Origin of the sequence: Ornatilinea apprima (genome assembly GCF_001306115.1) — a bacterium.
Lineage (GTDB): Bacteria > Chloroflexota > Anaerolineae > Anaerolineales > Anaerolineaceae > Ornatilinea > Ornatilinea apprima.
In genome coordinates this window covers 54,875-166,230 of the sequence record NZ_LGCL01000024.1, presented here as the reverse complement: position 1 = coordinate 166,230, position 111,356 = coordinate 54,875, and the positions used below count along the sequence as shown (strand labels likewise).

The following is a 111,356-nucleotide window of genomic DNA, read 5'->3' as shown; positions in this document are numbered from 1 at the left end:
GCTGGCTGCGGGCACTGATGGCAGCCGGGCTGCTCTTTTCCAAATGAAGGATGGTTGGTCTGGCTGTGCCGGCAGGCGGGTTCCCAATGGGAAGACCGCCAAGCGTACTGGATAGGCTGCCAAATGCGAGCATGAAAGAACGCCTTTCCAGGTAAAGATCTGTGTTTTTGCGACAGGAGAGGAAGAGACAATGACAACGTATTTGACACAGGAAGGGTACCAGAAGTTCCAGGAAGAACTGCACGACCTCATCTACCGCAGGCGGGACGAAGTGGCCGCTATCTTGCGGGAAACCGTGGGCAATGGCGAAGATGAAAACCCGGAATATGAAATGGCGCGAGCTGAACAGGCCTTTATTGAAGGCCGCATTCGCGAGTTGGAAATGCTGCTCTCCAGCGCGAAGATCATTGAAGAATCGGCCATGCCTTCCAGTGTTGTGCAAATCGGATCGAAGGTAACCATTCAAGAAGAGGGCTATGACCCTGAAACGTATATGATTGTTGGCTCGGCCGAGGCCAACCCCAAAGAGGGACGCATTTCCAACGAGTCGCCAATTGGAAAAGCCATTATGAGCCGCGCGGCGGGTGATGAAGTGATGGTGCACACACCCACCGGCAACTACACGGTGAAAATTCTTCAGGTGGAGTAAGGTTCGCGGCAGGAGAAAATTAAGGAAAAGGAAAAATAAAAGCAAATGATGGAATTAAATCCGATCTATGCCGGAATACTGGTGTTCTTTTTACGGGTGATTGACATGTCGCTCGACACGCTGCGCCTGCTGTTTGTGATGCGCGGCAAAAAACTGTTGGCGGGCGCGGTGGGCAGCATTCAGGCCGCCGTGTTTGTGGTGGCGATTGGCGCCGTGCTTACCGGCCCCCTCAATGTGTGGACGGTGCTGGGTTACGCCGGCGGCTTTGGCACGGGTGTGATCCTGGGCATTTACCTGGAGCAGCGCCTGGCGATTGGTTTTGGCATGCTGCAGGTCTTCTCGGCTGAACGCGGCGCGGAAATCGCCGCACGCCTGCGAGAAGCAGGCTACGCCGCCACCATCTCCACTGCCACGGGCATGAAGGGTGAGGTGTTTATTATCCACTGCGCTGTGCAGCGCAAGGAAATTGGACGCGTGCAGCTTTTGATCACCCAGGTAGACCCAGACGCCTTTATCACGCTGGACGATGTTCAGCCATTGCACAGCGGCTATTTTAAGCCATCTGACCGGCGAAAGTGGGGCCGCAGCGCAAGGGTGTAACCCCAGCAGAAGATTGAAAGACTCGCCGGCGCTCATTATCGCGCCGGTGATTGTTCTCCGGACGGCGCGGAGGAAAGATGAAAGAGAAAATGATTCCGCTGATTTCCATATACGGCAGTCACCGCCAGATGGGCAACCAGATTGGCGAGGCTTGCCGCCAGCAGGTGGCGCACAGCATAGAAAACGCGCGCACCTTATTATCCGATGCGTATAACGATCTTCAACTCACCTGGGGTGGCGCGCAAATTCAGTCGCGCAAGTACATTCCCTTTGCCGAAGAGCGCTACCCGCAGTATGTGGAAGAACTGCATGGCATTGCCGAAGGCGCCAACGTCTCGTTTGATGATGTGGCGGTGGTCAACGCCATGGAAGCGGTGACCACTGACGCCCTGCATCTGATGAAATGCACCAGCCTGGCGGTGAACCAATCGTGTACGGCCAATGACAATGTTTTGGTGGCACACAATGAAGACTGGGTCCCCGAAGATGAGGACGATGTGTTTTTGGTGCACGCCCAGCCCGCAGATGAGCCGCCCTTTCTGGCGATGACCTACGGCTGCCTGTTACCCAATATTGGCTTTAATGCTTACGGCATTGCTCAATGCTGCGATTCTGTTTACACTGAAGACTGCCGCATAGGTATTCCGCGCATCATTGTCTCGCGGGCGGTGCTGGCGGCCAAACGCCCCTCTGACGCCATCCGCCACATGCTGGCCCCCAAGCGCGCGGCCGGCTACAATCACCTGCTGGTGCATGAGAGCGGTGAAATATACAGCGTGGAGGTTTCGGCGCGCCAGTTTGCTCTGCTCTACGGTGAAGACGGCTACATGGTGCATACCAATCACTATGTTGACCCGGAAATGAAAAAGATTGAAAGCGAGCCGGATGAGTTGATCAGCACGCGGGTGCGCTATTGGCGCGCCAGTCGTCTGCTGACCCAATCGCGGCGCCACACGGTGAAAACGCTGCAAGAAATCTTGCGCGATCATCTCAACTCTCCCGACGCGATATGCAACCACGATACCGCCGGCGATCCGTTGGACCGTGAGAAAACCATCACCTCGCTGGTGATGGACCTCACCACGCGCCAGATGCACGCCGCCTGGGGCAATCCGTGTGAAAATACGTACCATACCTTCCAGTTAAACGCCTGAAAACGGCGATTTCAAACGATCAAAAAGGACCAACCAAACCCAACATGAAAAAATTCCGTGTGGCCGTTCTGGCCAATCTCAAAAAGAATGCCCCCCGCATTGATGGTATGCCCGCCGACCAGTGGGACGACTTGGATTCGGAAAAGACGATTAATGCCCTGGTCGACGCTGTACGCAGCGGCGGGCACGAGGCCGAGTTCTTTGAGGGCGACACCAGCCTGGTGAATACCCTGCCAAGTTATCAGCCGGATATCTGCTTTAATATTTGCGAAGGCCACTTTGGCGACTCGCGCGAGGCGCATATCCCTTCTATTTTGGAGATGCTGCGAATCCCCTACACCGGCTCTAAAGTGCTCACCCTGGCGCTGGCGCTGGATAAACCGATGACCAAGCGCATTCTGGCCTGGCACGACCTGCCCACCCCGCCGTTTCAGACCTTTGAGCGTTCCAATGAAAAACTGCACGATGACCTCACCTTCCCGCTGTTTGTAAAACCCAGCCGCGAAGGCACAGGCATGGGTGTGAGCCGCAAGTCGATTGTTCACAACGAAGAAGAACTGCGCGAACAGGTAAGCTACATCATTGAGCGCTATCACCAGGTGGCCCTGGTGGAAAACTACATTGAAGGCCGCGAGATTACCGTGGGCATGGTGGGCAATCTGGTGGGGCCGGTGGCGCGTCGTTTGCCGGTTAACCCGCGCGCCCCGCGCGTGCAGGCCGGCTTGCGCTTCTTCCCGCCCCTCGAAGTGGACTTGCAGCCGTACCACGACAGCGACGAGGTGTACAGCAACCGCCTCAAGGTAGACCTGGCCGACCAGCTCACCTACTTGTGCCCAGCCAGCCTGGACGACGAGGTGATTGACGAACTGAACTGGCTGGCGGCGGCGGTGTTCCGCGTGACCGGTGGGTTGGACGTATCGCGGGTGGACTTCCGTCTGGACGCCAACGACAACTGGAAGCCCTACATTCTGGAGATCAACCCCCTGCCGGGACTTTCGCCGGGCATCTCGGACATTGTGATCGAAGCCGCCGCCGACGGCGTGGAGCATGCGGAGCTGGTTAACATGATCCTCAACACCGCTCTGCGGCGCTACAATTTGATTGAAGATTAATTACCGCCGCCTCTCCGCTGCTGGTTGGGAGAGGCGGTTTTCTTTTGCTTACTGTGGTATTGATTCTACCCCCATTTTTTTGTTTTGTCTTCCTTCGTTAGGCTGGAAATAAGACTGGCCTTCTGCCCAATAGCTTGCGCGCCGGCGGGCGGGTATACTGTGCATGAAAATGGAGGTTTTGCCCAATGAACAACACGCTTTACCCTGCTCCGCTCTATACGTTTTTATCGCTGTGCCAGCGTGAAGCCCTGCCCAAAGAAGTGCTCGACTGCGGCGCGGGCGGCGCCAACCCGCCCCTCAACCTGTTTTGCGCCTATGGCTATCGTGCCGCCGGGGTGGAGATTGACCCGCAGCGCGCCCAGCTGGCGCGCGAGGCCGCCCGCCAGCACGGCTTTACCGTGGATATTCGCGAGGCGGATATGCGCCGCCTGCCCTTCGCGGACCAATCCTTTAGCTTTGTTTACTCTTACAATTCCGTTTTCCACCTGTCCAAAGCGGATATTGCCGCCGCCATCGCGGAAATGCGCCGCGTGCTGCGCCCCGGCGGCCTGTTTTATGTGAACTTTCTTTCGGTGGATGACGGCGGGTTTGGCGAGGGCCAGCCGCTGGAAAAGGGCGAGTTCTTGCAGGAAGAAGACCGCGGCCTGGTGCTGCACAGTTATTTTGAGGACGACGAAGGCGACTGCTATTTTGACGGCATGCAAACCCTGATCAAAGAAAAGCGCGCGCGCCGGCAGCTGCACAGCGACGGGCAGGTCTACCGGATGGCGTTTTTGGACTATATGCTGCGTGTGTAAATCCTCTTTAAGTAGATGGCGGCGGAGTTTTTTCTATGGTATAAAGGGAATCATCAACTGGTTGTTGAAAAGTAAGGAACAGCCCCATGTTCGTCATTATCTGGTTGGTGGGCGTTTTTGTGCTCGGGGCGGCCATCATGGTTGTGCTGGCGCTCCAGGGATTTGAAATCCGCCCCAAGGCATTCCGGGCGCCAACTTCGCGTCCCGCCCCAGAACCCCAGCCCCTGCCTGAAGACCATTTGCCGCTGCCTGTGCGTGACTATCTGCGCGCCAGCCTGTGCGGGGCTGCCGCCTTGCCGGAGAACGCCGCTGTGTGGGGGCGCGCCCAGGTGCGTTATAAGCGCCGCTGGCTGCCGATGCGCTTCAAAACCCTCTACCTGCCGGGGAGCGCTTTTTACCGCCGCTGGCAGGGATCGTGGTATGGCATGCCGGTCGCGCGTGGAGAGGAATACCTGCGCGGCGGGCGCGGCGTCATTCGCATGTCGCGGCGCGCGCAAAACGGCGATACCATTGATCACTGGAATTTACTCAAGCTGTGGGTAGAGGCGGTGTGGCATCCTTCTATTTACGCGCTGGATAGTCGCGCGCGCTGGGAGGGACTTTCCAATCTGGCGGCAGAGCTGGTAGTGCCGTACAATGGCGGTGAAACCCGCCTGACGGCTTTCTTTGACCCGCAAACCAACTTGCTGTCGCATTTTACCGCGCTGCAGCCCCGCTCTGGGTATGCCCGGCCGCAGCTCTGGCGCGTGGACTTCTCCGACTGGGAGCGGATTAATGGCGTAATGCTGCCCTCACAGGCAGTTTTCCGCTGGGAAGACGACCCGCAGCCTTACGCGCGCTGGAAAATTGACGGCGCGGCGGTGAATATCAACGCTGCGCGCTGGTTGGGCGGGGCGCGCTTGGAAAAATAAGCGCGGGTTTCAGATCACCTGGTCGTTTTTGCCGGCCAATTGGCGCAGCAGTTCCATTTGCCCAACATGGTAGGTTTCGTGCCAGGCCAGGCTGGCAATTTCTTCTCCTACACTGCTCTGGCCGTTTTCCCCATCTTCCAACAGATAATCGAGGCGTTCTTGCGGCGTGGCGCGCAGCGCCGAGAAGATCATCTGCTGCGATTCGTCCAGGTTGGCGAGCAGCGCCTCCAGCGCGACGGCGCCGTCATCGCCGGTAATGGGCGCGGAGCCGGTCTCGTACAGCGCCATCTGATCGGCGGTCAGCACCGGCGGCTCGCCCAGCAGGGCCAGCACCGCGCAGCGCCCGGTGAGGATGTGTCCCAGCACCCAGTTAAGGCAGTTACCGCGCACCGGCGGCTGGATGAGACTGTCGGCGTGGGTGAGGCCCTCAACCTGCTGCCTGATCACCCAGTAGGTGAGATGAAAACTCTGCGCGAGATGTTTTGCGTCTGGATAAGCCATGATGGGTTCCTCCCTGGTGTGGATTGCGAGACATACTTAATCATCTTATCGATGATAAAATGGACTGTCAAGCAGCAAAGCCCGCATTTCTAACTCTTTCCGGGAGCGTTATGTCCACCCCTGAATTAACGGAAGAAAAAATCCATTCACCGGCAGCCCGCTGGATGAGCGGCATGGCCAGCGCCCTGCCGATTGTGATCGGTTATGTCACCATTGGTTTTGCCTACGGCGTGCTGGCCAACAAGGCCGGGCTGTCGATGCTCAACACCCTGCTGATGTCGCTGATCGTCTTCGCCGGGTCGGCGCAGTTTATTGCCGTGGGGTTGTTTGCCGCCGGCGCGCCGCTGCTTTCGATCATCGCTACCACTTTTGTGGTCAATTTGCGCCATTTGCTCATGTCGGCTTCCATCGCCCCTAAACTACAGGGCTGGGGCAAGGCGCGCCTGGCCTGGTACGCCTTTGAGCTGACCGATGAGACCTTTGGCCTGCACAGCGCGCACTTTGCCCAGCACACCCCCGATCCGCTGTGGGTGTTCGCCGCCAACCTCACCTCGCAGGTTGCCTGGGTGGCGGGCAGCTGGCTGGGCGCGGCCTTCGGCCAGTTGATCAGCGACGTGCGCCCCTATGCTCTGGATTACGCCCTGCCGGCCATGTTCATCGCCCTGCTGGTGATGCAGCTACGCGGTTTGAATACGCTGCTGGTAGCCGCCGCCGCGGGAGTGGTTTCGACCGGGTTGATGCTGGCAGGCATGGATCAGTGGAGCGTGATTCTGGCCACCCTGCTGGGAGCCACACTGGGAATGGGACTGGAATTATGGATCAACAAAGAGTCTTAATCGGCCTGTTCGGCATGCTGCTGGTAACCTACCTGCCGCGCGTGCTGCCGGTGCTCTACCTGGCCGGGCGTACCCTGCCGCGCGCCGTGGAGGTGTGGCTGCGCTACGTTCCCCCGGCGGTGCTGGCGGCCATGCTGCTGCCCGCGCTGGTGATGCCCAACGGCACGCTGGATTTGAGCCTGAACAACCTGTATTGGCTGGCAGCCATTCCGGCTTTTGGCGTGGCCTGGAAAACCCGCAGCCTGTTCGCCCCGGTGTTGACCGGCATGGCGCTGGTGGCGCTGGCGCGTCTGCTGGGCTGGGGGTAGGGGGAGATCGGATTCTTTGTAGGGCGGCGTTGAGGGCGGTTCAATTCTCTCGCGCCAAAAGAATCTCAAAACCGCCCGAACCCCACCGTTTGTTGATTGATAATTCGCGATTGACCGCCATCTCCAAGGCGGTGCGGCAGCGCCTGAGGAAGAACCTGATCACCATTCTTATGTACGCGCGCGAGGCCTCGCGCCCGTTTTTTGGGTGTCGCGCCCGTTCTTTGGGTGTCTTTTCTCGGGCGGACAGCCGTCCGCCCCTACCGAAGAACCGTCTTCTCATTGGCGGCGCGGCGCCAATTCATACCCTGCGCTTAACCTCACCATCCCCGGAAAACCTCTTAATGGTTCTTAACCTGCAAAGGATTGACATGCAGGCCAATTGCCCTGAAAATTAGCCGGTTTAATCACAACCCATTCATAATCTCAAGGAGGTGCTGGTAAAGTTGAACGGTCAGTTGAAACTCGGGGAACACTATATTTGTGACCTGTCGAACTGCGATCAGGAACGGTTGATGGACGCCAGGCGTTCACGCGATCTGTTCTATCAGGCAGTGTTTGAAAGTGGGTTAACCATCGTATCCGAAGGATACTATGAGTTTTCTCCGCACGGGTTCACCTGTTTCCTCCTGCTGGCGGAGTCCCATGCCAGCTTGCATGCGTGGCCGGAACACGGCTATTGCGCGATTGACCTGTTCACCTGCAATTTAGATCTGGATATTCAGCCGCTGATCAACCGCCTGCAGGTGATGTTCGGTGCCGCCGATATTTCGGTGCGCAAAATTGAACGTGAGGCGGAGGTAAGAGAACCGTGTCTGATTTAACGCTTACCCCGACCCCCGTATTAACCTATCTGCGTATGCCAGAGCCGGAAAAAACCCGCGATGCTGAACCGTGGGGCTGGCACCTGGTGCTGAACATTTATGACTGTTTGCCTGAGCAGATTTGCTCAGCCGACGTCATCCGTGACTATGTGGTGGATCTATGCGACCTGATCGAGATGCGCCGCTTTGGAGAGCCTACCATCGTCAATTTTGGCGAGGACCCGCGCGTCTCCGGCTATTCTCTGGTCCAGTTGATCGAAACCAGCAACGTGTGCGCCCATTTTGCCGAGCAGACCAACTCTGCTTACCTCGATATCTTCTCTTGCAAGAAGTTCGACCCGGAAATTGCGGCGCGCTTTACGATTGAGACATTTGGGGCCCAAAAAGCCTCGGGAGTGTTTGTAAGCCGTGACTGAACAATGGTTTAACGAAGAATTACATCCCTGGTACCGCAAGTCGTTGAAGGTGCTGGAGGTGCTGGAAGACGAGCAAACCGATTTCCAGCATTTGCAAATTGTGCGCACCGAGTTTTTCGGCAAGGCACTGATTCTGGACGGCATCATCCAGCTCACCGAGCGCGACAATATGGGCTACCACGAAATGATCACCCATGTGCCCATGCTGGCAGTGGACAACCCTGAAACCGTGCTGATTGTGGGCGGCGGCGACGGCGGCACCCTGCAGCAGGTGTTGAAGCATGCCAGCGTGAAGAAGGTGGTGATGAGCGAGTTGGACCGCCGCGTGGTGGAGCTGAGCCGCAAGCACTTCACCGAATTCGCGCCGGCCTTCGACGATCCGCGTTTTGAGCTGGTGATTGAAGACGCCTTCACTTATATGCAGCGCAACCAGGCCGTTTTTGACGTGATCATCTCCGACACGACAGACCCGATTGGTATGGCCGAGCGCCTCTTCAGCGAAGAGTTTTACGAGCTGATGAAACACGCTCTTAAACCGGGCGGGGCGGTCTCGACCCAGTGCGAGCAAATGTACTTTGACACGCAGTTGATCAAAGACATTCTGGCAGTGGCCAAACGATTGACCCAAAACCCGGCTTACTACTACTCGCTGGTGCCCACCTACCCCGGCGGCGGAATCGGCTTTATGTATATGTCTGATACCCCCTGGAGCAACGGCCTGGGCAAAACCTACCCGCAAGGGTTGAATTACCTGAACCCCGAAATGCACCGCGCGGCCTTCGCGCTGCCGGAATTTTTCCGGCGCGAGCTGTAAGCATTGAGGGTATAGAGCGTTGAAAGAACCGGTCCGTGAAAGCGGGCCGGTTTTCTTTTGCGCTGGGCGCGTTATTCTGGATAAAAAAAGGCCATCTGCGGGTATACTCAAGAAAAACACAGGATGGATGAACATGCCCATTACCCGCCTGCCCGCCGCAACCGATGCGTTTATGCAAGCCCTCGCGCGCCTCATGCCGCAGCTTTCCAACGCGCCCGTGCCTACGCGCGAGCATATTCAGGCCGTGATCGAGTCGCCGGCCAGCCAGATTTTGCTGGCGGAGGAGGACGGACAGATCGCTGGCATGCTGACTTTGGTGATTTACGCCACGCCAGCCGGCACGCACGCCTGGATCGAAGACGTGGTGGTGGATACGGCCTTTCGCGGGCGCGGGCTGGGCGCGGAATTGACCCGCGAGGCGATTCAGCTGGCCCGTGAGGCGGGGGCCAAAGCCGTCAGCCTCACCTCGCGCCCGTCGCGCGAGGCGGCCAACCGTCTGTACCAGAAGATGGGCTTTCAGCGCTGGGAGACCAATCTCTACCGCCTGCTGCTGGAGTGAAACCATCTTTCAGGCGGCTCATCAAGGATCGAATCAGCCGATGCAAAACAATCCATTTCCCTCTCACCAGACCCTGCTCACGCGCCGCCAGTTTCTCAAGGCATCGCTGGTGGGTTTGGGGGGCGCGCTGGCGGCCAGCTATCCGGTTTTCATCGAACGCTATTGGGTGACGGTCAACCGCTATCGGGTGGCGCTGCCCGGCCTGCCGCCGGCTTTTGACGGGCTGCGCGTCGCTCATCTGAGCGATATTCACGCCGGGCCCTGGTCGCCGGACGGCTGGCTGCAAGGGCTGATGCGCACCGTGATGGATTTACGCGCCGACTTGATCGTCTGCACCGGCGATTACGTGCGCGAAAAGAACGGCACCACCCAGATCGAGCGCATCTGGCCGCTGCTGGCCGGGCTGCAAGCGCCGCTGGGGGTGTATTCGGTGCTGGGCAACCACGATCATTGGGCGGATACGGACCGCTCGCTGTACTGGCTGGAGAAGAGCGGGCAAAATCTGCGCCACAAGGTGGTGCGCCTGGAGCGCGATGGACAGCCCTTATGGCTGGCGGGGGCGGGGGACTTGTGGGAGGACGAACTGGGATTGGAAGAAACGCTGGCCAATATTCCGCCGGATGAGGCGCGGGTGGTGCTGGCGCACAACCCGGATAGTTTTGATGTGCCTTTTTCGGGGCGCGTGGATTTGATGTTGTGCGGGCACACGCACGGCGGGCAGGTGCGCCTGCCGCTGATCGGCGCGCCAATGCTGCCGGTGAATAACAAAGCCTATGTGAGCGGCTTGTTGCACCTTTCGCGCGGGGCGATGTTCATCTCGCGCGGCATCGGCTGGTCGGGCGTACCGGTGCGTTTTAACTGTTCGCCCGAGATCGCGCTGCTGGAGTTAGAGTATAAAAAAACAATGAATGATTGAGCAGGGAAATAGGATGAATCAATTCAAATTCAAAACAATGGCAGTGCATGAAAGCGGCTTACCTGAGAAGCCACTGGTGATCTTTTTACACGGCGGCGGAGCGGCAGGCTGGATGTGGCAGCCGGTGGCAGACCTGCTGGGCGATTCCTATCGCTGCTGGATGCCCGACCTGCCCGGACACGGACAAAGCCGGGAGGCGGGACGTTTCCGTATTCGCGGCGCGGCGCAAATGGTCATCGACCTGGTGCGCGCGCAGGCGCCGGACGGGCGCGCACACCTGGTGGGGCTTTCCGAAGGCGCGCAGGTGTTGGTGGAGATGCTGTCGCTGGATCCGGGCTGCATCCGCAGCGCGCTGGTGAGCAGCGCGTTGTTGCGCCCGCTGCCGGGCATGGGCTGGCTGGCCTCAGAGGGTTTGCTAAAGGCCACTTATGTGTCTTCTGTTGCCCCGTTCAAGAATTGGGATGCCTATATTCGTCTGAATATGAAATCCGCGGCAGGTATTCCGGATCAATGGTTTGAGCCGTTCAAAGCGGAGTTTCAAAGCCTGACGGCGCAATCCTTTGCCGATGTAATGTTGGAAAACCAGCGCTACCGCCTGCCGGCGGACCTGGATAAAGCCCATCTGCCGGTGCTGGTGTTGGCGGGAAGCCGCGAATACGCGGCCATGCGCCAATCGGCGCGCGAATTGGCAGCGGCTTTACCTAACGCGAAGGCGTACCAGTTCCACCTGCGACGGCCTGCCTCGCTGGCCGAGCAGCATAACTGGCCGCTGAACGATCCAGAACTGTTCGCCACGGTGCTGCGCGCCTGGTTGGATGAGGAACCCTTGCCGGAACAGTTTTCCGCGCTCGATTGACATCCTCCTGCCGGTCGATTTCTTGACCGGCAATTCTTTTGCTCTTGACAGGTGAACATAAATTGCATAAAATATGAACCATGAGTTCACAAGAATATACTATCCCATTATCTGCCGAACAGATCTACCCGCTGCTGCTGAAATTGGAAGATCAAGGGGTGATCACCCGCACCTTCCGCCGCCTGGACCCTGACCGCCAACAGGCGGTGATTGACGCCATTCTGGCCGAGGCGGCCGTCAGCGGCCCGGCGGGGATCAACATCAAGCATGTGGCCGCCCGTTCGGGCGTGGCCGTCGGTTCGCTGTACCAGTATTTTGGCAACCGCGAGGGTCTGATTAATTTTTCCATCGAGCTGGTTACCCGCCAGGTGTGCGAGACCTTCAACTATATCCAGCCCTGGCTGGCCGAAATGCCGCTGCGCGAGGGTCTGCGCGCTTATATTGAGGGGGGCGAGGCGTGGAGCGAAGCGCAGGCCAGCTTTGTGCGCTTTTTCGCCGCCGCGGCCTATAACCAGAACGCGGAAATGCAGGAACGGGTGGTGCGACCGGTCGCGGCTGTGATGCTGGAAAATGTGCGCCAGATGCTGGCGGCGGCGTTGGAGCGCGGCGAAGTGCGCGCGGACCTGGACCTGGAAGCCGCGGCGCGCCTGCTGCACGGCATGACCATCATTCTGGGGGATTCGCAAATACTACCTTACCTGAACGCTTATTTCCAGACCAGTGAGGAAGGCGTGGAATGGCAGCGGGTGATGAATGTGTTTTTGGATGTGTTAACCCACGGCATGCTTGCCGTGAATCAATTAAACAATGAAAATTTGGGCGTTGAAACCCGGGAGTCATAAATCATGGCCATCAAAACCAGCAGAGCAGAGGGTGTGGCTGAGGTACGAATTGATGATGAGAAATGCAGCGGCTGTGGCCTGTGCGTGAAGGTATGCAAGGGCGCGCCGCTGATCATGCGCGAGGGAAAACCTTTTGTGGACCAGACGCGCCTGTTTGGCTGTATCGCCTGCGGCAAGTGCGTGGTGGTGTGCCCCGAAGACGCCATCACCGTGGAAGGGCGCGATTTATTCGCCGCGGATGTGCTGCCCATTGCCCCACGCGAGCAGCGCGCCAGTTACGCCCAGCTGCATAATCTGATGCTGGCGCGGCGCAGCACGCGCGAGTTTTCCAGCCGGCCGGTGGAACGCGAACTGGTGGACCAGATCATTGAGGCGGCGGCCAGCGCGCCGATGGGCCTGCCGCCCAGCGATGTGAGCGCGCTGGTGCTGCACGGCCGGGGGCGGGTGCGCGAACTGCGCGACGCGATGATGGTGGATTTGAAAAAGATCAAGCCGTTTGTTACGCGCACCTCATTAAGCCTGATGCGCCCGTTCATGAAGCGCGAGGAATTTGAATCCTTCGATACTTTTATCGTGCCCACCATGGACACCTTTCTCCAGATGGAAGCCGAAGGCGCGGACTGGTGGCTGTACGACGCGCCGCTGGCGGTGTATTTCTACTGCTCGCCATATTCTGACCCGGCCGATCCATTCATTGCCGCCACCTATGCCATGCTGGCCGGCGAGGCGCTGGGCCTGGGCAGCATTATGATCGGCACGGCGGGTTACTTCTTTAAGTACAGCCGCCGCCTGCGCCAGCAGTTCAACATTCCCCATAACGCCCAGCAGGGGCTGATGGTGCTGTTCGGTCACCCGGCGGTGAAATACCGCAAGGCCATCCGCCGCCGCCTGGCGCGGGTGGAGGTGCTGGGCGAAGGCTAAACGGGATTCCGGGCGGGGTTACGGCAGCATCTGCGGCATCAGGTAGTCTTGATACTGGTAGGTGAGGAAAACGGTGATGACCTGCATGGCCAGCAGAGCGGCCAGCGCCCAGCGGCTGCGGCGGAAGAGCGGCAGAAAGGCCTGCACGGCCAGCAGGGCCATGACGGGGATCCAGAACATCCACAGGCGCGCCACCTCGCCCAGCACCACGCGCAGGGCGATGAGGGCGGCATAGGCCAGGAACAGGCTGGCGTTGATGGGTTCGGCCTCGCCGGGCTGGCGGCGGATAACGCGCAGCAGGCTGCGCACCCCGACAAAGACGAAGAAAATGAAGACCGGGAAGCCAATCGCGATGCCCATTTCGACGTTGTTGAGCACAGCGGCGTCCCAGGTTTGACGCAGTTTTTCCAGCAGGCTGGCGTCGCCAGCAGCAGAAAGCCCCAGGCGAGTGTAGAAATCGCCCTCGATGCGCGTTTGCATCATGCGCTGGTAGCGGGTGAAGATGTCGTAGCGCCAGAAGAGCCTGAACAGCAACATGGAAAGCAGCCCACCGAGACCCATCGGCAGCAGGGTGGTTTTGAACGCCGGCCAGAGTTGGGCCGGTTTGTTTTTCTGCCACTGCGCGGCGGCAAAATAGAAAACGGGCACGGCCAGCAGCGGCAGCATGGAGAAGCTGAGGAAAATCACCCCGTAGAGCAGCGCGCCAATCGCAAAGCAGCCCGCCCACGATTCTTCGCGCACGGCCAGCAGCACCGCGCCCGCCATGAGCAGAAAGAGCGGCGGGTAGAGCGCCTGGTCGAGGAACAGGCTGAGCATGATCAGGTTGGGGGCCAGCACGCTGAACAGCGCGCTGTAGGCGGCCAGGTTTTCGAAGGCTTTGCCGCGGAAGAGACGCTGGCTAAAGGCGTAGATCACCCACACCAGCGAGGCCGAAAGGAAGGGGAAAGTGAGGCTGACCAGCGCCATGCTGCGCCGGCAGGCGCTTGAATCCATGCGCGGCAGGAACTCCGAAAGGGTGAAATAGGCGGCAAAGCGATCCAGCAGCGGCGCAAGGGCGGGCGAGTTGGCCAGGGCGTTGATCTGGAACGACAGCCACAAAACACCGGGCGGCTTGGTCTGCAGGAACATGGAAGGCAAGAGTTCTTCGTAGCGCACCACCGCCTCGCGCGCCGAGATGCTGGCGCTGCAGGCTTCTTCCAGGTAGATGCGGTGATAAGAAAGGAAGAAGCGCTCATTGAGCGAGGCCAGCCCGCGCCCTTCAAAAGAGCCAATCAGAAACTGCAAGCCGAGGAAGAGCAGTCCGCTGAGGGCGATGTGCAGCAGCGCGGCGCGCGGCCAGCGGCGGATGGACAGGCCCAGCGCCAGCACCACGCCCAGCACCACCGCGAAAGCAGCCGCGTGACGCAGGAAGTTGGATTTGAAAAGAATAGGCCAGTAATAGCCAGGGATGAGGTAGAAGGTGTTGAGCTGGAAGAAAAACACCATCCAGGCAAACAGGGTGGCAAAAACGCTCAACACCGCGGCGAAGCTGGCAATGAGCAGGGTTGGGTTTTTGTAAAAGCGAATGTTGAGCGCGCGGGCGGCATACAGGCTCCACACCGCCAGGCAGGCGGCGGCGAAGAGAATCACCGGCCACAGGCGCTCCAGGTAGGCGGCCAGGCGCGGCAGAAAATTGCCGTGCGTGAGGGTGAGAATCGTCAGGTGTGGGGCCACCGCCAGGCGGAAGAAAAGGAAGGCGGCGATGGTAAACAGGACAGTCCAGGCGGCCAGGCTGGCGGTAAGCGCCGCGTCGGGTTCCACCACGCGGCGCGCCAGGGCGCCGAGACGCTGGTAGTGGCGGGGGGCCAGGCGCGGCAGGGCCAGCATGCCCAGGCTGAGCAGCAGCCCGCCCAGCGGAATGGCCGCCAGCGCCAGGCGCTGCTTCGAAAACCCCAGCAGCCAGGCTTTCTCGGCGCTGGAAGGTGAGAGCAGAATGGCCGCCAGCGCCCCCAGGGCGGCGGCAGCGGTGAGCATCCAATACAGCGGGTGAGATTTTTTCATGGGCGGCCGGAAAGGTGAATGTGATTTCAGGTTGTGATTATATCACCGGAAGAAGGCGGGGTTGGACGCGGTCGGATGATCTATTGGCAGCGGTGTGGAAGCGTTTATAATAAAGAAAGTTGTTTAATCAACTCAGCGGAAACTTTTCTTTTGAAAAAAGGGAGTAATACCATGCGCGCAATGCGCTTTTTTTGGATTGGCGTTCTGGGGCTGATTTTGGCCGCCTGCGCCGGCTTTCCGCCATCTTCTACGGCCGTGCCTGCCAGCGACCCTGCAGCCGCGAGCATACCGGTAACAGCCGGCAGCCCGCCCACCCCGGTGGCGTATACCATGCCAGAGCTGGCGATTTATTTTGAAGGCTTTGAGGGCGCATTTGTGCTGTATGACCCCGCTCAGAACCGCCTGCTGCGCTACAATCCGCGGGGAGGCGCGGCGCGCTATTTACCGGCCTCGACCTTTAAGATTCTCAATTCGCTGATCGGCCTCGAAACGGGGGTGATCGCCGATGAGCATGATGTCATCGCGTGGGATGGAACTCCCCAGCCGGTAGATTCCTGGAACCAGGATCATACCCTTGAGAGCGCGATTCAAAACTCGGTGGTGTGGTATTACCAGGCGCTGGCCCGGCGGGTGGGGGAAGAGCGCATGCGCCAGTGGGTAGAGGCGGCAGGCTACGGCAACGCCGATATTTCAGGCGTGATTGACACTTTCTGGCTGGAGGGCGCGCTGCGCATCTCGGCTGATGAGCAGGTGGATTTCCTGCGCCGCTTTTACGACGGCGAGCTGCCTTTTTCAGCGCGTTCGGTGGAGATCGTGAAGAAAATTCTGGTGTTGGAAGAGGGAGAAGGCTACCGCCTGAGCGGCAAGACCGGCTCGGTGGTGCGCAGTGTGGAATATGTGGGTTGGTTTGTGGGTTATCTGGAAATAGACGGCCAGGTCTATTTCTTTGCCACCAACATTCATGGCAGCCAGGCGGCGGCGAATGGTGTGAAGGCACAAGCGATTACCCGCGCTATTTTGCAGGGGCTGGGGCTGCTGCCTGCAGATTAAGCAAACGGCCGTCCGCCCCTACCGAGGAACAGCATCTGTTGTAGGGTGGTGTTGAGGGCGGACAAATTCCATTGAGTCAAAAGAACTTTGCTCCAGCCCTCAACCCACCGTTTCTTTTGATGAATCGGTTTCGAGTCGATCCATTGCATTGGGTCAGAATATCGCCAAATCAGACCGGTGCGGCGGCGCCGCACTACGGGCCCCACCCCAAACCCTCCCCAAAATGCTGGAAAACGCATTTTAGGGAGGGAGAAGCGGATGGGACTTCTCTTGTAGGGTGGTGTTGAGGGCGGACAATTTCCATTGAGGCAAAAGAGCTTCAGCCCCGCACTCAACCCACCGTTTCCTTTGATGGATCGGTTTCGAGTCGATCCATTGCATTGGGTCAGAATATCGCCAAATCAGACCGGTGCGGCGGCGCCGCACCCTACCGAGGAACGGGATTCTGGTATGGACGGCAATGTGGGCGGACGCGCTGCGTTGCGTCAGCCCAATCTCGAAACCCTCCGAAGAAAAATCATTTCGCGGTGAGAGTTATGAGATTAATCTCAGGCGTGTTGAACAGGCGGAAGTTCAACAGCGGAATGCCGCTGCTGGCCCCCAATCCACGCGAGACGTACTGCTGAAAATCCCCCCAATCCTTCAGGCCGCTCACTTCGTCCCGCGCCGGGAAGAAACCGCCGCGTTCCGACGCGCCGTCGGGGATGTAGACGGCCCCGATCAGCGGCAAGCGGATCTGCCCGCCGTGATAATGCCCGGCCAGCACCAGGTCGTAGGAAGGCGCGATGGCCGGCATCTCGCTGACAGAATCGATGGAAAACGGCACATGCGTGATGCCAATCAGCGTGTCGCCGGGTTGAATGGGCTGCAGTTGGGCGAGCAGCTCCTGCCCGTACTGCTGGGCGGCCTGATAATATTCGCGGTCGGCTGCCGATAGCCCCGGCTGGTCCAGCTGCTGTTGGGAAAACCCCAGGTTGTAAATCTTGATCACATCCAACAACCAGAACTCGCCCACATACAGGCGGCTTTCTCCGCGCTGCAGGGTGTAGAGCTGGTTCAGCGGCTTGACGCCTTTGCTTTGCAGAACCTGGCCGGACTCGGTCAGCGCGCCGGTCAACTCCTCAAACGCGTACGGTCCGCTGTTGCCACTGGTGTAAAAGATGTTCTCTTTGTTTTCAAGCCCGTCGAGCAGCTCGAAGAATGGCTGGCTGTCGGGCTGGTAGCCGCTGTCCATGTCGCCGGAGATGGCCAGCATATCGTAAGGCGTGTTGTTGATCAGCTCCAGCAGACGCTGCTGGTTGGCGCCAAAGCGTTTGCCGTGCAGATCGCTGACCTGCAGAATGGTGAAGCCTTCAAATTCGGGCGGCAGGTTCTCGATCTCAACCTGCTGCCGGACCAGGATCACGCGCTGGTTGTCGAAGTATGTGTAGGCGGCGGTGAGGATGATTGCCGCCAGCAGAATCCAGAGGAGGGGGAAAAAGCGAGTTTTCATAACAAGAAGTACCTGATCAATTGGGTTGAACAAAAAAAAGTATAACCCGTTTTGCAACGGGTGTAGAAAAACCCGTCAGGTGGCCAGGGGTCATGAGTTTTCAATTGCTAAAGTTCTAGAGACGAATATAATTAATGAGGATGGGGGAAAGATCGCGACTTCTAATTTGATCAAAATAACCATCCTTATCGCGGGTCATACAATCAGATTTTCGTTATCTGATCACTGCTATTAACAAATGGGGAACGATAAAATGTTAAAGATTTCGGAAAATCAAATAAAAGAAATAGAAGCGAAGTACCCTGGTTATCGAGACACACTCATGCATTTTGAGAACGCAACTTTACCAACATGTTCACATTGTGGATCAGATGATACTGTCTCTGTGCAATGCGGCATTATTGGACGAACGATAAATTTATCGGCGGGAACTACAAAATTTAAACTAATTCCAAATGGTCCAAAACCTGGAAAATTCTTTTGCAATGATTGTAGAAGTTACTTTGATGCGGCTGATTGATAGATATCAGGTAATTCTTTCGATAATCCTACACTAAAAAACAATGTTGAGGAAAATAAAATTCTTGCGAAAACTGGTCATCAATTTAGCCCGATAGTTGTCCTTTTCCTAGTTGTATACATTATCTATCCAGACATAATGGGGCAGGTTTTTCAAACCTATTGCATGTTATTTGGACCGCTTGGGCTATTATTGCTTGTCGCGTCTGCATTGCCTCGAAGCAGGCGAGGTTAAGAAATTAGAATCCTAAGATTTGATTCATCTCTCTCATTCTACTCTGCAAAAAGGATACACAAGTGCACATGAACCAATATCCAATCAGAAAACTGGAAGAACAGTTTGAGCCAAACCAAGTGAAGCGAATTAGAACTTTGCAAGGTGATATTTCAAAAATTACCCTAATCGGAGGCGCTGGTGAAAATTATAGAATAGAGGTGTTGTATGCGTTAGAGGCGGGCTTACTCTTAGCAAGTCTAAATTTAGTTTGCAGTCTTTTAGAGTTATTTGTTAGAGATCTTTTAATATATTCAGAATGTCAAAGAAATCAAGGGCGGCTAAATTATGAAAAAGATTTTATTTTAAGAGAAACTAATATTGAGAATAGTAAAAAGCCACGTTGGGATTTTAAACCAATGATAGATGTATTAAAAGAACAGAATTTAATCCAAGATAACGATGCAAGTGAAATTAAAGAATTTTATGACCAAGTACGAATACCCATTCAACATGGACTTTCCCAACGATTTACAAATATACATGACCCGTCAATTACAGAAATTGAGCAGTTACTTCAAACAAGATCTTTACGTTTCTATAATTTCGAAGGATTAATTGAGGATAAAAGTCTGCAACTTATTGAACTAGCCGTTGCTTTTATGCTGATTTATGGTCATCATTTTAGATAAATTTCTTGTGCTGTTGTTTCGCTTAACTTTCTCCTTATTTAACTTAATCCAATCTTCAATAGTAAGTTTGTTTTTCATTTCCATCTTGAATCCCCATTCATTTCATGCTATGCTATTATCAGTCGGTTGACCGACCGACAAAACTCACCTGCACAGGAAACCATCATGGCCAGGCGCATCCATTCCCAGGGGGAAGAAACCCGGCAGTCTATTCTCGCGGCAGCCAGCCGGCTGTTCGTGGAAAACGGTGTGGGCAGCACCAGCCTGAAAGATATTGCCCGCGAGGCGCAGATCAGCCCCGGCACGCTGTTTTACTATTACTCCTCCAAATCCGAACTGATTTTTGAGGTAACCGACCAGCATTTTGACCGCGTAACGCGCCAACTGCTGGACTGGGCGCGCACCTCCGACCTGCAGGCCGACCCTGCCGCGATTCTGGAGGTGGTGCTGAAAACCATTGTGGGCGACCAGGTGCGCGGCAAGCTGCATCATTATCTGATCGAGGCGGCGCTGAGCAGCGACGCGGCGGTGCGCGAACGCTTTTTGCAGAAATACCGCGAGTGGCGCGCGATGATTGAAGACGGCATCGCGCCCTTTGTCGCGGACGATGAGCAGCGCAGAATCGCCGCGCTGATTTTCCTGTCCACCCTCGACGGCCTGGTGATGCAGGCCATTCTGGGGGTGGAAGAGCTGCCACTGGAGAAAATTGCCGACCGTTTCGCGGGCGGCATGCTGAATTAATTTTTTTGCTTTGCGTGTTTCAGAGGAGGTGGGCTGTGGAGATGGCAAAATTTCCCGAAATCGCGCCGCGGCGCAAACCACTCAAGCGCCTGATCAATCAGGTGGTATTGTTCGTGCTGGGGCGGGCCTTGCAGTCGCTCTCGCGCCTGGACCCGCTCATCCAGCACGAGGTGCAAACCTGGCCGGAGGGCTTTACCCTGATGATGCGCATTCGCCCCGACGGCGGCTCGATGGCGGTCACGCGCCTGGCGGGCGGGTCGCTGCGCTACCAGGGCGCGCGCTTCGATGAATCCAAGGCCGATGTGGTGATCTATATGAAGAGCATCGAATGCGCTTTCGCCATGCTCACCGGTCAATTGGGCATCGACACGGCTTACGCCCAGCACGCCATGTGCGCGCGCGGCGACCTCTCGAACACCGTCTCGGTGGTGCGCGTGCTCAACATTGTCGAAGCCTATTTGTTTCCGGCCTTTATGGCGCGCCGTCTGATGAAGCGCCTGCCGCCCATTCCTTTCCTGCGCAAGCAGCTGCTGCGCCTGCGCACCTATTTCATCGGCGTTCCTCTGGGATTGTAGTGATAAGGAGAATCTCATGCTACCCACCTATTACGAATTTTGTTTCCCGGTGAAAATCATCTCCGGCCACACGGCGCTCAACAACCTGCCCGCCGAACTGGTGCAGGCCAACGTCTCGCGCCCGCTGATCATCTCGGACCAGGGAGTAACGCGCGCCGGGCTGGGCAAGATTGTGGCCGACGCCTTCGCCGAGAGCGGCATCACCATCGCCGCTATTTATGACGAGGTACCGCCCGAATCGTCCACCCTGCTGGTTAACCAATTGGCCGAGCTGTACCGCGCCAAACAATGCGACTGCCTGATCGCGGTGGGCGGCGGCTCGGTGATCGACACGGCCAAGGGCGTCAACATTCTGGTCTCGCTGGGCGGGCAGGATGTGCGCGACTATCGCGGCGCGGAAGTGCTGCCGGGGCCGCTGCGCGCTTTCTTTGTGGTGCCCACCACGGCCGGCACCGGATCAGAAGCCACCAATTCAGCGGTGATCGCCGACCCGGAGAAGGGCGTGAAGATGCTCTTCGTCTCTGAGTTCCTCATGCCGCGCGCCGCTTTTCTCGACTCGCGCATGACACTCACCCTGCCGCCGCGCCTGACTGCCGCCACCGGCATGGACGCGCTGACGCACGCCATGGAAGCTTACCTCAGCATTCAGAAGAACCCGATGAGCGACGCCTACGCCTGGCAGGCGGTCAAATTGATTGGGGAAAACTTGCGCAGGGTGGCCCAAAACCCGGCCGACAAAGACGGCCGCCTGGCGCTGGCCAATGCCAGCACCATGGCCGGCACGGCCTTCTCCAACTCGATGGTGGGCTGCGTGCATTCGATGGGCCACGCCACCGGCGGCGTCGCTCACATCCCGCATGGCGTGGCGATGAACATCTTTTTGCCCTTTGGGCTGGAATTCAACCTGCCGCGCCGCGCCGAAATGATTGCCGAGCTGCTGATGCCGCTGGCCGGCCCGGAAACCTACGCCAGCACACCCGCCGACCAGCGCGCCAAACAGACCATTGCCGAGGTGCGCCGCCTCAAGCAAGACCTGCACGAAATCACCGGCCTGGCGCGCTCCTTGCAGGAAGCCGGCGTGCGGGGCGATCAATTGGCAGACATCGCCAAACTGGCCATCAACGACGGCTCGGCGATGATGAACCCCGAAGAGCTGCGCCTGGAAGACGCCCTCGAACTGGCAAACCGCGCCTTCACACAGGGTTAGTATAATTATTTCAAATTGGGTTGGGTTACCTGCCCATTGTTGCGCAAGGAAAAAACTTGGATGAACGCTGTTTCCGGAAAAATCCTGTGGGTAGACCTGACCCGCCAGACTTGCAGCGAAGAAGCCGTGCCGCCCGAAGTGTATGAAACCTACCTCTCCGGGCTGGGGCTGGCGGCGTATTATCTCTATCGGCGCATCCCCCCCGGCGCAGACGCGCTGGGGCCGGAGAACGTGCTGGCCTTCGTCTCTGGTCTGCTGACCGGCACGGGCAGCATGATGACCGGGCGCTGGATGGTGGCGGGAAAGTCTCCACTCACCGGCACCTGGGGCGACGCCAACTGCGGCGGCACCCTCTCCCCGGCGATCAAGCAGTGCGGCTATGACGGCATTTTCTTCAGCGGCATCAGTGAAAAACCGGTCTACCTGTACATTGGCCACGGCAAGGTCGAATTGCGCGACGCCAGCCACCTGTGGGGGCTGGACACGCGCCAGACCGAAGATACTCTCCTCGCGGCACACCAGAACAAACGCAGCGCCAGCGTGGCCTGCATCGGCCCGGCAGCGGAAAAGCTTTCGCTGATCGCCGGCATCTCCAACGACCAGGGGCGCATGGCCGCTCGCTCCGGGCTGGGGGCGGTGATGGGTTCCAAGAAGCTCAAAGCCGTGGTGCTGCAGGGCGCGTACCCCATCCAGGCCGCCGATCCCGAAGAAATCAAGCGCCTGTCCGACCGCTTCGCGCGTGTGGCTGCCTTCCAGCCGCCGTTTCTCAACGGTTTTGGGGCGCGCCTGCTGGGGGTGCTGATGCGCCTGATGCCGCTGTCCATGCGCCAGGACGGCATTCTGTACAAATTCTTTCTGCAAAAATATGGCACCACCGGCCTCAATCAGTACAGCATCGAATCGGGCGACGCGCCCATTCGCAACTGGGCCGGCAGCAGCGCGGATTTCCCCGGCCAGCGCTCGGCCAGCGTCAACCCCGACCGCATCCGCGCGCGCGAGACCGAAAAATATCACTGCTATTCCTGCCCGGTGGGCTGCGGCGGGATGACCCATTTCAACAACGGAAAAGCGGACACGCACAAACCAGAATACGAGACCGTGCTGGCGCTGGGCGGTCTGCTGATGAATGAAGACCTGGAGAGCATCTTCGCTGCCAATGAGAAGCTCAACCGCGCGGGAATGGACACCATCTCGGCCGGGGGCACGGTGGCCTTTGCCATCGAATGCTACCAGAACGGGCTGATCACGCGCGAAGACACCGGCGGCCTGGAGCTGAAATGGGATGATCCGCGGGTGGTGTTGAATCTGCTGGATATGATGATCGCCCGCGAGGGGATTGGCGATCTGCTGGCCGACGGCACGCGCCTGGCGGCGCAGCGCCTGGGCGGACGCGCGCGCGAATACGCCGTGGAAGCTGGCGGGCAGGAACTGGCCATGCACGACGGGCGCAACGACCCCGGTTTTGCCCTGCATGCCGTGGTCGAACCCACCCCTGGGCGGCACACCATCGGCGCATATCTCTATTATGAGATGTACCAGTTGTGGCGGCGGCTGCCCAACGCGCCGCGGGTCAAGCAGCTCTTTTATCCGAAGAAGAACAAATACATCGACAGCGCCGAAAAGGCACGCTGGGCGGCGTTGAACAGCCAGTACACCGCGCTGCTGAACGGGGCTGGGGCGTGCATCTTTGGCGCGTTTTTGGGCGCGCAGCGCTTTCCGATCTTTGAGTGGCTTAACGCGGCCACCGGCTGGCAGAAAGGCCCGCAGGAGTACATGCAAATCGGCTGGAATATTCAGAGCCTGCGCCAGGCCTTCAACGCCCGCGAGGGTATTTCCCTGCGCCATGCCATCCATCCACGCCCCATCGGCGACCCGCCGCAAACGCAGGGCGCCAACCGCGGGGCCAGCGTGCCGCTGCAGGCGCTGACCCGTCTCTACTGGCAGGAGATGGGCTGGGACCCCGAGACCGGCCGCCCGCCGGAAGAAGTGTTCGCCCGGTTGAATGGGCACAAAACCACCAGGGAGGAAAAAGAGTATGCCCACGCAAATCACTGAGAAATGCACCGGCTGCACTATGTGCGTTCGTTACTGCCCGGTGGACGCCATCCGCGGTGAGAAGCGCCAGCAGCACAGCGTAGACCCCCATTTGTGCATCGACTGCAACGCCTGCGGGCGGGTGTGCGCCTTCGGCGCAGTGTTGGATGCCAATGGGCAGCCCGTGGAACACATCAAACCGGCCCAGTGGGCGCGCCCGGTGTGGGACTACCAGACCTGTGTGGCCTGCAACATCTGCGTGCAAGCCTGCCCGGCCGGGGTGATTGGCCAACTTTCTGCGAATGGCAACGGCAAGCCGCGCCGGTACCCCTACCTGGCAAACGCGAAAGCCTGCATCGGCTGCGCCTTTTGTGCCCAGGCCTGCCCGGTGAGTGCGATTTCGATGCGCGCGCCGCAGCCAGAGCCGTAAAACTCCAGCCGCACCACAGACCCCACCCCAAGCCCTCCCCAAAATGCTGGAAAACGCATTTTCGGGAGGGAGATTTGTATTCATGGGTTGGGTGGCCGCGGAGAACGGATTCTTTGTAGGGCGGTGTTGAGGGCGGACGATCTGTTGTGAGTCGAAACGATTTTGTCCCCGCCCGAAACCCGCCGTTGTTTTCAAACATGATGGATGGTGGGTTTCGGGGCAGCAAACTTGTCGAAATACCAACATTCCCATGCCCCTGCACCACCCTGCGGGTGGCCTCCCACCCTACCAAAAACGCATTTTCGGGAGGGAGATTTGTATTCATGGGTTGGGTGGCCGCGGAGAACGGATTCTTTGTAGGGCGGTGTTGAGGGCGGATCAATTATTCCGCGTCAAAACAATGCTGAACCCGCCCAAAACCCGCCGGTATTGGATGACTGCTGCGGAAGAGTGGGATTCTGCGCCCGCATTTTTTGGGGCGGATGGCCATCCGCCCCTACCAAAGATAGGAATTCTCTCCGAAACCCGCCGTTAAAATAAATCACCCGCTGCAATCACATTGGCAGATGGCCTGGCAGACTGGCCTGGTCAGGTGATTAGTTTTTTATGGAGCAACGAAAAAAATATAGATAAAAGATTAGGTCGGGTATATAATTCAGATATCGCAGTCCACTTTCTTGAGCAATAAAGGAAATTTGTTATGAAAATACTGATTATTGGCGCGGGTGTGCTGGGCAGCATTTACGCGGCCAAATTATCTCAGGCCGGGCGGGACGTAACTCTGCTGGCGCGCGGCGCGCGCCTGGCACAGCTGCGCGAGCACGGCATTGTGCTGGAATCTTCGTATGACGGCGCGCAAAGCGTGGCGCGGGTGAAGCTGGTGGAAACGCTGCGCCCGGAGGATGAATACGACCTGGCGCTGGTGATGATGCGCCAGAACCAGGCGGCTTCGGTGCTGCCCATGCTGGCCGCCAACACGCGCATTCCGGCAGTGGCGTTTCTGATGAACAATGCCGACGGTGGGCGCGTGTTCCGCGCGGTGTTGGGTGATGAGCGCGTGCTGCTGGGCTTTGCCGGGGCCGGCGGACTTCGCCGCGAGCATGTGGTGGTCGTTTCTACCGGCAAGAAGGGCTTTGAAGGCCTCACCATTTTGGGAGAAGCGCGAGGCGGCATCACGCCGCGCCTGGTGGAGATTGCCGAGGTATTCGCCGGCAGCGGTCTGGAGGCGCAATTGGAAACGGACGTGGACGCCTGGCTGAAGTCGCACCTGGCGATTGTGCTGCCCCTGGCGCTGGGTATTTACGCCGCCAACGGCGACGTGTACCGCGCAGCGCGCACGCGGGCTGTGCGCGCGCTGATGGTGGGCGGGATTAAGGAAGGCATCCGCGGGCTGAAGCGCCTGGGCGTTCAGGTAACGCCGCCAAAATTCCACTTCTTTGCCGCCGTGCCAGACGCGCTATTGGTATGGTTCTTAAGCAGAATGCTGGCCACACGTTTAGCCGAGGTCAGCCTGGCCGGGCATGCCAACGCCGCGCGGGACGAGATGTGCTACCTCAGCGAGCAGTTCTACGCTCTGCTCAGCAGCTCTGGCGTGGCGCTGCCGGCCTGGGAGCGGCTGTACGCCTTCACAGACGAACAGACCGCTCTGATCCCCGACGGCGTAAAGCAAATCGGATAGTTTTTGATAGCGTGAGTATTTGAAGTTGGCCTTCAGGTTGGCTACAATGGTATTAAGACCAGATTCTGAAAGGAGGTCAGCATGTTGAACACGATCCGCCACATTTTGCAGGTCAAGGGTTGGGACACCTGGTTTGTCCGGCCAGATTCAAGCGTGTTTGAGGCCTTGAAACAAATGGCAGACCGGGAGATTGGCGCGCTGCTGGTAATGGAGGGCGACCACCTGGTTGGTATTTTCTCGGAGCGCGATTACGCTCGCAAGGTGATCTTAAAAGGAAAAGCGTCGAAAGATACCCCGGTTGCAGAGATTATGACGTCCACCGTTTTCACCATCCACCCCGATCAGACGGTGCAAGAGGCCATGGAGCTTATGACCGAGAAACATGTGCGCCATTTACCCGTGGTGGAAGGCGATAAAGTGATCGGCATGGTTTCGATTGGCGACGTGGTTCGCAGCATCATCTATCAGCAGAAAAAGATTATCAGCGAAATGGAGAACAAGATTATCTCCGGTTAACCGAAAGGTCAACAAGACATAGTGCAGGCTGGCTTGCAAGCCGGCCTGTTAATGTTTTAACCTGGTCAATTGGGGGGCGTAAAATCCCCCCAGTGGGGCAAACGGAGCCTGCTCAACTGGCAGACGTGAAACCTTTTTCAGACCGGCATAATGAAAGTATCCAATGGATGATGAGCATAAGGAGCAAGATGATGGCGAAAACCGTTCTGGTTACATATGCCAGCCAAACAGAGGCAACCGCGGAGGTGGCAGAATTCATCGGGAAAACCCTTGAAGATCAAGGATTGTTGGTTATGGTGAAACCCGTAACACAGGTGCCGGATGCAAGCCCTTTTGAGGCGGTTGTGGTGGGCAGCGGGGTTCAAATGGAGCATACCTACCGCGAAGCGCAGCAGTTTTTGAAGCGCAGCCGCTCCGTGCTGGCCCATAAACCACTGGGGTTGTTTATTACCTGCGCCAGCCTGTCCAAAGATACGCCGGAAGCGCGCGCCAAAGCCGAGAATTACATGGCTCAGTTGACCGGGGCGGCGGGTGTGCCGGTAGTGGACCAGACTGCTTTTGCCGGGCGCATGGATATGGCGCGCGTCAAGGGGTTGATGGGAATGCTGATGCGAAAGTCGGATGTTCAGGCCGAAGACTGGCGCGACTGGGAAGCCATTCGCCAGTGGGCGTTGGGCCTGGCGCGCCAATGGAATGCGTAAAAGTCAGCCATCATTTACGATGCAGCATGTTTCACGGACGGCCCTGGTTCTTATTTCAGGCCGTTGTAGATACATGTTACAGGCCTGCATCGAAGTCGGTTGCAATTTCTGGAACAGTGTGTTTTTCCCTCCGCGAATATGCCGCAACACGGCCTCTCGCGGAGGTTTTTTTGAAACCGCAGCCAGGAGAATCGATCCTGATCGGCAGGCGGACGGTGTCCCATTGGTGTCTTTTATATACCAACCTGTCCCATTGGACTACCCAAATGAATAGTTTTTAATTAAAAATCGAATTAAATGTGGTATAACAGTTGACAATCTGCTAGACTATTACTAGAATTATGTGAACCTTTCTATACAACGGAAGGAGGCACCCCCCATATATATACAATTTAATCCTTGCTGTCGATTTTGTTAGATTGCCCGATACAAAATCCCAAACATTGTCCAATAACTGAATAGTATTCACGAAGGAGAACTGAAGAATGAAATCGAAGAAGCTATATGCCCTTATAGCTGCTGTTATGCTCTTAAGCATGCTGTTAGCAGCTTGTGCGCCGGCCGCGACCGAAGCTCCTGCTGAGCCGACCGCTGCCCCTGCAGAGCCGACCGCGGCTCCTGCCGAACCGACCGCGGCCCCCGCGGCTGAAGAGGCTCCTGCTGAGCCCCATCCCCTGTGGAATAAAGAATTGAAACAGGCCATCGCCGCCGCCATCGACCGCGAAGTCATCGTTGACCGCGTGTTCGAAGGCCGCAACATTCCCGCCTACCACATGGTCCCCTCGGGTTACCAGTTTGCCACCGAGCCGTTCCTCGATAAATACGGCGTGCGCGACCTGGAATTGTCCAAGCAGATCCTGACCGACCTCGGTTACACTGCAGACGCCCCGTTTGAGTTCGACCTGTGGTTCCCCCCCGAGCACTATGGCACCACCACCGCCGACGTCATGCAAGTTATCAAGGAACAGCTCGAAGAGACCGGTTTGATGAAAGTCAACCTCAAGTCGATGAACTGGGCCGAATATGTGGACGGCTTTGTGGCCGGCCAGCTGCCTTTCTTCATGCTGGGTTGGTTCGCCGACTTTGCTGACCCCGAAAACTGGCTGTCGCCGTTTGCCTCCTGCCTGCAGTCGCCCGACAATGGCGTGAACTACTGCAACGAAGAAATGGACGCCCTGCTGTTGGCCGCTGCTTCCTCTGCTGACGAAGCTGAGCGCGAAGCCCTGTACCAGCAAATTGGCGAGCTGTATGCCGAAGAAGTTCCCACCATTCCGCTCTTCTGGGAGCCTGAGTTCGTGACCTATCGCGATGGTGTGGAAGGCGTTTTGATTGGCGCTCCGTTTGAGTTCAACTACAACATGCTTAAGTTCACCGCCGATGCCGTCCCGGCTTCGGGCAGCACCGACACCATCATCATCGGCACCACCGATGAGGTCAACAGCCTCGACTCGGTCGACGCCTACGCCACCCACGACTGGGAAATCATCAAAAACACCGGCGTGCCGCTGCTCAAGTACACCCCCGGAACCTCGGACCTGTACCCGGCTGCCGCCGCGGACTTCCCGACCGTCAGCGAAGACGGCCTGACCTACACCTTCACCCTGCGTGAGGGCATGCAGTTTGCCGACGGCACCCCCGTTACCGCGCAGACCTATGCCGATCACTGGGACCGCCTGAACACCCTCGAGGGTCAGGTTTCCGGCCTCATCCAGCTCTACGTCGAAGACGTGAACGCTGTGGATGATTTGACCGTGGAATACAAACTGAAAGCCTCCTTTGGCTTCTTCCCGGCCCTGGCCGCCACCGCCCCGTTTGTGGTCACCAACCCGGCCGAGTTCCCGATGGACGAGATCGTTCAATTCCCCGAGAAACTCGACGGTATCGGCCCCTACAAGATGGTTTCGCACACCCCCGGTGAGCAGATGGTTTTGGCCGCCAATGAGCTGTATTTCGGCGAAGACAAACCCCTCATCCCGAACGTCATCATCAAATACTATGCCGACCCGACCACCATGTCCAACGCCATCGAAAAAGGCGAAATTGACGTGGCCTGGCGCACCCTCGGCCCGGTGGAAGCCACCCGTCTCTCTGAGCTGGAAGGCATGACCACCGAGACCATCCAATCGCCCGCGCTGCGCTACATGGTCTTCAATCACACCTTCATGGTTGGCGGAGAATAATCCCCGGCCTGTGAAGTAACAACCCTCAGGCAGCCCGTGAAAGCGGGCTGCCTGACTAAAACCACACAACTTCTGCATAGAAAAACTCTGCAAACGGGCATAACCGGTGAGGCTGACAGCGTCTCCGCCTGTGCCTGTTGGAGGAAAGAGCATGTCCTCTTCACTTAGAAACTTCTTAATCACACGCATCTTGCTCACCATTCCGATGGTGTTGATCCTCATCACCATGGTGTTTTTTGTGATGCGTGTTTTGCCGGGTGACCCGATCCGCTCACAGCTTGGCCCGCGGGTCAGCGAGGAAAAAGCCACCCAGATCCGCGAACGACTGGGGCTGAACCGCCCGCTGCACGAGCAGTATTTCAGCTTTCTGTGGGATATGGTGCGCCTGGACTTTGGCAACGCCTTAACCCAGGGCGAGCGCCCCATTCGCGATGAACTGGCCGAGCGCCTGCCGGCCACCATGGAATTAACGATCCCGGCGATGGCGCTTACCGCCGTGTTCGGTATTTTCAGCGGCGCGTATGCCGCTAAAAACCGGAAGAAGCCGATTGATTACCTCATTCGTTTATTCAGCATCGTCATTTATTCCATTCCGGTATTTTTCCTTGGGCTTGTCTTTCAGATTGCCTTCTCGGTGCGCCTGCCACTCTTGCCGCTTTCTGGCCGCATGGATACGCTGCTGCTGACCAGTTTTGATTCGCCAACTAACTTCTACGTGCTGGATGCCATTCTGACGCAAAACTGGCCGGCGCTGCGCTCGGCGCTGTCTCATCTGGTGATGCCTTCGGTTACCCTGGGCCTGGCGCTGACCGGCGTTTTCATCCGCCTTACGCGCGTCAATATGATCGAAATGCTGCAGTCCGACTTTATCACCGCCGGGCGGGCGCGCGGTCTGGCAGAAAAACGGCTGGTGTACCGCCACGCGCTGCGCAACACTTTCATTCCCATTATGACCCTGTTGGGTTTGCAGTTTGCCATTCTGCTGGCCGGCGCGGTGCTGACCGAAACGACCTTCTCTTGGCCGGGCATGGGACGTTATCTGGTGGAGCGCATTCAACTGCGTGATTACACCGCTGTGCAGGCTACCATTGGCGTATTCGCCCTGTTTGTCGGCCTGATTACCCTGATCATGGATGTGATGTACGCCTTCATCGATCCGCGCATTCGCTACTAAACGGCGCCCGCAAAAAGGAATTGAACCATGGAATCTCAAGTAGAAAAATCTCCCGATGCCGTGCCGCAGTGGATGCTTGACCTGGACCAGGTGGGCTTTGTGCGCCGCCTGTTCCTGGCGCGAAAATGGTACGGCGGCGACTGGTGGTTTGTGCTGATCAGCGCCATCATGCTCCTCTTTATTATTATTGTTGGTATCTTCCCGCAGTGGTTTGCCCCTTACGACCCGCGCGCCGAAGTTGGCCCCAGCCTGCTGGCGCCCAATGAGCCCCCGCCTTCTTTTGAGCTGCTGGTGCTGGACGGCAAGAATATCCAGTCGCTGCGCGATATTGGCGATAAAACCAACAATATTGGCTTTGTCATTGGCAGCCCGGCCAGCCAGGCCCTGCGCGACGCGGTGGATACACTGAACAAAGAGGCCGAAGAAGAAGGCCTGAGTGTGCGCTACCAGCCGCGTCCGCGCCGCTACGAAACCCTGGAGCTGGGACTGACCGATCTGGTGGAGGGCAAAGTAGACGCCTTTATTGTGGCACCTGAGGAAATTGAAGGCACTATCGCCCAATACCCGCAGATTACCGTGCTGCGCAGCCTGACGGGCGCGAGCGGAAAAGGCTTTTTCCTGGGCACCAACCAGATCGGGCAAGACGTGTTCAGCCGCATCATCTGGGGCACGCGCATCGCCCTGATCGTTGGCCTCAGCTCGGCGATTGTCTCCTTTTTGATCGGCGTGCCGCTGGGCCTGATCAGCGGTTTTGTCAGCGGTCCGTTTGACCGCGTGCTGACCCTGATTATGGACAGCCTCTACTCCTTCCCCGGCCTCATCCTGGCTATCTCCATCGCCGCGGTGCTGGGTCCGGGTATCGGGAATATTATTGTTTCCATCGCTGTGCTGTATGTGCCCACCTACTTCCGCATTGTGCGCGGCCAGACGCTTTCGGTCAAGCAAGAGCTGTATGTAGAAGCGGCGCGCAGCCTGGGCACCTCGCCGTTGGAAATTTTGACCAAGTACATTTTTCCCAATGTAATTCCCTCGGTGGTGATCATCTTCTCGGTCAACGTGGGCGACGCCATCCTCACCGAAGCCGGCCTGAGCTTTTTGGGCTTTGGCCTGCCGCCCGACACGCCCGACTGGGGCATTGACCTGGCACGCGGGCAAGACTATCTGCGCCGCGCCTGGTGGTTGATCTTCTACCCCGGCCTGATGGTCAGCCTGGTAACCTTATCCTTCAGCATGTTGGGAGAGAGCCTCTCCGAGATCCTCAACCCCAAACTGGCGGAGCTGTAATATGGAAAATAAAGAAACTCTTTTGCAGGTGCGCAACCTCACGGTCACGTACCACACCCGCCTGGGCCCGGTGAGCGCGGTCTCGGATGTGAGCTTTGATGTGTATCGCGGCGAAATCTTGGGCCTGGTGGGCGAAAGCGGTTGTGGAAAAAGCACCATGGGCAAGGCGCTGATGCGCCTGATTGCCCCTCCCGGTGAAATCAGCGAAGGGCAGATCATTCTCAGCGGCGAAGATATATTGAAGTATGACGAAAACCAGCTGCGCGAGATGCGCGGCGCGCATGTGAGCATGATCTTTCAAGACCCGATGACCTCGCTTAACCCCGTGCAGCGCATTGACCAGCACGGCATTGAAGCCATTCAGGTGCACGAGCCCAAAACAAAAATTGAACAGGCGCTGGAGCGCGTCTCCAAGCTGTTTGAGCGCCTTGGCATTCAGAAGCGCCGCCTCACCGATTACCCGCACCAGCTTTCTGGCGGCATGCGCCAGCGCGTGATGATTGGCCTGGGCCTGGCCCTGAACGCCGACCTGATCATCGCCGACGAGGCCTCGACCTCGCTGGATGTGATCGTGGAAGCCAAGCTGGCTGACCAATTGCGAGAGATTCGCGACGAATTTGGCGTTACCCTGATGGTGATCACCCATAACATTGCCCTGGTGGCCGAACTGGCCGACCGTATCGCGGTGATGTATGCCGGGCGCATGGTGGAACTGGGCGATGTGTACGAAGTGTTCGACAATCCTTTGCACCCCTACACACAGGGTTTGCTGGCTTCGGTGCCGAATATTATTTTGAATGAGCGCGAGGAGCTGTATAAAATGCCCGGCGAACCGCCCAACCTTACCCATCCGCCTTCCGGCTGCCGCTTCCACCCGCGCTGCCCCAAGGCCATGGACATCTGCTCGCGTTACCAGCCCTCTTTCGAGGAGGTAACCCCCGGACGGTTTGTGCACTGCTGGCTGTACCAGGATCACCCGGAAAAAGAAACCCCAACCCTGAAGGTGGCCGCATGAACGAACAAACCCCAACCCCCATCTCGGACGATATTCTGGTCAAAGTCGAGAACATTAAGAAGTGGTACCCGGTGCAGACCACCTTCCTGGATCAACTGTTCACCCAGCAGCGCGATTTTGTGCGCGCCGTGGACGGTGTGAGCTTTACGATTAAACGCGGTGAGGCCTTTGGCCTGGCCGGCGAAAGCGGCAGCGGTAAATCGACCATTGGCCGCCTGACCCTGGGCCTGGAAGAGCTGACCGAAGGCCGTGCCATTTTTGACGGCATTGATTACTCCACCCTTTCGGTGGACGAAAACCGCAAGCTGCGCCGCCGCATGCAGGTGATTTTCCAGGATCCGATGGCCTCGCTCAACCCGCGCATGTCGATTGGCTCGGCCATCACCCAGCCGCTGCGCATTCACTACCCCGAAAAGGCCGCCGAGCACCGCGATATGGTGCTCTCCATCATGGATAAGGTGGGTCTCACCCCACCGCTGTTCTTCTACAACAAATACCCGCACCAGATCTCCGGCGGCCAGCGCCAGCGCATTGTCATCGCGCGCGCTTTGGTCACCCAACCCGAACTGGTGCTGGCCGACGAGCCGATTGCCATGGCGGATGTGAGCGTGCGCGCTCAACTGCTGGACTTGATGGTGCAGTTGAAGAAAGAGTTCAACCTCACCTATCTCTTCATCACCCACGACCTGGCTACTGCCAAATACATCTGCGACCGCATCGGCGTGCTGTATTTAGGGCGCATGGCCGAGGTGGGCCCGCTGCGCGAGGTGTACGCCAATCCGCTGCACCCCTATACCCAGGCGTTGATGGCGGCCGTGCCCAAGCCCAACCCGCACAAGCGCCGCACCTACCCCATGCCCGAAGGCGAAATTCCCAACCCGATTAACCCGCCTTCCGGCTGCCGCTTCCACCCGCGCTGCCCCTTCGCGAAAGATGAGTGCTCGCGTGTGGAGCCTGAACTGCGCGAACTGCGCCCGGATCATTTGGTGGCCTGCCACTTTGCCGAGCAGTTTGTGAAGTAAGCGTTCAGACGACAACAATCAAGAAACCTCGGAATGCCTGATTGGCGTTCCGAGGTTTTTTCATGGATGGGAGGCGCAGGCGGGTATGCCCAACGCTGTGCGTTTTGATGAGACGGGCTGTGCTCAGACGATGGTTCCCATGTTCAATGTTGAAAATTCCATCGCGAAGAGGGGATCTTGAAATTCAAAGACAACAAAAGATTGGTTATCGAATACTCCTGGCAATTTGAAGGATTGGATTTTCGCGCATTTCTGCACTTTTTTGCGTCTTTCGCGTTGTTCGGGGGTGAAGCCTTTCATGTCAACTTCATTTACCAGTTTATTGGTGCCAATGATAATGGCGGTTATTAAGACAGCCCCACTCACAATTGAAACCAATGGATTTTTGATCGCATCTGTTGCATTTAATCCGGCGATTAGCAGACAGGCTGCAATGACACCAATGAACCCAAGCGCTTTGAGAAACTTGCCTGTTCCGCTGACAACATTGACCTTTGCGCATTCCTCACAAAGCGGAAGTTCAACAGTCAACGTGGCGGTTTCTTTGCCAGACCAGTTCGATTTGGAACTGCTGACTTTCAGACCTTTTCCATACCCGTTCGGGCTGTGGCAGGCGGCGCACATGGTCGGCATGTTGAACCTGCTAAGGTACAGTGTCTTGACTTTGGTTGTCATCGATCCCTCCTTCTTTATCTATCACTAAAGACCAAACACGCATTTGAAAACGACAGATGATATCAGCACGAATCAGCCGTCTGACATCTGGCAGACCGGAAACGGCTGGTAAGTTGTTCTATTGAGTTTGCGATGATGGGATGGATTTTTTTTGTGATTTCTGATCGGGCACAGGAATAGCTTGGCCGAGCGGTCTGAAAAAAGATGGATGCTGGTTTCTGATTAACCCGCCGCATGGCCACTCCCAGATAAAAGAGGTAACCTGAATTTGTTATCGCGCGGGGTTGAAAAGAAGATGATGAAACGCCGTGCGTGAAAGGTTCGGCAGACCATCAGGGTGGAAGCAACATTGCTTATTCATGTCCCTGATTTTATTGTAGCACGGAAACAGACGGGTTGCGCAGCAGCAATGATATTCAAACAAGGAAAGGGTTTACTCCATCCGCACCGAAAATCTGCTGCGCACCCTCTGCCGCGGTGGAAGTAAAAAAGCAGCGATTCTTCCCTGTTGAGCGGCGCTAAATCGCTGCAAAAAACCAGCTCTTCTTTCCCAAGCCGGGCAAGGGCTGCGTAACGGGGAAACCCGAACGCAAATTCAAAGGTAACAGCAGTCACGATCATCCTGGGGGGACAGAGCCGGGCGCGCCCGTCAGCGCAAAAGATACACAACCGCGGCAATTACCAGGCCAAATACCACCGAGAACAGCGTGCCGATTAGAAACCCACGGAAGTGGAATGCGTAGTCTTTGTAGGCAGCCATGCCCTGCGTGCCGGGGATGACCATGATGGACGGTGTGATCGTGCAGAAAATCAGCCAGTCCAGCACCAGCCAGTCGATCACGTTGAACACAAACATCACCCCAGAGGCGTTGGCAAACAGCGCCCAAAACGGCAAGCTGGCGCGCTGCGGCAGGGTGAGCGTGGAGATGAATGGCCCGGCTGCCAGCAGGATGAGAAACGGGATACCGAAAATCAGCGAAAGACGTTTTTCTTCGGCGGTTTTGGGAGGCACGGCGGCCTGAATTTCTTTGGGGTAATCATGCAGCCAGATGCGCGGGTTGGTGCGCATGCTGATCGAGATGAGCAGCGTTGCCAGCGCGGAAAGAATCGCGCCGTCGATGGCGATTTTTACCAGATCGATCATAAAAACTCCTTGCCAACCGGGTATGGGAATCTCATCACGGGCGGCTTTTTTTTAGTATACACCCTTGCTCAGCGGCTCAGCGAAACCCAGGCCGCCGCGCTGCTGGCGGCGGTGAGATAGGGCAGCAGCTTATGCGCCCAGGCGACGGCCGCGGGGGCGGGCTTCTCCAGGCTGACCAGCCCGCCGGTGGCGATGGTGGCTACAAAAAACACTGTCGCGGCTACGACCAGACTGAATGCCAGCGCGGGCAGGGGCGCGGCGCGCTGGGCGCGCGCGGCGGTAACCAGCAGCCAGGCCAGCGCCCCCAAACTGACCAGTTTGTGCAGGGTGAACAAAAGGGTGTGGTACGGTTTGCCCAGGCGGTGAAGCCCGTACCCGGAAAGAAAGATGGCCAAAATCAAGGCGGCCACACCAATCGTTTTCAGCGTGCTCATAAGAACTCCTTCAAGGTCATTTCTTAATCCCATCCCAGAAGAGCTCAAAACCCTGCGAAATCAACGCGTCTTGCTGGCGCGCACCGGGCTGGCGCTGCAGAATTTTCATCATCGCCACCAGGTCCTGGTACAGAAACTCGCCAATCAGGTCAATGGGGTAGGGCTTGATCAGCGCTTCGTCCAATCCCTGCTGGATGGTGGTGTAGTAATAATCAAAGAACAGCGCGCTTTCCTGGATCACCGCCGCTTCGATGATGCCCGAGTCGCGCACCTGCAGCACATACTGGTAGGCCAGCGGATTTTGCAGAAACCAGCGCAGCGTGCCGCTCCAGATGGTGAAAAAAGCGTCGCGCACATTCTGGCCCGGCGCCAGCAGCGCATGAATATGCGCGGACTGCTGGCGCGTGATGTGCAAAATCAGCTCGTTGACCAGGCTTTGCTTGGTGGGGAAGTAGAGGAAGAGGGTGCCGGCCGCGCTGCCGGCCAGGCGGGCAACCTCGGCGGTGGTGGTGTTGTGCACGCCCTGGGTGACGAACAACTGCAGGGCGGCGGATAAGAATTTTTCTCGTCTTTCTGGGCTGAGCTGGCGCGGCATGGTTTTATTTTCTTTCTATAATGACTGATTAATCACTCATTATACAGATTCATACACAATTGTCAAGTTAAAAAACCGGCGCCCTCCTGTTCCTGGAGGGCGTCTATGCGTTTATCTCTGACTTGCGAAAGCGGATCACTCCATCTTTTCAAGCGCATACACGCGGCGCGGCTCGCCGCTGGGACGAATGACTTCTTTCTCCAGGCGCATGCCCAGGCGCAGTGCCACCCGCTCCGACGGCGCGTTTTGCGGCTCGATCAGCGCGATCAGGCGGCGCAGCCCCATGCGCTCAAAGGCGTGCGCGACCAGCGCCGCGCCGATTTCGCTGGCGTAGCCTTGGCCCCACGCCGAGCGGGCCAGCACGTACACCAATTCAATCTCGGCCTTGCCGTCCACTTCTTTATCCAGCAGTCCGCAGTGGCCGATGGTTTGCCCGCTGCTCAACTCGACCAGCGGCCACAGGTCGTAGGTCTCGGCGGTGGGGTTGGCCTGGGTCTCGTCGAAGGCGGTTTGCAGGCGTTGTAAATCGCGCGGGCCGCCCATAAAGCGCGTTACCTCGGGGTCGCGCCACAGGGCGATCAGCGGCGGAATATCGGCGGGGGTTTGATAGCGCAGCAGCAGGCGCGGCGTGCGCAGGATTTCGGAAGAGGGCATGGGCGCGTCCTTTGAGCAAAGGGGTGATTTCGTTTTTTTACATGCAATCAAACACCCAAATAGAAAGAGTATGGATTTTTGTGCGGGTTACTTTGCCCGGTAAAGATTGAGATTGGTAAAGCTGCCCTCGCTGAAAACATCAAAAAAGAGGCCAGCCTGTCCTTCAGGGTAAAGGGTATCCTGCGCCCGGCCTAATTCCGCACCGTTTAGGGTGAAAATCAGGTCGCTGCCGCTGCAGGTGGCGCTGAGCCGCATGTTTTCAGGTGAGAAGTTTTCCACTATGCCGTGCGCCAGGGTGGTGAGATGTTTGGCTTGCGGCAGATAATACTGGGAGATCACATTGCGCCGGATATACCACTTGCCGTCTGGTTGGATATAAAACTCATAACGCCCAACCGGTGTCGCGCGGCAGAACAAGGCTGCCGCGCCGCCTTTGCTGGTAAGGGTGGCTTCGGCGCTGATTTCGACCGGTAAATCGTACAAGTCGGGCTGATATGTAAAAAGCGTCAGGATTTTTTCGTTTGGTTTTACGATAATGGCATCCTCTGTGACAAATTGATCAATAACATGTTTGTTGTAGGGTTTTTGCCACCAACAGGGGTTGGGGTCACGCCCCCACCAGCCGTCGCCGCACCCGAAGACGAAAGAGTTTATATCCCAGGCAAAAATTGTCTCATTGGGCTGGTAAGCCCTGGGCAGAGTCGCCTGGTTGAGCAGGGGAACGGAGGTAAGAATTGTAGAACCCTGGAAAGTTTTTATCGCCAGGCTGTTGACACGCAATTGGGCATTGACCCACAAGACAATGCGCCCTTTCGCCGGGGTATAGGCGGCATGATAGGTTTCTTCGGCTATCGTTTGACCGTTTGCGGTCAGGCTCAGGCGTTCACCCTCACAGCGCATGGTCAAGATATTTTTGCCGGGTTGAATGGCCGGGCTGCTGCCGCGCGCGATTTCCCGGTCTTGCCAATGTAAAAACCATTCCCCATTCCTTCTGACTTCAAATACAGCATGAGCGGGGCTTTCGGAGCGGCATTGGAGGTAGAGAAGCCCATTGTCCAGGAACTCAACATCCGCTGTCATTTCGGAGTTTTCAAGCAGGTCGCTATTGCTGGTCAGGCCAATTCCATCATCTGCGTCCAACGTGAGAACATTGTCATTTCTCTTGACCATTGGATTGTTTTGCAAATCCAACCCCCAGTTGGCGGCAATTTCATCCGGTGAATTGAAGATCTTCTCATTCACGAATGCCCCTGCCGGAATGGCTTGCGCCGGGCGGACGGTGTAATTGAGCAATGTATTGCGAAGATTGCCTGGCGGGGTATCCATTATCACAAAACCATAGCGCCCGTTTTTCCAGGTGTCGTCTTCGGCATACAATACCTGCTCGCCGTTCAGTTTGACCGAAATCTGATTTCCGGCGCAGGTCAGGGTCAGGTTAACCGGATTTTGTGAACCCGCGTATGCTGTTCCCAGGATGGTGTCTGCGCCTGTGAATTTGCCCTGCTCTTCACGCTGTTTCCGCAACAGGACAATCGGGTTTTCTATATCGTCCTTCAAGTAATAGGCTTCATACCAGCCGTCTTCGCTGTAGCGGCAAATCAATCCGCGCCTGTATAAGTAAAGAGGGTGAATATCTGCGCTGATTTCCACATCCGCTGCGGGATCAAAATCGTTGATATACAGGTAGGTGTGCGGGGCATACTGCCCGCCGGGTCCGCCAATCAGGATGGGAGAACCGGGAATGCCAATGATTCCCCAATCGGTTTTTGCCCAGTAGGGATTCAAATCGTCCAGTTTAGCAAAATCGGTGCTGTAGATCGTCCCATCTGCGCCGGGGGTGGGGGCGGGGCCGCTCAGGCTGGTCTCGTTCCATTGGGCGCGGCGGAGGGTGAACTCGTCCACGGTGTTCCAATCGTCTCCGATGGCAAAAGTCCAGCCGAGGAAGCCAGCCTTTCCAGAGGGAAAAGTGGAATCATGCAGCGAGGCCATCTTTTCACCGTCAATATAGAAGGTCAGACGGTCGCCCTTGCACTCGGCGCGCAGTTCTACACTCTGCTGAAGCCATTTATGGAGACCGGAGGAAATGATATGAAAGTGAACCCGTCCGTTTTCATCGGGCTTGACCAGCCGGATGCTCCACGCGCCATCTCTTGGTTCGACCATGAACTGATACCAACCGGCCTGGCTGTAGCGGCAAACCAGCCCCAGACCACCGTGCCCCTCGAAGGGCGGGTTGCCGCGCGCGGAAATGTCCATATCGGCGGTGCCCAGGTCTTTATCGTAGATGGCATAAACGCGGGTGTTGGCTTCCTGCTCAAAGCGGAAAATTCCATTCGCCGTCCAGGTTTTATAGCCTTCGGTGACAAAATCCTTCTTGTCCATCGAAAAGGCAAAGGTTTTCCAGTCGGAAAGGGTGGTATCGCTGTCATCGAAGCCGGTTTGGTAGAGAACCAATTCATCTTCTGGAATGGTGGTTGGGCGCAGGGTGGCGGCAGGAGTCGGTATCAAGGTGGGGGTGGCTGTCGACGTGGGAAGCGGTGTGGCGGTGGCCGGTTCAAGGGCGGCTGCCTGCGTGGATGTGGATTCGCCTTCTGGAGCGGAATCCGCCCGGGATGTTTTGCTATCTCCCCAATCTTCCACCGTAATGGCATCAAATGTCCCTGCTCCGGCGGAATCGGCCGCGTAGTTAAAATTGAGACCGCCGCTAACGAATGTGCCATCGTGCGCTGAGCCGATTTCCACATCATTGACCAGTAGCGTGAGCGTGTCGCCCACGCAGCGTGCTGCCAGGCGGTTTCTTTCGGTTTGAATGGCGTCTGACCGCCCCTGCGCCAGGATGGTTTCGCCATCGTTCCATCTGCGAATGTCCCAATGCCCATCGTTGGCAATGCTGAAATAGTAGCGCCCGCCTGCCTCAGGCTGCATCCGGCACGACAGGCCAGCTTCCACACGGGTCTTGACCAGAAATTCGACATCCACCGCGATTTGGACATCACCAAATTCGAAATCCTGACTTTCAAGGAAACCGGAAGGGTACTCGAACAGGTATTTGCCGTCTTGGGTGTTTTCCAGCCACAGGTAATCAGTTCCTGGCCCACCAACGTGCCAGCCGGAGAAGGCGGCATCGTTGTCGAAGGTGAGGGCGTAGAGCAGGTTGTGGCCGGCCGAGGCAGTGGGGGTGGAATCGGTATGCGAACAGGCTGTCAGCAGGAGCAACAATCCGAGGTAGGCAAAAAGGTTAGGGTGGATGGTTTTCAATATTTTGCTCCGAAAAAATGGAATGTGGCGCAAAGCATCCCCCCTTCGTGTTGTGGCACAAAAATAGTTTATGCTTTTCTGGCAGGCGTGTCAATTAAAACTATCCACCTCAAGCAATTGATCTGGCGTAATCTAGAAATCAAACAGCGGGCGGAAATTTCCGCCCGCTGTCGTTAAGCTTAATCCATCAGCAAATAGGGGCGCATGGCGGCCCATTTCTCCTTCCACGGGCCGGGCAGCAGCTCTTGCGTAATGACCGGCGGCATGAGACCCATCATTACTGCCCGCTCCTGGGCAGGCAGATTGTAGAGCACAAAGGGAATGACCAGATAATCGGGGCCGGAATGCTGCTGGGCGTGCTGCGCCATGCTCTTGCCCAGCTCGGCCTGCTCTTCAGCGCTCATTATCGTGTTGGTGATTTCCGGGGAGATGCTCTCTTCTTCGCGTTTGATGTGCGCGCGCCAGATTTCCAGGATTTGTTGAAGCGCGCGGTTTACCTCGTTGAGGGTCTGGCTGTTGGCTAAGTTGGGCAGCATTTGCTGGATGCTGCTTAAGAGACCGGCCATCTCTTGATGCTCTTGGATGAGGATTTCATAGGGGGCTGGCAGGTTTTTTTGCCGCAGATAAGGGAAGGCCACATCGTCTTCGACGAGGTGGTGCGAATCGAGCACGCTGACCAGCGCGCGCAGGTAGTCGACAAAGCCGCTGTCGGCTGCCATTCTTTTTTCCAGCAGCTTATGCGTGTAATGCACGCCGACTTCCAATCCGCGAGTGATGGCGTGGTGGATGCGGATCAAGTCATTTCCCACATTGGGTGCGCCAGATTGAGACATTTGAATATCCTCCTTTCAAATGGTCTGAACGCTCTTTTGACTCAATGCGCTGGGGTTAGGTTTTTGGTTGGGCGCGGTGCCAACGCGTAAACACGGTTTGCCGCTAAATCCACTCGGCTTCCACGGTGCGCTCATTCTCAACGTTGCCGGTGTTGCGCGTGGATTTAGGTTCCAGCATCAGCACGTGCGCTTCTTCAACGGCTACCGGGCAGTGCTCCACGCCGCGCGGGATGATGGCCAGTTCGCCTTCGCCAATCCACAGGTCGCGGTCGCGCAGTTTGATCAGCAGGCGGCCTTTGATCACCATGAAGAGTTCATCCTCTTCGTCGTGGTGATGCCAGACGAACTCACCCTGTAGTTTGGCCAGTTTGACGTAGGCGTCGTTCAGTTCGCCCACAATTTTGGGCTGCCACTGCTCGCTAAAGCGGCTGAATTTCTCGGCCAGGTTGATGGTTTCGATCTGCATTTGTGCCTCCATTCGCGGGTGATGATCTCTTACTCTCATTCTACCCCCGGCAGGCGAAAATGGAGAACGAAAAATCGCTTATCCGCGCTGGGCCAGCATCCAGAGCACCCGGTCGTAGGAGAGGGCGTAATGCACGATCAGCGCCGCGGCCAGGGACCAGGCCAGAGCAGGCAGGCTGGCGTTGTACAGCGCCCACACCGCGAATCCAAAGTAGGCCAGTTCCAGCGCCAGGCGCAGCAGGCCGGGCACGGCCACCGGCGCGGAGCCGGGGTCGTTGGGCACGCGGAAGATGCCCCACAGGGCGGCTGCCAGCAGGGGAATACCCACCGCCAGCAGAAAACGCGGCCAGCCTTGCGCCGCGCGCCAACCCCACACGCCCATTGCCGCCAGGGCGGCCAGTTCCAACGCAAAACGCAGGCCCAGGTTGAGAGGGTTCTGGCTCATCAGGGTTTCCTCCTTTCAGGTTGGCTCAGGCGCTGTGCGGGTTGGCGAAGTTGATCATCCACTGCACGCCAAAGCGGTCAGTGAAGGCGCCGTAATAGTCGCCCCAGAACATGTCTTGCATGGGCATTTCCACCACACCGCCGGCGGAGAGCTGGCTGAAGAGGCGGTCGGCTTCGGCTTTGCTTTCTGGTTCGAGCATGATGGAGAAGTTGTTGCCCACGGCCAGTTTTTGCCCGCGCGATTCGAGCGTGTCGCTGGCGTGCAGCATCAGGTTATCGCCCACCGGCAGGGTCATGTGCATCACTTTTTCGGCGTCTGCGGCGCTCATCTCCGGCGCGCCGGGCATGTCTCTAAAACGCATAATGCCCAAAAACTCGCCGCCCAGCACGGAGCGGTAAAAGGTTAAAGCTTCTTCGCTGCTTCCAGCAAAGTTTAAGTAAAGGCTGGCTCGCGTCATCGGATGTTCCTTTCGATTCATCAGGCTAATATAAGACTATTATAGACCTTTTTTATCCTGAATTAATCAACGATTTCCATCCGTTTTTTTCCTTTGCTGGCTGAACGCCTACCAAATTCCCGGAATCAGGCGGTAGCGCACCTTCTGGCGGTATTCGGCATAGCCCTTCAGCTCTTTGACCAGCAGTTTTTCTTCGCTGATAATGCGGACAATGATGAAGGGGATAATCATCAGGGCGGGGATCATGCCCCAATACGAGCCCAGGGCCAGCGGCGAAAGGCGGTAGAGAAGCATGACGCCCAGATACATGGGGTGGCGGACGATGGCATACGGTCCGCTGGAGATAACCGTCTGCCCCTCGCTGACTTCGACAATGCGCGAGGCGTAGCTGTTTTCACGGAAGACGAGGAAGTTGATGACGTAGCCGCTCAGCACCAGCAGTTGGCCGGTCACGGCCAGCCATACCGGCACGTGCGACCAGCCAAAGCGCCGGTCGAAGCCCGGCAGGATAAACGCCGCGAGAAAAGGAAGGATGGACAGGCGGGTGATCAGGTTTTGGTCGGCAGCCCGCTCACGAAATTGCATGCGGCGCGCCAGCAGTTCGGGGTCATTGCGCAGCAGGTAGACCATCACCAGCAGCATGGGACCCAGGATGACCACCATGTAAACCCAGGCCTGCCAGTACTGGAAGGTGCCAGCCGGCAGAAAGAACAGCAGCATCAGCAGGGCTGCCGCCAGCAGATAAAACTTGATCACGGTGAAGATTAATTGGCGGCTGGCAACAGGAGACGGTTTCATATTTTGCCTCCGTTTCAGGCAGGCGATCCACATTGCCCGCCTGACTCTGATTATAAGCCGCGCGGTCAGCGGGTCAATGCACAGTTGCTGGGGCGGCGCTTTCACTGCTATTGATCAATAGCGGAAGAAATGTATGATGAATAAAAGTACATTTTTGCCAAAGCATATGAATCTGCGGTCACTACGTGCTGGAATCATGAAACTGATATCAGCCTTCACTTGCAGGAATTCACTGCTTGAAATGACAGCGAAGAGACCTGAGGTGAGCGAGCATCCTCCCGAAGTGGGCTTGCCGCGCCTGACCGAAAAGGGCCGCGCGGCGTTTAAGGCGTATAAGAGAAACATGCAGCAGGTGCTGGACGATTTGCCGGAGTAATCGCCGGAAAGGACTGTGAAGGGTGCAAAAACTCACCCCAAAAAATTTGGTTTGCCTGGGGATAGAGCTGCTGATCGCCGGGCTGCACATTCTTGGGCCTGGCCGGCGGGCTGGCGGAGAATGGTTTGTTCTATCCGCCAGTTATTTCTCTGACCTGACGCTGCCATTTGGGTTTTACTTTTTGCTATGCATCAGCGAGGATCAATTCAGGTTTCTGCGCCCGTGGTGGGTGAAAGCCCTGCTGGTGTTTAGCGCGGCGGTGGCAGCCGAAACGCTGCAGGCGCTGGGGGTGTACGCGCTGGGGGGCACCTTTGATCCGCTGGATTATGGAATGTACGCGGCGGGTGTGCTGCTGGCGGCGGCGCTGGAGCAGGGAATCATGCGGCGCGTGCTGCCTTTCTGGGAGGAGAAGCATGCTGCGGTTCCGCGCGGTTAGCTGGCTTTGCCGGTAAAGCGCCCGCCGTAGACCTTTTGCGGAAATTCGCCCAGAGAAAGCTCCAGCTCACACAGGCCGGTTTCCAGGTCTTCGTCGGCGTAGGCGTCCAGCACACGGGCGATGAACAGCCACTTATCGCCTGCCGGCGCGCGCTGCTCCACGCGGCATTCCACATGCGCAACGCATTCGGCGATGATGGGCGCGCTCACCTGGCGGGCCGGCAAGGGCGTGAGGCCGGTCTCTTTGAATTTATCCACGTCCCGCCCGGAATGATAACCGCAGTAGTAAACCTGGCGGCGCAGGCCGGGGGCGGGCACATTGACGACAAACTCACCGGTCTGCTGCAGGAGCTCGGCGCTGTGCATGTGCTGGCCAATGGCGCAGGCCAGCATGGGCGGGTGGTTGGAGACCGGCATGCAGAAGCTGACCGCGATGATGTTGGCGCGCGGCAGTTCCCCGCAGGTGATCAGGTAGTGGCGCATGGGCCAGAAATACTTGAGATACTCGGTTTCGATTTTCTTGATCATCCCTGCCGGCCTCCTGTTCGTCTACCTTAATTATAGCCGCGCTGCCCGATCGATCCAACCGCGCCGGCAGGCGGCAAAAGGTAAATGGCGTTTTGCGGCTGCTCATGCCCCAGCAGTTTCACATTGACCTTCGCCATGCCTTCCACTTTGTAGGTTGGGCACAAGATGGCCTGCTGCGGGCAGATGGTGGCGCAGTGGTAGCAATGCACGCATTTGTGCTTATCCAGCACGGGATAATCGTCCATTTTCAGCGCGTTGGCGGGGCATTCGCGGATGCAGCGCTGGCAGCGCAGGCAGCGCTGCGTGTCAAAGTGAATGGGCAGGCGGCGCAGCTCTCCGACGATCTGCGCGAAGGGGTAAATCAGCCTGACCTTCCAGCCCTGGTAGCCAAAAGCCTGTTCCACCTGCGGCCAGGGCATGGCGCGGAACAGATTGGCGCTGACCTGCGCGCAGAATTGGTCAATGGTTTGTAGCGCGGCGGCATCAGGGTATGACTCGCTGCTGTAGAAATGCGGCGCGCGCACCTTGAATCCGCCTACTACAGGGATCTTGTGCTGCTTCAGCAGGCTGGCCGCGTTGAGAAAAGCCTTGCCAGAGGTGATTCCGCCGTAGGTGATGTAGATGAATGCTTTGACATCTTTGGAAAAATGAGGCAGCGCCTGGCGCAGATACTGCTTGAGCGGCCGCAGGATGCGCAGGTTGAACACCGGGCTGCCAACCCCAATTACGTCGGCGTTCTCAAAGAGGCACGGATCCACTTCGATGGGGCTGCGCTGGCCGGGCTTACCCGCGTCCAGCAGTGAAACGCTGTGGCCGTCTTGCTCCAACCGCCGGGCGAGAGCCAGGGAAACTTTGTGTGTGGTTTTGTTGGGGGAGAGATACAGCAATACGATGTTCATGCTTCATCCTTGTCCGCGATGGGTTGGATTTCGAAACTCACCGAGCCGGGAAGGGCGTTGCGGCGCATGAAGCGCCCCTGGTAGGATTCAATGTAGGTCTGGGCTGCCTGCGCGCTTTCCCACTGGTACAGGCCGCAGAAGCTGCTCTGCTGGGGGTTGACCAGATAGGTTTTCGAGATAAACCCTGGCGCGCCAGCAAAGAAGGGGATGCTGCCATAGGGCAGCAGAGTTCGCTGCCAGAAGTTTACCTTATGTACCCGAAAGGTTACGCGCAGCGCGGCGGCGGGGCTGGCGGTGGGGGATTTGCGGGCAACCGTTAAGAACGGGCGGTATCCGGCGGGCGCGCCGGGCAACGCCGCCTGGCCGCGCGGGGAGATTTTCACCTTGCCGGTGAAGAAGCGGGCATGATAGCGCAGAAAATCAGCGATGGGTCGGAGCGGCATGAGCCTTGTTCCTTTCTTGCCGTGTGTTATAATTTATATTACTATCAGTATAAAACTATGGTATAATATATTCCGTTCCAGGGAGAATGTCAAGGCACCTGCGCCGGGAATTTGGAAACCATCAACCAGGAGAGGAGCAAGCAGATCGGATGGCCGCGAATAAAGCCAGTGAAAAAACCAGACAAAAAATATTGGACGCCGCCCAACAGGAATTTCTGGCCAACGGCTACGAAAAAACCAGCGTGGAAGAGATTGCCCGCCGCGCCGGCGTGACGAAGATGATGCTATACTATCACTTCAGCACCAAGCAAAACATGCTGCATGAGATGATGGCAAAGCTGGTGGCAGAAATCAAAGCGGAGCTGCAAACCAGGATGGCGAGCATGGATCTGAACGACCCTGCCCAGTTCCACACGCATTTGCAGGGCATGCTGGCCTTTTACCAGCAGCGCCAGGCCCTGATCCGTCTGATTGTGCTGCAATCCATCGACAACGCGGAGGCGCGCAGCCTGGCGGCGCTGAAAGACGTGTTTGAAACGGTGATCGCGCTCAACGGCAGCCAACCCGGGCAGGTAAGCGAAGAAAGGTTGGTGCGTCTGTTCTTCTTCAACGCCCTGCCCATGGCGATGTACGCCCTGCTGGCAGACGCGTTCTGCGCCGATTTTGGCATCGCGCCGGAGCGCTGCGAGCAGGTTTTTTTGGAAACCTTTACCCGCGAGTTTGTACACCCAGGGGCTTCCGGGGAGGGGTAAATTTCCCTGGCGTTTATCCTTTTTGCGAGGGCGCGTGCGGCATGCCCATATACACGCCGCCTTTTTCCAGCTCGTCCAGCATTTGCAGCAGGCGCTTCTGGCGGGTTTTTTCGCGTTTGGCTTGCAGAATCCAGCCGATATAGTCGTTCTGCTGGTAGGGCGGGCGCTGCTGATAGGCAGCCTGCAGCCCGCGCTCGGCGAGCGCCTGGGCAACAAAGGCGGGCATGGGGTGGCGCGGCCGTTTGGGTAGGGAAGGTAGATGATCCATCGCATCCTTATATTTACGCGCCCTCCGGATTTCATGTCGGAGGGCGCATTGAGTTTATGAGAGAGAAAGAAAACCGGTCAGGCCTTTTTGATCAGGCGCACCAGGTAGAGCAGTACAATCGCCCCGACCAGCGCGGTCACCAGCGAGCCGATCAGCCCGCCGGCCGAAATGCCCAGCAGGCCAAACAGCCAGCCGCCCAGCAGCGCGCCGATAGCGCCGACAATGATGTTGCCCACCAGGCCAAAACCGCCGCCTTTCATAATTTTCCCGGCCAGCCAGCCGGCCACCAGGCCGATGAGCAGGAACATCAATAAACTCTGAATATCCATGAGATTGCCTCCTTTATGGATTTCCACCCGCGGCGCTCCCCGCGCCGCTGAAAATAAATTAGATTTTCTTGATCATTATTCTAACATTTGCTGGGCTACGCTGGCAAATCGCGTCCGGCGGCTTGCCAGCCCTGGCGCAGCCAGGCGCGCACCTCGGCGTCGATCTCGGCTGCGGAGCGCAGCTCCAGGTGGTGCATGAAGCGCGCGCGCGACACCTGAACGATCTCCTTCCAGCGCGGCGAGGGATCCGGCGCGGGGAAACTGAGGCTTAATACCAGCGGGGCGGTTCTGCCGCGCAGGTAGCGGCCCGGCACCCACACCCAGGCAAAAGGCCTGGCGCGGCGCAGCACGATCTGGCTTTTTTGCACGGTCAGTTCCACCTCACCCAGCTCTTCTGCCGCGCTGAGCAGCGCGTCGAACAGCGGGCGCGAGGCCGGAAAGCCGTTGAAGAACTCGTCGAGGGTGGGAGCTGGCATGTAGATTGAAGAGAACAGGATGGTCTAGCTCAGTTTTTCAATGATGAGTAAAAAATTGACACGGTGCGCCCAAAAAAATCCCAGGCCCACGTTGGGAATGATAGCCGCGATTTCGCCTTGCAGTGAATTTAAGAACTGCTCCAGCTTGCTTTGGTCGGCCGTCATGCGCAGATCAAAGCGATGCACCCGGTACTTCATGTTCGAACTCCTTCATTACAACCCGCCATCCGCGGCAGGCCGCGCGAACAGGCCGCGCGCCAGGCGGACGCCGCTCACGGCAATCACCACCATCGCCAGGATGAATCCCACAAACAGAGTCAGTACCAGCACAAACCAGGGTCCGCTGGCCTCGATGCGCCCGCTGGCCAGCCCGCTGACGACGGCCAGCCCCTGGCTGCCCACCAGCAGGGCCACCATGCAGCCCAGTCCCCAGGCGATGATTCGCACTTGCGAGCGCACCCTAAGCGCCGCCCACAAGAGCAGCAGCGCGCCGGCCAGCGCCGCCGGGAAAAGCTCGCCCGGCATCAGAAAATCGAAACGGAAGGGGCCGCCCTGTGCCAGCCGGATGGCGGTAAACATAACCGGCGCGGCCAGCGGCAGCCAGATCAGCACACAGCCGGCGGCCGCCAGAATTTTGGTGAAGGTATTTTTCTTTTGCACGGCTGACTCCTGTTTATTGGATGGGCCTGCTTTGATTATAGACCTTTTCGGGCTGTCATTGTCCATCCAGCTTGGATCCGCACCGGTGGAAATGGCTGCGAGATAGGCTGGAAATCAGACACGGCATTCTAAATAGTAGTATAATTGTTCTACAATCAAGTTGTGTACTTCGATGGAGGGTAATATGGATGTGTATGAAGCCATCGCCGCGCGGCGCACCATTCGCGACTTCGCGCCGCGTGAAGTGAGCATGGAACTGGTCAAAAAGATCATCGCCGCCGGGCTGCAGGCCCCCACCAATGATCACCTGCGAAGCTGGCATTTTGTGCTGCTGCAAGAGCAAGCACAGCGCAAGGCGCTACTCGACCAGGTGATTAAACCGGTGGGCGGCAAAGGCGCGCTGGGGATTGTCAACCGTTGGGGATTGACAGACGAAAGCCAGCGCGAAATGTATGTGGACGCCATCCCCAAACAGTACAGCATGCTGTACAACGCCGGGGTGCTGATGCTGCCGTGCTTCCGCCAGCCGGCCCCGCTGCTCAAGCCTAAAGACCTTTCCGCGCTGAATTATTTTGCTTCGATCTGGCTGTGCATTGAGAACATGCTGCTGGCCGCCGCTGCTGAGGGTGTGTTTGGTGTGGTGCGCATCCCCTTTGAGTCCGAGCGCAAGACAATGCGGCAATTTGTGTGCTTGCCGGACGATTACGAGATCCCCTGCTACCTGGCGCTGGGCTACCCGGCCGAGGGAGCGCGCAGGGCAAACCAGGTGGAGATCAGTTTGGAAGAGCGTATTCACCTGGGAACGTGGTAAACCCGCTGGCAGCGTACATAAAAAAACCGCCCTCCGGTTGATGCGGGAGGGCGGTTTTTTGTGATTCAGCGCTGGCGCTCAACGCGCCGCGATTTTTGCTTCCAATTGGAAGAAGGGTTTGATCAGCAGAATGCAGAACACCGCCCAGGGGATCAGCGAGAGCAGCGAAAAGACCAGCCCCAGCGTGCCGGCTGTGGAGGGAATCGACATCAGCACCCCGGCTGCCAGGCCGATGATGGCCGTGGCGCGGCTGAAGAGCGGGCTGCGCAGCATGACGGCGGCGAAAATGAGCAGGGAGATGCCGTTGAGGATGTAGTAGGTATCAAAGACGGTGCCTTTATAGGTGGCCAGCATGGCCTCACCGGCTGCCAGGGCGATGACGCGCTGCGTCTCGCTGGCGGCCGCGGCGTACTGGCGGCTGAGCGAGAGCATCTCGAAGGCGGTGTTGGAGGCATAATAGGCGGTGATGCCAATCAGCCCCAGCACCAGAGCGATCAGCACCGCGGTATCACCGGCCGGTTTGAGCGCGGCGTAGAGCGCCAGGTAGATCAACACCAGCAGGGTGTTGTTGAGAATGTAGAGCAGGTCCATGCTGAGCAGTCCCAGCAGCCAGTTGCTCTGGAAGAGGGCAAAGAAGCCGGAGACGCTGTCGGGCGGCGGCCAGGCGATGTAGATGCCGATCTGCGCGGCCATGATGGCCAGCATGGCCAGAGCGGCAACCGCACCAATGCGGTAAATGCCGTTCCAATGCGGGCGGGCGGCGGCGGATGGGGGCAGCATGTTCATGGAGGGGTTTCTTCCTTTCCGCGAGTGAATGCGCGGGTGAATGGGCTGCCTGGCGGCATCCCGCCAGGTAAATTTTTGCTGCGTGGATTATACCCGTTCTACTGGCCGGGCAGGGAATTTGCGTGCCGGCCGCAGAGCAAAAAAGACTAATCGAGGTTCACCAACTTCTTGTGGCGTTCAATCTCATTTTCTTTTTCGGCGATGGCCTCGCGATAGGGTTTAAGTCTGGCGTTCTTGTTCTGGTCTTCTTTGAGGCCCAGCCAAACACCCACAGCGAACATGATCAGCGATACCACCACCGCCATCGCGATGGTGCTGCCATCACCGGTCATAATCCCACCAATGCAGGCGAACATGGCTATTCCTGAAAGCCCCATGCCCACTTTGGCCAGGCAGCCCTCATTGGATGTGTCGGGCATGCTGCGGCGGATCTCCTGGATTTCTTCTTTCAGGCGGGCAATGGCCAGCTCGGAGGCAGTTTTATCCACCCCGCTTTGCACCTGCTTGATCTGTTCGATGACGGGCGCGAGAGAGACAATCCCGCCGTCGCGCTGGACGACGTGCTCATTGCCGCAGTGGCTGCAGGCAAACCGGTCAACATGGCTGCCAATTTGCAGCTTCGCGCCGCAAGACGGGCAGGAGAGGGTTACAAATTCGGGCATGGATGGATTCTCCAGTACGTTGGGGTATGGTTTTTATTATAGGGGTTTTCGGTGAGAATGCCAGGCGTCAGGCTTCGGAAATGGTTCGGATCAACTGAACCACAAAATATGCGATGTGTGAGTGCGTCCCTTTTTAGCGGCTTGTCAGAGCATGAACTTTCATGTGTGTCGAACAGCGTACATCGCTGGCTTTGCTCTCGTAACTCAATGGGATTTCAACTGTTTTGGCGATCCGCTGGCAGCCGAAACATGCGCTCCTATTCGGTTGCAGGCAGCTTCTGGTTCCAAACAATTGGCTCTTTTGAAAGATGGTGTGCGGCATGGATGGCCTCTTCGATACTCGCGTGATCCGAATCATTTTCTACTTCCCACTCGCTGTTGCAAGAGAATTTGTAGAATAGTTCTTCTCCCCCATAACGACAGATGGCAAAACCATGAATGGGTTTGTAATTTGAGCCATCTTCAAATAACATCATGAAAAATGGCTTTTCGGGGTTATATGCCCATAGAAGCACTTTCGCCCCATCCAGTTCGTCGGGCGGCTCGAAACACTCATTGATTGGCAAAGTTGTCATGGGCATCCAAGAAGCTTAAATAGAGTAGTCATCCAAAGGCATTGCACGGCAACATTCATACTATACAAGTCTCGCCGTGCAATTCTTGCAGGGTCAAATTGAGGGCGGTTTTAACATTTCTGTTTTTTGCGGCTGACGATCTTCTCTTGATTCCCCAGCCCAATGCGGTCCGGTCAGTCCAGCGGCCGGCGGGGACGCACCTGCGTGCGCTTCCAATCATTTTTGTTGAGCACGCCGTCAGCGTCGTTGGGATTGTCGCTCTCGTTGTTGGTGTAAAACTCGTCGCCTTGTTCAGTCACCCAGCGGTAATTAAACTGATTGGAGCCGTAATCCACCAGGTTGGTGTAGGGATTGATGTACTCTTCCTGGTTGGTCATGGTCAGGTAGGCGTCGTTGCGGATCTCTTCGTTGGTCACGCGCTGGTGATCGAGCATCTCGTTGAGCGTGTTCTGAATGTGATGTTGGGTTTCGAGCAGCTTCTTGCCGCGCTGGCGCTCGGCGGCCAGGGCCTGGTTGTACGAGCCGGTCAGCATCTGCTGGCTGGCGCGCTCCTGGGCCAGCCACTGCGGGTTGAACTGCCACGAGCGCGAGATGAGAAACAGCACCGGGTCCCAGTCCTCAAACTCATCGAAGGGGGCGCGGTAAAAATAGGTGGATTTGTTCGACCACTGCCCCATGGCCATCTGCCCCAGGTTTTCGATGATGACGCAGGCCTTTTCTTTGTAGCGCACGCCCCGTTCTTCGTAAGCAAAGGTAACCTGCGCGCCGTCGTAGGTGGTGGGTAGACCGTATTGGGCCGTCTCCGCGCGGTATTTATTGGCGTACTCTTCCCAGGGCTGGGCGTCCAGCATCTGGGCGTTGGCGGCCTGCGGGTGCGCCCAGGGGAACATCATCTGCGCCAGGAACTGGGCCGGGGGCATGAGGGGGCAGACGGTCATGCCGCCGTAATTGCTGCCCACCGGGAAGAAGCCGCCCATTAAAAAGCGCGGGTCGCAGTATTTCATCTCTGGCACCACGCGCAGCATCACGCTGCCCTGCGCGTCTTTTTGAACGGTGAGGTCTACTTTGGCTTCAATGTTCTGCGCGGAAACTCGCTCGGCGTAGAGGTTGGCGCGCAGAATGCCGCCCTGCATTTGCCAGCCCTGCGGCACCAGCAGGGTGGCGGCGTTTTCGGTGGGTTCGGGCTTGCGCTGAAAGACGATCTGGTTTAATTTTGAGGCCATTCGCATTTCCCTCCTGGCCGTTTGCCGCAGCAGACCTGCCGGACTGCTGTGGGGGGCGGAAAGCAAAACGATTTACAACAACAAAGTGAATGGATATTCACAAGTATATACCGGGTTGGTTAAACCGATGGGCTGAAAGGAGGGTTGCCCAGAGGTTGTTAACCTTGCGCCGGGGATTCCGCGCTGACCCGCAACGGCGGTGTCTCTTTGCGCGGCGGCCGAACTGACAATAGTACTAAAATAATATTGTATTTATGACTTATTTGTACTATATTAATAGTACAAGAGAAGAAAGGAAGAATAGAATGGCAGGTCGTAGTCAAGACAGGCAGCGAATCCGAACCATGCGAATGCAGAGCCAATGGCGCGAGAGTTTGATGCAGGTGATGCAGTCTTCCGTGACCAGCCATGAGCCAGCCGAGATTAATGTGGGGCGGCGCTTGCAAGAGCTGCGCGCCCTGCGGGGACTGTCCATCCGATCGCTGGCAGAGATCAGCGGGTTGAACTTTAATACCCTGAGCCTGATTGAAAATGAAAAATCCTCCCCCAACGTTCTAACGCTGCAGCAGTTAGCCAGCGCGCTGCAAGTGCCCATCACGGCTTTTTTTGAGGTTTCCTTCCTTCCCAAAGATTTTGTTTTTCAAAAGGCGGGCCAGAGGCCGCGAACCTCGTTTCCGCACGGCGAGCTGGAAGATATGGGCGGGGGGCTGGCGCTGGGCGAGGCAACCCCGCTCTTGATGACATCCAAGCCCAAAACCAACAGCGGGGCGGATACCATTGTGCATACCGGGCAGGAGTTTGTCTACTGCCTGGAAGGTAGCCTGGTGTATTGGGTTGGGCAGCAGGAATATCACCTGGAGCCGGGCGACAGCCTGATCTTTCAGGCGCACATTCCCCACCGCTGGGAAAACCGGAGCAATGAGATCAACCGGTGCATTCTGGTGGTGTGCCCATCCGATCAGGAGGATCGCTCTGTGGGGCAGCATTTGATGAATGAGGAGTAACCGGCGGTTGGCCTGGAGAGGAAGTGATTGGCGATGACTGTGATTGTGAATGAGAGTTTATGCAAAGGCTGCGGCGTTTGCGTAAATGCCTGTCCGTCTGGCGCAATTCACATGATGGACGGGAAAGCGTTGATTGATCCGCAGCGCTGCGATGCCTGCGAAAAATGTATCGGCATTTGCCCCACGGGCGCGCTGCAGCGGGTGGAAGTGATTGACACGACCCCGGTAAAATCGATCGTGGTTTCTCCCCAAGCGGCTGCCAACCGGGGGCTTGCCAGGCGGCCCGGCTGGGTTGCGACAGCGTTGGCCGGCTTTGGATATTATTTGATACCGCGCATCGTTGACTTTTTTGCTTCTGGTTTGGAGCGCAAATCATCCACACCTCAGTCGCGCCTGACAGCAAGTGCCAGGAATGATTCGAGGCGGCCGCGCCGGCGAAGGCAGCGCGGCGGTCGGAGTGGATGGTAATCTTTTATGTACGAAGGAGATGATGAAATGCCAAGAGGAGATAGAACTGGACCTGCGGGATTGGGACCCATGACGGGCCGGCGCGCCGGCTATTGTGCTGGATTTAACGCTCCAGGTTTCACGGGCGGCGCGGGTAGATGGGGAGGGTTTGGCTTTGGCGGGAGGGGCATGGGACGCGGTTGGCGCAATATGGGCTACGCCGCTGGTGTTCCGGGCTGGCAGTGGTTTGGCGGCGCGCCGGTTCCCCCGGCTCAGGAAGAAACTGAATACCTGAAATCCCAGGCGAGCTGGCTTAAAGATCAACTCGCCGCGATTGAAAAGCGAATCGAAGAACTGGGACATAGTTAGGTGCTGTTTGGAGGTTTAAGGTGTTTACTCGTTGGATGTATGGAAAACGAGGGGTCCCTACACCTGGCAGCGGGGAGGGATTGGGCAAAGGAAACAAACCGGGGTCTGGCCCGGGAGGGAATTGCGTTTGTCCAAAATGCGGTTACAGCATGCCGCATGCGTTGGGTGAACGCTGCATGGATCAGGTTTGCCCCAAATGTGGGAGCAAAATGATGAAGGAATGACCGCGCAGACCTTCACTTGCGAGCGGATTGTGACACAATGCCGCGCATCCCGCAAATGAATTGCGCTTTGGTGAAGTGAAATTTAACCATCGAAAAGGAAAGACCCACTATGGCCACATCAGCCAGCAAAGATCAAACATCTGCTTCAGCAAAAATCACGGAAGGAGCCGCGGCAGCTTATAACCAGGTCCAAAATATCATCGCGGTTATGAGCGGCAAAGGCGGCGTGGGAAAGTCGTTTGTTACCGGCCTGCTCGCCAGCGCCCTGGCCAAAGAGAATTACCGGGTTGGCATTATGGACGCGGATATTACCGGTCCCAGCATTCCCATGCTGTTTGGTCTGCACGGGCCGGCCGAGCCAGGTGAGGTAGGCATCAATCCGCTGGAGAGCCGCTCAGGCGTAAAAGTGATTTCGATGAATTTGCTGCTGGCCAGCGAAGACCAGGCGGTGATCTGGCGCGGGCCCATGATCAGTAAAGCGATTAAACAACTGTGGGGAGATGTGATGTGGGGCCAATTGGATTATTTGTTGATCGATTTGCCCCCGGGAACTTCAGACGCGGCGTTAACCATCATGCAGTCCATGCCCATTAAAGGGATCGTGATGGTTACCACTCCCCAGGGGTTGGCCAGTATGATTGTGCGCAAAGCCGTTCACATGGCGCAAACGATTGGCGTGCCCATCCTGGGGGTGGTGGAAAATATGGCTTATTTCACCTGCCCGGATACCGGCAAGAAGCATTATGTGTTTGGCGACAGCAACGCGATCCAGGTGGCTCAGACGGCAAACTCACCGATTCTGGCGCAAATACCGATTAACCCCGCTGTGGCCAGGGCCTGCGACCATGGTCTGCTGGAAGAGGTTGACCTGCCCGAAATGCCGGAACTGCTGGAGGCTTTCACCTCGGTCGCCCCGGTTGAAAAGCGGGTGGGCGCCGCAAAACCCTCTGACAGCCAGGCAGGCCCAGACCTGGTTACCATTCAAGTCGACCAGCAACTGCACCACAGTCACCATCATCATGAAACGGATCAGGAGAAGTACAAGCGAATCTACTCGCCGATTGCCCGCATGTTCATTGAAAGCCGCGAAAATATGGGGATGCTGGATCATAAAAGCGTGCGCAGTCATTACCGCGGGTGGTGCGGCGACAGTATGCAAATGGATTTACTGGTCGAGGGAGATGTCATTCGCGATGCGCGTTACACCACCGATGGGTGCGGCGCGACCATCGCGTGTGGAAGTATGGTAACAAAAATGGCGAAAAACAAAACGCTGTCGGAAGCGCAAAGGATTACCCCCGAAGAAGTGATTCAGGCTTTAGAGGGGCTGCCCAAAGAGCACGAACACTGCGCCCAATTGGCAATTAACACGCTGCGTCAGGCGATCAATGATGCCATTCACCAGGCACTTCATCCTGTGGAGTAGTTGGCTTGTGTAGAGAGACGGAGCGGTGAAGAACCGGATGGAGAAGCCAGGCCGGCTGAGGTGCTGAGGAGATGGCAGCTAAAAAAGTGAGAGAACAATGGCCGTACGCGAGATTTTGATTTATCCACAATCGAAAAATGAGCTGCGCGCAAAAAGCCAGCCGGTGGAAAAGATTGATAAATCGCTCAAGCACCTGATAGCAGACTTGAAAGACACTTTGCAAGCCCATGAGAATGGGATTGGCCTGGCATCTCCTCAAATCAATGTTCACAAACAGGTTGTGATCGTCTGCCTGGGGTATGAGCAGGAAGGCGAGTGGGTAACCGGCCCGCCGGAGGCGCTGATCAATCCGCGGGTGATTGAAGCCGGGGATGAGCGCCGGGATTTTGACGGTTGTTTGAGCTTCCCTGGTTTATATGGCGAAACCATACGGCCGCACTTGCTGCGGGTAACCGGGTTGGATGAGCAGGGACAGCCGTTTGACCGGTATTATGAAGGATTCAACGCGGTGGTTGTTCACCACGAAATTGATCACCTCGAAGGCGTTTTATTCATCGACCGGGTTCAATCGGCGAAGGATTTATACACGCTGGAGAAAAACACGCGCGGGCAAACCATTCGAGTGCCCTTCAACGCGAAGATACCGGGTTAATGATGGAATTGCTTGTGGTGTAGGAGGCAGGCATGTTCCTAAACACGTTTGGTGCGGTTACCCTGGCGAGCTTTTTGGCCTGCCTGGTTACCAGCATCGGCATCTATACAATCAGCGCGCACGAGCAATGGGGAAACCGGAATGTAATTTATTTCATGAGCTTCGCGGCCGGGGTGTTAATTTCTGTCTCTTTTATTCATATCATTCCAAAATCAATCGAAATGACGAGCCAGGCCCCGATCTATCTCTTGGTCGGGTTTATGGGTCTGTATATCATCAACCGGTTCGTTAGCCGTTTTGTGTGCCGGGAGACCGACTGCAGGAATATTTCCATTGGTGTCATTCCCATGGTGGGCATTGGCTTGCACTCGTTTATTGATGGCGTGATTTATTCGGTTACCTTCAACGTGAGCATCTTTACGGGTGTTTTGGCCGCGATTGGAATGGTTCTGCATGAGTTCCCGGAAGGCGTGGTTACCTTTTTGCTGTTGGAACAGGCTGGCTTTCCGCGCAAGAAGGCGGCTGTTATGGCGTTTTTGGCAGCCGCGCTGACCACCCCCCTGGGTACGCTAATCTCATTCCCGGTGATCAACCAGATCAACCAGCGCTCGCTGGGGAATTTGCTGGGTCTGTCCGCCGGCGCGCTGGTGTATGTGGGCGCCACACATTTGCTCCCGGCGGTTGAAAATGAAAAGAAACAACATTCCATGATTTCTTTAGGAGCAGGGATATTGATCGCTATTTTGATTGTGATTTCAAAGGGTTAATCTCATGATTGAAAGTTCGCTCAGAATTGTAGAAGCCGTAAAAGCCATTCGCAAGACCATCCCAGCAGGGGTTACGCTTTTGGCTGCCGCCAAAACCAGAACACTGCCCGAAGTGGAAGCAGTGATTGAGGCCGGTGTTACGCATATTGGCTACAACTATATTCAAGAGTCGCTGCCCATTATTCGGGCGATTGGCAGCCGCGCGACCTGGCACATGATTGGCCATTTGCAGCGCAATAAGGCGAAAGTTGCCGCGGAATTCTTTGACATCATTGAAACCGTGGATTCGTGGGCGCTCGCGCAGGCGTTGGAACGGCACGCGGCCAGCTTGCAAAAGAAACTGCCCATTCTGGTAGAGATCAACAGCGGGCGCGAACCGAACAAAGACGGCGTTCTTCCTGAGGAGGTGGATGAGCTGATCGCCCAATTGAGCACGCTGACATATTTACAGGTACAAGGGCTGATGACGATGGGGCCGCGCTTTGGCAACCCCGAAGACAGCCGGCCTTTTTTCGTGGCCACCCGCCAGGTGTTTGACCGCCTGGCAAAGCAGAGCCTGCCCAATGTGGAAATGCGGTACCTGTCGATGGGGATGAGCAACAGCTACCTGATTGCTATTCAAGAAGGCGCCAATATTGTGCGAATTGGCACCAAACTATTCGGTGAACGGAGTGAATGAGGTATCGGATGAAATATGTATTTGGGCCAGTACCATCCCGGCGATTAGGGCAATCTCTAGGGATTGACCCCATTCCATTGAAAACCTGCAACTGGAATTGCGTGTACTGCCAGCTTGGCCGCACCCGGCCGCTGGTCAATGAGCGCAAAGAGTTTTTCCCGGCGGATGAGATTCTTTCCGAGGTGAAACAAGCCCTCGAAGCGCACCAGCCAGATGGGATTGACTGGGTTACTTTTGTGGGCTCCGGCGAAACAACCCTTTATTCCCGGCTGGGGTATCTCATCCGGCAGGTGAAGCAGATGACGCCGCTGCCCGTGGCGGTGATTACCAATGGCTCGCTGCTTTACCAGCCTGAGGTTCGCCAGGAACTGGCCGCCGCAGATGCGGTTTTGCCGACCCTGGATGCGGGAAACGCAGAGGTTTACCGAAAGATCAACCGGCCTCACCCCGACATCACCTATGACCGCATTCAGCAAGGGCTGATCAGCTTCCGCGAAGAATACCGGGGCAAGTTGTGGATTGAGGTGATGCTGGTTCAGGGACTGAATGATACGGAAGAGGCTTTGCAGGAAATAGAACAGGTTCTGATCCAGATTCAGCCCGATGAAGTGCACATCTTGCAGCCCACCCGCCTGCCGGTGGAGCCGTGGGTTAAACCCCCCAGCGAAGAAGGTCTGCTGCGCGCGCGCGCCATTCTGGGAAAAACCGCCAACGTTATTGCCCCGGCGAGCGGTTCATTTGATCTGAGCGGGAATGAGAATTTGGTTGATTCGATTGTTGGCATTATCACCCGCCACCCCATGCGCGAATCGGAATTGATCGAAGCGCTAACGCGCTGGTCGCCGGCGGATGTGAAAGGGACACTGAAGGCGCTGGAAGAAAGCGGAAGGGCGCAAATTGTAACGCGGTACGGCGTGCATTTTTGGAGCGCTGCTCCCGCCCGTTACCCGGTAAATGGTCAAAACGAGACTGTAAATTCTATTGAATCCAGCACGGAAAGTTAACGCCATGTCTAAATTTTCTCTCGAGGTTTTAGAACGTTATGTTCATCCCTTTATTCAAAACAATGATCCAGATGTCATTCTGGGCTCTGTTTTTGGAGAAGACGTGGCCATTACACGGGTGCATGAAGGCGTATTGGTCTCTCATGTTGACCCCATTGTGGGAGCGGTGAAAGATATAGGCTGGCTGGCGGTGCATGTTGCCTGCAATGATATTGCCACCAGCGGCACGCCGCCGCGCTGGATTCTGGTGCTTGTTCTGGTTCCGCGCAGAGAAGACGAGCACCTTTTGGAAGAAATTATGCGCGACGCAAGCCGGGCCGCGGCGGAATTGGGCGTAACCATTATTGGCGGTCATTCCGGTTATTCTTCCAATCTGGCGCGGCCTTTGGTAGCGGTAACGGCGCTGGGAACGATTACCGATCTGCAACCCGTGCAAACGCGGGGGGCCAGGCTGGGTGACCATGTGCTGATCACCAAGGGCGTTGCCCTGGAAGGTACGGCGATTTTGGCGAATGATTTCTCGGATACGGCCATCGAACTCGGATTGAACCAGGCAGACCTTGAAGCCGCCCGCCAACTGATGAAGAGCGTCAGCATTGTTCCAGAAGCGTTGATCCTGGCAAAGCATGGGGCAACTTCTATGCACGATGTTACCCGCGGCGGCCTGTTGGAAACTCTACTGGAGATGGCGAAACTGTCACAGGTGAAAATTTTGGTGGAAGAAGGGCAAATTTCGCTCTCTCCCATCGTAGAACGGTTTGCAAAGGCGTTTGACTTTAACCCGCTCAAAATGATTTCCTCTGGAACGCTGGCGGCCACCGTTCCGCCCGGCCAGGTGGAGGCGGCTTCTGAGCAGTTGCGACAAGCAGGGATCTCTTTTTCGGATATTGGGCAGATTGTTGCAGGAGAGGGCGTGCAGATCAATCACGGTGAGACGATGCGGCTTTACCACGATATTCATTGCGAAGAGGATGAGCTGGCGAGGATATGGGAGCTTTATCCCCGCTAACGGCGGCGCGGAAGAAAGAGAAAAATCTGCGCATCCCTCCACGGTACGGTTTGAACAAGCGCCAGTTTTAATCAAAGGTATAAAAGATTGCCTGATCAAACAAACGAATCGGAAAGCGGAGGTGAAAAATGGAAAGCCATCGGGTTAAAGATTGGATGACAAAGAATCCAATTACGGTAAGCAGCAGTGTTACCATCCCAGACGCGTACTGGTTGATGATTAACAATAAAATCCGCCGCTTACTGGTTGTGGATGATGGCAAGCTGGTGGGAATCGTTACCATTGAAGACCTGCGCCAAAAAATTCCTTTCACCACCTTTGCCATCGATGCGGTCAAGGCCAGCGATATTCTTTCTCGCTGCCCCGTTCGCCAGGTCATGTCCACTGAGCCAAAAACAACCACCCCCGATACACAACTCATTGAGGCGGCACAGTTCATGCTGGAGCAAAAAATCAGCACCTTGCCGGTGATGGAAGGCAAGCAAGTGGTCGGGATTATCACCGAAGGAGACTTCTTCCGCGCTTTTGTAGAATTGATGAAATAGGTTGTCCTATTGTCAAAAACTGTGGAAGCGGAAACGAATCGCCCTTTGTGGGAGCTGTTAATGTTGATCCAGGAGGGGAAAGAACCTCTGGAGTTAACCTGTGAAGAATGTTTTATTCTTCTGGATTATGATACCGATTTGGTCAGAATGGGCGCCATGACGGACAAAATTCAAGCAGCCATTCATCATCATCTGTCGATTTGTTCTGTGTGCTTGCGCAAGCTCACCGAGCAATAAAGCGGAAGAAGTGATCTTGAAGCGGTAAAGGTACCGGAAAAAGGAAAAGAATTATGGCGATCAAAATCATTTGTGTGATTGATAATGCTGTCAAAGAGCAGTCTGGCCTGCTGGGTGAGCACGGGCTGTCTTTTTGGATTGAAACGGATCACGGCAATCTGCTTTTTGATACCGGGCAAAGCGAGGCGGTTTTGGCGCACAACATGAAGATGCTGGGACTGCACCCAGAGGATGTGGACGCGCTGGCGTTGAGCCACGCCCATTATGACCACACCGGCGGTTTGAATAGTATCCTTTCTAAAAACCCCGGCGTGGCTCTGTATGCTCACACAGACATCTTTCAGGCGCGCTATTCTTTGCGCCACGGCAAATACACCTCCATTGGGCTGGAAGAGAAACACATCGAACCCATGCAAAAAGCGAATCTTCAGCTCAGCGACCAACCGCTGGAGATTCTCCCGGGGCTGTGGATGACGGGAGAAATCACTGAGAGGCCCGAACCGCAAGGCTCGAGCGCGCACCATTTCATCCGCACGCCAGAGGGCTGGCAGCATGATCCTTACCGCGACGATATTTCTCTGGTGCTGAAACGAAAGCAGGGGTTGGTGGTGATTTGCGGCTGCTGCCACGCCGGAATCCTCAACACCCTCCAGCATGTTAAGCGCGTCTTTCACGAGCCCGTGCTGACCATTGTTGGCGGCACGCATCTGGTGGGCGCGGATGAGGCTTATCTGGAGCATGTGGTGAGCGTGTTTCAAGCGGATTACGCCCAAACCGATTTTTATCTCAATCACTGCACCGGCGACAGCGCGTTTCAGCTGCTGCTCAGCCGGTTGGGCAGCCGGGTGAAGAGCTTCCCTGCCGGGTCGGTGCTTGAAGTTTGACAAAACGCGCGCGGCACAACAGCGGACCTGTGCGTTTAACGCGATCAGCGCTCAACGGGTTTTTCCTTCCGTCGAGCGCTGATCTGATTCCTTCAGCAATGAATGGCTGTTGGCTTACTGGCCGTCTTTCTCCGGCCCAGGTTCAGGGTCTACAAAGACCACGCCGCCGCCGGGCAGGCGCCGGTCGCGCAGAATGGCTTCCAGCACCATTTGCTCCTTCTCGTTGAGTACCGGGTCGCGGCCGCGTTGCTCCATCAGCACGCGCATGGCAATGTGCAGACCACCGGCGGTGATCTTCTCGGGCAGGTGGCCGGTCTGGCGCACATGCTCCACCACCGACCGCACCGTGGCGTAGACCATGGCGGTTACTTTGAGACCAGCGAGTGAATACGAATTGTCTTCCATACGATTTTCCCTCCTGTGGAAATAAAAATTCGCAACCCGATAGGCTTCGCCTCAGGGTTGCGAATGATTGATGCATTCATTATACAACAAAATTATCCGTTCTGTTCGTACGACTCGCGCAGCAGGGCTGCGACCTCCTCGTCAATTTCTTCCAGCGAGCTGACGGATAGTTTATGCGTGGCCTGGCCGGGCGCTTTGGCCGGGGAAAGGCGCGGCGAGGCGGGCGGGTTGGTGAAGCGCAGTCCCACCTCGATGCGCGCGCGGCTGGCAGCGGCCACGGCGGCGAACTGGCGGCGGCGTACAAAGGGTGTGTAGGTGGAACGGCCTTCGGCGCGCACGTCATCGCCCAGGGCTTCGATGATTTCGCGCAGGCGGTCAAAGAGCGGCCGCAGGTGCGCCTTGGGGCCGGTGTACTGCGAGTCGATGTAGCCTTCCACGCTGGGGCGCACCCAGCCTGCCGCGCAGGCGGCTGTTTCGGCAATTTCCCACTGCGAGTTTTGCGGCACGCCGTGCTGCGTTTTCAGCCAGTTACGCACGGCTTTCTGATCCAGCGGATCGATGCCGCTGGCGTTGACCAGCTCTACCCATTCGGACAGGCTGCGGCCGGTGCGCTGCTGCAGGTTGGCGGCGACAGCGGCCATCATTTCTTGCGGACTGCGGGGCGGCATGATGAATTTCCCTCCGGTTTTCTGGTGATTGTACCCGCGATCAGCCCTGCTCGTAGGCCTGTTTAAGCAGAGCGATATCGAGTTTGACCATTTGCAGCATGGCTTTGGTCACGCGGCGCACTTTTTGTGGGTCTTTGTCTTGCATCATTTCGCCCAACACGGTGGGCACAATCTGCCACGAGAGGCCGAATTTGTCTTTCAGCCAGCCGCACTGCTCGGTAGAACCGCCGGCTGAGAGCGCGTCCCACAGCGCGTCCACTTCGGCCTGGTCCTGGCAGTTGACCGTGAAGGAGATGGCCGGGGTGAAGGAGAAGTAGGGGCCGCCGTTGATGGCCTCGAACTGCTGCCCGTCGAGGGTGAAGCCGATGGTCATCACCGTGCCGGCTGGGCCGGGGCCTTCTTCTCCGTAATAGGAGACGGCGTCAATCTGTGAGTTTTTGAAGATGGACGTGTAGAAAGCAACCGCTTCTTCGGCGTTGCTGTCAAACCACAGGGAGGGGGTAATCTTCTGCATGAGTTTTTCCTCTCGTTAGGAATCACCAAATCCGAATATGACTAATTTAGCACTAATTATCAACTTTAGCAACGCCCGCTGCGCTGCCGGGTTGTTGGGCGAGAGGAATCATTCTATGGGTTGGAATGGGCTGAGCAGCGGCTGGCGTTCAAACAAAACGCGCATACCGTCTTCGATCACCCGCCGCGTGCCCGCGTCCAGCGGCCGGGCGGCCCAGTCCGCGCCAGTGAGGCCGAACTCCACTTCCAGGCCGCTTTGATACCACACGCGCAGCGAAGTGAGCCGCCCGTAGTCTTCCATTTGGGAGCAAAGCAGCTCGCCAAAGCGATTGACCCAGGACTGGTCGTTGAGATATCTTTGCGGATCGCGCGCCAGAATCACCAGGTCTACGTCGGAGGTTGGGCTGGCCGTTCCGCGCGCGTGCGAGCCAACCAGGGCGGCGGCCAGCACGTCGGGCTGGCTTTGCGCCCAGGCGGTGAAGTTTAGCAGAAAGGGGGAAACGGACAAGGCTGCGCTCCTTTTGGTTCTTTAATGATTATAAAGGGTTGCACGGCGGGTGGGGCAGGTTAAAAAACACCGCCGGGCGGCTGGCGCTGCCAGAAAACCCGGCGGTTTTATCTCTCTTTCAGATAGTGGGGCTGGCTATTCCACACTGACCAGTACGGCGCGCACCACACGGCGCAGGCGATAATTGTCTTCTTGCGCGTCGAAAGACTCGCAGGTTACCAGGGTGAGCCAGTCTTGCTCTTTGGGCTCAAATACCTGGGTGACGCCGCGCGCGCTGATCAGGTTGTTCTCGCGCACTTCATAGGTGTAGGTTTGCCCGCCGGTGATGATCTGCAGCGGGTCGCCGTAGCGCAGGCTCTTCAAGTTGGCGAAGATGCCGGGGGTGTTGTCGGCGTCCCACACATGCCCGGTGAGAACGGTGTTGCCCTGCCAGGTGGGGTAAGCCGAGCCGTAGAGATAACCGGCGCGGCTGCCCAGCCAGGAGACGTCCCAGCTTTGCTCGCTGCGCGGCACGCCCACAATGGCGGTCTGCACCCCCAGGCCGGGGATGGACAGCGTCAGCCCGCTGCTGGCGTAAGCCAGGTTGGCCGGTTGAGCAGGCAGGGTGGTGAATTTGCCCGGGGCAAAGCCGGTTTCGGGCAGGCTTTCGGGTTCGGGGCGCACGCTGAAGTCGAAGACCGCGTCTTCACCGCCGTTGATGGGGTTGCCGGCCAGGTCAACGATGGAGGTGGTGCCGCACACAAACAGGCGGTAGCTTCCCACCGGCAGGCGGCTGGCCAGACGGATGGTGGAGGTGTTGGTTTCGCTGTCGTAGTCCACGCTGATGACGGCGAACTGGATGTCATCGGGGGCCAGGCCTTCGGCGCAGGAGAGGGTGTCGAAGAGCTGGTTGGGCCCGTTTTTCACCAGCAGGTAGTTGGCCGGGTTGGTTACGTCATCGGGGTCGCTGTGGCCTTCGGGGTTGAATACCGGCTTATTGAAATTCACTCCAAAACTGGCCGGGCCAGAGCCGGTATATTCGACCTGGATTCCGGGGATGCTCACTTCGGGGGTGGACGTGTCGAAGGTAACGGTGTTATCGGTGCTGGTGCTGGCTGCGTTGGGGTTGCTCGAAGCGTCCAGCACGCGGTTGGCCGGGATGGAGACCACGACGGTGCCGTTGCCGCTCATGCCGCTGACCGAGATGGTGTAGCGGGATGCGCTGGAGATACCTTTATCCGCGCCGGGCGCGGCGCTGCCGGACGGCTCTTCGTCTTTCATGGCAGAGCTGATGGTTGCGGTTAATGTGCCGGGGGCGGTGCTGCCCGCAAAAGAAACATCTTCCGCGGTAAAGCCGGTTACCGCTTCGCTGAAGGTGGCGGTGAAGCGGATCGGTCCGGTGTTGACCGGGTCGGCCTGATCGCTGGCCTGCTCAACGGTAACGGTGGGGGCGCTCACGTCATAGGTTACGGTGTTGTCGCTGGAGGTGCTGGCGTCGCTCTGGTTGCCGAGCGCGTCGGCGGCGGCATTGGCCGGCAGAGAAACCATAACCAGGCCGGAGCCGGTCATACCGCTGACCGAGATGGTGTAGGCCAGCTCGGTGCCGGGGTCTGGGTCGCCGCCGGGCAGTGGATCACCCGACGGGGAAAAGGCGCTGATCTCGGCGGTTAATGTGCCAGGGGCGGTGCTGCCGGTAAAGGAAACGTCTTCCGCGGTTAAGCCGCTGACCGGTTTGCTGAAGGTGGCAATAAAGCGGATGGGACCGGTGTTGGCCGGGTCGGATTGATCACTGGCCTGTTCAACGGTAACGGTGGGGGCGCTCACGTCATAGGCAACGGTGTTGTCGGTGGAGGTGCTGGCGGCGCTCAGGTTGCCAGCCGCGTCGGCGGCCGCGTTGGCCGGTATGGAAACGATGACCGTACCGGAGTCGGTCATGCCGCTGACCGAGACGGTGTAGACCGCTCCGCTGCCGCTGATCTCGGCGGTTAATGTGCCGGGGGCGGTGCTGCCTTCAAAAGAGACATCTTCCGCGCTGAAACCGGTTACCGCTTCGCTGAAGGTGGCGGTGAACAGGATGGGTTCGGTGTTGGTCGGGTCAGCCTGGGCGCTGTCCTTTTCCACGGTAACGGTGGGGGCGGCTGTGTCATAGGCTACGGTGTTGTCGGCGGAGGTGCTGGCAGTGTTGCTGTTGCCCGCGGCGTTGGTAACCTTCTCTGCCGGGATGGAAACGACCACCGTGCCGGGGCCGGTCATGCCGCTGACCGAGACGGTGTAGGCTGGTCCGCTGCCGCTGATGGAGGCTGCCAGCGTGCCGGGGGCAGTGCTGCCCGCAAAGGAAACATCTTCCGCGCTGAAACCGGTTACCGCTTCGCTGAAGGTGGCGGTGAACAGGATGGGACTGGTATTGGTCGGGTCAGATTGGCCAACCGCCTTCTCAACCGTTACACTGGGGCTGACGGTGTTGACCGCGTAGGTGTTGGAATCGGTGGTGCCGCTGCCCGCGTTGCCGGCCAGGTCGGCAATGCCGCTGTTATCGAGCGTGATGACGTTGGTGGCATCGCTGGTATCCGCGGCCGGGGTGAGGGTAGCCGTCCAGGTGATGCCGCCGTCGCTGGAAGTGGGACTGCTCAACGTGCCGCTGCCCACGCTCAGGTCGGTGGTGGTCAGGCCGCTGACCGCCTCAGAGAAGGTGAAGGTTACCGCGCTGGTTTCCCCGGCGGCCAGAGAGGTATCGAATACAACGATGCTGGTTGTGGGGCGGATGGTGTCTACGGCGTAGTTGTTGGAACTGGCGCTGCCGCTGCCTGCGTTCCCAACCGCATTCTGCACGCCGCTGTTCGTCAGGGTGATGGTGTTGGTGGTGTCGCTGGTGTCCGCGGCGGGGGTGAGGGTGGCCGTCCAGGTGATGCCGCCGTCGGAAGATGCGGGTTCGCTGAGGCTGCCGCTGCCCACGGTCAGGTCGGTGGTGGTCAGGCCGCTGATCGCTTCGGAGAAGGTGAAGGTTACCGCGCTGGTCTCGCCAATGGACAGAGAAGTATCGGATACAACGATGGATTCAGTGGTGGGGCGCACGGTGTTGACCGCGTAGGTATTGGAATCGGTGGTGCCGCTGCCCGCGTTGCCGGCCAGGTCTTGCACGCCGCTGTTATTCAGGGTGATGACGTTGGTGTCATCGCTGGTATCCGCGGCGGGGGTAAGGGTGGCCGTCCAGGTGATGCCGCCGTCGGAAGACGACGGTTCGCTCAGGCTGCCGCTGCCCACAGTCAGGTCGGTGGTGGCCAGGCCGCTGACGGCTTCGGAGAAGGTGAAAGTTACCAAGCTGGTCTCCCCGGCAAGGAGAGAGGTATCGAATACAACGATGCTGGCCGTTGGGCGAATGGTGTCTACGGCGTAGGTATTGGAATTGGTAGTGCCGCTGCCCGCGTTGCCGGCCAGGTCTTGCACGCCGCTGTTATTGAGGGTGATGACGTTGGCAGCATTGCTGATGTTCGCGGTTGGGGTAAGGGTGGCCGTCCAGGTGACGCCGCCGTCTGAAGACGACGGTTCGCTCAGGCTGCCGCTGCCCACGGTCAGGTCGGCGGTGGTCAGGCCGCTGACCGCTTCGGAGAAGGTGAAGGTTACCAAGCTGGTCTCCCCGGCGAGGAGAGAGGTATCGGATACAAGGATGCTGGCCGTGGGGGGAACAGCTTCCAGGAAGCTGGCGCTGACGCTGAGGGAAGCGGTGATGTTGGCGTCCTGGCGGGTGGCGGTGGTGAGGTTGTCGCTCCATTTGTCAAATTTGTAATTGGTGCTCGGAACGGCGGTTACCGGGCTGCCGGTTCCGCCGGGGCTGACGGTTTGCGACGTACTGCCGGTCAGGCTGCCGTTGGCACCAGCGGAATAGCTCAAGGTGTAGCGGTTGAAGTAAGGGTAAGAACTGCCTTCGTTGATTTTCCAGAGGGTGGTAAAGTCCCAGCCGCTGAAGGTGCTGGCGGTTTGCATGGCGCTGGTGGGCTGCGGAACGCCTTTGCCTGTGTCTGATTGCCCGGAAATGCTCGAGTCATAGTAAGAGCTGGTGACGGTGCCGCTGTTCAGGCCCACCAGGCCGCCAAAATTGCTGCCGGTCTCTTGCACGCGGGTGGCGCCGCCGAAGACGGTTCCATCGTTGTGGTGGCTGGTGCTGTCTATAGCCGTCGTTCCACTAGTTTCATCCAGCTTCCAGTAGCCGATCAGGCCAGCTTCGTCGCCTTCGAGCTGCTTGTTTTTATCGGCGTAGATCTGCTCACTGCTGCGCACGGTGTTCCAAAAACGCACATCGCTGATTTTGCCTTTGAAGGGAAAAGAGTCGTCTGATCGGCGGCCAATTCGAAAATTAAACGAATTATCCGCGTAGGGATTCGTTTCCGGATGAAGCAGCGGCACCGGCGCTTCAGTTGTGACATTAACACCTGCCTGGTAAATGTCTTGCGGCTGGCCGTTGATGTAGACCCGCGCGGTCTGGGTGGAATAGTCCCATACGGCTGCCACGTGAAACCAGCCCGGCCGGATGACGTTTTTAACATCCTGGTAGGCTCTCCCATCTGCATAGAGGGTTTTAGGCCGGTAAACCGGAATAAAGCGGATGCCGTTAACGTCCGAACCGCCGCCGGTGTGGATTTCAAACTGTTCGAATCCTTTGCCGGTGATAAATTGCACATTATCCGTGCCCACATCATCCCACTCGAACCAGGCCTCGATGGTGAAGCTGTCGGTGAGGTAGTAGGACTGATGGGGAATCTCAATGTAATCATCCACGCCGTCAAACTGCAGGTAGTTGTTCAAGACCGACGTTGAAACCACGGAGGCCGCGTAGGAGGTTTGCACGCTGCCGCTGTTGGAACCGGCCAAACCGCCCACGTTGTTTTTGCCGGTTACCTGCGCCTGGGTGAAGGCGTTGGTGATCTGCCCGGCGTTGCTGCCCACCAGGCCGCCGACATTGTCTTGCCCGGAGAGATTGCCCTTGGCGGAGGAAGCGCTGATCTGCCCGTAGTTAGCCCCGGCCAGGATGCCGGCGGTATTGCCGGCCGAGATGTTGGCGTTTTCCACCACCACGTTGGTCAGCTTGCCGCCCGCGCCGATCACGCCGAACAATCCCTGGTCAGCGGTGGAGGTGTTGGTGAGGCCCAGGTTGCGGATGACTTTGCCGTTGCCGTCCAGTTGGCCGGTGAAGCGGGAAGCGTCTGTACCGATGGGTGTCCAATTGGGATAGCCGCTCAGGTCGATATCGGCCGTCAGGCGATAGCTGGCGGTCAGATTGTCGCGGATATTGTTAAATTCTGAGGCTGTATCAACCTCAACCCAGATCGTTTCTTGAGCGAATACCGCGCCGGGAACGCCGGCCGGCCAGAGAAGGGCAACGATCATCCATGCGGCTAAAAATTGGGCGACGAGTCTGTGCTTCATAGTTTTGAGCCTCCTTGCATCTTCATGCTTAACGCTATTAAAACCGTTCACCCCCAGCGGGCGGGAACGGTCGTCAGTCCTTGTGATATGGCACAGAAGGGTTCGCGAGACCTTCTGTGGATTTCTTGCAGTGCCCCTTCTTTCGGCCCGCGATCCATGCGAGAGGGAAAATAGGGTGATTCACGTCGCCAATCAGGGATTTTGCCCTGCAGGTCATTGGTTAGAATGAATAGTTTTATTATCTAAAAGAATCGATTCAAAGTCAATAAAGGCAATGATTTTGGTTATTATCTGGTTATTTATGGATGTTCGCATCTCTTCAGAACCGGCGCCCTGCAGCCGATACTATACTAACCGGACAATCCAGCTCCGTTACAGGTACATTCATCCGGCAGAAAAAAGGAAAGTGGGAATATGATCACGCGCGGCGTGATAAAGCGAAAAAGAATGAACTTACCGGTTGTTAACCACTTCTTGCGCTGGCTGGAAGCACCATTTTTTGCAGGCGATGAAGAGAAAACCCATCAGGCCCAACTGCTGAACGCCATCGCCCTGGCGGTGATTTTCTTCATGGTCTTGCTGCTGCCTGTGATTGGATGGAGCAGGGATATTCCCACCCTCACCAAGGTCATCGATGGTTTGATGCTGCTGGCTGGCTTGTGGCTGCGGCGCCGTTTGTTCCAAGGGCGGGTTAAAAGCAGCGGGCTGTGGTTTATGGTGCTGGGATTCATCCTGATCACGGCCTCCATCATCAGCCTGGGAAGCGTTTTTACCCCCACTACTTCCACCTATTTGTTTATGGTGGTTTCTTCCGGCATTCTGTTTGGGGTGTGGGGCATCACGCTCTCGACGATTGCCAGCTCGCTGCTGTTGGGCGGCTATGTGCTGGGACAGCAGGCGGGCATCTTTCCTGAGCAGACCTATGAAACCCAACTGATCATCTGGGTGCTGTATGTGCTGCTCTTTGGCCTTACCGGCTGGTTGTCGTACTTTTCGCACCGCATTCTTGCCAGGGCGCTGGAGCGCTCGCGTAAAGAGATCACCGAGCGCGCACAAACAGAAGCGCGCCTGCGCGAGAGTGAAGCGCGTTACCGCAATTTGTTTGAGCAAACGCACGACGCGGTGCTGATGATTGATCTGCAGGGGCGCTGCCTGGCGGCCAACCAGCGCGCCGCCGAGATGTTCGGCTACCCGGTGGACCGGTTCCCTGGCCTGCCGGTGAGCCAGATTGCGCCCGACCGCGAGCAGAACCGCCAGGCGCTGGAAACGCTGCTTTCCGGCGAATTGCTGCCGCACCTGGAAAGCCAGTTCCGCCGTAAAGACGGCACGCTCTTCCCGGTGGAGGCCTACTTGGACCTGGTGCGAGACATTCAGGGCCAGCCGCAGCAGCTTCAATGCGTGGCGCGCGACATCAGCGAGCGCAAGCAAACCGAAGACGCGCTCAAAGCCGCCAATGAGCAGTTAAATCACCGCGTGGCCGAGGTGGAGCGCCTGCACAAAGAGCTGCGAGAGCAGACCATTCGCGATCCGCTGACCGGGTTGTATAACCGCCGCTATCTCAGCGAGACGCTGCCGCGCGAGCTGCAGCGGGTGATGCGCGAGCAGAAGAGTCTCAGCATTCTGATTGCCGACCTGGATCTGTTTAAGAAGATCAACGACTCGCATGGGCACCAGGCCGGTGACCGCATGCTGGTGGAGGTGGCGCGCGCCATCAAGAGCCTGACGCGCGGCTCGGATATTGTTTGCCGTTATGGGGGAGAGGAATTCATAATTGTGATGCCGGGCATTGACGTGGAGCAGGCCACCGCCCGCGCCGAACAGATCCGCGCGCAGATTGAAAATCAGACCGTTGAATGCCAGGGCAGCCTGCTGCGCGTTACCATCTCGCTGGGGGTGGCTGCTTACCCCGATCACGGCATGGAGGCCGAAGAAATTTCCATCAAGGCCGACCAGGCGCTCTACCAGTCCAAACAGACCGGGCGCAACCGCGTAACGGTTTGGAGCGAGGCGCGCGAGCCGCAGCCCTGAGCGGGCACGATTACCCTCCGGTTTCTTCCAGCACGCGGATGATCTGCACCACGGTTTCATTGACCGGGGTAGGCACGCTGTGCGCTTTTCCCAATGCCACCACCTTACCGCCGAACATTTCCACCTCGGTTTTGCGGCCGGCTTCCACGTCTTGCAGCATGGAGGTTTTGCCCAGCGGAGAGAGCTGACGCAGCACCGGGTACCAATCGGTGATGTCCTGCTCGGAAAGATTGACACCCGCCACCTGGGCCAGCGCCACCACCTCACGCATCAGGGCTTCCATCAGTGCCTGGGCGTGGGGGTTATTATGGAACACACCGTAGGGCGCGCGCATTACCGCCGAGGCCTGGTTGACACCCACGTTGATCATAAATTTCCACCATAGCATGCGCAGCATATCCGTGGGGGTCTGGTGGCGAATGCCTGCCCGGTCGAAGGCCTGCTGTACGCGGTGCACGCGCGGGCTGATCTGTTCGTTGCGCGCCTCGCCAAAGTAGTGCGTGCCGGGCCTGGTGTAGGTTACCCGGTTGCCCTCGCGCACCGCGTCGATGCCCAGCGAGATGGCGTAAAGCACTTTCTCCGCGCCGTAACGCGCCGCGATGATCTCTTCACTCTCCAACCCATTCATCACCGAGAGGAAAATGGTCTGCTCGCCCACCAGCCGGTCGAGCTGGCTGACGGCGTCCGCGAGCTGGTGATGTTTAAGCGCCACCAGAATCAGGTCAGCGGTGGTGGTGGCCTGCGCCGGGTCGATGGCGGGGATGTGATAGGTTTGCCCGTTGACGGTCAGCCCGTCGCGGTTGAGCCGCTCGCGGCGCTCTCCGCTGGCAATGAGGGTGGTGGAGAAGCCGGGTGCGCTGGCGAATTGGGCAGCGAAGTACGCGCCCATCGCCCCCGCGCCGAGAATGGCCACGTTATGAATGTCTGGCATGGATACATCCTTGAATGGGGATTGGGTTGGGTCTATTGTGCCACAGAAAAACGAGAAAGAGTAGGGTGTGTTCGCAGCCGCGCAGCGGCGTAGAACGCACCATGTTTTTTAAGCGGTGCGTTCACACAACGAACGCACCCTACGGGATTTGGACCGATCATTTGAATGGGGATTGGGTTGGGTCTATTGTGCTACAGAAAAACGAGAAAGAGTAGGGTGTGTTCGCAGCCGCGCAGCGGCGTAGAACGCACCGGGATGTTAAGCGGTGCGTTGACCCCGCTCGCTTCGCTCGGGGGCGCAAAACCCGCGACAACGAACGCACCCTACGGGATTTGGACGTAAAAAATTTCATTCTCTGAAGAATTTCCACCATCTGCCGATACTATGAGTATGAACCTTGCAACATTCTTACACAGAAAGCGGCGCACGTTCGCGCGCCGCCAACAACCGGGTCCGCAAAAGAGGGGATTTTATTGAACCAGGCCGGCACACCCGCGATATTGGTCCAACTGCTCAATCGCACGGGCAGGTGGTACCCGATTCTCACGCTGCTGCTGATGCAGCTGGTTAACACACCGTTGATGTTGCTGCTCACCGCGATGCCTGTGCAAACCAACGCGGGGTTGAGCCGCGATCAGGGCTTGAGCCTGCTGCTGTTTGGTGGGGTGGCTGTGTGGTTGCGGAATTTTTCTGTGCTGGGCCAGTTTTACCTGCGCAACCGCGATCTCTTCGCGCGCCTGGCGAGCCTCTACCAGCCGGGCGAGGCCATGCATGATCCGCGGCAGGAAGAGCGCGCCTGGGAGCAGGCCAACCAGGCTACCCGGTTTTTTGTGGTGCGCGAGTTTGTGGAACTGCTGTTGGTGGTGCTGCTGCCCACCCTGCTGTATGGCTATTTTGGCCTGCGGCTCAGCGTGGTGCAGCTGGCGCACATCTTCTTCGCGGCGATGGCTGCCAGCCTGGCCAACCTGATCATGGAAAACCTGCTGCTTGACCAGTGGTTTAAGCCCGTCATTCAGGCTTTGCTGCCCCGCCAGTTTGAAACACAAATCACCGGCCTTAAGGGTATGCGCCTGCGCGTCAAGCTGGCCCTGTCTGTGCTGGGCGTGGTGCTGATCAGCTTGCTGCTGACCGTGCCGACGGCTTATCACCAGGTGCTTTTGATTCAGGATGACATTGCGCGCTCTGACCAACTGGTGCGGAACGCGCTGCTGGTGATCATCAACGCGGGGGTTGGCGGGGTCGTTTTGGGTATCTTTTTAGTCTATCATCTGGTTTCCTATTTCTCTGCGCCGTTTCGCGCCATGATCGACCTGTTCCGCAAGGTGGAAACCGGTGATTTAAGCCAGCGGATTGAGGTTTCCACGTCCGACGAGTTTGGCGAATTGAATACCTATCTCAACCACATGATCGACCGCCTGCAGGCGCTCACCGCGGGTCTGGAGCAGAAGGTGGCCGAGCGCACCGCGCAATTGCGTCAGGTGAATGAGCAGCTGCAGGTTGAGCTGGTGAGCCGCAAGACAGCGCAAGACCAGCTGGTCTATTCCGCGCTGCACGACCCGCTGACCGATACCGCCAACCGCAATTTACTGATGGACCGTCTGAGCCATGTGATGGAACGCGCCCGGCGGCGCAAGCAGTATAACTACGCGGTTTTATTTTTAGATCTCGACCATTTTAAGGTGGTGAATGACAGCCTGGGCCACAATATTGGCGATCTGCTGCTGATGGAAAGCGCGCGCCGCCTGACGGCCTCGGTGCGCGGCGAGGATACGGTGGCGCGCCTGGGTGGGGATGAATTTGTTATTTTATTGGAAGAGCTGGAAACAACCACCGGCTACCTGCATGTGGCTGAGCGCATTCAGCGCGCGCTGGCTGAACCGGCGCAGTTGGAACAGCACCGCGTGTTCATTTCGGTCAGTATGGGCATTGTGCTGGGCGACGCGCGGTATGCCAGCGCCGAAGAAATTCTGCGCGACGCCGATATTGCCATGTACCGCGCCAAGCGTCACGGCCGCGGACGCTATGAGGTTTTCGATCTCTCCATGCTGGAGAGCGTTTTGTCGCGCCTGGAGCTGGAGAACGATATGCGCCGCGCGCTGGAGCAGGGCGAGTTTTTGGTTCACTACCAGCCGATTGTGGACCTGACCACGCGCAAAATTATCGGCTTTGAGGCACTGGTGCGCTGGCAGCACCCGCAGCGCGGTCTCATTCTGCCGGCAGAGTTCATCCCCATTGCCGAAGAGATTGGACTGATTGTGCCGATCGGTTACTGGGTGCTGGATGAAGCCTGCCGCCAGCTGCGCGACTGGCAGACCGTTTACCCGCAAGACCCGCCGCTGACGATGAACGTCAATCTATCTACGCGCCAGTGTGCCGAAGTGAACCTGCTGGAAAAGATTGTGGAAATTTTAACCAAATACCAGCTTTCGCCCGGCAGTCTCAAATTGGAACTGACCGAGAGCCTGATTGTGGAAGATTCGCAGGCCACCGGGCGCATGCTCGACAGGCTGCGCGCGCTGGGCATTCAGGTGCAGATTGATGATTTTGGCACGGGCTATTCCTGGCTGGGCTATCTGCACACGCTGCCGATTGACACCTTAAAAATTGACCGCACCTTCATCAATCGCCTGGAGCCGGGCGGGGGCGGTCAGGAGATTGTGCAAACGATCTTGACCCTGGCGCACGGCCTGGGCATGAAGGTGGTGGCTGAAGGGGTGGAGACGGATGATCAGCTTGCCAGGCTCAAGGCGTTGAAGTGCGAATATGCCCAGGGATTCTTGATTGCCCGGCCGGTGTGCGGCCGCGAGGCGGGCGCCATGTTGGCCCAACCGCCGGTCGCGGGTGATTGATCCAGCCGTATCGCTATTCTCCCATGCTCCATAAATGTCTGTATAATCAATAGTAAGCGGGGAAGAAAAATTGTCTCCGCAGCGTGCAAATGCGCCTTTGACAGCCTCTCCACGACTGGTCAGCGGACCGCGGGGCCAGGAGAGATTGCCTGTTTTGAGAAAAAGGAGAAAAGGCCATGAAACGAAGCGCACCGAAAGCGGCAACCTGGTGGATTGCAGTTATTCTTGGAGCGGTAGGGATCATTTCGTACCTGACAGCGGTCCCCACAATCTCAGATTTCGCGTTTTGGCTGGTGGCGGTTGGGCTGGTGATTCTCGTATTGGGAACGCTGCTTAAGAATCTCTAGTCCATTTTTTTGGGGGCGGGCGCCCTGATCATCAGGCCGGCTCCGCGTGAAAGCCGCCCGCTCTCTTCTCTTGATTGGCCTGTTCAACGCTTCTTCTTCCCCGGCTGTTGGATTTGGAAAAGGAGTACGAAATGAAAAAGCGCCAGATGGATCTGCTTGGCCTGGTCTTGCTGGTGTGTTTGAGCCTGCTGTGCGCCGCTTGTGCGCCTTCGCAGGAAAAGATGGATACACTGGCGACTGAAGTGGCGGCAGGCATCTATGCCACCCTCACCGCCCAGGCGCCCATAGAAACGCCTACCGCCACCATCATCCCCAGTCCCACGGCCGTTCCCTCGCCGACGACCACACCCACCCCCGGCGCGATGGTGGCCGTGAGTGTGTTGAATGTGCGCGAGGGGCCGGGAACTACGTATACCGCGCTGGGACAGTTGAATCGCGGTGAAGAACTGGACATTACCGGCCAGTTTGAGAACTGCAGTTGGGTGAAGATGAAAAGCCGCAGCAGCGGGCTGGAAGGCTGGGTGGCGGGCGGCGAGCAGTATATTGAGCTGCGCATCCCCTGCGAGCAGATCCCTCTGGGCGTTTTTCACCCCCAGACGGGCTGGATCCAGCGCGGAGAGGGCGGCGGGTATGGCACCATGACAGTCGACAACGGCACAGCGAAAGATGGGGTGGTGATTCTGACCGCCAACGATCAGGCGGTGATGGCTGCTTACATTCGCGCCGGAGAGAAGTTTACCCTGCAGGGCATTCAAGACGGCACCTACGCGCTCTACTTCAGCACCGGCTCGGATTGGAACGGCAAAGAATTCATGACCGATCCCCGCCGCCAGCGCTTTACAGACGCGTTTGAATTTTCCACCAGCGCCAGCGCGTACACCATTTGGGACGTAACCCTGCACACGGTCACCGGCGGCACAGCCTCGGCGCAAGATGTGGGCGAGGGAGATTTTCCCGCGATTGGCGAGTAGCGGCGGCCTGGTCAATTGTGAGGCAGGCGGATTGAACTTCTGGCGGCGGCGGTTTACAATGGTGCGTACAAACCGGCTCGAGCCGAAGGAGGCGATCCCATGCAAGTGAATCCGCTGACGATTGACGCGTATATTGCCGGCTGCCCCGCAGCGGTACAGCCGCTGCTGCAAAAAATCCGCGAGACGATTCGCCAGGCCGCGCCCGAGGCGCAAGAAAAGATCAGCTACGGCATGCCCACTTTTTATCTGCACGGCAACCTGGTGCATTTTGCCGCGCACAAAAAGCATATCGGCTTTTACCCCGCTCCCTCGGGCATTGAGGCCTATTCGGAAGCGCTGGCGCCGTATGAAACTTCGAAGGGCGCGGTGCAGTTCCCGCTGGAGCAGCCGATTCCCTTTGATTTGATCCGCGAGATTACCCTTTTTCGGGTGGGGGAAAACCAGGCCAAGGCCGCGGCGAAGAAGAAAAAATAACCAGCCCGGCGCCTTGTTTGGTAAAATTTCTGTGTCCGGCGTAGGCTGGCGCGCAGTATGATCAGAATCATCCGGTTGAGCGATTGAAGGGCAGGAATGGAAGGGTGGATGAATTCACTGGCAAATTGGACGGTTACTCACCTGGCTGCGTACGGTGTGCCGCTGCTGCTGCTGGTGGCGTTTGCCGGTTCGCTGGGGATTCCGTTTCCGATCACGATGGTGATTATTGCCGCGGGCGCCTTTGCGCATGAGGGGCTGCTGGACTGGCGGCTGGCCGGGCTGGCCTGCCTGGCAGGTGCCTCGCTGGCCGATCACTTTGAGTATTTTTTGGGGCGCTGGGCCGGCGAGCGTCTGCGCCTGCGCCTGGAAAAAAGGGCGGCTTGGCAGCGCGCGCAGTCCGTGATCAACCGTCAGGGGGCGTGGGCCATTCTGCTGACGCGTTTCTGGTTCACCCCGCTGGCCCCGGCGGTCAACTTCATCGCCGGCAGCCGCTACCCCTATTTGCGCTTTCTGTTGTATGATGTGGCCGGGCAGCTCTTGTGGGTATTCATCTACGGCGGGCTGGGCTATTTGTTCGCCGAGCAGTGGCAGCGCGTGAGCGAGACGGTTGGCAGCTTTACCAGCCTTTCGATGGTTGTGCTGCTGCTGGCGGCGCTGCTGTTCATCTTATGGCCGCGCCGCGCGCGGGAGTGAGCTGACAAGGCGGTGCGCCAGGGCAGGCGGCTTGCTCAATAATGACGCTGATGGCCGGATCATCTTCTTGCGGGTCATGATTGGTTGTCATTGGTTTCTCCCTGGCTTGAGATTGGTCTGTTATAACAAAAAAATCGCCGATATGGTCGCCGTGACTAGCGCACCTGCTAACAAATAGATTGATATTTGTAGAGGAACTTTTTTGATGAATGCCCATGCCAGGTTGGCCTGGATGCCAAAGATGGCCAGGAAGGTAAGGAACATAAACGGAAGAGCAAAGGCCTGTGAAGCAATGAATTCAATGGTGGAATCAACCGGTGAGTCTTCGCCGCCAAAGCCGATTTTTAATGCGTTGATCATCCAATTGTCAGCTTGAAAATCCATATTGAGCAGGGTCGCAAAGGTGCTTTCATAATCCGCCGGGGCGGTAGGGGGAGCGTAAATGAGGTAAACCAGCCCCCCTGCGACCAGGCAAAGCCACAGGGAGTAGAATCCGACCAGTATTGCAGGGAAATCATCCTGTGCTCTTTTTTGCACGAAGGCCCAGGCGAGCAAGCCCACCGCAAACACCGATAACCCAATGGTTACCCAAAAGCTGATATTGAGAATTTGGTTGACGTAACGAACATATTGGGTCGCGACCCAAACCATTCCAATGATGGTGGCGACAAAAAAAGCCACTAAGAGTATAAACTGAAGGCTGGCTTCATCGCTCTTGCTGTCGCCTGCATTTTCTGTCGCGCTGCTGTTTTCTTGATCGCCGGCGGTTGGAGAGCCTGACTGGTCTTTCAGATCTTGACTTGGATGATCCATGTGAAATCCCCCTCTGATTGGTATTTTTATTTATTCCTGTTTTCCTGCAATCAAGGTTATGCTTATCCCTTCTTTAACTCCTCCCATGTGAAGGGCTGGCCGTGGCCGGGGTAGACGCGCTGAATGTTCAGCCCCGCCAGGCGCGCGGCGCTGGCCTGGGCGGCGGTCGCGTCGTCGAGCAGGGAGTTGAGCGTGGGGGCTTCGCGGTTTTCAAACAGGTCGCCGCAGAACAGTTCGCCGTTGGCGGTCAGCACGCCGATGGATCCGCGCGAGTGGCCGGGCAGCCACACAACGCGCGCATCCAGACCATACGGTAAGAGGTCGCTGCCGTCTTCGAGCAGCACGTCCGGACAAAAGCGCTCGGCGCGCCCAAAGCCGGTGAAGAACGGCACCAGCACGCGCACCAGCGCGCTGGGTTTTTGGCGGTTGGCAAACATATCGCCGCGCTCGGCCATGCAGGCTTCTTCGCGGTGCATGGCCAACGGCACACCGCAGCAGGCGCGCAGATGGGCCGCGTTGCCAATGTGGTCGAAATCGCCGTGGGTGAGTAAAACCAGGCGCAGGCGGTCTTCCTCACAGCCCGCGCTGGTGAGCTGCTCGCGCAGGGCTTTGCGCGCCCGCGGGCTGCCGCTGTCAATTAAGATTTGCCCGGCCGGATTTTTAATCAGGTAACTGTTGACCGCCCCCATGCCAAAGGGCATGGGCAGAGTGAGGATGATAATTTCTTGAGTCATTATTTTCTCCCCGCCTGATTCAATTATCAAAATGGGCTTTGTCGCGTGGCCAGCGCCTGGCTTTCCGGCTGCCCGGCATTGCTCAGCGGATATTGTTGATGCTGGAATAGTGGAAGAACGCGATGGTGAGCAGGATGCAGATTACAGCCGCCGCGCTCAGTCCCCATTCCAGGATGGTAAAGCGCGGCTGGTTGGCAAAACCAATCAACAGCGCCATACCCTGGGTGATGAGGAACACGCCCTCGCTGGAAAAAATGGCCGACGGGTAAATTTTGCCGCTTTGCGCTTCGCGCAGCCGGTTCTTTTGGCGCTCGGTTTCCCACCGCAGGCCGGTCTGCGCGTCTTCCAGGTTTTCGCGGATGTAGCGGCCCAGGTTGCTGATCACGGTGTCGTTTTGCACCCAGGCGGCTGCCAGAAACATGGCGATGATTGGGTAGAGCAGGGCCAGCGCTGGGGTCTCCAGGCCGAACCCCAGCAGCGCGCCGGTAAAGGTCAGCGTGCCGAACACAATCGAATTGCGCATCTCCATGCGCCTGAGAATCTCATCGCGCAGGGTGCCGTACTCGGCCATTCGCCCCGGTAAGGGCTGCTCCGATATGCTTTCCTGTGGATCTTCTTCCATATATTACTCCCGCCCCGGTTTTATTTGAGAGGCAAGCCCTGATTAAATTATAGTGCGCTGATCGCGCGGATAAAAGGAAGCTTTCTGCAAGGGATAGCCAAAAAGATCTTCCAACCCGGCAGCGGACCGCGCTATTTTCAACCCGGATGATTCACACGCAAACCGAATCCGCCCGTCCCTTTCAGGTGAGTTGTTCAAGCATGGCTTGCACAGCCGGATTGGAGCGGCCATAACTTACAATGCTGATCTCGAGATTCGACGCTGCGAAGATCTGCAGCGCGCGGTGCAGCGCGTCCAAAATCCATTCCGGTTGATTCCCGAACACACCACCGCCCAGCAGGGTGAGATAGGCGCGCGGGCGCGCGTTCAGAACAGCGGCGCACAGGGTCGCCTCGTAGGCAGCCTCCAGCACCAGGCGGGCGAAAGCCTCCCATCGCTCTGCGGGTTCAGGGCCATATGCGACCGGCAGAGCGGCGCAGTAGGCTTGCGTTACGAGGTGCGCGCAGTTGGGCAGGGTTACCTGGGTGTTCCACTGAAGGCCAATGCGTAAAAGCTGGCGCAGACTGTCCCGCTCGGTTTCGCTGGCGGCGCGCAGGCGGGTGGCAATTTCGTCCAGGCCCTGTGCTGTGGCCAGGGCGTAACCATTTTTCATCTGCCACAGGCGCGAATCGGAGTTGCCCAACGCGCGGCCCAGGTCTGCCAGGCAGTCGATCTGGTTGTGGGCGGTTTGGCCGGTTTGACCATTCACCGGCGCGAAATAATTGCGAAAAATGGTGCCTGCCCCGGCCGCGACGGCGCAAGCAGGCCCCTGCGTATGGTCGTTTTCATAGCGGCTGATGCCGTCTTCCGGGGTAACAGACGGCGAAACCATTTCCAGCAGGTTGAATTGCGAGGCGACCTGAAAGAGCGCGCCGGCGTTTTCAACATTAGCGTGCAGATCGCGCACATCGGCGATCACTTCACGCGCGGTTAGCCGCCCTCTGTTGGACTGGTTTGCCCGCGCCCGCTGGCGCAGATCGCCAAGTGAGGGGGTCTCGAGGCGGCCGCAAACCAGGCGCCGTCCGTTGACCGTAGAGGTGAGCGTTTCGCCGTCCAGAATCAGTTTCTGGCGAACGTCACTGGCATCTGTTTCGTTAAAACCGGTCAATTCTTTGAACCAGGTCATACAGAACCTCCCGCGTGGAAAGAGGGGTTTGCGCGCGGCACTCTGCTGGTATTCACCGCCAGAGTTTCATTATAATTCGGCTCGGTTTTGATCGCGTGGAAAGGTTGCCAAAAAATGGGCAGCGCGCCCTTTCTTGGTCATAGAAGGGCGCGCTGCTTCGCGAACGCCGGATTAATCAGACACCAGGCGCGGGCTTTCTACATAGGCGCGCAGCGATTGAAAGTACGGCATACTCACTTGCAGCTGTTCCCCGGTTGTTCGCACATCAGAAAAGATGGCTTGCAGCTCATCCACCGCGGTGTGGGTTTCCATAATTCTGCGGGCGGGGAGGTTGGTTTTCATCATGGCCCAGATCGCGACTGCTCCCAGCCAGGCTGGCTGAGAAAACGAGCGCGCGTCTTCAAAATCGGCGATCTTGACACCGCGCCGCTTACAGACTTCCAGCGCTTCGCGGCCAGCCAGAATGGCCTCACGCAGGCGAGGGATGCTGTTGAGCAGCGCGCGCGCGCCACCGGCTTTGAAGGCGGCCCCAATGACACCGCTGTTGATTGCGAAATGCACCCACAGCCAGTGCAGGATATTTGCCTGCACATCCACTTTCAGCTCCGCGCTTTCGAAGGCGGCCTTGATGCGCTGCAGCCGCGGAGTTTCTTGCCCGTCGATTTCACCCAGACGAATTTCATCCAGCAGAGCGGCGTTGAGCGTGCTATCCGGGGTATAACCGCCGCCCGCCACCGGGAAACCCCACAAATAGCGTGAGCGCGGCAGGCAGGCGTCTATTTCATCCAAACCCTGCCAGTTGCCGTTGAAGAACAAGATATCTGCCTGACCGGCATGCTCACGCAGCAGCGGCAGCAAGGCCGGTAGCTGATAATGGCGCACGCTGACCAGAATGAGATCATAGTCGGGCTGCGATGCCAGCGTTTCTGTCACCTTCAGATCGTAGTGGGTTTCATATTCGTGCGGTTTTTTACCGCGCCCATCTAAGATATGGACGCGGATTCCGTTGGTGAATTGCTGGCCTTTACCTGGACGCACATAATGGGTTACCTGATGCCCGGCGTTGGAAAGTGCCATGCCGTAGATTGTTCCGATGACCCCTGTGCCAATGACTAAAATGTTCATGATTGCTTCCCCTGATTTTGCAGATAGATATACAGGCTGCGCAATGCGGGCACGGGCGTTCCGGTCTCTTCCGCGGTGAGCAGCATCGCGTCGAAATTAGCTTTGGTTTCGCGCAGGCTTCCAGCGGAAGCCGCGTGCGCCGTATACCGCTGCATGCTGCGGTTGGTGGCAAACATCCAGCGCATAATCCCCAACACCAGCCAGTCTGGCCAGCCCATATAGGAAACCTCAGGGTAATCGGCCAGCCGAACGCCGCGTTTTTCACACAGGGTGAGCAGTTCGCGGGTGGCGTGCAGGCAGGTCTTGAGCAGATCATAATCCTTAAAGTAGGATTGGAACTCTTTATATTTGGCGAAACCGGCCGCAAAACCCACCGCCGAGGCGTTGTGAACCCACAACCAGTGCAGCATGTTGGCCTGCATGTCGGGCTTCATGCCGGCGCGTTCAAATAATGTTTTGATAGGGAGAAGCCGCTGTTCGTCCTGGCCTTCAATCACGCCCAGGTGAATCTCCGCGCCCAGATTGGTCCAATACACGCCATCGCGGATGGTCCCACCGCCGTCTGCGTAGCCCATCCAGTAGCGGTTGCGCGGCAAATAATGGTCTAGCACGGCAGGCCCTTCCCAGTTGGCGGTGAGGGTGAGAAAGACGGCCTGTTCGCCCACGCAAGGCACCAGGGTTTTCAGCGCGTCTTCCAATTGGTTTACATTCACCGGAACAATGACCAACTCGTAGCCGTCTTGCGGCCGCACTTCTTCCACGCAGCGGATGGCGTAGCGGGTCTGTTGGTTGGGTTTATAACCCTTCCGTTCGTCGAGCACGTCCAGCGATACGCCGTTTTGCAATTGGGCGGCTTTTCCCGGCCGCACAAAGTGCGTTACATCAGCGCCGGCTTCGGCCAGCGCCCATCCATAAATGGTGCCAATCACACCGCTTCCAACAATTAATGTTTTCATTCTGTCTCCTTTTTGTTTGACAGTATGATCATATCGCGGGGAGGGCATCTGCCCATCCCCCGAAGCGGGTTATTTTTAGGGGTATGTTTTTGTGCTTGGGCGGGTTAGATCAGGCGCATCTGACGGGCTTGCCATACGGCCTGGCGGCGATTTTGCACCCCCAGCTTCTGGAAAATGTGTTTGAGGTGCACTTTGACCGTCTCGTTGGAAAGGACCAAAGCGGCGGCGATCTCGCTGTTGGTGTGGTTTTCGGCCAGCAGACGCAGCACGTCCAGTTCGCGGCGAGTGAGCATTTCAACCAGCGTGGGGGCTTGCGTTTCTTCGGGCTGGCCAAACAAGGCGCGAATCGCCTGGGGGGCAGAAGGCATCTGTGCCAACAAGCCTGCCAGGGGCGCGCCGAAGTCGAGCAGCAAACGGACGTATTGCTGGGGCGCGGCCAGTGCCAGCGCTTCTTCCAGGCAGTTGTTGACCCGGCCTATTTCTCCTTTTTGCCAGAGCAAGCTGGCTTTAAGCAGCAGAACGGCGATGCTGGCGCGGATGTGATGGCTGTTTTGCGCGTTGAAGAGCAGGTCTTCCAGCAAGGCGCTGGCGTCACCCCATTCTCCGCGCTCGATCAGACAACGCGCTTTGAAGATAAACTCCATTTCCCGCGCCGGGTCATCCGCCGGGGTGGGGGGCAAGTTGGCTTCTTCCAGCCAGGCATCCACCGCCCGGCGCTCGCCCATTTTTAAGGCGATTTCCGCTCGCAGCAGGTCGAAGATTTGTCGGAAGCCGGTGAATGCTTCTGAACGGGTTTTGCGCCGGTTGGTTTGCACCCGCTGCAGCGCTTCACCGTAATCTTCGCAGGCAATCAGCCACTGAACGCGAATAAGGTCCGCGGAGATGAGAAATCCGCTGACCCCCAGCTGGCTCAGGAGCGATTCGGCGGTTTCCAGCGCCAGGCGCATTTCTTCCAGGGCGTTGGCTTCCCAATGCAGGCGTGCCATGAGCAGGTGAACCAGCCCAAACAGTGGGTGGTTGGATCGCGCCTGGTTGTCTTCAAGGGTTTGCTGGCACAGATCCAGCGCGCGCAGCCGCTGGCCCTGTTCGTTCAATTCAATGCCCAAGCCGGCCAGTGAGAAGAGGCTGGAAAGGAGGCTGCCCGCGCCACGGTTGGCGCTGATAGCTTCCTGGTAGCTGGCCGAGGCCTCTTCAGAACGGCCTAAAGCCTGCAGGGCGTTGGCGCGCGAAGAAAGCAGCATGCCACGGATGAATGTCTCGCTGCTGGCGCTGGCTAGCGCGGAGTTGGCATAAGACAAAGCGGCCTGATTTTGTTCTTGCAGAAGGGCCAACTGACAGCGCAGTCCGCCCCACCAATCTGGGCGCTGCGGCTGGAGGTCCGTGGTGAGGCTCTCAATCGCGCTTGCAGTTTGCTGCGCGTCCAGGTTTTTTCCTTGCAGGTACTGCAGCCACGCGCGCAGAACCAGCAAATCCGCATTTTGCGAGAGAATATCCGCGGGAAAAGCGTCCAGCCAGCGTTCCAGCACGCCCATTTCACCCCGCTCGAAGAGCATGCCGGCCTGGCGCAGAATCAGGCGGCCGGCAGAAGGCCATTCTTCCCCATTGAGGGCGTGCGCAATGGCCTTCTCTGGTTGAGAATGGTTTTCATACCAGGCAGCAGCGCGCTGGTGCATGTGTTGAATCTCAACCGGCGGAAGCTGCTGCAGCAGCGCCTCACGCAGGAATGGGTGAAGCTGCCAGCTTTCACCCTGCGTCTGAACAAACAGACCCGCCTCGAGGATGCTCTCTAAGAGCGCGTTTTCCGAGGCCTGCCCCGAAACATACCAGGCCATCTCCGCGGTGAACTGTTCGTCAATTGCCGCGGCGGATAAGAAATCCAACCAGTTGGGTGGCAGGTTTTGCAGGATTTCACTGGTCAGGTAATCAGCAGCCAGTTTGCGTCCGCGCGTTAATGCCGATAGGCTGCCCGATTGCTCGCGCAAGGCAAAGTCAATCAACCGCAGTCCGGCAGCCCACCCGCGCGACAGTTCCAGGGCGCGCCGCAGAATCGTTTCATCCACCGCGCTGCTGGCCCCGCGGCTGAAGAACTCTCGCGCCTCGTCGGGTAGAAAATTCAGGTCTTTGACACGGATTTCAGAGAGCGCCCCCCGCGCCCGCCAGCGCGCCAGCGGCAAGGCTGGCGCCACGCGGGTGGAGAGCGCCAGGTGAAAATGGGCCGGCTGGTGCTCGGCCAGGTATGCCAGCGCCTGAAGCAGGTGGGGGTTGGAGATGCGTTGAAGATCATCCAGAATGAGGGTGAATCCGGGCGGCGCCTCGAGCAGGCGGTTGCACAGGGCATCCAGCCCGCTGGTGAGCACGGTCATGCCCATTTCGGGCAGAGTGAGGGGCGTGTCGAGGGAAAAACCTGGCAGCACTCGCTCCAGCGCGGCCAGGGTGTAGCGCCAGAAGCGCGCCGGGTCGTTATCCGATTCTTCCAGCGAGAGCCAGGCTGTTAAAGCGGCATTTTCCTGCGCGTAATCGGCCAGGCCGGTGGTTTTGCCACACCCGGCCGGCGCGCACACCAGGCATACCGGCGCGTTCAGGGCGGCGCGCAGGCTGTCGCGCAGCCTTTCGCGCGGCGTAAAGTCTCTGGGCAGGCTGGGCGCAATTAATCGAGTTTGCAGTACTGTCAACATGGAGGATCTTTCGCTGCTAGAGGCTAGATGGCGTTCTTATACCAGCTTTGGCGGGTTCCCTGTCCACAACCGGTTCGCGGTTCACTCTGGTTTTTCTTTATCTGCTGCTTACGTTACACTCATTATAGACCGACTTGTTTATTCTTGGCACAATACTGGCACGGTCAGCGGGGTTGCCCTGCCGCGCTCTAAATCGGACTAACCTATCGTTTTTGTAAGAAAGATAGTAATTAATCTTTAATTTGTTTATAATGATTGCATTGGTTTATTCCCCCCCGGGGTTTTTTTCATTTGATCTTGGAAACGATGATCATTTTGCAAGACCTTACAACTTCACGGACGGTGTGCAATGGCCGGTTTTGGAATCAGAATTATTGGACAAAATGGGTGGACAAAGTCTGTAAAGATTGAAAAGGCTATCACCCGTGTTGGCAGCGCGCCTTCTTGTGATCTTCAAATCCAAGCGCCTGAGGTTTCCCCTGAACATTTGCAGCTTTTCTTCTTGCAAGAGTCTCCTGCGACCTGTCAGGTTCTCAATCTGGGCGCGGGTGTTCTCTTCAGGCAAGGTGGCCAGTCCGCGGCAGACCTGCCCGCCTACGCGGTAGCCAGCGCCCAAAACGGGGATGAAATCTGGCTGGGGGACTACCGCATTCAATTTGATTTGCCCCTGTCCAACCGCAGCGTGCAGACCTCTCAAGTGGTGGAAGCAACCCTGGAATTTCCTAACGCGATTCTGCGGCCGGACCTGGTAACAGCCGGCCGCATTTTCATTCGGCATGTCGGCCCGCAGCCGACATGCCAGTTTCAGGTGACGTTGAGCGGCCTGCCCGCCGGCTGCGTGCAGGTGGACCCGCTGCCGCTACTTTTTTCCGGCGGGGCGGGTGAGGCTGGTGTGCGCTTGTTCCACCGCGGGCAGTCCCCGCGCGCCGGGTTCCACGACCTGACCATCACGATCACCGCTCCCGAGACTTACCCCGGTGAGCAGGCCGTCCTCCAGCAGCGCGTGTATGTGTCGCCGGTATTTGAACAATCCCTGGAGCTGCAAGACGATCTGGCGGGCGCGCGGCTCGCGCAGCCCACCGTAATGGTGGAGCCGCCACCGGCCGCCCCCCAGGTGACCTTGCCCGCCGAGCCAGATATTCTGCCGACCGCGTGGGAAGCCGCGGCCATCCCCGCTCCACAGCCTGTTCGCGTGGGGGAACCGGCCCCCAAGCCAAAACTGGTCCGCAATCCTTCTGAAAATTTCTGGGACGGAGAATGATTACCATGCCCTGGGCCGATATCCTCACTGACATTTTTCTGACGGTTGCGCTGCTGCTGGTTGTGGGGGGCTGCGGCGTGCTGGTTTCTGTGCTGCTGCGGCGCGTTCTACAGGTGAAGGCTGACCGCGAGCACGCGTTGAAGCTGACCAATCAGGGTAACTGTCGCAGCCATTACCGTCTCTCGATTGTCCAGCCCCACCCAGAGCTGGCCTTTACCTTTTTATCCAATCATATTCCGCTGGCGCCCATTGTGGAGCCGGTTGCGCTGCCAAACGCGGAAGAGGTGGAGCGCAGCTCGGCGCAGATTGATCCCACCCCCGCTCCCCAGGCCGCGGGGAAACCGGCTCTTCCCCAACCGCCCGCGATCAAACCAGATGGCGCGTTGAAGGCCGGCCAGAATGTGGCGGCTAAAAGCGGTGTGGCAGCGGGGTTGTTGGGCACTTTGGGCAGCCTGCTGCCGGGCAAGGCCGGCGCGGGTTTGAAGGCGCAGGCCGGCGCGGCGCGCCAGGTGCAGGCCGGCGCTTCCAAAGCGGTTCAGGCCCCCCAGGCCATGCAGCGCAAAGCCAGCGCGCTGGGCCAGGCGGGCGGTCGTTTGGGCGTGCAGGTGCCTGCCCCGGCGGGAACGTCTGCTGCTCAAGCCAGCCCGGCGTATGCGGTGAAAACGTCAGCGCCAACGGCCCCGGCGGCTGGAAACAAACCGCTGGTGGTGCAAACGCCCGCGCTGGAACCGGGCGAATCGCTGCTGTTAACGCTGCGGATTGGGAAAACGCAAAAGCGATACCCATCGGGCAGTTTTCATTACACGCTGGAATCACTGCCGGTGCCGGAGGATGCCAGCCTGGTCAGCCCAGACGCGGTTTCGCGCCAGGGCATGGTGTACTTCCGGCCGGTTGGCGCGTGGCGTTACTGGCTGCCGGGGATTGCCAGCGGCCTGATGCTGTTGGGTGCGCTGCTGGGCATTCTTTACGGGTTGGTCTTTATCTGGGGTTAGGGACGCGAGTGAGGACAGGCTTATGACGGCATCTCATTTACCTTTGAATCCGGCGGTAGACGCGGAGCGCGTCTTCCGGCAGCCTGTGGTGAGCATTGGCAGCCACCCCGAGAACGAGCTGGTGCTCGGCGGGGCGGGCGTGCTGCCTTTCCACGCTACGCTGGTTCTGGAAGAAGGCGGAACGATGCGCCTGATCCCCATTGCGGACGGCGCGCCCACCCTGGTGGCGGGCGCGGACCTGCAGGGCGCTCCGGCTGTGCTGAATGCCACGCAGAGCGTGCAGATTGGCCAGCACCTGCTGGTTTTTCAGCCCAACGGTGGCGGTAGTCTGCGGGTTGTCATTCACTCGCTGGCCGAAAATGAGATCCCCATCCAGACGTATAACGCTGGCGATGAAAGCGTCATACTCCTGCATGTTCTCTCCGGCGAAGCCGAAGTGGACGTGGAGCAAACCGCTCTATATGAATTGGAAGTGGTCAATGCCGGCCCGATTGTGGCCAGCTTTGCGGTGATGGTGAAAGGCGCGCCCGACCGTTGGGTGGAGGTTTCGCCGAACGCCTTCAACCTGATGGAAGGCGAGCGCCACCGCGTGCAAATCCGCGTGACCCCGCCGCGCCACCCCGACAGCACCGCCGGTTTGCACACGCTGGAAGTGGTGGCTTACTCGCCCAATTACAGCGGGCAAATCCAAACCGCCAGCCTGGCGCTGACGATTAATCCCTATTACGAGTTCGCGGTGGGCAACCTGAACCCCAAAGACCAGCGCATTCCCTGGCGCAAGCGCACCGGTCTCACCTATTTGCCCATTGCCAACCAGGGCAACGGCCCCGCTGAATTTAACCTGCTGGCCGTGGATGATGAAAACGGCTGTTCCTTTGATTTCTACCTCAGCGATGAGTTGCAGCTTAACCGCCAGGCCACCCTGCAATTGCAGGCGGGCGAGTCGGCGGACCTGCCCATTCAGATCACGCCGCTTAAGAATCCCATGTTTGCCATGCGCAACAAGCGCTATCACTACACCACCACGGTGCAGATTCCGCAGAAGGCCGCCACTCCGCAGAGCATCAGCGGCTCGGCCACCAGCGTGCCGCTTTTTGGCTGGTGGAGCATTGTGCTGGGCGTCGCCACCTTTTTGCTGGTGATGTTCTTTCTGCTGCAGCCCAATATCCGCTCGTTTGAAGCCGTGGCCGGCAAAGACGTGATTGAGCTGGGCGATTCGACCAAACTGGTGTGGAACGTGTCGCCCTTTGCCACCCGCCTGAGCCTTTCCAATGTGGAGACGCCCATCAGCCGCGGGCAGGTTTCGCTAACCGTCGCGCCCACCCAGTCCACCACCTACGAGCTGGTCTCGGGCAACTGGCTTTCGGGCCTGTTTGGGCTGGACCAGAAGCGCAGCGTTTCGGTGCTGGTGGTGCCGCCCAGCCCCCAGATCAATGTGTTTGAGGTCGACCAGACCCGCGTGGCCGAGGGCAAGCCGGTCAATGTGCGCTGGTCGGTGCTGGAAGCGGATGAAGCCCTGCTGACCATCGACGGGGTGGTGTACAGTCTGCCGCCCGAAGAATTCAGCGGCGAGCAGGAAGTGGTGCTGGAGAAAGACGCCCTGATCACCCTGGAGGCGAAGAACGCCAGCGGCAGCGAACTGCAGAGTTACTTCATCAATGTGGTTGAGCCGTACATTAATATCAATTCCTTCACGGTGTGGGTGCGCCCCGACGCGGCCGCCGCCAACCCGCTGGGGCCAGCCATGGCCAGCGTTTCGACCGGCGGCAAGCTCTTTTCGCGCGTGAACGCCCCCGACCCGAACTTCCCGGTGAAATTTGTGGAGCTGACGCCCGATTCGGGCAGCGATACCGGTTACCGGGTTACCTTTAACCCGTCTGTCCGCGAGGAACTGCAAAAAGGCGAACAGGTCATTCTGGAATGGGACATTGAAGGCGTGGATACGGTGCAGATCGCCCCGTTTACCGACGCGCTGCCCAGCCGCGGCAGCCAGCCTTTCTTCCCTCAGGAGTCGATGAATTTTGTGCTGACTGCCGAGAGCGGCGACCTGAAGGGCATCTTCATGCTGCCGGTGAAAGTGTACGACGGCGAGCCGCCCAAAGCCCCCGCCATCGAGTTCTTCCGCGGCGCGCCGCTCAGCATGCAGGGCGGCGGCGATGTGGAATTCACCTGGTCGGTTTCCGGCGAGTGGACCAACGTCAGTCTGTCCAATGCCGACGGCGTGCTGGCTGATAACCTCAACCCGGTGGGCTTTAAGAAGCTTAACATTAAGAAGACGTCCACTATCATCCTCACCGCCTACAACGGCACGCTCTCTTCGGCCCAGCCGCTCGAGGTAACCGTTGACCCGGCGCTGGCTGAGATTGGCCTGTATTTCAAATCAGTCTTCCCTGAATCGGGGCGCATGTCGATCAACGATTCGGTGCAGGTTACGGTGGGCTTTTACGACCCGGCCAAGTCGAACCTGACCAGCGTGCCGCCAGTGTATGTGGAGCCGGATGCTTTACCCACCGGGCAGGTCTTTGTGACCGACGGCGTTTCGATCTGCACCATCACCCTGCCGGGGCGCACCTGCGATCTGGTGTTTTCCACTCCTGGCGACCCCAAGGTGATCACGGCCAGCTACCCCGGCGACAAGGTGTACCTGCCCGCCGATACCGATGAGCCTTATGATGGTTACATCGCGGTGGTTGGCTCGACCGTGTCGCTCACCCCCACCTATTACCTGCTGGACCAGAGCAACACTACGCCCACGCCGGTGGGAAACCCGATCAGCATCAACTCCTCACCGCTGAAGCTGGACACCGGCCTGTATATTCAGGTGCGCGTCATTCCGCAGGGCGTGCCGCTCTCCAAAGACGACCCCGGCAAAGTTACCCTGAACATTTGCCAGCAGCAGACCAATTCCAGCGGGCAGTTGGAGGTCAAACCCGGCACTTGCCAGCCGATCAGCACCAGTACGGTGGCATTGGATGCCAGCGGCACGCAGGGCACTGCTGTGCTGGCGCTGCGCAGTTTCCCCAAAGCCGGCCGCTTCGCCCTGCTGGTGTCATTCTCCGCGCCTGGCTTCATCCCGCAGGACCGCGCCGAATTTAATGTGCAGGTTGAGCCCATTCCGATTTACCTGAGTCTGGCTTCCTGCACCGACCCGAAGAATTTCACCGGCTGCGAGATCGGCACCTCAGACCCGTCCAGCACGAAAATCATCTTCGACATCCGCAAAGTGTCTGACGGCCAGATGATCTCTTCGCAGCTTACCCCGCCGCCCACCGCCGCGTTCAGCGTTTACGAGGTGAGCGGGTCAACTGAAACGCCCTGGAACTGCCGCGTCATTCCCATCACCGAGAATGGACAGGATTATCACAAGCTGGAATGCAGCGCCGATTTCTCTTCCGGCGGCGGGGTGCGCACCCCGGTGAACGTCAATTACCGCTTTGATAACTCCAAAGGCGAGAATTACTCCATGTCTGGTACGCCGCTCGCCGCGCCGTTCCAGTTGCGCGTCAAAATTAACACGCAAATTTCCCTCGATTCGACCAGGTTCCTCAACGTCAAAGTCGGGCAGAGTATTCAGCTCACGTCTTCCACTACCACCAACACGGCTGCGCCCAATGGGGCCGTCATCCTCACCGATTACGCCTTCCGCGGCATCACCTCCAACGGCGACATTCAACTGATCGCGGACGCGCCCGGCGTGTTGGGCATCGACCCGGCCAACTCCAGCACCACCTCCGATAACTGCACGGTGGATACCGCCGGTCAGATCGTCACCATGAAATCCATCAATGTGGACTGCGCGGTGTACTTTAAGAAGGTCGGCACGGTTAAACTGACGGCATCGTTTTACGATGATCCCAACTATTACAACAGCGCCAGCCTGGTTCCGCTGAGCGTGAGCGTGGCCAGGCAGGACGGTGTTACGCTAACGTGGAAGCAGGGTGCCAGTTATGCCGATTGGGGCGATCTCTCGGCCATTAACCCCAACACCACACTGCCGGTGCGGTTGATCCTGGGCGGCCCCAGCGGGTTCACCGGCCAGTCGTTGAGCGGCAAAAACCTGACGATCAACCTGAGCATCACCGACAATCCCAATGGCGGGAGCTGTCAGGTATCGGGTCGCTTCCCTGCTTACACTGCACCCATCAACACCAGCACATCCACTCCCTACGCGGACTTTTCGATCTTGTGCGATAAAGAACCGATGACCATCATCATCTCGGCCAGCCTGGATGACAGCACCAACTTCAGTTATGCCGCCGGGCAGACCACCTCGCGCATTTTGGGCATTGCCAATCGCGGCAACCGCATCATGGAAGTGACGTTCACCCGCGTGGCCGACAGCGACCCGGTGATCTCCGGCAGCAGCCTAAAGACCCTCTACATGGGCGAAACCTACTCCATGCGGGTCAAGGTTTACCCGCTGTGGGCGGACGCCAGCGAATACTCTACCTACACCACGCGCCGCGGGGTGATTAATGCCTATCTGGCCACCAACCCCACAGTCTTCATCGACCTGCCGGCCAGCCTGGCCAGCTTGATCGACAGCACCACCTGCAGTTCTCCGCGCGCGCCCACCTCGCCCAATGATATTGCCATCCGCCTGGATACGTACGAGGTGGTGAACTATTTTGGCAACACCAATCTGGATACCACCGGCATCACCGATATTGCCCTATATAACAACACTCCCTGCACGCTGCGCTTCAAAAGCGGCACGGAGCTGAGCACCTCTCAGGGCCCAACCACCTTCTCGTTCACCATCACCAATCCGAATACCTCTTCCCAGGTGTGGACGGCCAGCAACCCCTATTCCACCAGCGGTCTCACCAAGCAGGCGGTTACCATCACGCCTTCCTTCACCAGCTACAACGCTTTCATCGACGACACCGCGCGCACCCTGACCCTCAACTTCACCCCCGCGGTGAGCGGTACGTCTCTTGCACCATTGAGCACCAGCAGTTCATACAGCGCGCAGATCAACAACAGCATCACCTGCACCAATTTGATCTCGGCCACCAGCATCACCGGCGCACGCGGGGCCAGCCTCACCCTCTCGCCCACCAGCCTGGGCGGGACCACCTGCAGCTCGACCCTCAATATTGATTACCTGGGCAATGATTGGTTCAAATCCAACAACGCCACCGACGTTACGATTGCGGTGGTCAAGCACAGCCCCAGCGTGGCCACGATTGAGTTCAAGCAAGGCTCGAATTTTGTTACCTTCCAGCCCACCTACCCCAACATGAAGGTTGGACAGTTGCTGGAGATGCGCGTGAGAGTTTCGGACGGCGATGGGCTGGGGCATACCCTGGTACCTTCGGGAACGGTGGAAGTGTGGATGGAAAACAGCAGCGGTGACGTGCTGGACCCGGCCGCGGCCACGCCCACCTATACCGTTACCCTGGGGCCCGGCATTACCTATAACAGCGGCAACAAGGCCTATCAGGTGGTGCTCAACGCCAGCGGAGAGGCGCTGTTCACCCTCAATTTTGGGGCCGCCGCTGAGAATCTCACATTGAAGTACCGCTACCTGGGCAGCTCGCTGTTCAATGCCAGCAGCACCCTCTCGGCGGGGTCGATCACGTTTGCCCCCTAGCGTGATGGTTCGTTCTAGCGCAATCGCATCGAAGGAGTCGCTTTGATCAAGCACATTCGTTCCTGGGGTATCGTTCTACTCCTGCTCACCGCCATCCTGTCTGCCTGCCGCCCTGAGACGGCGCAGGCGATTTCTGTTGGCAGCCTGTGGGACGCGCCCGCCGAAAACGGGCAAATTGACTGGGCCGCCGCCTCGCTGCTGGCGGGGGAGGCCAACCGTGGGTTTGAGCTGGCCAGCCAGGACGCGGCTTTTGAATCACTGCGCTTTGCCGAGGGCAACCGGCAGGACGATGTGCAGGCGGCCGTGCGCCAATTAGCGGAAGGGCAAAAAGACACCCCCACCGCCGGGCCGGTTCTGGCACTGCTGGGCGCGACTTCCAATGAAGCCACCGCCCGCGCGGCCGCCCTGGCCAACTTTTTCAACCTGCCGATGATTGTTCCCAGCGCCAGCGGCGACAACCTGCTCCCTTCCAACAACTTGTGGGCGTTTCAGTTGAGCGCGCCCAATTCAACGTATGCCCGTTATCTGCTGGGCACAGTGCTGACCGCGCAGGCGTTGGGCGGTGGCGCGGAAGATGAATCCGCGCCCGTTGCGCGCATTGCCATTCTCTACGAACAGAATACCTACGGGGAGAACGCCGCTGTGGCCGCGGCCGAGGCGGCCATGCAGCAGAACCTGGAAATTACGGTGTATGACCGCTTCCCGGCCGAAAACGCCAATCCCACCCTGCTGCGCGGGCTGGCCAACGCGGTGATTGATGCCGACGCGCATATTGTGATTTTGATCAGTTCCGACCCGGCTGCCGCGCGGCTTTTGGCACAGACTTTCAAAAATCTGCTCGACCCGCGCGCCATGCCGGTGCTGGTTGGTATGGCGGGTGGTTTTACCAGCCAGAATTTTCTCTCTTCGCCGGAAGCGGAGGGTGTAACCGTTTTGCGCCAGCAGATGCAGGCTGAAGGCTGCCCGGCGGAAATCCAGTCGTTGTACGCCGCGCAGAACTATGCCGCTGTGAAGCTGCTGGCCTACGCCGTGGAAGAAGCCCCCAACCTGGCCGCCGACAGAGAGCAGCTCTCGCTGGCCAGCGCGGACGGCATCAGCGCCTACCGCGAAGCCGTGCGCGACGCCCTCAAAGCCGCCAGCCTGAACCTGCCCTGCCTGGGTCAGGTGGCTTTTGACAACGCCGGGCAGAATAAATTTGCCCGTATCGAACTGGTAACTGCCGAGAACGGCGCCGCGCGCGTGCTGTCTGCTGAAGAGCTGGTTGCCGCCGTCAAACAACGACTTGCGCCGTCTACCGCTGAATAGATACGATTGACCATGAGCGAATTGACCCACCCTCACCAAACCTACCTTGCCGCGGCCCTCGCCTGGCTGGACGCGCGCCTGGAGCGCGACATCCGCCGCTGGCAGTTGGCCGGGCAAGACCCATCTGACCGCTTCCGCGGACTGTACCTTTCAGGCGCCGCCGCTTTAGACCTGGCGCGGCGCGGCGCGGGCGGCCGGTGGGGCACAGGGGTGGACCTGCCCGAAGATGAGGAGAAACGGCTTTCTGCCGCGCAGGAAGCGGCCCGCCAGGCCATGCGCGACCTTGAGGCCGCGCCCGTGCCGCGCCTCAAAGCGCTGCAGAGCCGCTTTGGGCTGACCGATTTTGAGTGGTGGGCGTTCATCATCTGTCTGGCGCCCGCCGTGGACCTGCGCTACGAGCGCGTGTATGGCTTTTTGCAGGACGACGTAACCCGCACCTGCGCCAGCGTCGACCTGATTCTCAGCCTGCTGCTGCCCGAGGCGGGTCTTTCGCGCTTGGAGGCGCTGCCTGTGTTCGAGCCGCGCGCCGCGCTGCGCACCTTCCGCCTGCTGCTGCCGGTGGAAGAGAACGGCAAACCTGCCAGCCTGTTGCGCCAGACCTTCCGCGTGGAGGCGGGTGTGGTTAACTGGCTGCTGGGTGAAGACGCGCCTTCCGCCAGCCTGGGCGACGCGGTGGAGCTCTTCCCCGCCCCGCCCCAGGCAATTCAGGCGTTCTCGCACCCCCAGATGCCCGCAGCCGATACCCTCGCCCGGGTCAAACCGCTGCTCTCTCTGCATGGGCCAGACGCCCTGCAGCAAGAGCTGGCCGCCCAGGAAGCGGCAGCCGCCCTGCGGCGCCCGCTGCTGAGCCTGAAAATTTCCAGCGAGGTTGAACGCGAAGAGGCCGTGCAGCAGCTCTACACCGCCGTGCGCGACGCCAGCCTGCTGCAGGCGCTGCTCTTTGTGCGCGGCTGCGACGCCTTCATTGACGCCGACGGCTGCCTGCTGCCGCGGGCTTTTCACGCCTTTAACCTGCTGGATGGTCCCGTGCTCACTGGCAGCCTGCGCCCCTACCGCTTCCACTCTGAGATGCCCGGCAGCGACTCGCCGCTGATGAGCGTGGCGCTGGATCGTTTAAGCGCCGCCGAGCGCGCCGATTTGTGGGCCGCACTCCTGGAGGGCGTGGATGAAGCCATCCCGCGCAAAGAGATGCTCATCCTGGCCGGGCAGTTCAACCTGACCAGCGGCCAGGTAACCGCCGCGGCGTCCACTGCCATGTCGCGCGCCTTGCAGGAAGGCCGCGCTTTGCAGGCCGCCGACCTGTTTGAGGCCGCCCGCGTCCATTCCGGGCATCACCTGGGCGACCTGGCGCGCAAGATCGAGCCGCGCTATGTGTGGGAAGACCTGGTGCTGCCCGAAACACCCATCACCATGCTCAAAGAAATGGTCAATATGGTGCAGTCCCGCCCGCTGGTGCTGGAAAACTGGGGCCTGGGGCGCAAACTGGCCGCCGGAAAGGGTGTTTCGGCGCTCTTCTCTGGCCCTCCCGGCACCGGCAAAACCCTGGCAGCGCAGATTATGGCCAACCAACTGGGCATTGACCTCTACCGCATCGATCTGTCCACGGTGGTGAGTAAATATGTGGGCGAGACCGAAAAGAACCTGGAGAGCATCTTCAGCGAGGCTGCTGAAAGCAACGCGATTCTGTTCTTCGATGAAGCCGACAGCATTTTTGGCAAGCGCTCCGAGGTGAAAGACGCCCACGACCGCTATGCCAATATTGAGGTGGGGTACCTGCTGCAGCGCATGGAAGATTACAGCGGCGTGGCGATTCTGGCCACCAATCTGCGCTCGAACCTGGATGAAGCCTTCACCCGCCGTCTGCAGTTCATTATCAATTTCCCCTTCCCCGATGAAGCCTATCGCTTGAACATCTGGAAGGTGCTGATGCCGCCCGATTTGCCGCGCGCCGAAGACCTGGACCTGGCCTTGATGGCGCGGCGCTTCAAACTGGCGGGCGGCAGCATTCGCAACATCATCGTCAGCGCGGCCTACCTGGCCGCCGTTGATGGTGGAACGGTGACCATGTCTCATCTCATGCACGGCGCCCGGCGCGAGTTTCAAAAAATGGGCCGCCTGGTGCAGGAGAGTGATTTTGTTCTGTCCTGATGAAAAGGAGTGATAAACCATGTCCGGCCATCAAAAAACACAACAGACACAACATACGCCTGCGGCGGGTAAGCTCAAGAAAGCGGACGTGCAGGCCCGGCAGCCCGTCAATCTGGAGCAAATGTTCTCCGCGCCCGAAACTCTGCGCGAAGAGGATGTGCTGGCGGCCCAGCAGCAGGTGGGCAACCAGGTGGTGCAGCGCGCTTTGGACAAGCGCCCCTCTGACCGCCAGGTAACTGACGAGCAGGGCAACCTGCTGCCGGAGATCACCGACACCATTCAGCAGAAGCGCGGCGGCGGCGCGCCGCTGCCAGACGATATCCAGCGCGAGGCCGGCAAGAAGTTCAAGCGCAGTTTCAAGAATGTGCGCATTCACACCGATGAGACCGCCGACTCGCTCAGCCGCACCATCCGCGCCCGCGCTTTCACCATTGGCTCCGACATCTTTTTTAAGCGCGGTGTGTTTGCCCCCGGAACCAGCCAGGGCCGCGAGACCATGATCCACGAGCTGACCCATGTGGTGCAGCAGTCGGGCAGCAAAGGCGGCGCGGGGCGGCTGAAGCTGGGCGCGCCAGACAGCGTGCACGAGAAACAGGCCGACCAGATGGGCAAGAGCAGCGCCGCTGCCAGCGGAATGGCTTCCGCGGCGGTGCAGCGCGCCCCCATGGAAGAAGACGAGCTGCAGATGCAGTCCTTCGATGAGGACGAACTGCAGATGCAGGCGGAAGAGGAAGAAGAGCTGCAAATGCAGGCGGAAGACGAGGACGAACTGCAGATGCAGGCAGAAGACGAGGACGAACTGCAAATGCAGGCGGAAGACGAAGACGAACTGCAGATGCAGCCAGACACACCCGCGCTGGTGCAGCGCGCGGGGGACGACGAAGAAGGAAAGCAGAAAGACGCTGCACAGGTTTCTGCCCCGCCAAAAAAGCCGCTGCCGGTTCCCCCGGCGAAAAAGGCTGTGTCATCGGCCAAGCCGCTGCCCACTCCGCCGGTAAAAGCGTCCAGCAAACCGCTGCCGGTTCCTCCGGCTAAAAAACCGGTCGGGTCAACAGCCAAGCCGCTGCCCACCCCGCCGGTCAAGTCGTCCAGCAAACCGCTGCCGGTTCCCCCCGCCGCGAAGGCGGCCAAGACGGGGCATACGCCGCCTTCCAAGCCGCTTCCCGCCCTTCCGGTGAAACCGTCCGCGTCTACTGCAACGGCCCCATCCCCCGCGCCAGCCAAGGCCCCCGCGGCCAACTCGCGTGAGGCGTTGATGGAAAAAATTAAAGACCCCAAGACCAGCCAGGAAGAAGTGGAAAAAGCCCAGGCCAAGCTCAACCTGCTGCACAAACGCGGCACCAAGGAGTCGATCAAGGCTTTCTTCACCCGCGGCCAGTCTTCCAAGAGCTGGGCCAGCCAGGCCATGTCTGCCCGCAAGGAGAATGTGAAGCAGGCCCAAAAAGCCAAAGAAAAAGAGCTGCGCGAGACGGCCTTGAGCGACGACCCGGCCAAAGCCGAAGCCGCTTATGAAGAACTGCAGGGGATGAAGAATCCCAAGAAACCGGCCAAAGCGCCGGAAACGAGCGCCCAAGAGCCCGGCGCCGCAGAAAAGAAAGGCGAGAAAAAAGGCGACGGCATTGGCAGCAAGATTGGCAAATGGTCGCTGGGCAAGTTGGCGGATTTTGGAAAATCGAAATTGAATCAAACCCTGAGCCATTTTTTTGGCGTCAAATCGGGCGATGATGAAGAGAAGGATGAGAAACCCGGCGTCAACGTTAAGGTGGAGAACCATCTGGGCGCGCTCGCTGGCACTGGCGGCGGCGCAAATGCCGGCGCTGGCAGCACAGGCGGTGGTATCAGCGAGATGATGGAAAAGTACGCCGATCTGCGCGAGGAGAATAAAAAGCTGCGTGCTGAAGTCGCCGCGTTTAAGCAAAAACTCGCCGCTGACCAGTAATCAGCGCGCGTTATGTCTGTTGAGGGTCACTCAGGAGAACCCCGCCTATGCTTTCCGATGTTGATGAAGTTCTGCGCAAGCTGCTGATCCGCGAGATTGATATTCAGGGGAATGAGGTCGATATTCAATTCGACCAGCCCAAACGCGAGTGGTCTTCGCGTTTGAGCAAGCCAACCATCAATCTTTTCCTGTTTGATCTGCGCGAGAATCTGCGCCTGCGCGGCGCGGAGCAGTACCGCACCATCACCCGCCCCGACGGCATGGCCGAGATCAGGCGCAACCCGGTGCGCATGGACCTGCGCTACCTGATGACAGCCTGGGTGAAAGAGGCGGAAGATGAACACCTGCTGCTGGCTTCGGCGCTCACCGGCCTGCTGCGCAATCCTTTTCTGCCCGAAGACCTGCTGACGCCGCGCCTGCAGAACCAGCCCACGCCCATCCCGCTGGACGTGGCCACCTTTCCACCTGAGCCTGGGCCGATGGATAAATTTTCGGAGATCTGGGGCGTGCTGGATAACGAGCTGCGTCCCGGCATTCTGGTGACGGTGACCGTGGCGATTGACCCCTACAGTCCGATGGTCTACCCGCGGGTGCGCAGCCTGGAGACGCGTTTCGTGCAGGATTCGGCCATCCAGCAGCCTGCCGCGCCGGTAGTTACCCGCGCGCCTTCCAAAACATACCATTCGGTGGGCGGCCGGATCAAAAGCGAAAAATACACCCCGTCCAGTCTGTCTATGGTGCTGGTCGAGACCCACTCTGCGGTGGAAATCTCGGAGGACGGCGGCTATACCTTACACAAAGTGATGGATGGAGAATATCACCTGGATATTCTCTTTAACCAAAAAGTATTGAAACGGCAAAAAATTGTTGTGCCTTCCCCAAGTTATGATATCCAGATTTGATCTGGTATTTTTCGGTACGCACCCGGCACAGAAAGGAGCTACTCATCCATCAAGAGCCAGCCATCCAGACTTCTGTTCAGTCGATCAACCAACCAACTCAATCTGTTAGCAGGAGGAAGCTATGCCCGAATATTTGTCACCCGGCGTATATGTCGAAGAAGTAGACCGGGGACCCAAGCCCATTGAGGGCGTGGGAACTGCCATGGCCGCTTTTGTGGGCTTTACGGAAAAAGCCGAACTGGCGCGCGAAGTTGACGGCGAACTGGTTGTTGAAAACCTGCTCAACCGTCCCCAACTCGTTACCAACTGGACGCAATTCGTCGAGCGGTTTGGCGGATTTGTCGCGGGCGTTAACCTGCCGCAGTCGGTTTACGGGTATTTCACCAACGGTGGTTCGCGCTGCTATGTGGTCAGCGTGCGGACTTTCCCCAAGGCTGAGGCGGTGCTGATGAATGCCCAGGGCAAGCCCGCCCTGTCGGTGCGCGCCCGCCAGGCCGGTGTGGAAGGCTTGAAGATGCGCGTGCGCGTGGGCGATCTGGCCCTGCCCGCCCCCAGTGGTAAGAAAGCCGCGGAAGGCGCGGAGGGTGAAGCCCCCGAAGCCCCGGCGGCCGGAGAGTACAGTTTTAGCGTTTTTGTGGAGAAAGAAGCAGCCAGCGGCGGCTGGAAGCCGGTTGAAACCATTACCGATGTGAAACTGCAAACTGTGGTGGCAGACACCAAAAAGCAGGTGGCCCTGGCCTTCAAGAACAACAAGCTGCCCAAGTTTGTGGAGTTCACCGTTCTTGAACCGTCTTCGATTGAGAAGGCCATGCCGCGTGAGCAGGAACAGCCCCTGACCATCGAGAAGAAGCTGCTTGAACCGGCTGTGGCCAGCGATTTCCGCGGCGACGTGAGCGAGCGCAAGGGTATTGAGGGCTTGGAAGTGCTGGACGATGTAACCATGGTGTGCGTGCCCGATCTGATGACCACCATGCCCGGCGAAAAACTCAACCTCGATATGGTCAAAGCCGTGCAGGGCATGATGATTGCCCACTGCGAGCGCATGGGCGACCGCGTTGCCATTCTGGACGCGCCCCCCGACCTGACCCCGCAGGAAGTGAAGAAATGGCGCATGGACATCGCCGGTTTTGACACCAGCTACGCTGCCATGTATTACCCGTGGGTCAAGGTGATGGACGCGGCTACCGATTCGATGGTCAACATGCCGCCCTCTGGTCATATCGCCGGTTTGTGGGCGCGCAGCGACAACACGCGCGGCGTTCACAAAGCCCCCGCCAACGAAGTGGTGCAGGGCGTGGTGGGCCTGGCTTACCAGACCACCAAAGGCGAGCAGGATACCCTCAACCCGATTGGCGTCAACTGCATCCGCAGCTTCCCTGGGCGCGGCATCCGCGTGTGGGGCGCGCGCACCCTCTCCAGCGATCCGGCCTGGCGCTACATTAACGTGCGCCGCCTCTTCAACTATGTTGAAAAATCCATCGAAAACGGCACGCAGTGGGTGGTGTTTGAGCCCAACAACCGCAAGCTGTGGGCGCGCGTCAACCGCGACGTGTCGGCCTTCCTGCGAATGGTGTGGCGCGACGGCGCGCTGTTCGGCTCATCGCCGGCCGAGGCTTTCTATGTCAAAGTGGACGATGAACTTAACCCGCCCGAATCGCGCGACCTGGGCCGCCTGGTGATTGAAATCGGCATGGCTCCGGTCAAACCGGCCGAGTTTGTCATTTTCCGCATCAGCCAGTGGGCTGGACCGGGATCGGAATAGCAGGTACGCATTAACGAATTGGTTAAAGAAGGAGCATAAGTATGCCAACCCGTGAGGATCCTCTTGTATCATTTAAATTTGGCCTGGAAATTGAAGGCAAGCTCACCGGCTTCTTCACCCAGGTCAGTGGCATTGGCTCGGAGTCCGAAGTGATCCAGCACAAAGTCGTCAACTCGGAAACCGGCGAAACCATCATGCAGCAAATCCCCGGCCGTCTCACCTGGACGCCTGTTACCCTCAAGCGCGGCGTTACCAGCAGCATGGACATTTGGGAGTGGCGCCAGCAGGTGGTGGAAGGCAAAATCGGCGAAGCGCGCACCAACTGTTCGATTGTGGCTTACGCGCAAGACAACACAGAGATCGCGCGCTGGAACTTTGAGAATGCCTGGCCCAGCAAGGTGGTCGGCCCCGAAATGGACGCCGGGTCTACCAATTATATGATTGAAGATGTAACCATTGTCCACGAAGGCGTGGAGCGCGTCAGCTAACGGCTGGCTTGCGCATTGTGGACTGCGCTTTCCGTCCCCAGGCTCTTTCCTTTTCGTGAGGAGAGAGCCGGGGCGGGGCAATACACGCAGATAGGATGAATTATGACGGACGGACTGTACCGGGCTATACCGAAATCACAATATACCCTCTACGAAGTGGTGGAAGGCAAGCCGCCGCGCGCTTTGGGCGCCTTTGACTCGTTCACCGGCGGCGACCAGGTGATCTCGATGGTTCATTACAACGTCATGGACGAGCACGGCAATGTAACTACCAAGTTCATCCCCGGCCAGACCACGTTTGAGCCGGTGGTTCTGCTGCGCCCGATGGATATCGTCGCCAAGGCAATCTACAAACGCTTCTGGAAAGCCGTGGCCGGGCAGCTCACCACCATCAAGAAGAACTATTCGGTGTCAATGAATGACTCGCAAGGCGAGCCGCTGGTGTACTGGCATCTCGCCAACGCTCTGCCGGTAAAGGTGTCTGGCTTTGACTTCAATATGACCACCGAATCGGAATACACCTCCTTTGAAATTTCTTTACAAGCCGAGTCAATCGAGGTGGAATTTACCAAAGCCGCCAAGCCCAAGGTGGTCAGCGAAGCGCTGGATGCCTGGGACGAGGCCGAGAATGGCTAATCCGCGGGCGTTCATCACCCGCATCTCGGAAGAGAGTTGACTTATGACCCTGAAAACCGAATTTGAATTTGAGCTCCCCATGGGCTATGTGGATAAAGAGGGCAACCTGCACAAAAAGGGCACCATGCGCCTGGCCACCGCCATGGATGAGATCACCATCCTCAACGATATGCGCGTGCAGAGCAACGAGGCCTACATCGTCATCGTGCTGCTGGCCAGGGTGATCACCAGCCTGGGCAGCGTGAGCCATATCACCACCAACGTCATCGAAAACCTGTTTGCCGCCGATCTCACTTTTCTGCAGGAGTTTTACCGCCAGATCAACGAAACCGGCCACACCCGCCGCGAGTATACCTGCCCGCACTGCCAGAAACCGATTGAGGTGGACCTGTCGACCCTGGGGGGGCAGTCTTAGGCTACCCCCTGGAACAGCTCTACCAGGAGGTAGCCTACATCGCCTATTATTTCCACTGGCCGCCTGAGTCGATCCTCAACCTGGATCACCGCTTCCGGCGGCAGTGGGTAACGGAAATCGCCCGCATCAATAAGCGGCTGAATCAGGGAGCGTGAAGAGATGGCCGAAACCAGCCAACCCCGAGAAGAAACCCCGGCGCAGCCGGCCAGTCCGCGGCTGACGCGCGCCCAGTTGGAAGAGCTGGCCGAAGAGATTGTGGCGCGGTTGAAGCGAGAGCTGGAAGTGGAAGGCCAGCGAAGCGGTAAAGCTGCTTAAGGAAGGTAACCATGGGCTTATTACAGAAGACCTCTTCTTTGCCAAAACCCGAATCGGTGGCGCCAGGCAGGTTCACCACCGAAGAGATTCCCGTTCCGGTGTATCAGTTCGCCGTGGAAATTGACGGCGAAACGGTGGCGCTTTTTCAAAACGTAACCGGCATGTCGGTGAAGCGTGATGTGGAATCGGTGCCGGTGGGCGGTGAAAACTCTTTCGGCAGAGAATTTCCCGGGCGGGTTTCGTACGGCCACATCACCCTCGAGGTGGGCCTTTCTTCTTCCGATTTCTTCTGGAAGTGGATGACCGGCGGCCATCTTGACGGGTACGCGATCAGCAAAGACGTTACCCTCATCCAGCGCCGCCCGCAGCCCGACCCCTCCGCGGCCCCTGATGAAGAGAAGATTTTTCAGGTGGTGAAGTACTGGTTTTTTGACAACGCCTTCCCGGTGGGCTGGAAGATTTCGGACCTGAACCTGGACAATTCTGAGAATATCGTCATCGAAAGCCTGGAGCTTTCGTTCGACAGTTTCTCGCTGTACACCACCCGCGGCGAATTAAGAACCCGCCAGCAGAGCTAGCGGGCCGTTAATACCGCAATCGCAGCGCAAGAGATGAGGTTATGGAACCTGGCAATCCGTTGATTTCACGCTTACAACAGCAGCGCGGCCGCATTCAGGGCATGCTGTCTCCCGGCCTGCGGGGCCAGCCGGGTGAACGCCTGTCGCCGGTGGCTGCGGATTTCGCCGGACGCAAGTTTAAGCTGGCCGCACAGCAGATGCGGGCGCTCGATCCGCGCCGGCTGGGCCCGGCGCAGCCCGCTGATCTGCCGCCGCTCAGTCGTGAAGTTCCCGCCAAATTCCAGAACCCGCAGCAGCTCATTCACCTTCGCCCCGGTGTGCCCGGCGGCAAGAACATTTGGAGCAGCCTGGAAACGCCTCTGCCCGGCGCGCCCGCCGCCCGCCCCGAGCCGCCCGCCGATGAACCCGGCGTGCTGCGCCAGGGCAGCGTGATTCAACGCATGAACACCCTGCCCAAACCGGGGCAGACGTTGGAAGCTTTCCGGCAGCAGATCCAATCGCAGGCGCAGCCCGCCAAAGCCCCCCGCCCGGCCAGCGAAAAGAAACCGGCCGTGCCCGCTAACGTGCGCCTCTTCTCGCGCGTGCAAGAGATCACCGCCGGGCAGAAACCCGCCGAGCCGCAGGCGGAAGAACCGCTCTCCACGCCGCTGGCAGACCTGCCCGCCGCGCAATCCATGCCGGATGACCGCCCGGCACCCGCCGCGCCGCCGCCCGCCCGGCCGGAAGCACCGCGCCCGCCTGAGACCTCCGCACGGGCAGAGCCGCCAACCGCGCCGCCTTCCGCCGCACCCCAAGCAGCGGCCAGTTCCGCTCCCTCCAGTGGGGTGGTGCAGCGCCAACCGGATGAATCTATACCCGCGCAGCCGCTGGCCCGCCAGCGGCCAACCCCACCGGCAGAGAGCCCCACGGTTGTTCAAGCGCCCCAGGCGACCCCAGCCCGGCCAGAAGCCCCGCGCCCACCCGCCTCTGCTCCGGCTGAACAAGCGCTGCCCGTTGAACCCGCACCGGCGCCCGCCGAACCCGCGCCGGATCGGGCCGCCGCGCCGCAGGAGCCGCCAACCCTTCTGCAGGCTGACCAGCCCGCCGAAATGCCCCTGGCTGCCCGGCCTGCCGCGCCGCAAGCCGCTCAGGTCCGCGAATCGGAAGCGCCTGCCCGTGCGCAAGAGTCCCCGGCGGCCGGGCTGAAGCAGGCATTACCGGCCAAACCAGCCAAACCGTTCCAGGCGGCGGACCAGCTTGAGGCGCAGCGCCCGATGGTTGCCCAGGCCGCGCCGCGCGCCCCGCAACCCGAACCCGTGAAACCCGCCGCGCAGCCCGCTTCACCCCAGGTGGACAGCGCGCCCAGCGCTTTGGCAGCCGAACAACCGCTGCCCGTGCCGCCTGCCGCGCCGCTGGCCGGAGAAGCGTTGCAGCCCCGCCTGCCCGCCGCCGCGCAGATGCCGCTGCGCCAGCGCGTTGATTACCGTAAGTCCGCGCCGGCCGCGCTGCGCGCCCTTGAACCCGAAAAAGTGAAACCCGCCGCGCAGCCACCGCTGCTGCGCGCATCCGAGCCGCCGCGCCTGGCGCTGGCAAAGGCGCAGCCGGCGCCCGCTCCCGTCTCTGAAACGCTCCCCGCGGACCTGCTGGCTTTCATGCCCGCCCCCGCGCCCGGCCAGCCGCCGCTGCAAGCGCGTGTTGAAAGCGCGCCCGCGCCGCGCCCGTCCGCGGCCAGCGCGCCCCTGCCCATGCCGGTGGCGGCTTCACCTGCCGCGCGCCGAGAATCCCCCGCGCAGCCCCAAACCCAGCCCGCCGCGCAAATCACTGCTTTGCGCCCGGCGCAGAAACCCCGTCCGTCCGCCGCCCCATCGCCGGTGAATGGGGCAAATGTGGTGCAGCGCATGTGGGACGAGCACGAAGAACTGCGGTCAGCGGGCGGTGAAAGCTCCCCCGGCCAATCGGGCGCGCAAAGCGCCCCCGCGGCGTCAACTGATCTGCGCGCTTTGGCCGAAGATGTGTTCCCGTATGTGAAACGCATCCTCGAAAATGAAGCCCACCGTTCTTCCGGTCACCTACGCTGAGAAAGGTACAGGCAGCCTTATGGCATTAGAAAAAGCAAAACTCCAATGGTCCAGTCTCATTCCCCCGCTCAAGGGCGAAATTGAATGCCAGTTCAATCCGGCCGAACTGACCATTAAAAAAGAGGTGAGCTGGGAAGAGACTACCATTCCCAGTTTCAACGCCCACCGCCTTAAATTTGGCGGCGGCAAACCGGCTACCTACAATCTGTCTCTATTCTTTGACTCATACACCACCGACCCGCCCAAGCCCGGCCAGGACCCCAAGCCCCCGCAGGATGTGCGCGAGTACACCAACCAGCTCCTGCGCCTGACCCTGCGCGGCGCGGGCGCGCTGCCAGCCATGTACCTGATCCCTTTTGCCAGCCCGCCCAGCGTGACCCTGGTGTGGGGCAAGATCACGCTCTTTACCGCCGTGGTCGAATCGGTGCAGGTAACCTTCACCCTCTTCGCGCAAGACGGCACGCCCATCCGCGCCAAGGCCGACGTGGCCTTCAAACAGCACGAGCTGTTCGGCGACGACGTGCTGCCGGCGCAAAATCCCACCAGCCGCAGCGATCCGCGCAAGACGCGCTTTGTGCATGCCCGCCAGCGCCTCGACCAGATTGCCTTTGAGGAATACGGCGACGCGCGCTACTGGCGCATGCTGGCCGAGGCCAACGGCATGGACGATCCCTTCAACCTGGCGGACGGGCAGCTGCTGGTGATTCCCCAGAACCTGGATTAAGGAAACCCTTTATGGCAGAGTCGTTTTCGGTCAAGATCAACTCGATTGATATCAGCACCTTCACCGGTGACCTGGAAGAATTTGTCGTTGACTCGAATGTCTTCCTTCCCACCATGTTTACCATCCTGCTGAAAGATGAGGTGCTCGATCCGCTCACCGGGGCGCTGAAATACACCGACAACCAGCTGCTTTTCAAAGTGGGCGCGCCGGTTGAGATTTCGGTAACCACCAGCGATGTGCCGGGCGAAATGCTGCCGGTGAAAAACACCTTGATTAATGGAGAGATCACTGCCATTGAGCCGGTTTTTGATGAAGACGGCGGGGTGATGCTGCGCCTGCGCGGCTTTGACCGTGGTCACCGCCTGACGATTGGCAAGAAAACGCGCACCTTTGGTGATGCCAACCCCCAGTTTGCCACGCTGAACGATATGCAGATCGTCGCAAAAATCGCCGGTGAAGCCGGGCTGGCCCCAAAAGTGGATATGAGCGGCCTTTCGGGGCTCCAATACCATTATGTGATGCAGTACGACCAGAGCGATTGGGACTTTCTCTGGTCGCGCGCGCAGCTGCTGGGTTACCAGGTGTATGTGGAAGACCGCGTGCTGCACTTTGAAAAAGCCGGGGCCACCCGCAGCCTGCCCATTCCCACCGACGAGCCTGCTAGCCTGCATTGGGGCACCAACCTTACACGCTTTGAGCCGCGCATCGTCAGCATGACGCAGGTCAACTCGGCGGCGGCCTATGGCTGGGACCCCAAGTCGAAACGCGCCGTCACATCCGAATCCAAATCACACAGCAGCAATACCGCCGCGCAGATCGCCGACCCGCTGTACGGCGCTACAGCCCTGGCAACCGGTTATATGATCACGCGGGCCAATGACACCGTCATGTCGCCGGTGATTCGAGACAGCGGACAGGCCAAAGCCCTGGCCGCTGCGCGCTTTGCCGAGCATGAAAGCCAGTTTGTGCGCGCCAGCGGAGAGCTGGGCATTGGCGATCCGCGACTGCTGGCCGGTACACTGGTCGAGGTGGAAGACGTGGGCGTGCGCTTTGGCGGCAAGTATTATATTACCGAAGCGCGGCACATCTTCCGGCGCGGGCGCTATACGGTGCGCTTCGAAGTGTCGGGGCGCAATCCGTACACCATCCGCCATTTGCTGCTCGGTCACGACCAGCCCGCGGGCAGAATCAACGGCGTGGTGATCGGCGTGGTGACCGATATTGCCGACCCGGAAAAATTGGGGCGGGTGAAAGTCAAGTACCCGTGGATGCCCAAAGACGGCGGTGCCGAATTGAGCAGCAACTGGGCGCGCCTGGCCGCCCCTGGCGCGGGTAAAGACCGCGGCCTGTTCTTCACCCCCGAGGTGAACGACGAGGTGCTGGTGGCTTTTGAGCAGGGCGATATGAACTACCCCTATGTGGTGGGCGCGCTGTGGAACGCCAAAGACAAACCGCCCGCCGGCAAAGGCCAGGTGGTCGATGCTGGCCGCAAGACGACCAACCAGCGCATTGTGCGCTCGCGCAGCGGGCATGTGATTATTCTGGACGATACCCAGGGGGAAGAAAAGATTATCATCGAGGATAAAACCCAGAAGAACAGCATTGTGATCGACTCGAAAACCAAGTCGATGACGATTAAAGCTGAAGGTGACCTGACCTTTGAGGCCGGCGGAAAGGTGATTGTGAAGAGCAAGCAAGATTTCAGCGTCGATTCTAAGGCCAAAGTAGACCTGAAAGCTCAGACCAGCCTGGCGATGGAAAGCAAAACTACCGCGTCGCTTAAATCCGGCCAATCCGAAGTGAGCCTGCAGGCCTCGGGCGCCAGCCTGAAAGGCACCAAGGTCGATATTCAAGGCCAGGCCCAGACGGCCATTCAGGGCGCGCAAACCTCTGTCAAGGGTTCGGCCATGGTGGAGATTCAGGGCGCGCTGGTTAAGATCAATTAAGGAGACGGAACGATGCCACCAGCAGCAAGAATGGGCGATACAACAGCCCACGGCGGGGTCATCACGGTGGGATTCCCCACGGTGTTGATCGGCGGCCAGCCGGCCGCGCGGGTGGGCGATTTGCACACCTGCCCGATGGTCAACGGGGTGGTGCCGCACGTTGGCGGGCCGATTATGCCCCCCGGCAGCCCTACAGTGCTGATCGGCGGTCTGCCGGCTGCGCGGCTCGGTGATATGGCCACCTGTGTGGGTCCGCCTGACAGTATTGTGATGGGCTGCATGACCGTCATCATTGGCCCGTAAGCATTGACCGGTAATCAGAATCGGAGACGAAACGCGGAGAGGGTATGCCACTGAACGCCAAAACATTTTTAGGCAACGGATTGAACTTCCCGTTAAAAACGGACGCGCGCGGGCAGCTTGTGCTGGTAACCGGCGCGGAAGATATTGAACAGTCGATCCGCATTATTTTAAGCACGCGCCCCGGCGAGCGGGTGATGCGCCCCACCTTCGGCTGCCGGGCGCACGAGCTGTTGTTTGAGCCGCGCTCTGCCGCCACCGCCAGCCTGCTGCAGGAATATGTGTACCAGGCCTTGCGCATGTGGGAGCCGCGCATTGACATTCTGCAGGTCAATGTGATCCATGACAGCGGCCAGGAGGGGGCCCTGCTGGCGGAGATTCACTACGAGATCAAAGCCACCCACGACGCCCGCAGTATCGTCTTTCCTTTCTACATTGCCGATGAACCGGAACTTGATTAACGCAGGAGCCTGCCATGACCTTACCCGCACCCAACCTGGATGACCTCCGTTTTCAACGCGACCTGGTGGACGAAGCCCGCAAGCGCATCGTCAGCTATTGCCCGGAGTGGACCGAGTATAACCTCAGCGACCCCGGCATCACCCTGATTGAGCTGTTTGCCTGGATGACCGAGCTGATGGTGTACCGCCTTAACCGTGTGCCAGAGAAGAACTACATCAAATTCCTGGAGATGCTCGGCCTGCAGCGTGTGCCTGCCAGCAGCGCGCGCACCGAGCTGACCTTCTGGCTTTCGGCCAACCTGCCGCTCAACCCCGGCGACACGCAAACCGTGACCATTCCGGCGGGGTTTGAAGTGCGTTCGGAGCTGTCCAGCGAAGAAGTGCTCTTTACCACCACCCGCGCGCTGGAGATCTTCCCGCCCTTGCTGGAGCATGTGCGCAAAGAGCAGGAATTCAACAAGAATTACCAGCCGCGCCTGGGGCTGGAGCCGTTTCTGCCCTTTGACGAAAAGTCCCCGCGCCCCGGCGATACCTTTTACCTGGGCTTCAGCCCTAAAAACAACCTGTCCGGGCATATCCTCAAGCTGGAGTTTGAGTGCGACCCGACCGAGGCGGTGGGCATTCGCCGCGACGACCCGCCCTGGGTGTGGGAATGTCTCACCCGCGACGGTTCCTGGCAGGAACTGCGCCTGAGCACCTTTGAAGGTGAAAAAGATACCACCGGCGGCCTGAACAACGAGCGCGGCCAGCTGGTGGTGTACCTGCCGCTGCACGCGGAAGCCAGCCCGCTGTATGGGCTGGAGGCCTTCTGGCTGCGCTGCCGGATTGAGCAGCGTAACTCCTTGCAGGGCATGTACACCGAGTCGCCGCGTGTGAAGCAGATCGACTGCTACAGCCTGGGGGCGGCCGTGCCGGCCATGCACGCCGTGAACGTGGATGGTGAGCTGCTGGGTGTGAGCAGCGGCGAGCCGGGCCAGGCTTTTACCCTTCAGCACGCGCCGGTGTTAGCGCTGCAGAGCGGCGAGACCCTGGAAGTGGAAGAGCAGCGCCACGGCGAGGTGGTGTTTGTGCCCTGGGCGCAGGTGGATGACTTTGCCCGCTCCAGCCAGTTTGACCGTCACTTTGTGCTGGATATGGCCAGCGGCAGCGTGCGCTTTGGCCCCTCGGTGCGCCAGCCCGACGGCACGGTGGTGCAATACGGGCGCGTGCCTGAGAACGGCCGCCGCCTGCGCTTCACCCGCTACCGCCACGGCGGCGGGGTGAGCGGTAACCTGCCCGCCGGCAGCCTGACCACCCTGGGCACCTCGCTGGCGTATATCTCGCGCGTCTCCAACCTCATCCGCGCTTCGGGCGGCCGCGACCAGGAAACCCTGGACGAGCTGAAGCTGCGCGCCCAGCGCGAGCTGCAGGCGCAGCGCCGCGCGGTTACCGCCCAGGACTACGAACAGTTTACCCTCAGCAGCAGCCGCTCGGTGGCGCGCGCCCACTGCCTGACCCCCGACCAGGCGCAAGAGAGCGCCGGGACGGTTTCGGTGCTGGTGGTGCCGGCGGTGGCCGAGGCGCTTAATGCTGGCGGGCTGGCTGCCCTGGCGCTCAGCGACGAGCTTCGCGCCGAAATCCGCGCCCATTTGGACCAGTACCGCCTGATCACCACTTCGCTCAACATCCGTGAGCCGCGCTACACCGGCGTGCGGGTGAAGGCCAAAATTGTGCCGCAAGACTTTCTGCGCCCGGCGGACGTGGTTCAGCGCGTCAGCGATGAGCTGAAACGCTTCCTCACCCCGCTGCCGGTGGATGACAAACCGCCGCTCTTGCCGGGCAGCGAAGCGTTCGCCGGCTGGCCGTTTGG

The 111,356-nt window shown here is 58.5% G+C and carries 114 protein-coding genes (2 of these 114 running past the window's edge); 73 read left to right on the top strand and 41 right to left on the bottom strand.

Annotation, left to right across the window (positions count from 1 at the left end):
• Positions 1-133: the 5' portion of a hypothetical protein gene (locus ADN00_RS20000; protein WP_160317515.1), read on the bottom strand. The gene continues 11 nt to the left of window position 1, outside the view; 133 of the gene's 144 nt are visible here — the first part of the coding sequence; its start codon is at positions 131-133; the stop codon falls past the left edge of the window.
• A 57-nt stretch (positions 134-190) separates the two neighbouring features.
• Between ADN00_RS20000 and greA the strand changes: the two genes are divergently transcribed.
• The 6 genes from greA (at position 191) to ADN00_RS10515 (ending at position 5,223) form a co-directional block, all read left to right on the top strand.
• On the top strand, positions 191-649 hold the full coding sequence (gene greA, locus ADN00_RS10540; protein WP_075062939.1) for a transcription elongation factor GreA: 459 nt from the start codon (positions 191-193) through the stop codon (positions 647-649).
• 45 nt (positions 650-694) lie between these two features.
• Complete coding sequence (locus ADN00_RS10535; protein WP_075062938.1) at positions 695-1,249, top strand: DUF2179 domain-containing protein; 555 nt, start codon at positions 695-697, stop codon at positions 1,247-1,249.
• 77 nt (positions 1,250-1,326) lie between these two features.
• Positions 1,327-2,403: a C45 family autoproteolytic acyltransferase/hydolase gene (locus ADN00_RS10530; RefSeq protein WP_075062937.1), complete on the top strand. Its 1,077-nt coding sequence runs from the start codon at positions 1,327-1,329 to the stop codon at positions 2,401-2,403.
• 44 nt (positions 2,404-2,447) lie between these two features.
• Positions 2,448-3,515 (top strand): D-alanine--D-alanine ligase family protein, encoded by a 1,068-nt coding sequence (locus ADN00_RS10525; protein ID WP_075062936.1) that lies wholly within the window; start codon positions 2,448-2,450, stop codon positions 3,513-3,515.
• Between the two features lie 185 nt (positions 3,516-3,700).
• A complete protein-coding gene (locus tag ADN00_RS10520) occupies positions 3,701-4,312 on the top strand; it encodes a class I SAM-dependent methyltransferase (RefSeq protein ID WP_075062935.1) in 612 nt (203 codons plus the stop codon).
• 86 nt (positions 4,313-4,398) lie between these two features.
• On the top strand, positions 4,399-5,223 hold the full coding sequence (locus ADN00_RS10515) for a DUF6544 family protein (protein WP_075062934.1): 825 nt from the start codon (positions 4,399-4,401) through the stop codon (positions 5,221-5,223).
• Positions 5,224-5,232: 9 nt separating this feature from the next.
• Here ADN00_RS10515 and ADN00_RS10510 read toward each other — a convergent pair whose 3' ends face one another.
• The gene (locus ADN00_RS10510) at positions 5,233-5,724 is read right to left on the bottom strand and encodes a DinB family protein (RefSeq protein WP_075062933.1); all 492 of its coding nucleotides are present in this window, start codon (positions 5,722-5,724) and stop codon (positions 5,233-5,235) included.
• A 110-nt stretch (positions 5,725-5,834) separates the two neighbouring features.
• Between ADN00_RS10510 and ADN00_RS10505 the strand changes: the two genes are divergently transcribed.
• The 10 genes from ADN00_RS10505 (at position 5,835) to ADN00_RS10455 (ending at position 13,013) form a co-directional block, all read left to right on the top strand.
• Positions 5,835-6,560: an AzlC family ABC transporter permease gene (locus tag ADN00_RS10505; protein WP_075062932.1), complete on the top strand. Its 726-nt coding sequence runs from the start codon at positions 5,835-5,837 to the stop codon at positions 6,558-6,560.
• A complete protein-coding gene (locus ADN00_RS10500; RefSeq protein WP_075062931.1) occupies positions 6,539-6,868 on the top strand; it encodes an AzlD domain-containing protein in 330 nt (109 codons plus the stop codon). The genes ADN00_RS10505 and ADN00_RS10500 overlap by 22 nt, the downstream gene beginning before the upstream one ends.
• Positions 6,869-7,311: 443 nt before the next feature.
• Positions 7,312-7,689, top strand: coding sequence for an adenosylmethionine decarboxylase (speD, locus tag ADN00_RS10490; protein ID WP_075062929.1), 378 nt, complete (start codon positions 7,312-7,314; stop codon positions 7,687-7,689).
• Complete coding sequence (locus tag ADN00_RS10485) at positions 7,677-8,105, top strand: S-adenosylmethionine decarboxylase family protein (protein WP_236691505.1); 429 nt, start codon at positions 7,677-7,679, stop codon at positions 8,103-8,105. Before speD ends, ADN00_RS10485 begins: the two co-directional genes overlap by 13 nt.
• Positions 8,098-8,919 carry a polyamine aminopropyltransferase gene (speE, locus tag ADN00_RS10480; RefSeq protein ID WP_075062928.1) on the top strand — a complete coding sequence of 274 codons (822 nt, stop codon included), beginning with the start codon at positions 8,098-8,100 and terminating at the stop codon, positions 8,917-8,919. The genes ADN00_RS10485 and speE overlap by 8 nt, the downstream gene beginning before the upstream one ends.
• Positions 8,920-9,052: 133 nt before the next feature.
• Positions 9,053-9,478, top strand: a complete 426-nt coding sequence (locus tag ADN00_RS10475; RefSeq protein ID WP_082390052.1) for a GNAT family N-acetyltransferase — start codon at positions 9,053-9,055, stop codon at positions 9,476-9,478.
• A gap of 40 nt (positions 9,479-9,518) precedes the next feature.
• Entirely contained in the window at positions 9,519-10,394 is an 876-nt protein-coding gene (locus ADN00_RS10470; RefSeq protein ID WP_082390051.1) for a metallophosphoesterase, read from the top strand.
• 13 nt (positions 10,395-10,407) lie between these two features.
• The gene (locus ADN00_RS10465; RefSeq protein WP_075062926.1) at positions 10,408-11,250 is read left to right on the top strand and encodes an alpha/beta fold hydrolase; all 843 of its coding nucleotides are present in this window, start codon (positions 10,408-10,410) and stop codon (positions 11,248-11,250) included.
• A gap of 80 nt (positions 11,251-11,330) precedes the next feature.
• A complete protein-coding gene (locus ADN00_RS10460; protein ID WP_075062925.1) occupies positions 11,331-12,092 on the top strand; it encodes a TetR/AcrR family transcriptional regulator in 762 nt (253 codons plus the stop codon).
• 3 nt (positions 12,093-12,095) lie between these two features.
• Positions 12,096-13,013 (top strand): nitroreductase family protein, encoded by a 918-nt coding sequence (locus ADN00_RS10455; protein ID WP_075062924.1) that lies wholly within the window; start codon positions 12,096-12,098, stop codon positions 13,011-13,013.
• An 18-nt stretch (positions 13,014-13,031) separates the two neighbouring features.
• On the opposite strand, the gene ADN00_RS10450 is transcribed toward ADN00_RS10455, so the two are convergent.
• Positions 13,032-15,053, bottom strand: coding sequence for a hypothetical protein (locus ADN00_RS10450; protein ID WP_075062923.1), 2,022 nt, complete (start codon positions 15,051-15,053; stop codon positions 13,032-13,034).
• A 171-nt stretch (positions 15,054-15,224) separates the two neighbouring features.
• On the opposite strand from ADN00_RS10450, the gene blaOXA reads away from it, so the two are divergent.
• A complete protein-coding gene (blaOXA, locus tag ADN00_RS10445) occupies positions 15,225-16,103 on the top strand; it encodes a class D beta-lactamase (RefSeq protein ID WP_160317514.1) in 879 nt (292 codons plus the stop codon).
• A 517-nt stretch (positions 16,104-16,620) separates the two neighbouring features.
• On the opposite strand, the gene ADN00_RS10440 is transcribed toward blaOXA, so the two are convergent.
• Complete coding sequence (locus tag ADN00_RS10440; protein WP_075062922.1) at positions 16,621-17,595, bottom strand: metallophosphoesterase; 975 nt, start codon at positions 17,593-17,595, stop codon at positions 16,621-16,623.
• An 822-nt stretch (positions 17,596-18,417) separates the two neighbouring features.
• Between ADN00_RS10440 and ADN00_RS10435 the strand changes: the two genes are divergently transcribed.
• The 14 genes from ADN00_RS10435 (at position 18,418) to ADN00_RS10365 (ending at position 33,577) form a co-directional block, all read left to right on the top strand.
• Positions 18,418-19,020 carry a hypothetical protein gene (locus ADN00_RS10435; protein ID WP_075062921.1) on the top strand — a complete coding sequence of 201 codons (603 nt, stop codon included), beginning with the start codon at positions 18,418-18,420 and terminating at the stop codon, positions 19,018-19,020.
• A gap of 165 nt (positions 19,021-19,185) precedes the next feature.
• Positions 19,186-19,761, top strand: a complete 576-nt coding sequence (locus tag ADN00_RS10430) for a TetR/AcrR family transcriptional regulator (RefSeq protein WP_075062920.1) — start codon at positions 19,186-19,188, stop codon at positions 19,759-19,761.
• Between the two features lie 41 nt (positions 19,762-19,802).
• The gene (locus ADN00_RS10425) at positions 19,803-20,336 is read left to right on the top strand and encodes a hypothetical protein (protein WP_075062919.1); all 534 of its coding nucleotides are present in this window, start codon (positions 19,803-19,805) and stop codon (positions 20,334-20,336) included.
• A gap of 16 nt (positions 20,337-20,352) precedes the next feature.
• Entirely contained in the window at positions 20,353-21,543 is a 1,191-nt protein-coding gene (locus ADN00_RS10420; RefSeq protein WP_075062918.1) for an iron-containing alcohol dehydrogenase, read from the top strand.
• A 60-nt stretch (positions 21,544-21,603) separates the two neighbouring features.
• Entirely contained in the window at positions 21,604-23,598 is a 1,995-nt protein-coding gene (locus ADN00_RS10415) for an aldehyde ferredoxin oxidoreductase family protein (protein ID WP_075062917.1), read from the top strand.
• Positions 23,579-24,007 carry a 4Fe-4S binding protein gene (locus ADN00_RS10410; protein ID WP_075062916.1) on the top strand — a complete coding sequence of 143 codons (429 nt, stop codon included), beginning with the start codon at positions 23,579-23,581 and terminating at the stop codon, positions 24,005-24,007. Before ADN00_RS10415 ends, ADN00_RS10410 begins: the two co-directional genes overlap by 20 nt.
• A gap of 700 nt (positions 24,008-24,707) precedes the next feature.
• Positions 24,708-25,685 carry a ketopantoate reductase family protein gene (locus ADN00_RS10405; RefSeq protein WP_075062915.1) on the top strand — a complete coding sequence of 326 codons (978 nt, stop codon included), beginning with the start codon at positions 24,708-24,710 and terminating at the stop codon, positions 25,683-25,685.
• An 81-nt stretch (positions 25,686-25,766) separates the two neighbouring features.
• A complete protein-coding gene (locus ADN00_RS10400; RefSeq protein WP_075062914.1) occupies positions 25,767-26,201 on the top strand; it encodes a CBS domain-containing protein in 435 nt (144 codons plus the stop codon).
• Positions 26,202-26,392: 191 nt separating this feature from the next.
• On the top strand, positions 26,393-26,902 hold the full coding sequence (locus ADN00_RS10395) for a flavodoxin domain-containing protein (protein ID WP_075062913.1): 510 nt from the start codon (positions 26,393-26,395) through the stop codon (positions 26,900-26,902).
• Positions 26,903-27,387: 485 nt separating this feature from the next.
• A complete protein-coding gene (locus tag ADN00_RS10385) occupies positions 27,388-29,082 on the top strand; it encodes an ABC transporter substrate-binding protein (RefSeq protein WP_152966323.1) in 1,695 nt (564 codons plus the stop codon).
• Between the two features lie 151 nt (positions 29,083-29,233).
• A complete protein-coding gene (locus ADN00_RS10380; protein WP_075062910.1) occupies positions 29,234-30,256 on the top strand; it encodes an ABC transporter permease in 1,023 nt (340 codons plus the stop codon).
• Between the two features lie 27 nt (positions 30,257-30,283).
• Positions 30,284-31,540, top strand: a complete 1,257-nt coding sequence (locus tag ADN00_RS10375) for an ABC transporter permease subunit (protein ID WP_075062909.1) — start codon at positions 30,284-30,286, stop codon at positions 31,538-31,540.
• A 1-nt stretch (position 31,541) separates the two neighbouring features.
• Positions 31,542-32,555, top strand: a complete 1,014-nt coding sequence (locus ADN00_RS10370; RefSeq protein WP_075062908.1) for an ABC transporter ATP-binding protein — start codon at positions 31,542-31,544, stop codon at positions 32,553-32,555.
• Complete coding sequence (locus ADN00_RS10365; RefSeq protein WP_075062907.1) at positions 32,552-33,577, top strand: ABC transporter ATP-binding protein; 1,026 nt, start codon at positions 32,552-32,554, stop codon at positions 33,575-33,577. The genes ADN00_RS10370 and ADN00_RS10365 overlap by 4 nt, the downstream gene beginning before the upstream one ends.
• A 123-nt stretch (positions 33,578-33,700) precedes the next feature.
• On the opposite strand, the gene ADN00_RS10360 is transcribed toward ADN00_RS10365, so the two are convergent.
• From ADN00_RS10360 to ADN00_RS10310, 11 genes are all read right to left on the bottom strand, one after another.
• The gene (locus ADN00_RS10360; protein ID WP_075062906.1) at positions 33,701-34,252 is read right to left on the bottom strand and encodes a hypothetical protein; all 552 of its coding nucleotides are present in this window, start codon (positions 34,250-34,252) and stop codon (positions 33,701-33,703) included.
• A gap of 649 nt (positions 34,253-34,901) precedes the next feature.
• A complete protein-coding gene (locus ADN00_RS10355; protein WP_075062905.1) occupies positions 34,902-35,396 on the bottom strand; it encodes a hypothetical protein in 495 nt (164 codons plus the stop codon).
• Positions 35,397-35,464: 68 nt separating this feature from the next.
• The gene (locus ADN00_RS10350) at positions 35,465-35,830 is read right to left on the bottom strand and encodes a hypothetical protein (RefSeq protein WP_075062904.1); all 366 of its coding nucleotides are present in this window, start codon (positions 35,828-35,830) and stop codon (positions 35,465-35,467) included.
• 16 nt (positions 35,831-35,846) lie between these two features.
• Positions 35,847-36,425, bottom strand: coding sequence for a TetR/AcrR family transcriptional regulator (locus ADN00_RS10345; RefSeq protein WP_075062903.1), 579 nt, complete (start codon positions 36,423-36,425; stop codon positions 35,847-35,849).
• A gap of 135 nt (positions 36,426-36,560) precedes the next feature.
• On the bottom strand, positions 36,561-37,079 hold the full coding sequence (locus ADN00_RS10340) for a GNAT family N-acetyltransferase (protein ID WP_075062902.1): 519 nt from the start codon (positions 37,077-37,079) through the stop codon (positions 36,561-36,563).
• A gap of 87 nt (positions 37,080-37,166) precedes the next feature.
• Complete coding sequence (locus ADN00_RS10335) at positions 37,167-40,337, bottom strand: hypothetical protein (RefSeq protein ID WP_152966321.1); 3,171 nt, start codon at positions 40,335-40,337, stop codon at positions 37,167-37,169.
• A 179-nt stretch (positions 40,338-40,516) separates the two neighbouring features.
• Positions 40,517-41,170, bottom strand: coding sequence for a hemerythrin domain-containing protein (locus ADN00_RS10330; protein ID WP_075062900.1), 654 nt, complete (start codon positions 41,168-41,170; stop codon positions 40,517-40,519).
• A 103-nt stretch (positions 41,171-41,273) separates the two neighbouring features.
• Positions 41,274-41,636, bottom strand: a complete 363-nt coding sequence (locus ADN00_RS10325) for a cupin domain-containing protein (RefSeq protein ID WP_201781180.1) — start codon at positions 41,634-41,636, stop codon at positions 41,274-41,276.
• 78 nt (positions 41,637-41,714) lie between these two features.
• Positions 41,715-42,080 (bottom strand): YrdB family protein, encoded by a 366-nt coding sequence (locus tag ADN00_RS10320; RefSeq protein ID WP_075062899.1) that lies wholly within the window; start codon positions 42,078-42,080, stop codon positions 41,715-41,717.
• A 25-nt stretch (positions 42,081-42,105) separates the two neighbouring features.
• Entirely contained in the window at positions 42,106-42,537 is a 432-nt protein-coding gene (locus ADN00_RS10315; RefSeq protein ID WP_075062898.1) for a VOC family protein, read from the bottom strand.
• A gap of 108 nt (positions 42,538-42,645) precedes the next feature.
• Complete coding sequence (locus tag ADN00_RS10310; protein ID WP_075062897.1) at positions 42,646-43,335, bottom strand: methyltransferase family protein; 690 nt, start codon at positions 43,333-43,335, stop codon at positions 42,646-42,648.
• A 241-nt stretch (positions 43,336-43,576) separates the two neighbouring features.
• Here ADN00_RS10310 and ADN00_RS20295 point away from each other — a divergent pair, with 241 nt between their 5' ends.
• On the top strand, positions 43,577-43,711 hold the full coding sequence (locus tag ADN00_RS20295) for a transcriptional regulator (protein ID WP_236691504.1): 135 nt from the start codon (positions 43,577-43,579) through the stop codon (positions 43,709-43,711).
• Between the two features lie 22 nt (positions 43,712-43,733).
• Positions 43,734-44,147, top strand: coding sequence for a hypothetical protein (locus tag ADN00_RS10300; protein WP_075062895.1), 414 nt, complete (start codon positions 43,734-43,736; stop codon positions 44,145-44,147).
• Here the strand turns inward: ADN00_RS10300 and ADN00_RS10295 are convergent.
• The 3 genes from ADN00_RS10295 to ADN00_RS10285 are packed head-to-tail and all read right to left on the bottom strand — an operon-like array spanning position 44,144 to position 46,016.
• Positions 44,144-44,674 carry a flavin reductase family protein gene (locus tag ADN00_RS10295; protein ID WP_075062894.1) on the bottom strand — a complete coding sequence of 177 codons (531 nt, stop codon included), beginning with the start codon at positions 44,672-44,674 and terminating at the stop codon, positions 44,144-44,146. The genes ADN00_RS10300 and ADN00_RS10295 overlap by 4 nt on opposite strands.
• A 26-nt stretch (positions 44,675-44,700) precedes the next feature.
• Positions 44,701-45,573, bottom strand: a complete 873-nt coding sequence (locus ADN00_RS10290; RefSeq protein WP_075062893.1) for an EFR1 family ferrodoxin — start codon at positions 45,571-45,573, stop codon at positions 44,701-44,703.
• Positions 45,570-46,016, bottom strand: coding sequence for a hypothetical protein (locus ADN00_RS10285; protein ID WP_075062892.1), 447 nt, complete (start codon positions 46,014-46,016; stop codon positions 45,570-45,572). Before ADN00_RS10285 ends, ADN00_RS10290 begins: the two co-directional genes overlap by 4 nt.
• A 149-nt stretch (positions 46,017-46,165) precedes the next feature.
• Here ADN00_RS10285 and ADN00_RS10280 point away from each other — a divergent pair, with 149 nt between their 5' ends.
• Positions 46,166-46,768, top strand: a complete 603-nt coding sequence (locus ADN00_RS10280) for a TetR/AcrR family transcriptional regulator (protein ID WP_075062891.1) — start codon at positions 46,166-46,168, stop codon at positions 46,766-46,768.
• Positions 46,769-46,781: 13 nt separating this feature from the next.
• Here ADN00_RS10280 and ADN00_RS10275 read toward each other — a convergent pair whose 3' ends face one another.
• The 5 genes from ADN00_RS10275 to ADN00_RS10260 form a co-directional block, all read right to left on the bottom strand.
• Positions 46,782-47,036 carry a YdeI/OmpD-associated family protein gene (locus ADN00_RS10275; RefSeq protein WP_075062890.1) on the bottom strand — a complete coding sequence of 85 codons (255 nt, stop codon included), beginning with the start codon at positions 47,034-47,036 and terminating at the stop codon, positions 46,782-46,784.
• 77 nt (positions 47,037-47,113) lie between these two features.
• Positions 47,114-47,365, bottom strand: a complete 252-nt coding sequence (locus ADN00_RS10270; RefSeq protein ID WP_075062889.1) for a GlsB/YeaQ/YmgE family stress response membrane protein — start codon at positions 47,363-47,365, stop codon at positions 47,114-47,116.
• A gap of 95 nt (positions 47,366-47,460) precedes the next feature.
• Positions 47,461-47,841, bottom strand: a complete 381-nt coding sequence (locus ADN00_RS10265; protein WP_075062888.1) for a DUF5655 domain-containing protein — start codon at positions 47,839-47,841, stop codon at positions 47,461-47,463.
• Positions 47,842-47,865: 24 nt separating this feature from the next.
• Positions 47,866-48,039 (bottom strand): hypothetical protein, encoded by a 174-nt coding sequence (locus ADN00_RS20095; protein ID WP_169787594.1) that lies wholly within the window; start codon positions 48,037-48,039, stop codon positions 47,866-47,868.
• 15 nt (positions 48,040-48,054) lie between these two features.
• Complete coding sequence (locus tag ADN00_RS10260) at positions 48,055-48,501, bottom strand: hypothetical protein (protein WP_075062887.1); 447 nt, start codon at positions 48,499-48,501, stop codon at positions 48,055-48,057.
• Between the two features lie 184 nt (positions 48,502-48,685).
• On the opposite strand from ADN00_RS10260, the gene ADN00_RS10255 reads away from it, so the two are divergent.
• A complete protein-coding gene (locus ADN00_RS10255; protein WP_075062886.1) occupies positions 48,686-49,312 on the top strand; it encodes a nitroreductase family protein in 627 nt (208 codons plus the stop codon).
• A gap of 78 nt (positions 49,313-49,390) precedes the next feature.
• Here ADN00_RS10255 and ADN00_RS10250 read toward each other — a convergent pair whose 3' ends face one another.
• The 4 genes from ADN00_RS10250 to ADN00_RS10235 all read right to left on the bottom strand — a co-directional run bounded on the left by ADN00_RS10250 (position 49,391) and on the right by ADN00_RS10235 (position 52,558).
• Positions 49,391-50,098, bottom strand: a complete 708-nt coding sequence (locus ADN00_RS10250; protein ID WP_082390045.1) for a DUF4386 family protein — start codon at positions 50,096-50,098, stop codon at positions 49,391-49,393.
• Positions 50,099-50,244: 146 nt separating this feature from the next.
• On the bottom strand, positions 50,245-50,760 hold the full coding sequence (locus ADN00_RS10245) for a hypothetical protein (protein WP_075062885.1): 516 nt from the start codon (positions 50,758-50,760) through the stop codon (positions 50,245-50,247).
• Between the two features lie 257 nt (positions 50,761-51,017).
• Positions 51,018-51,335 carry a hypothetical protein gene (locus ADN00_RS10240; protein ID WP_075062884.1) on the bottom strand — a complete coding sequence of 106 codons (318 nt, stop codon included), beginning with the start codon at positions 51,333-51,335 and terminating at the stop codon, positions 51,018-51,020.
• Positions 51,336-51,508: 173 nt separating this feature from the next.
• Positions 51,509-52,558, bottom strand: a complete 1,050-nt coding sequence (locus ADN00_RS10235; RefSeq protein WP_075062883.1) for a hypothetical protein — start codon at positions 52,556-52,558, stop codon at positions 51,509-51,511.
• Positions 52,559-52,863: 305 nt separating this feature from the next.
• Here ADN00_RS10235 and ADN00_RS10230 point away from each other — a divergent pair, with 305 nt between their 5' ends.
• From ADN00_RS10230 to ADN00_RS10175, 12 genes are all read left to right on the top strand, one after another.
• Entirely contained in the window at positions 52,864-53,562 is a 699-nt protein-coding gene (locus ADN00_RS10230) for a cupin domain-containing protein (protein WP_160317513.1), read from the top strand.
• Positions 53,563-53,595: 33 nt separating this feature from the next.
• Positions 53,596-54,030 (top strand): indolepyruvate ferredoxin oxidoreductase subunit alpha, encoded by a 435-nt coding sequence (locus ADN00_RS10225; RefSeq protein ID WP_075062882.1) that lies wholly within the window; start codon positions 53,596-53,598, stop codon positions 54,028-54,030.
• A gap of 6 nt (positions 54,031-54,036) precedes the next feature.
• Positions 54,037-54,378: a DUF5320 domain-containing protein gene (locus tag ADN00_RS10220; protein WP_330218346.1), complete on the top strand. Its 342-nt coding sequence runs from the start codon at positions 54,037-54,039 to the stop codon at positions 54,376-54,378.
• Between the two features lie 333 nt (positions 54,379-54,711).
• Positions 54,712-56,028 (top strand): P-loop NTPase, encoded by a 1,317-nt coding sequence (locus ADN00_RS10210; protein WP_075062879.1) that lies wholly within the window; start codon positions 54,712-54,714, stop codon positions 56,026-56,028.
• 97 nt (positions 56,029-56,125) lie between these two features.
• Positions 56,126-56,680 (top strand): peptide deformylase, encoded by a 555-nt coding sequence (def, locus tag ADN00_RS10205; protein ID WP_075062878.1) that lies wholly within the window; start codon positions 56,126-56,128, stop codon positions 56,678-56,680.
• 32 nt (positions 56,681-56,712) lie between these two features.
• Complete coding sequence (locus ADN00_RS10200; RefSeq protein ID WP_075062877.1) at positions 56,713-57,447, top strand: ZIP family metal transporter; 735 nt, start codon at positions 56,713-56,715, stop codon at positions 57,445-57,447.
• A 4-nt stretch (positions 57,448-57,451) separates the two neighbouring features.
• Positions 57,452-58,126, top strand: coding sequence for a YggS family pyridoxal phosphate-dependent enzyme (locus tag ADN00_RS10195; protein ID WP_075062876.1), 675 nt, complete (start codon positions 57,452-57,454; stop codon positions 58,124-58,126).
• Positions 58,127-58,134: 8 nt separating this feature from the next.
• Positions 58,135-59,130 (top strand): radical SAM protein, encoded by a 996-nt coding sequence (locus tag ADN00_RS10190; protein WP_075062875.1) that lies wholly within the window; start codon positions 58,135-58,137, stop codon positions 59,128-59,130.
• Between the two features lie 4 nt (positions 59,131-59,134).
• Positions 59,135-60,139, top strand: coding sequence for an AIR synthase family protein (locus ADN00_RS10185; RefSeq protein ID WP_075062874.1), 1,005 nt, complete (start codon positions 59,135-59,137; stop codon positions 60,137-60,139).
• Between the two features lie 128 nt (positions 60,140-60,267).
• Complete coding sequence (locus tag ADN00_RS10180; RefSeq protein WP_075062873.1) at positions 60,268-60,684, top strand: CBS domain-containing protein; 417 nt, start codon at positions 60,268-60,270, stop codon at positions 60,682-60,684.
• 9 nt (positions 60,685-60,693) lie between these two features.
• Positions 60,694-60,921 (top strand): hypothetical protein, encoded by a 228-nt coding sequence (locus ADN00_RS19765; RefSeq protein ID WP_152966320.1) that lies wholly within the window; start codon positions 60,694-60,696, stop codon positions 60,919-60,921.
• Between the two features lie 53 nt (positions 60,922-60,974).
• Positions 60,975-61,805, top strand: a complete 831-nt coding sequence (locus tag ADN00_RS10175; protein WP_075062872.1) for an MBL fold metallo-hydrolase — start codon at positions 60,975-60,977, stop codon at positions 61,803-61,805.
• A 114-nt stretch (positions 61,806-61,919) separates the two neighbouring features.
• On the opposite strand, the gene ADN00_RS10170 is transcribed toward ADN00_RS10175, so the two are convergent.
• The 5 genes from ADN00_RS10170 to ADN00_RS20665 form a co-directional block, all read right to left on the bottom strand.
• Entirely contained in the window at positions 61,920-62,210 is a 291-nt protein-coding gene (locus ADN00_RS10170; protein ID WP_075062871.1) for a hypothetical protein, read from the bottom strand.
• 92 nt (positions 62,211-62,302) lie between these two features.
• Positions 62,303-62,878 (bottom strand): DUF5655 domain-containing protein, encoded by a 576-nt coding sequence (locus tag ADN00_RS10165; RefSeq protein WP_075062870.1) that lies wholly within the window; start codon positions 62,876-62,878, stop codon positions 62,303-62,305.
• 40 nt (positions 62,879-62,918) lie between these two features.
• The gene (locus ADN00_RS10160) at positions 62,919-63,392 is read right to left on the bottom strand and encodes a VOC family protein (protein WP_075062869.1); all 474 of its coding nucleotides are present in this window, start codon (positions 63,390-63,392) and stop codon (positions 62,919-62,921) included.
• 108 nt (positions 63,393-63,500) lie between these two features.
• Positions 63,501-63,899 carry an aminoglycoside 6-adenylyltransferase gene (locus ADN00_RS10155; RefSeq protein WP_075062868.1) on the bottom strand — a complete coding sequence of 133 codons (399 nt, stop codon included), beginning with the start codon at positions 63,897-63,899 and terminating at the stop codon, positions 63,501-63,503.
• A gap of 135 nt (positions 63,900-64,034) precedes the next feature.
• Entirely contained in the window at positions 64,035-69,299 is a 5,265-nt protein-coding gene (locus ADN00_RS20665; RefSeq protein WP_075062867.1) for an Ig-like domain-containing protein, read from the bottom strand.
• A 447-nt stretch (positions 69,300-69,746) separates the two neighbouring features.
• On the opposite strand from ADN00_RS20665, the gene ADN00_RS10145 reads away from it, so the two are divergent.
• A complete protein-coding gene (locus ADN00_RS10145; RefSeq protein WP_160317512.1) occupies positions 69,747-71,327 on the top strand; it encodes a sensor domain-containing diguanylate cyclase in 1,581 nt (526 codons plus the stop codon).
• Between the two features lie 10 nt (positions 71,328-71,337).
• Here the strand turns inward: ADN00_RS10145 and ADN00_RS10140 are convergent, their stop codons facing one another.
• On the bottom strand, positions 71,338-72,258 hold the full coding sequence (locus tag ADN00_RS10140; protein WP_075062865.1) for a ketopantoate reductase family protein: 921 nt from the start codon (positions 72,256-72,258) through the stop codon (positions 71,338-71,340).
• A 473-nt stretch (positions 72,259-72,731) separates the two neighbouring features.
• Here ADN00_RS10140 and ADN00_RS10135 point away from each other — a divergent pair, with 473 nt between their 5' ends.
• The 5 genes from ADN00_RS10135 to ADN00_RS10120 all read left to right on the top strand — a co-directional run bounded on the left by ADN00_RS10135 (position 72,732) and on the right by ADN00_RS10120 (position 77,592).
• Entirely contained in the window at positions 72,732-75,107 is a 2,376-nt protein-coding gene (locus ADN00_RS10135) for a putative bifunctional diguanylate cyclase/phosphodiesterase (RefSeq protein ID WP_075062864.1), read from the top strand.
• A gap of 176 nt (positions 75,108-75,283) precedes the next feature.
• Entirely contained in the window at positions 75,284-75,454 is a 171-nt protein-coding gene (locus tag ADN00_RS19995) for a hypothetical protein (protein ID WP_160317511.1), read from the top strand.
• A 131-nt stretch (positions 75,455-75,585) separates the two neighbouring features.
• A complete protein-coding gene (locus ADN00_RS10130; RefSeq protein WP_075062863.1) occupies positions 75,586-76,425 on the top strand; it encodes an SH3 domain-containing protein in 840 nt (279 codons plus the stop codon).
• 99 nt (positions 76,426-76,524) lie between these two features.
• Positions 76,525-76,899 (top strand): iron chaperone, encoded by a 375-nt coding sequence (locus ADN00_RS10125; RefSeq protein ID WP_075062862.1) that lies wholly within the window; start codon positions 76,525-76,527, stop codon positions 76,897-76,899.
• 108 nt (positions 76,900-77,007) lie between these two features.
• On the top strand, positions 77,008-77,592 hold the full coding sequence (locus tag ADN00_RS10120) for a DedA family protein (RefSeq protein ID WP_075062861.1): 585 nt from the start codon (positions 77,008-77,010) through the stop codon (positions 77,590-77,592).
• Here the strand turns inward: ADN00_RS10120 and ADN00_RS20420 are convergent.
• The 8 genes from ADN00_RS20420 to ADN00_RS10085 form a co-directional block, all read right to left on the bottom strand.
• Positions 77,561-77,683 (bottom strand): hypothetical protein, encoded by a 123-nt coding sequence (locus ADN00_RS20420; protein WP_269083467.1) that lies wholly within the window; start codon positions 77,681-77,683, stop codon positions 77,561-77,563. The genes ADN00_RS10120 and ADN00_RS20420 overlap by 32 nt on opposite strands.
• A gap of 29 nt (positions 77,684-77,712) precedes the next feature.
• Positions 77,713-78,405: a hypothetical protein gene (locus ADN00_RS10115; RefSeq protein WP_075062860.1), complete on the bottom strand. Its 693-nt coding sequence runs from the start codon at positions 78,403-78,405 to the stop codon at positions 77,713-77,715.
• Between the two features lie 62 nt (positions 78,406-78,467).
• Complete coding sequence (locus ADN00_RS10110) at positions 78,468-79,139, bottom strand: MBL fold metallo-hydrolase (RefSeq protein ID WP_075062859.1); 672 nt, start codon at positions 79,137-79,139, stop codon at positions 78,468-78,470.
• Between the two features lie 82 nt (positions 79,140-79,221).
• Positions 79,222-79,761, bottom strand: a complete 540-nt coding sequence (locus ADN00_RS10105) for a hypothetical protein (protein WP_075062858.1) — start codon at positions 79,759-79,761, stop codon at positions 79,222-79,224.
• 181 nt (positions 79,762-79,942) lie between these two features.
• The gene (locus ADN00_RS10100; RefSeq protein WP_075062857.1) at positions 79,943-80,926 is read right to left on the bottom strand and encodes a hypothetical protein; all 984 of its coding nucleotides are present in this window, start codon (positions 80,924-80,926) and stop codon (positions 79,943-79,945) included.
• A 171-nt stretch (positions 80,927-81,097) separates the two neighbouring features.
• Positions 81,098-82,051, bottom strand: coding sequence for a ketopantoate reductase family protein (locus tag ADN00_RS10095; protein ID WP_075062856.1), 954 nt, complete (start codon positions 82,049-82,051; stop codon positions 81,098-81,100).
• A complete protein-coding gene (locus ADN00_RS10090) occupies positions 82,048-83,007 on the bottom strand; it encodes a ketopantoate reductase family protein (RefSeq protein WP_075062855.1) in 960 nt (319 codons plus the stop codon). Before ADN00_RS10090 ends, ADN00_RS10095 begins: the two co-directional genes overlap by 4 nt.
• A gap of 104 nt (positions 83,008-83,111) precedes the next feature.
• Positions 83,112-85,682 (bottom strand): LuxR C-terminal-related transcriptional regulator, encoded by a 2,571-nt coding sequence (locus ADN00_RS10085; protein ID WP_075062854.1) that lies wholly within the window; start codon positions 85,680-85,682, stop codon positions 83,112-83,114.
• A gap of 502 nt (positions 85,683-86,184) precedes the next feature.
• Here ADN00_RS10085 and ADN00_RS10080 point away from each other — a divergent pair.
• The 20 genes from ADN00_RS10080 to ADN00_RS09995 form a co-directional block, all read left to right on the top strand.
• Positions 86,185-86,943 carry a hypothetical protein gene (locus ADN00_RS10080; protein WP_152966319.1) on the top strand — a complete coding sequence of 253 codons (759 nt, stop codon included), beginning with the start codon at positions 86,185-86,187 and terminating at the stop codon, positions 86,941-86,943.
• Positions 86,944-86,948: 5 nt separating this feature from the next.
• Positions 86,949-87,935: a hypothetical protein gene (locus tag ADN00_RS10075; protein ID WP_152966318.1), complete on the top strand. Its 987-nt coding sequence runs from the start codon at positions 86,949-86,951 to the stop codon at positions 87,933-87,935.
• Positions 87,936-87,957: 22 nt separating this feature from the next.
• Positions 87,958-93,531, top strand: coding sequence for a COG1470 family protein (locus ADN00_RS10070; RefSeq protein ID WP_075062851.1), 5,574 nt, complete (start codon positions 87,958-87,960; stop codon positions 93,529-93,531).
• Between the two features lie 42 nt (positions 93,532-93,573).
• Positions 93,574-94,836, top strand: coding sequence for an ABC transporter substrate-binding protein (locus ADN00_RS10065; protein WP_075062850.1), 1,263 nt, complete (start codon positions 93,574-93,576; stop codon positions 94,834-94,836).
• A gap of 12 nt (positions 94,837-94,848) precedes the next feature.
• The gene (locus ADN00_RS10060) at positions 94,849-96,984 is read left to right on the top strand and encodes an ATP-binding protein (protein WP_075062849.1); all 2,136 of its coding nucleotides are present in this window, start codon (positions 94,849-94,851) and stop codon (positions 96,982-96,984) included.
• 19 nt (positions 96,985-97,003) lie between these two features.
• Positions 97,004-98,923, top strand: a complete 1,920-nt coding sequence (locus ADN00_RS10055) for an eCIS core domain-containing protein (protein ID WP_075062848.1) — start codon at positions 97,004-97,006, stop codon at positions 98,921-98,923.
• 47 nt (positions 98,924-98,970) lie between these two features.
• Positions 98,971-99,825 carry a DUF4255 domain-containing protein gene (locus ADN00_RS10050; RefSeq protein ID WP_075062847.1) on the top strand — a complete coding sequence of 285 codons (855 nt, stop codon included), beginning with the start codon at positions 98,971-98,973 and terminating at the stop codon, positions 99,823-99,825.
• Positions 99,826-99,946: 121 nt separating this feature from the next.
• Positions 99,947-101,587, top strand: a complete 1,641-nt coding sequence (locus tag ADN00_RS10045) for a phage tail sheath family protein (RefSeq protein WP_075062846.1) — start codon at positions 99,947-99,949, stop codon at positions 101,585-101,587.
• Between the two features lie 41 nt (positions 101,588-101,628).
• Entirely contained in the window at positions 101,629-102,075 is a 447-nt protein-coding gene (locus tag ADN00_RS10040; RefSeq protein ID WP_075062845.1) for a phage tail protein, read from the top strand.
• Positions 102,076-102,177: 102 nt separating this feature from the next.
• Positions 102,178-102,711 carry a phage tail protein gene (locus tag ADN00_RS10035; protein WP_075062844.1) on the top strand — a complete coding sequence of 178 codons (534 nt, stop codon included), beginning with the start codon at positions 102,178-102,180 and terminating at the stop codon, positions 102,709-102,711.
• A gap of 43 nt (positions 102,712-102,754) precedes the next feature.
• Entirely contained in the window at positions 102,755-103,126 is a 372-nt protein-coding gene (locus tag ADN00_RS10030; protein ID WP_075062843.1) for a hypothetical protein, read from the top strand.
• 8 nt (positions 103,127-103,134) lie between these two features.
• Positions 103,135-103,281: a DUF6760 family protein gene (locus ADN00_RS20550; protein ID WP_407944717.1), complete on the top strand. Its 147-nt coding sequence runs from the start codon at positions 103,135-103,137 to the stop codon at positions 103,279-103,281.
• A 4-nt stretch (positions 103,282-103,285) separates the two neighbouring features.
• On the top strand, positions 103,286-103,441 hold the full coding sequence (locus ADN00_RS19990; RefSeq protein ID WP_160317510.1) for a hypothetical protein: 156 nt from the start codon (positions 103,286-103,288) through the stop codon (positions 103,439-103,441).
• Between the two features lie 11 nt (positions 103,442-103,452).
• Positions 103,453-104,019, top strand: a complete 567-nt coding sequence (locus tag ADN00_RS10025; RefSeq protein WP_075062842.1) for a phage tail protein — start codon at positions 103,453-103,455, stop codon at positions 104,017-104,019.
• 41 nt (positions 104,020-104,060) lie between these two features.
• Positions 104,061-106,076 (top strand): hypothetical protein, encoded by a 2,016-nt coding sequence (locus ADN00_RS10020; protein ID WP_075062841.1) that lies wholly within the window; start codon positions 104,061-104,063, stop codon positions 106,074-106,076.
• 19 nt (positions 106,077-106,095) lie between these two features.
• Positions 106,096-106,800, top strand: coding sequence for a CIS tube protein (locus ADN00_RS10015; RefSeq protein ID WP_075062840.1), 705 nt, complete (start codon positions 106,096-106,098; stop codon positions 106,798-106,800).
• 11 nt (positions 106,801-106,811) lie between these two features.
• On the top strand, positions 106,812-108,746 hold the full coding sequence (locus ADN00_RS10010) for a VgrG-related protein (protein ID WP_075062839.1): 1,935 nt from the start codon (positions 106,812-106,814) through the stop codon (positions 108,744-108,746).
• A 12-nt stretch (positions 108,747-108,758) separates the two neighbouring features.
• Complete coding sequence (locus ADN00_RS10005) at positions 108,759-109,049, top strand: PAAR domain-containing protein (RefSeq protein ID WP_075062838.1); 291 nt, start codon at positions 108,759-108,761, stop codon at positions 109,047-109,049.
• 44 nt (positions 109,050-109,093) lie between these two features.
• The gene (locus tag ADN00_RS10000; protein WP_075062837.1) at positions 109,094-109,507 is read left to right on the top strand and encodes a GPW/gp25 family protein; all 414 of its coding nucleotides are present in this window, start codon (positions 109,094-109,096) and stop codon (positions 109,505-109,507) included.
• Positions 109,508-109,521: 14 nt separating this feature from the next.
• Positions 109,522-111,356 carry the 5' portion of a putative baseplate assembly protein gene (locus ADN00_RS09995; protein ID WP_075062836.1) on the top strand. The gene runs 259 nt beyond the window's last position, so the window shows 1,835 of its 2,094 coding nt (coding positions 1-1,835); its start codon is at positions 109,522-109,524; its stop codon lies beyond the right edge, outside the window.

What these genes read in the sequence shown, in the direction of transcription:
- ADN00_RS10425 (WP_075062919.1), top strand. Translation starts at nt 19,803, where the DNA reads ATGGCAAAATTTCCCGAAATCGCGCCGCGGCGCAAACCACTCAAGCGC.
- ADN00_RS10350 (WP_075062904.1), bottom strand. Translation starts at nt 35,830, where the DNA reads ATGAGCACGCTGAAAACGATTGGTGTGGCCGCCTTGATTTTGGCCATC.
- ADN00_RS10405 (WP_075062915.1), top strand. Translation starts at nt 24,708, where the DNA reads ATGAAAATACTGATTATTGGCGCGGGTGTGCTGGGCAGCATTTACGCG.
- ADN00_RS10015 (WP_075062840.1), top strand. Translation starts at nt 106,096, where the DNA reads ATGGCATTAGAAAAAGCAAAACTCCAATGGTCCAGTCTCATTCCCCCG.
- ADN00_RS10450 (WP_075062923.1), bottom strand. Translation starts at nt 15,053, where the DNA reads ATGAAAAAATCTCACCCGCTGTATTGGATGCTCACCGCTGCCGCCGCC.
- ADN00_RS10310 (WP_075062897.1), bottom strand. Translation starts at nt 43,335, where the DNA reads ATGAAACCGTCTCCTGTTGCCAGCCGCCAATTAATCTTCACCGTGATC.
- ADN00_RS10170 (WP_075062871.1), bottom strand. Translation starts at nt 62,210, where the DNA reads ATGGAAGACAATTCGTATTCACTCGCTGGTCTCAAAGTAACCGCCATG.
- ADN00_RS19995 (WP_160317511.1), top strand. Translation starts at nt 75,284, where the DNA reads ATGAAACGAAGCGCACCGAAAGCGGCAACCTGGTGGATTGCAGTTATT.
- ADN00_RS10160 (WP_075062869.1), bottom strand. Translation starts at nt 63,392, where the DNA reads ATGCAGAAGATTACCCCCTCCCTGTGGTTTGACAGCAACGCCGAAGAA.
- ADN00_RS10245 (WP_075062885.1), bottom strand. Translation starts at nt 50,760, where the DNA reads ATGCCCGAATTTGTAACCCTCTCCTGCCCGTCTTGCGGCGCGAAGCTG.
- ADN00_RS10395 (WP_075062913.1), top strand. Translation starts at nt 26,393, where the DNA reads ATGGCGAAAACCGTTCTGGTTACATATGCCAGCCAAACAGAGGCAACC.
- ADN00_RS10345 (WP_075062903.1), bottom strand. Translation starts at nt 36,425, where the DNA reads ATGCCGCGCCAGCTCAGCCCAGAAAGACGAGAAAAATTCTTATCCGCC.
- ADN00_RS10285 (WP_075062892.1), bottom strand. Translation starts at nt 46,016, where the DNA reads ATGCCGCTCCGACCCATCGCTGATTTTCTGCGCTATCATGCCCGCTTC.
- ADN00_RS10510 (WP_075062933.1), bottom strand. Translation starts at nt 5,724, where the DNA reads ATGGCTTATCCAGACGCAAAACATCTCGCGCAGAGTTTTCATCTCACC.
- ADN00_RS10145 (WP_160317512.1), top strand. Translation starts at nt 69,747, where the DNA reads ATGAACTTACCGGTTGTTAACCACTTCTTGCGCTGGCTGGAAGCACCA.
- ADN00_RS10140 (WP_075062865.1), bottom strand. Translation starts at nt 72,258, where the DNA reads ATGCCAGACATTCATAACGTGGCCATTCTCGGCGCGGGGGCGATGGGC.
- ADN00_RS10290 (WP_075062893.1), bottom strand. Translation starts at nt 45,573, where the DNA reads ATGAACATCGTATTGCTGTATCTCTCCCCCAACAAAACCACACACAAA.
- blaOXA (WP_160317514.1), top strand. Translation starts at nt 15,225, where the DNA reads ATGCGCGCAATGCGCTTTTTTTGGATTGGCGTTCTGGGGCTGATTTTG.
- ADN00_RS10420 (WP_075062918.1), top strand. Translation starts at nt 20,353, where the DNA reads ATGCTACCCACCTATTACGAATTTTGTTTCCCGGTGAAAATCATCTCC.
- ADN00_RS10400 (WP_075062914.1), top strand. Translation starts at nt 25,767, where the DNA reads ATGTTGAACACGATCCGCCACATTTTGCAGGTCAAGGGTTGGGACACC.
- ADN00_RS10055 (WP_075062848.1), top strand. Translation starts at nt 97,004, where the DNA reads ATGTCCGGCCATCAAAAAACACAACAGACACAACATACGCCTGCGGCG.
- ADN00_RS10250 (WP_082390045.1), bottom strand. Translation starts at nt 50,098, where the DNA reads ATGAACATGCTGCCCCCATCCGCCGCCGCCCGCCCGCATTGGAACGGC.
- ADN00_RS10095 (WP_075062856.1), bottom strand. Translation starts at nt 82,051, where the DNA reads ATGAACATTTTAGTCATTGGCACAGGGGTCATCGGAACAATCTACGGC.
- ADN00_RS10060 (WP_075062849.1), top strand. Translation starts at nt 94,849, where the DNA reads ATGAGCGAATTGACCCACCCTCACCAAACCTACCTTGCCGCGGCCCTC.
- ADN00_RS10220 (WP_330218346.1), top strand. Translation starts at nt 54,037, where the DNA reads ATGTACGAAGGAGATGATGAAATGCCAAGAGGAGATAGAACTGGACCT.
- ADN00_RS10070 (WP_075062851.1), top strand. Translation starts at nt 87,958, where the DNA reads ATGACGGCATCTCATTTACCTTTGAATCCGGCGGTAGACGCGGAGCGC.
- ADN00_RS10505 (WP_075062932.1), top strand. Translation starts at nt 5,835, where the DNA reads ATGTCCACCCCTGAATTAACGGAAGAAAAAATCCATTCACCGGCAGCC.
- ADN00_RS10035 (WP_075062844.1), top strand. Translation starts at nt 102,178, where the DNA reads ATGACGGACGGACTGTACCGGGCTATACCGAAATCACAATATACCCTC.
- ADN00_RS10100 (WP_075062857.1), bottom strand. Translation starts at nt 80,926, where the DNA reads ATGACCTGGTTCAAAGAATTGACCGGTTTTAACGAAACAGATGCCAGT.
- ADN00_RS10165 (WP_075062870.1), bottom strand. Translation starts at nt 62,878, where the DNA reads ATGCCGCCCCGCAGTCCGCAAGAAATGATGGCCGCTGTCGCCGCCAAC.
- ADN00_RS19990 (WP_160317510.1), top strand. Translation starts at nt 103,286, where the DNA reads ATGGCCGAAACCAGCCAACCCCGAGAAGAAACCCCGGCGCAGCCGGCC.
- ADN00_RS10380 (WP_075062910.1), top strand. Translation starts at nt 29,234, where the DNA reads ATGTCCTCTTCACTTAGAAACTTCTTAATCACACGCATCTTGCTCACC.
- ADN00_RS10185 (WP_075062874.1), top strand. Translation starts at nt 59,135, where the DNA reads ATGTCTAAATTTTCTCTCGAGGTTTTAGAACGTTATGTTCATCCCTTT.
- ADN00_RS10460 (WP_075062925.1), top strand. Translation starts at nt 11,331, where the DNA reads ATGAGTTCACAAGAATATACTATCCCATTATCTGCCGAACAGATCTAC.
- ADN00_RS10325 (WP_201781180.1), bottom strand. Translation starts at nt 41,636, where the DNA reads ATGCAGATCGAAACCATCAACCTGGCCGAGAAATTCAGCCGCTTTAGC.
- ADN00_RS10375 (WP_075062909.1), top strand. Translation starts at nt 30,284, where the DNA reads ATGGAATCTCAAGTAGAAAAATCTCCCGATGCCGTGCCGCAGTGGATG.
- ADN00_RS10050 (WP_075062847.1), top strand. Translation starts at nt 98,971, where the DNA reads ATGCTTTCCGATGTTGATGAAGTTCTGCGCAAGCTGCTGATCCGCGAG.
- ADN00_RS10330 (WP_075062900.1), bottom strand. Translation starts at nt 41,170, where the DNA reads ATGTCTCAATCTGGCGCACCCAATGTGGGAAATGACTTGATCCGCATC.
- ADN00_RS20095 (WP_169787594.1), bottom strand. Translation starts at nt 48,039, where the DNA reads ATGAAGTACCGGGTGCATCGCTTTGATCTGCGCATGACGGCCGACCAA.
- ADN00_RS10090 (WP_075062855.1), bottom strand. Translation starts at nt 83,007, where the DNA reads ATGAAAACATTAATTGTTGGAAGCGGTGTGATTGGCACCATTTATGGA.
- ADN00_RS10210 (WP_075062879.1), top strand. Translation starts at nt 54,712, where the DNA reads ATGGCCACATCAGCCAGCAAAGATCAAACATCTGCTTCAGCAAAAATC.
- ADN00_RS10535 (WP_075062938.1), top strand. Translation starts at nt 695, where the DNA reads ATGATGGAATTAAATCCGATCTATGCCGGAATACTGGTGTTCTTTTTA.
- ADN00_RS10430 (WP_075062920.1), top strand. Translation starts at nt 19,186, where the DNA reads ATGGCCAGGCGCATCCATTCCCAGGGGGAAGAAACCCGGCAGTCTATT.
- ADN00_RS10240 (WP_075062884.1), bottom strand. Translation starts at nt 51,335, where the DNA reads ATGACAACTTTGCCAATCAATGAGTGTTTCGAGCCGCCCGACGAACTG.
- ADN00_RS10315 (WP_075062898.1), bottom strand. Translation starts at nt 42,537, where the DNA reads ATGACGCGAGCCAGCCTTTACTTAAACTTTGCTGGAAGCAGCGAAGAA.
- ADN00_RS10455 (WP_075062924.1), top strand. Translation starts at nt 12,096, where the DNA reads ATGGCCATCAAAACCAGCAGAGCAGAGGGTGTGGCTGAGGTACGAATT.
- ADN00_RS10360 (WP_075062906.1), bottom strand. Translation starts at nt 34,252, where the DNA reads ATGACAACCAAAGTCAAGACACTGTACCTTAGCAGGTTCAACATGCCG.
- ADN00_RS10320 (WP_075062899.1), bottom strand. Translation starts at nt 42,080, where the DNA reads ATGAGCCAGAACCCTCTCAACCTGGGCCTGCGTTTTGCGTTGGAACTG.
- ADN00_RS10025 (WP_075062842.1), top strand. Translation starts at nt 103,453, where the DNA reads ATGGGCTTATTACAGAAGACCTCTTCTTTGCCAAAACCCGAATCGGTG.
- ADN00_RS10410 (WP_075062916.1), top strand. Translation starts at nt 23,579, where the DNA reads ATGCCCACGCAAATCACTGAGAAATGCACCGGCTGCACTATGTGCGTT.
- ADN00_RS10280 (WP_075062891.1), top strand. Translation starts at nt 46,166, where the DNA reads ATGGCCGCGAATAAAGCCAGTGAAAAAACCAGACAAAAAATATTGGAC.
- ADN00_RS10385 (WP_152966323.1), top strand. Translation starts at nt 27,388, where the DNA reads ATGAAATCGAAGAAGCTATATGCCCTTATAGCTGCTGTTATGCTCTTA.
- ADN00_RS10120 (WP_075062861.1), top strand. Translation starts at nt 77,008, where the DNA reads ATGAATTCACTGGCAAATTGGACGGTTACTCACCTGGCTGCGTACGGT.
- ADN00_RS10075 (WP_152966318.1), top strand. Translation starts at nt 86,949, where the DNA reads ATGCCCTGGGCCGATATCCTCACTGACATTTTTCTGACGGTTGCGCTG.
- ADN00_RS10520 (WP_075062935.1), top strand. Translation starts at nt 3,701, where the DNA reads ATGAACAACACGCTTTACCCTGCTCCGCTCTATACGTTTTTATCGCTG.
- greA (WP_075062939.1), top strand. Translation starts at nt 191, where the DNA reads ATGACAACGTATTTGACACAGGAAGGGTACCAGAAGTTCCAGGAAGAA.
- ADN00_RS10190 (WP_075062875.1), top strand. Translation starts at nt 58,135, where the DNA reads ATGAAATATGTATTTGGGCCAGTACCATCCCGGCGATTAGGGCAATCT.
- ADN00_RS10235 (WP_075062883.1), bottom strand. Translation starts at nt 52,558, where the DNA reads ATGGCCTCAAAATTAAACCAGATCGTCTTTCAGCGCAAGCCCGAACCC.
- ADN00_RS10365 (WP_075062907.1), top strand. Translation starts at nt 32,552, where the DNA reads ATGAACGAACAAACCCCAACCCCCATCTCGGACGATATTCTGGTCAAA.
- ADN00_RS10110 (WP_075062859.1), bottom strand. Translation starts at nt 79,139, where the DNA reads ATGACTCAAGAAATTATCATCCTCACTCTGCCCATGCCCTTTGGCATG.
- ADN00_RS10530 (WP_075062937.1), top strand. Translation starts at nt 1,327, where the DNA reads ATGAAAGAGAAAATGATTCCGCTGATTTCCATATACGGCAGTCACCGC.
- ADN00_RS10020 (WP_075062841.1), top strand. Translation starts at nt 104,061, where the DNA reads ATGGAACCTGGCAATCCGTTGATTTCACGCTTACAACAGCAGCGCGGC.
- ADN00_RS10125 (WP_075062862.1), top strand. Translation starts at nt 76,525, where the DNA reads ATGCAAGTGAATCCGCTGACGATTGACGCGTATATTGCCGGCTGCCCC.
- ADN00_RS10440 (WP_075062922.1), bottom strand. Translation starts at nt 17,595, where the DNA reads ATGAAAACTCGCTTTTTCCCCCTCCTCTGGATTCTGCTGGCGGCAATC.
- ADN00_RS10130 (WP_075062863.1), top strand. Translation starts at nt 75,586, where the DNA reads ATGAAAAAGCGCCAGATGGATCTGCTTGGCCTGGTCTTGCTGGTGTGT.
- ADN00_RS10115 (WP_075062860.1), bottom strand. Translation starts at nt 78,405, where the DNA reads ATGGATCATCCAAGTCAAGATCTGAAAGACCAGTCAGGCTCTCCAACC.
- ADN00_RS10010 (WP_075062839.1), top strand. Translation starts at nt 106,812, where the DNA reads ATGGCAGAGTCGTTTTCGGTCAAGATCAACTCGATTGATATCAGCACC.
- ADN00_RS10255 (WP_075062886.1), top strand. Translation starts at nt 48,686, where the DNA reads ATGGATGTGTATGAAGCCATCGCCGCGCGGCGCACCATTCGCGACTTC.
- ADN00_RS10030 (WP_075062843.1), top strand. Translation starts at nt 102,755, where the DNA reads ATGACCCTGAAAACCGAATTTGAATTTGAGCTCCCCATGGGCTATGTG.
- ADN00_RS10465 (WP_075062926.1), top strand. Translation starts at nt 10,408, where the DNA reads ATGAATCAATTCAAATTCAAAACAATGGCAGTGCATGAAAGCGGCTTA.
- ADN00_RS10180 (WP_075062873.1), top strand. Translation starts at nt 60,268, where the DNA reads ATGGAAAGCCATCGGGTTAAAGATTGGATGACAAAGAATCCAATTACG.
- ADN00_RS10370 (WP_075062908.1), top strand. Translation starts at nt 31,542, where the DNA reads ATGGAAAATAAAGAAACTCTTTTGCAGGTGCGCAACCTCACGGTCACG.
- ADN00_RS10265 (WP_075062888.1), bottom strand. Translation starts at nt 47,841, where the DNA reads ATGCCAGCTCCCACCCTCGACGAGTTCTTCAACGGCTTTCCGGCCTCG.
- ADN00_RS10475 (WP_082390052.1), top strand. Translation starts at nt 9,053, where the DNA reads ATGCCCATTACCCGCCTGCCCGCCGCAACCGATGCGTTTATGCAAGCC.
- ADN00_RS10470 (WP_082390051.1), top strand. Translation starts at nt 9,519, where the DNA reads ATGCAAAACAATCCATTTCCCTCTCACCAGACCCTGCTCACGCGCCGC.
- ADN00_RS10105 (WP_075062858.1), bottom strand. Translation starts at nt 79,761, where the DNA reads ATGGAAGAAGATCCACAGGAAAGCATATCGGAGCAGCCCTTACCGGGG.
- ADN00_RS10295 (WP_075062894.1), bottom strand. Translation starts at nt 44,674, where the DNA reads ATGATCAAGAAAATCGAAACCGAGTATCTCAAGTATTTCTGGCCCATG.
- ADN00_RS10270 (WP_075062889.1), bottom strand. Translation starts at nt 47,365, where the DNA reads ATGGATATTCAGAGTTTATTGATGTTCCTGCTCATCGGCCTGGTGGCC.
- ADN00_RS10515 (WP_075062934.1), top strand. Translation starts at nt 4,399, where the DNA reads ATGTTCGTCATTATCTGGTTGGTGGGCGTTTTTGTGCTCGGGGCGGCC.
- ADN00_RS10225 (WP_075062882.1), top strand. Translation starts at nt 53,596, where the DNA reads ATGACTGTGATTGTGAATGAGAGTTTATGCAAAGGCTGCGGCGTTTGC.
- ADN00_RS10415 (WP_075062917.1), top strand. Translation starts at nt 21,604, where the DNA reads ATGAACGCTGTTTCCGGAAAAATCCTGTGGGTAGACCTGACCCGCCAG.
- ADN00_RS10005 (WP_075062838.1), top strand. Translation starts at nt 108,759, where the DNA reads ATGCCACCAGCAGCAAGAATGGGCGATACAACAGCCCACGGCGGGGTC.
- ADN00_RS10040 (WP_075062845.1), top strand. Translation starts at nt 101,629, where the DNA reads ATGCCAACCCGTGAGGATCCTCTTGTATCATTTAAATTTGGCCTGGAA.
- ADN00_RS10340 (WP_075062902.1), bottom strand. Translation starts at nt 37,079, where the DNA reads ATGCCCTCTTCCGAAATCCTGCGCACGCCGCGCCTGCTGCTGCGCTAT.
- ADN00_RS10045 (WP_075062846.1), top strand. Translation starts at nt 99,947, where the DNA reads ATGCCCGAATATTTGTCACCCGGCGTATATGTCGAAGAAGTAGACCGG.
- ADN00_RS10435 (WP_075062921.1), top strand. Translation starts at nt 18,418, where the DNA reads ATGAACCAATATCCAATCAGAAAACTGGAAGAACAGTTTGAGCCAAAC.
- ADN00_RS10500 (WP_075062931.1), top strand. Translation starts at nt 6,539, where the DNA reads ATGGATCAACAAAGAGTCTTAATCGGCCTGTTCGGCATGCTGCTGGTA.
- ADN00_RS20420 (WP_269083467.1), bottom strand. Translation starts at nt 77,683, where the DNA reads ATGACAACCAATCATGACCCGCAAGAAGATGATCCGGCCATCAGCGTC.
- ADN00_RS20295 (WP_236691504.1), top strand. Translation starts at nt 43,577, where the DNA reads ATGACAGCGAAGAGACCTGAGGTGAGCGAGCATCCTCCCGAAGTGGGC.
- ADN00_RS10085 (WP_075062854.1), bottom strand. Translation starts at nt 85,682, where the DNA reads ATGTTGACAGTACTGCAAACTCGATTAATTGCGCCCAGCCTGCCCAGA.
- ADN00_RS10355 (WP_075062905.1), bottom strand. Translation starts at nt 35,396, where the DNA reads ATGATCGATCTGGTAAAAATCGCCATCGACGGCGCGATTCTTTCCGCG.
- def (WP_075062878.1), top strand. Translation starts at nt 56,126, where the DNA reads ATGGCCGTACGCGAGATTTTGATTTATCCACAATCGAAAAATGAGCTG.
- ADN00_RS20665 (WP_075062867.1), bottom strand. Translation starts at nt 69,299, where the DNA reads ATGAAGCACAGACTCGTCGCCCAATTTTTAGCCGCATGGATGATCGTT.
- ADN00_RS10000 (WP_075062837.1), top strand. Translation starts at nt 109,094, where the DNA reads ATGCCACTGAACGCCAAAACATTTTTAGGCAACGGATTGAACTTCCCG.
- ADN00_RS10175 (WP_075062872.1), top strand. Translation starts at nt 60,975, where the DNA reads ATGGCGATCAAAATCATTTGTGTGATTGATAATGCTGTCAAAGAGCAG.
- ADN00_RS10195 (WP_075062876.1), top strand. Translation starts at nt 57,452, where the DNA reads ATGATTGAAAGTTCGCTCAGAATTGTAGAAGCCGTAAAAGCCATTCGC.
- ADN00_RS10200 (WP_075062877.1), top strand. Translation starts at nt 56,713, where the DNA reads ATGTTCCTAAACACGTTTGGTGCGGTTACCCTGGCGAGCTTTTTGGCC.
- ADN00_RS10525 (WP_075062936.1), top strand. Translation starts at nt 2,448, where the DNA reads ATGAAAAAATTCCGTGTGGCCGTTCTGGCCAATCTCAAAAAGAATGCC.
- ADN00_RS10275 (WP_075062890.1), bottom strand. Translation starts at nt 47,036, where the DNA reads ATGGATCATCTACCTTCCCTACCCAAACGGCCGCGCCACCCCATGCCC.
- ADN00_RS10230 (WP_160317513.1), top strand. Translation starts at nt 52,864, where the DNA reads ATGGCAGGTCGTAGTCAAGACAGGCAGCGAATCCGAACCATGCGAATG.